Genomic DNA, 115,343 nt, shown 5'->3' with positions numbered 1-115,343 from the left:
TGATCTCAAAATCGAGATCCAAATCGCCCAATAACTTCCAAAGTGCATTTCCCAACGACTCCTTTTTAACAGTTAAGTTAACCTTTGTATCGGGATCAATAGTTGTGGCCGCCCATACATAAGAATAGCCAGTCTGCTTATTGATCTCCGAAAAAACCTTTCTCAACGACACTGATTTCTCATGTATCGATATGTTCTGTCCGTATGTTTTAGCTCCAACATGAAGCAGACAACAAGACATCATGATGGTTGTAAGCGATATGCGCATAATGTTTCCCCTCCATTGCGGCCTACCCCAAATATCTGGGCGATCGCTGTTTTTCATTTGTTGCGTTTGATCGTGTAGGGCACGACCAAGTTGTGCATAATTTTTATACATTTGTTTTAGGTTAAGAATTAAAATTCTGTTACAGTTAGAATTACTTGATCAGAAGCCCTAAATGTTGCAAGCGTTTAGGGTTTCGTCTTTTCATTTAGGTTGTTTTTTCTACATAAATGGTCTTTCCTTTAAATTTAAATTTAATTTTTCCGGTACTCTCCAGTACGTTGATGATATCTTTCAGACTGCTGTTACGAGACAACATCGCTTCAAATTTTTCCGATTTTATTTGGTTATCGAGATAGACGACATCCACATTATACCAGGACGCCAACTCATCCATAATAATCCGTAAAGTCTCCGAATTGAATACGAAATATCCTTCTTTCAATGCATTGCGCGCGTCAAGATCAATTATTCGTCGTTCGATCTGACCGAGTTTGATATACGATTCTTCCCCAGGTAACAGTATAATCTGCCTCTCGCCCTGTCGAACCCTAACTTTACCTTCGTATAATGTCGTTCTAAAGTCTTCTATATTCTTGGTTGATTTCACATAAAAATGTGTCCCCAATACGGAGATATTGATCTTCCCCGCTTTTACCACGAAAGGTTTCAGTTTTGGAACCTCACCTTCCCATGGTAAATATTTCTTGGCAACTTCGAAGTAGGCCTCTCCCACTAGACGAACTTCCCGCATACTATCTACTTCATAGTAATCCAACTGTGTTTTCGCATTCATCCACACTTTGGTTCCATCAGGTAATAGCATGGTCATTTTCCCTCCCTTGGGTGTCGCAGCGAATAAATTATTCGCCCGTGGTGCTTTATTTTTACCGGGCGATGCAAACGATAATAGCGTATCTCCCGGAACCATCGAAATTGAATTTCCATCTCCCAGACGAACTACGCCCGTCATTTGAGCGGGTTGAATATCTTTATCCGGAGTCTCCTGATATACCGTATCCGAAAGATTATGGATAAAAAATAACACCAATAATCCAATCAGTACTGCTGCAATACCGTAAGACCACATGCGTTTATAAAAAGATTTAGGATATGAGGTATTGAGATAATCTTGTTCAAAGAGAGTAAATGACGTCTCCCAATCATAACGAGATATCCCGTCTAAATCCGCTTGCATTTGATTTTTGTTGTCAATCAGATCACAGAGCCCCTTATTGGCTTCCGTTTCGGATCTCCATGCGTCCAACTGTAATTTTTCGTCCTCACGCAATCCTTCTAGTTTGGATTTGCTCAGTAAATAAATGATATGCTGGGGTACTTGCTCCATATTGCTCTATATACTTAAAACAATATTTTGATTTCGTTTCTCTAAAGAGGTGGTAGATATTTTCACAAAAACCTATATATCAGAAGTATAAATTTTCTAAAAATATAGCAAAAGCAAAAGTAGGCAAAAAAACTGGTCGGGCTTGAGTCTTAATCTCAAAAGTTCAATTCCCCTTTTCTTTTGATTGTAAATCGTACTAGTGGTTAGTCCTAAGGAGATCGCTGCTTCCTGTGGGCTTAAATCTTCAACAATCAACTTTCGCATCACTTGCTTACACTGCTCAGGTAGCGTATCAATGGCTTCATGGATCGTTCGAAGCGTTTCCATATAGATCATTTGATGGCTGATCGGTAAATCGACCAGGTCAACTTGTGCTATATAAAAACTGGTCTTTTGTTGAATCCTATTCTCTTGTTGGATCCTGTTTAAAGCAGCATTTCTACAACTTGTGTAGAGAAAACCTCGGATTGATTCAACATGATCAAAATCAACCCGTCGTTCCCAAAGCTTTAAGAATACATCCTGTACGATTTCTTCGATGGTTCCTTTATCAAGGTTCATCTTTTCTAAAAAATAGCACATTGGACTATAGAACGTTTTGTACAGAAACTGTAAACCATCCCTTCTGCCCTCTCGAAAAGATTTTAAAAAATCTTGCTTGCTAAATTCTTGGTTTACCTTGTTTTTCACAATTCAATATTACTTAAATTTTAAATAAATATGAAAATTTCATTTATTGTGATCAACAATCCCGCGCTGGCAAGCGATAGAAAACGTACCGGCCAAACCGGTTGACACGATACTATTCCATTCGGCAGCGATAGCCTAAAAGCGAAGCAAGACCGATGTATTGAGATGCTAAATTTCTACGCGATCAATTCTGGTGACACAGGCTCTTCATAGTAGGCTTCATTCCATTTGGCCAATTGGCACATAATAGGTATTAAAGCCTTGCCCTTTTCTGTCAAAGAGTACTCTACGCGTGGTGGGAGCTCCTTGTACTCTTCTCTCAAAATAACACCATCCTCTTCCAATTCTTTTAATGAACTGGTCAAGACCTTCCGAGAAATATGTTCGATGAGCGCATCCAATTGACCAAATCGGGCTTTTCGATCGCGCAAAGTATAGATGATGACAGGCTTCCACCGAGTACCTAAAATTGCCATGGAACGCTGCATGGCGCAGGAACAACTTTTAAATTCAGTCCTTTTCATTTGAATATATTCAAAATAGTTACGCGAAGGTAACTAGTTTATACTAATAATAGTTACAAATATATACTATTTAAAATATATTTGTAAAGATTTACGATTTAAAACGAGAAAAATGAGCATACAAACACTTTTTAATCCATTTGAGTACAAAAATTTAACACTCAAAAACCGCTTTGTAATGGCACCAATGACGAGAGCATTTTCGACGGATGGAATTCCCGACAGCGCTGTAGCGGGATATTACGAGCGTCGTGCCGCGGGAGATGTCGGTTTAATTTTGACGGAAGGTACCGTTATCGAAAGACCTTCATCAAAGAATTTAAAGGATATTCCAAACTTTTACGGTGACCAAGCACTGGCCGGCTGGAAAAATATCGTGGATGCTGTGCATGAAAAAGGTGGAAAAATAGCCCCTCAACTATGGCATGTCGGTTATACCCCGATGCAATGGACTCCGCCTGCTGCGTTTGAAAGTCCGGATACGATGACATTAGCGGATATAGAGGCCACGATACAAGCTTACGCTGACGCTGCAAAATCTGCAAAAGACCTCGGTTTTGATGCTTTTGAAATCCATGGCGCCCACGGCTATCTGATCGACCAATTTTTTTGGGATGGAATGAACCACAGAACAGACGAATTTGGTGGAAAAACAATCAGGGAGCGCTCTAAATTTGCGGTTGAGGTCGTCAAAGCAATGCGAAAAGCGGTCGGACCTGATTTTGTAATCATTCTACGTTTATCACAATGGAAACAGCAAGACTACACGGCCAAGCTTGCTCCCACCCCCGCGGCTATGGAAGATTGGATCCTACCATTGACAGATGCCGGTGTCGACATTTTTCATGGAAGCCAACGTCGTTATTGGGAGCCGGAATTTGAAGGTAGCGACTTAAATTTTGCGGGATGGCTCAAGAAAATTTCAGGACAACCCACAATCACGGTTGGATCCGTAGGTCTTGACAAAGATTTTGGCGATGTATTTACAAATTCCGAGTTCAAGTCCTCTCCCGCTTCACTGGATGAACTGATTCGTCGTTATGAACGTGGCGATTTTGATCTTGTAGCTGTTGGCAGGGCGATCTTGCAAGATCCGAATTGGGTGAAGAAAGTGCAAGCCGAAAAATACAACGAATTATCGACTTTTGAAGCGAAGAGTTTGGCGAGCTTATCTTAGTAAGCTCGAGCGATTAGGTGGATTAAAATTACGTTATTTAATAGTATAAACAGGGCAAAATTTGATTTTCGAATCAATTTTTGCCCTGTTTTGTAACGATAATTCAGTACCTTGTCTCCGCAAATGGATACAGACACTTGATTAAATGAAAATCACCGCAACCAAAATATATGTCATCAGCGGATTGGGTGTAGATCAACGTGTATTCAGCAAAATAGACTTTGGCTCGCTTGATCTAACCTATCTAGATTGGATTACACCAAGCCCCAATGAACCACTGTCTATTTATGCAAAAAGAATATCGACTAAAATTACTGCAAAGAACCCCATCCTCGTTGGGCTTTCCTTTGGAGGAATGCTTGCAATAGAAATTGCCAAGATTATCGAAACAAAACAAATTATTCTGCTTGCTTCAGCCAAAGGACGGCATGAATTAACCAAACTGTATCGCTTAGCAGGCAGACTCAAAATCAACAAACTGGTTCCTAGTCCGTTACTAAAGTTCCATTGTTTTCTATCAGATTACTTTTTTGGCATACGTAACAAAGAAGATTCCCGCTTGCTAAAACAGATTTTATACGATACAGACCCCATCTTTATGAACTGGGCAATACATCAAATTCTGCAATGGAAAAACAATTCGGTTCAGGACAATTTAATTCATATACATGGTAGTAAAGATCATATTATCCCCATCAAAAATGTAAAGCCCAACTTTATCATTAAAGGTGCGGGACATTTTATGACAGTCACTCATGCCCAGGAGGTTGAAAAGCTCTTGCAAGAAATCTGCTTGTAAATCACCTCCTTTTAATCACCGAGACCAATCCCAACTTTTCTAATCGCTCAGAAAATTAAATCCAAGTGAATTCGTATCGACATGAGACACACGATATGCTGAGCAGTGTAAAAAAGTATTATTTGAAGAAAAGGACAAACAATAATTGAGAATAGAAGGTTCCTCTATGAGAGCGCGGTCTCTTTACGTAACTAAAAAACCGCCGTTTATTGCTTAATGGGACCAGTCAAAAGTAATATAGCAAGGTTAAATTATAACAAGAATATGCGAACACGGCTCATATTAAGTTTTTTATTCTGTCACATCTTTTTTCTCACTATGCTGGCACAAGTTAATGATACTACAGCCCCAAAATTGGAGATCGCAGCAGCTTTAGGCCCGTACCGTCCGATCGGTGTGAGCGCTACCTCCAACAATCGATTATTTGTCTCCTTCCCAAAACAAACTAAAAATTATCAGTATGCACTTACTGAAATCATCAATGGAAAACCTGTTCCTTATCCAAATGAAGAATGGAATTTAGAAGGAAAAGAGAATTCCCACTTTGTAAATGTTCAGGATATATTTGTCGATACCGAGGACAATCTCTGGGTATTGGATTCTAAACCATCTGCTGCTGGATCAATTTTTGGCAAAGATGAAAAATCAAATCAAGGCCAGTTTAAATTATTAAAAATCAATACAAATACAAATCAAATTGAACATATTTATCGTTTCGACGACCTTGATAAAACCAAATCAGGTCTAAATGATATGCGTATTGATCACAAGCGAAATTTAGCCTATCTCTCCGATCCCGGTCAAGCGGCCATCATTATTTTAGACCTTAAAACTGGACAGACTAGAAAGGCTTTAACTGGAAGCCGTTTTACGCTGGCTGATCCTGATGTATTATTAAGCTATAATGGTATTGAAATGCGTAGTGAAAATGGAAAGCCTTTTTCTTCCAACGTGAATGGCATAGCATTGAGTCACGACTTTAAATATTTATATTTCAAACCGATCAATCAAACCCATTTGTACTGTATTGCAACAGAATTTTTAGCCGACGCAGGGCTGACGGATCAAGAATTGGAGGCAAAAGTGGAAGACAAAGGAGAAGTCGGAATCACGCATGGCTTACTAGCAGACATTGATGGAAATATTTATCTCACATCGTCAATAGATTATAGTATTAAATATTTAAATCCTGAGGGAAATGTGAATACCCTGGTAAGGGACTCCCGAATACTATGGCCCGATTCTATGGGTATCAGCGGAGATGGATACCTTTATTTCTCTTGTGCACAGCTCTTTAAAGACCCGCAATGGAATAAGGGAGCTGATAAGGTAGAGTTGCCATATTATGTCTTTAAGGTCAAATTACCGAAATTTTGAAAAAAATGTTACAACAAGTGAAATTCTTAAGCATAAAACTCGCGCTGACACATCTACTTTTCACCTAGATATTAATCTATGCGCAGCCTTCACAAAATTCCCTTCGACTAGTTCCCCTTTATATTTGTCCATCTTTTCTACCCACAAGAAATAGGAACTGAAATTCAGATTCATAAAAACAATAAAATCGAAGTAAAAGCACAAATCACTAAGACATGCCTCCAACTATAAAAAACAACAGCCTCTTAGATGAAGTATAAAATTTTTAGCAAAAACTTTTTTATACTAATATTTTTAGTATATTTGAATATCAGTTTTAGACAATGCTTTTATGGAACACAGCGCAGCATATGACAATAAGGATTTACACGTAGGTGACATCGTTCGCTTTCATACCCCCTATTCCGATGAGGATCCAAATACAATTTTCATTGTACTGTGGTCATACTACGATCCGGCTGGAAAATCATCACGGGCTGAAGTGGTTAAATTTGACCAACGTTCCAAACAAACACCTGTCATTCAGAAGTGGTTTATACGAGATTTAGAAAGAGTCCCCGAAGTAAGTCCAGAATTGCTGAAACAAATTGAGTTATTTATGAAAAGTAAACTTGGCAATGCTATTATCAGTAAGCTAGTCATCTAACAAATTTTATATCTTCAAATTCGACTTAAAATATGGAAAATAAATTCAAAGAGAAGCGAGGGATGGTGTCAGGTCCGATCTGGTCTGACTGGCGCGAACAACTCCGGGAAAGTGAATTAATCGGCTTACATCAGAGACTCGAGAATCTAGAAAGAGAAATACTCCTTGATTGGCTACAATGGCATGATCCAAAAGGAAACTATACCGATCGTAAATGTATTGAAAATGGCGTGCAGCAGCTTTCCAAATTAAAGGCTGTCGCGTATATCCATAAAGAAATCCTGCGCATCCACATGAAAAGAAGATACAAAGCCTTTTCGCATACACACGCACAACTCATCTTTAACAACTAAAATTTCAGATTATGGAGTCTCTTATTAAACAGATCATAGCGCATCAGCTTCCAAGAATTCTAGCTATGGAATCGCATCGCACAGATTGGCGTTATCAGCTCATGAACTTAAAAGATAAGACGTTATTCGATAGATTAACGCTTATGAAAAGACAAGAATTACTCGAGTGGCTACAATGGTACGATAGTGCTGGAACTTACGCCGATCACGACTGTATCCGGAGAGGTATTCCCTTATTTACGAAGGTTCGGGCATTGACCGCAGCTTATCAGCGGATTATGCGTGAACATGAAGGCTGGGATGGCTATATGGGAAATCAATATATCCGTGGCAGTGTACTTTAAAAAAAGACACTTTTTAAAACGGAAATATTTTGTTCGCAGTGATATACGAGGCTAATGTCTTTAGATTAGGAAGTGCCGCTCCTATTGTATTATTAAAATAAGTATAGACTTCTTTTCCCGCTGCAATCCATTCGTTAATATAGGTACTGTATTCCAACAATAGGCTGTCCGAATAGCTTCCCTTATAGTCGCCATTTGGGCCATGGAAGCGCATATAGATTATTTTTGTATCTGTATATTGAAGACGCATACCTTGCCTATCCTTATCATGAACAACCAAATGCATTTCATAGGATTTTAAAAGTAAAGAAGTTTCTTCCCTATACCAGGAGGAATCCCTAAATTCTACACATACTTTCCATTCATCACTTCTCTTGTCCTGAGCAATACAATCCAGCAGTTCAACAAGCATTCCAATAGAAGCAAATTTAAAAGATGGTGGTAATTGGATAAGCAAGCACCCTTTCTTTTGACCGATAGCGTCAATAACAGATAGAAATCTGGCGACATCCCGTGGATCAAACTTGAGTTCTTTTTGGTGCGTAATTCCCTTCCATAGTTTAAAAGTAAAATGAAAATCATCGGTCGTTTCTTCAGACCATCTTCTAACTGTTTCTTCTCTGGGAATTTTATAAAAAGAACTGTTTACTTCCAATGAATTAAATAATAAGCTATATACAGCCAATCGACTTTTATCCTGTAATTCCTCCGGATAGTAACCTTTATTCTTGTAAGGCAAAAGGATACCACTCGTTCCGGTAAAATATGATTTTTCCATACCTTTATAACAATCGAGCAGCATGTAATGGTTCATTTTTTTCTTCCACAAACGAATTATTTTTTTGTATTGATCAGCAACTGAATTGCATATAAAAAACAATTTATCTATGTTTGAGAACCGAGGAGTACCGCAACAGCTATTTTTAAACGACTCATTTTCTAGTTTATTGTCGGATAATTAATCAAGCACACTATATCAATGCAAAAAAAATCGCACCTCATTTGTTTTATTATTGGCGCCATTTTGGGCAGTTGTACCGGAAATAAAAGCAACAATACCAATACGACTTTAAGTTCTCAGCCCGAACATGCTGATAAAAATCCAACATTTACCTTTGACAATATTAAACAGCGCTATACGCAGGGCGAGAGTCTGATTTTAAAGATGAATAGCAAAAACACATCCAAAATAGACTCTGTTATTTACGCTATAAACGAGAAAAAGATTGGCCAGGTCATCGGAAATGAACCTTTCAATTATTCATTAAAACAGGAGAAATTTGGCAAGCAAATTATTAAAGCTGTCGTATTTAGTGATGGAAAGCGAGAAGAAAATTCCGTCAACATCGATCTATTCGCCTCTAACCCTCCACTTTTGCTAAGTTATAGCATTGTAAATATTTACCCACATGATGCCAAAGCTTTCACACAAGGACTGGAGTTTTACGGTGATAATTTGATCGAAAGTACTGGAAACGGGGTTGGTCCAAGTGGAAATAAGGGTAAATCGAGTATCCGTATTGTTAATCCTAAAACGGGTCTGCCAATCAAAAAAAATGAATTGGATGATTCAATTTTTGGCGAAGGTGCTACCGTCCTAAATGGAAAATTATATCAATTAACCTATAAAAACAATCTAGCCTACCTCTACGATATAAACAGTCTTTCTGTTATTAAGACACTTCCTTACTTTCAGCCAATGGAAGGTTGGGGCTTAACTTCTGACGGTAAAAACTTATTCATGTCCAATGGTTCTGATTATATCTATACACTTCATCCAAATGATTTCTCAAAAGTGGATTATATCCGTGCTGCAACGAACACGGCCATGGTGGATCAAATCAATGAAATGGAATGGGTAAAAGGGAAAATCTATGCAAATTTCTTTATGGAGGATGTCATTGGACGAATAGACCCTAAAACAGGTACAGTGGAGGCTTTAGTCGATCTATCCAAATTACGTGAGCATGTAACACAGCATGTGGATTTAGATGTACTAAATGGTATCGCTTACAATAAAAGATCAAACACCTTCTTTATTACCGGTAAAAACTGGGATAAAATGTTCGAGATAAAGCTAACAGAATAGCTTTATCTCCATCAAAAAAAACAACATACTGTTCTGGAAAGAACCAAATCGCACTATTTTTAACTTTATGGTAATTCTTTCATTTTGTTAAAGCCCTCGGTTACCATCGGTATAATTTGTGGTGCAAATAACTGTGGCATAATCGTCCTTGTCCCCGTATCCTTATTGACAATCCATTGCGCATATTTATCTGCTAAAAACTCCAATCGCTGTGCTGAAGATAATCCCGGTAAGGTATAATAGATACTTTTTTCGCCTTCTTTACCTTCCATCTGCACATACCGCCCTTTAGTCACTTTCAGGTGACTGCGGTGTTCAAAATCACGTAGGAAAAGCTCATCCTTGTCTGCATTATCCCATTTCGGGTCACGCGGACAACAAACCGATCCGTAACTGTCTCTTCGATAAATTGTAAGCATGCCTTTGGGCGAAATTGGTTTAACAAAATCTAATCTAGGATTATCAAGACCAGAAAGCCGGAGACTGTCGACTTTAACCGTACCATCCTCTCTTTTTATGGAATAATAAAAATTGGTTGTCGCAGGTTCTATACACATCCCATTTTTCGAAGCTTCTTCGGCGACTTCACTATAAAACTTCCAATCGGGAACAATCAGTACAAAATGTTGAAGATCGGGATAGAATTCATTGGATTTTTTTAGTAATTCCACTGGAATTTTAGTACTCAAAAAGAAAACGTAAGTGGAATCTGGAACGATCTGCAAAGGAAGATCTACCAAATAATTGCCATCTTTCTGCGTTACAAAATCATTGTCGATCATTACAACCCGACCATAGTATTCGCGATACCAATCTGGCTTCGCTGTATCAGCTAATGAATACGGAGGTATTGACTGACGCGCAGCTATTTTGCTCTTACAGGACAATGCCATCATAGGTAAAATGATAAGCAAATACCACATATTTTTTCGTATTAACATCGTTATAAAATTAAAATATATTTCAACTACTTTCCTATTTCACTATCTACTTTTATTCCAGCTTGATTCATGAAGGCTATTTGATGTCCTAAACACGACTCAGCTAAGGCTGCAATTTTCTCCTTTTCATCAGTAATCTCCCGCATCAGACTTTTCCGGGCTCCCTTTTTCTGTTCATTAATATATTTAATTAATAAAACACCATATCCATCAACGATCTCTGTCATATAATCAACTGTAGCGATGTGGAAACTTTCAGCAGTTTTACTGTGTTTCAATTGAGAGGCCTCGCATTTTAGTCCTTTGATGTAACTACTCAAACCACGTGCCTCATTCAATTTCATGTGATATGAATAATGTGATTGATCGACATCATATTCCCCTTCCAGCAATTTCCCATAGCTTTCATCTAATTTCTCCCGACAACTATGAAAGAGCTTAGCCATTTTCTCGTTGTACCCCAATTCCAAATTACCCCTACAGGAACACATGGTAAATAGCATAAAGATTAAAGCTAGCATTCTCATTTCTTATTTTTTTTACAAATAACAGCTTTTTAAATCAGTGTATCCGTCTCGTTTAATATTCGTGGTTGTTGTTTTAAGATTCGTTATTTTCTGTACAACCTGATCGCTAAAAAGCAATACGCTTATCCTTACTTTGCACAAACTATTTATTTCTCTGAAAGATGAAAAAGCTATTCTTTTAAAAAGGAGTCTACAAAAATCATCTTATGCTGTAATATTTAAGAAAAAAGTACCGTGAAACCTATTATTTTTATCATTTAATCAATCCTTATTAACAAAAAACAATAAAAACGCTATATTTAACAAGATTTACACATCATTTAAGTCAAAATTCTTTGTTTCTTAAAAAGAATTGCGGAACTTAGAGACTATAAACCACCGAAATATGAATAACAGACCTTTAAACGGAATGACTGACGAAGAGCTTCAAACCAACAAAAAAAATGCGCTGGTAATTACATGGATGCTCACCACCATGCTCTTTATCCTATTAGGCATGGGGATATATACCTCAATTAACAAAGGATTCAGCGCACTAATGGCGATTCCCTTCGCCTTATCTCCTATTGTTATTCTCAATTTTAAAAGAATAAAAGAAATCAATGAAGAACTCAAAATAAGAGGAGCTCAATAAAGCCATCATGAAACACCTCTCATTATTCATATTCTTTCTTTTCATCTCGGATATTGTATTTGGCCAAGAGATAAGTAAATCAACGACACAGACGATCACCCAATCGGGTATTGGGCTCGGTTCTGTCATTGCCGTTGTCACCTCATGGGATCGCAATAAATCCATACTATGGGCTTTAATTCATGGGATACTCGGTTGGTTATACGTCATCTATTATGCATTCACCCGCAACGAGTAACGATTCTTAACTATAATTCTCACCAGAAGAGCCAAGCCGATCATTAGCAGAATGTCTTTTCTTACATAACATAGCGATCAATTCCTTTTCTATATCTCATCCGCAATCAAACACATGAGTTCCTCACCTATTTCCAATACAGATTTTGTCGTTGAAGAAGTCAACGAATCTAGCATTGCCTTACTTGCTGAACTAGTAGACCTGACTTTTAATATTGTCCAAGGAGGTGCCTCTGTAGGCTTTATGGAAGATCTAACAGTTGAGCAGGCAAAAAGATTTTGGACTGAAGTACTGAACAAGGTCAAACAACAGAAAACAATATTGATTATTGCAAGAGATGCTTTTACGCATCGAATCGCTGGAACTGTTCAACTGCAAATCGACCTCCCCTCAAATCAAACGCATCGTGCAGATGTCGCCAAAATGTTAGTCCATACTGATTTTCGAAGAATGGGCATTGCACAAAATTTACTTCAACACATTGAAAACATAGCCATTGATCTAAATAAAACACTATTGGTACTAGATACTGTAACCGATAGCCCGGCTTATATTATGTATCAAAAATGTGGCTGGACAAAAGTCGGCGATATCCCAAATTATGCGCTCTTCCCGAATGGAACATTGTGTAGCACGACATACTTCTACAAAAACTTGATTCTGCCAACAAAATAAAAGCCCCCAAATCGATTACTATTCATTTGGAGGCTTCTCTTAATTATTTGGGAGCTTCACATATGAATCTCCATATACTTATAGATCCTATTTATTTTTGTACCATATCGGTCCCGGTTTTTCGCCCATTTCTAGCACCAATGTCGCTCCGGACATAATTTGTTCGTGTGTGATATAACTTGTTTCAAGAGGCTTACCATCAATCGTAATGGCTTGGATATAAATATTGGCTTTACTGACATGGTTAGCTTTCACGGTAAATTTCTTTCCATTGGACAACTTCAATTCAGCTTTTTCAAATAAAGGTGTACCGATTTCGTATTTTCCACTTATGGGATCTACAGGATAAAATCCCAATGAGCTGAATACATACCAAGCCGACATCTGTCCGCAGTCATCATTTCCACTTAATCCCGAAGGTGTATTCAAGTAAAGTTTGTTCATTACCTCGGCTGCATATTGCTGCGTTTTCCAAGGTTGTCCAACCGCATTAAACAAATAGAGTGCATGATGGCTCGGCTCGTTACCATGTGCATACTGCCCAATCATTCCTGTACTAAAAATTGGCAGCTTGCTGGTGTCGGAAGGATGAAATGTAAACATGCTATCTAGCTTCTGTCCAAAGCGCTCTTGCCCACCAACAAGTTTAATCAATCCAGGGATATCATGTTGTACAGACCAAAAATATTGCCATGCATTACTTTCACAGATATGTGCACTATATTCCTCCGCATCAAACGGGTTAATAAATTTACCATGGCTATCGCGAGGTTGCATAAATGAAGTAGCCGGATTATACACATTTTTATAATTTTGAGCTCTCGCAAAAAACGCTCCTGCAATATCTTTCCTTCCCATCTTATCGGCCATCATTGCGATACAATGATCGTCATAGGCATATTCAAGTGTTCGTGATAAGGACCAGTTTTCGGCATTGTATTCATCTTTGACATCATAGGGCACATAGCCCAATTTTTTATAAAGACCTATACCCCGGTAATTATCAATATTAGCTGTGGCAACACAGGCTTCTAACGCTATTGATGCATCAAAATCACCGATTCCTTTTAAATAGGCATCTACAATGACGGGAATGGCATGATTGCCAATCATCATATCCGTTTCACTCCCATAGATATTCCATACCGGTAATCGGCCATGCTGTTCATAAAAGGCAATGAATGACTTAATCATATCATTTACTCGACTAGGGTCTATATAGGTAAATAATGGATGTGAAGCCCTATAGGTATCCCAAAGTGAGAACGTACTATAATTGGTCCAACCTTCGGCCTGATGCACCTTCCTGTCAGCCCCCATATAAGCACCATCAACATCACTGAAAATTGTCGGTGCCAGCATCGAATGATATAGTGCTGTATAGAACTTAACTTCCTCCTCTTTGTCTTTGGTTTCGATAGCTATCCTTCCCAGTTCATGATTCCAATTGTGCTCTGCCTCCTTCAAATAATAATCAAAGTCATCTTTTGGAGCCTCTGCTTTTAAGTTCTTGGAAGCGCCTTCCATACTCACACCCGAAAGGGCCGTACTTAAAGTCAATTGTTCGCCAGCTGCTGTCTTGAAATCAAAACGTGCTTTAAATGCTGTACCGATTCGTTTTGCATTCTTCGCCGTTGTATCTGCGCTGGATAAAATTGCTGAACTATCAATATGAACAGCTGTAAAAGGCTTGGAAAACCGAGTTTCAAAATAAACGCGTTGGCCTCTTGCCCAGCCCTCCGAAAAACGATAACCACGGATAGTGACAGAATCAACCACTTCAATGTATGAATCTGTTGTAGCATCCCAATTCATTGCTTTCTTTAAGTCTAAAAATACAGCAGACTCGGCTTTTGGAAACGTATAACGTTGAATCCCGCAGCGCGCCGTTGCTGTCAGCTCTACATTTATATCGTAATCTGTAAGTTTTACCTGATAGTATCCAGCATGAGCCTTTTCGTCCTTATGCGAAAATTTGGAATGTATACCTAATGGAGCCGGGGCTTCATGATAAGGTAAGGTAACCGGCATAAAAGATATGTCGTACAAGTCGCCGGCCCCCGTTCCACTTAAATGTGTATGGCTAAAGCCAGAAATCGTACTGTCAGGATAAAAGTATCCGGAAATACGGTCCCAGCCTGGTAGTCCATTATCTGGACTGAGCTGTACCATTCCAAAAGGCGACTGTGCTCCCGGATATGTATTGCCCGTAAAATCCGTTCCGATAAAAGGATTTACATATCCTACATAAGAAGTCTCATCGGAGTTTTTTAGCGAAGCGCAACCAATTAAGGACAAAAGGCCTGCACAGACCGCATAATTAATATATTTCATCGTGTAGATCAGTTTTTCAATTTAGTTGCCTAATTATCTATTTCCAGTTACGATTAGGATATCCTTGCTATTGACCAAAGTCTGATGGTTGATTTTAAATCCATTGAATGGTTTTCCATCGATAACGATCTTTTTGATATAATCACCGACACCCGCTTTTTGACGCCTTATCGTCACTTTGTCTCCGTTTGGATAATATTTCTTATCGAGTTGGATGGTCACTTTGTCGAATACAGGTGTCACAATAGTATAATCTGGTCTACCTGGACAAAAAGGATAGATTCCAATCATGTTCATTAAAGCCCATGTGGACATTGTACCTGTATCATCATTTCCTGGTATACCTCCGGGACTATTGGTAAAATGCTTTTCTAAAATTTCTTTGACTAGCTTTTGGGTACGCCATTCTTCTCCTTTTATTTCAGAAAACACATGTGGATACAGCATATCTGGTTCGTTGGTAACATCAAAATACCCTTTATCAAAAGTTGCCTGTAGTCTATCTACAAATTTTTGCTTTCCGCCCGACAATTTCACCAAACCGGGGATATCAAATGGTATGGCAAAACTGTAGTTCCAAGCATTACCTTCATGGAAACCATGGTTGGGTTCAAAATTGGCGCCCATCAATGGGTTAAACGGGCTTAAAAACTTGCCGTTAGGAAGGATGGGCCTGAAGGTCCCGTACTCCGAAGAATAATAGTGTTTATATCCCTGCGCTCGCTTAGCAAAAAGCTGAGCATCTTTAGTTTTCCCCAATGAAGCGGCCAGTTGGGCGAGGTTCCAATCGGCAACATAATATTCAATGGCATGAGATACCGAATTATCAAATGAATCGCGCAGTGGAACATACCCATACTTCACATAGTCCGCATTGTCTGGTCTGATTTTATTTGTCGAATCCGTAGTCGTAGCCGATTTCAGAAACGCTTTGTAAGCTGTATTAACGTCAAAATCTCGAATACCTTTCATCCATGCGTCAACAATCACAGGTACCGCGGGATCACCATCCATGGTATAACTTTCTCGGCTATACAACTCCCATTTAGGCATCCAGCCGTTTTCCTTATACATATCGATCATGGAACGTATCATCCCCACCTGTTTATCTGGATAAACCAAGGACATCAATGGCTGAACATTTCGGTACGTATCCCATAGCGAAAACACGGTGTAACGATTGTGATCTGCAACGAGCGTCTTCCGGGTTTCCATTGCCGGATACTCTCCGTTTACATCCTGCAAGATATTTGGATGAATCATAGCATGATATAATGCCGTATAGAACACCGTTTTTTGATCCGCCGTCCCACCTTCGACCTGTATTTTTGACAATGCATTATTCCAACGTGAGGCAGCCTGATTTTGCGTTTTTTCAAAGTTAAAGCCCTCTTGCTCAGCATCTAGATTCTTACGCGCATTTTCAACACTCACAAATGATACGGCAAGCTGTACTTCTAAGCTTTCATTTTCTTTGACATCAAAACTAAAAAAGGCACCAAGATCATCGCCGGAAATCTGATCGGTATAGTCCGTAAAAATTTTATATTTTCCGGCATCTTTATTCCAATCGTTTTCCCATTTTTCTCCGGCACGCTGGAATTTCCAATATCCTCTTTTTGACGGTTTTTTATTGACACGCATAACAAAGAAGATGGGATAAACAGCCTGATTGTTCGTGTAACAGAAAGAGCCCAGCAACTTAGATCCCTCAATTTCAGTATCACTTACATAACGAACTGTTGCGCCAGTTTCATTTGTTAAACCTTCGCCCAAATTAAGCAGGATATTTGCCTGTCCTTTTGGAAAAGTAAATTTCGACACACCTACACGGGTTGTCGCTGAAACTTCTGTCTTGATACCGTATTTCTTTAATATATTGCTATAATATCCCGGATGGGCAACCTCTTGTGTATAGGTACTCCCATATTGATGATAATCAACCTCCAATTTCCCCGAAGTTGGCATCAACAACAAACTTCCCATATCTGGACATCCTACCCCACTTAAATTAACATGAGAAAAACCTGTAAAATAACTATTGCTATGTTCATAGGGAGTAGACCACCATCTTGCATCCTTATCAAATGCATTAAGTGATGATCCCATTACATTAAAAGGAGAAACATTCATCAAGCCGTTGGGAACCTGGGCACCCGGATTAGTTGTTCCATAATTGCTGGTACCGATAAACGGGTTGACATAATCTGTAGGAAGCTTTTGGGCAGAAACGTTCTCCCAAAGAAATAATCCTAAAAGTAAAAAACGAGTAAATTTGATCATATAATCTTGATAGACGACATTGTTAATTGCTTTGATTCAAGCAAACACCATAGGCCGCGCATTTTAGCGTGTACCTACAATACTACAGATAATCGTAAAGATTTACAAATCTTACAAGTCGTTATATCGATGATTTTACGTTTGTTAATAGGATTTAGCAAAACTATACATGTTAAGCAACCGGATTTATGATGACCAATAATAACAAAAGCCTGAAGTGGGGAACTTCAGGCTTTTACTAACTAACCAATTATTAACCTAAATTATGAAACTACACCTATAACGTCATCATAAACAAGTTTCTTATGTCAGTCCTAATTGTTTAACCAAATTTTAACAAATCATTGTTATAGTTCAATACAGTCTATTGTGATCTAGCAGTAAATATATTTTTTATTGATACAGTCCCCATTGCTTATTCGGGGTAGCGCCCATTTCTAAAACAAGCTCACCTCCTTTCAAAAGTTCCGAAGCATCAAAATAAAAGGTATTGAGCGGTTTTCCATTTAATGTTGCGCGTTGCACATACATATTTTTCTTATTTGCATTTTTCGCTTTGATAATAAATTGTTCACCTCTTCCATATTTACCATCCAATCTAATCTTAACTTCCTCAAAGAGTGGGCTTCCTATTTCATAAATTGGCTTGACCCTTGTTCCACCATCTATTTGAAATAAACCAATAGCATTCATGATATACCAAGCACTCATTTGCCCCTGGTCTTCATCGCCGAGATAAGCATTCGAAACCCCTTGGCCATAATAACGCTCACCTATGGAGCGGCTCCATTTTTGTGTCAACCAGGGCTTATTCAACCAATTAAAAATATAGGCAAAATGCATTGATTGCTGATTTCCCTGAACAACAGGATAATCCCAATATTGATCATTAGGACCATTGTAGCGCCATTTTTCACTTTCTGGAAATCCCCATTCCAATCGTTTTAAGAACACATCCTGTCCGATCATTTTTGCTAGCCCAGGAATATCCTGTGGCACAAAAAAGGTCAATTGCCATGCATTTCCTTCTACATAATGATGGTTAGCTCCCGATTTAAAAGGATCAAAATCTTTGTACCATTCACCTTTGGCATCTTTCATTCTTGCATATCCACTATTGACATCTATCGCATTCTTCCACCAGGTTCCCCGATCATTGAAATAATTATACTCTTTCTCCTTTCCTAACGATTTTGCAAACTGCCCAACTGTCCAATCGTCAAAACTATATTCCATTGAATTAGAAAACCGGCCCAAATCATAAGGAACGTACTTATATTTTAAATAGACATCCAAATCCCTATTACCGGCAAAACCACCTTCAAATTTCAATGGACTTGTTGTCTGCATCTTTTTAACAGCTTCAAATGCCTTTTCAGTATCATAGTCTCTAATCCCCATCTGATATGCTCCAACAATTAACGGTATTTCATGTTCTGCAACCATGACGGGAATATACTCCATCCCAGCCGGCCCTTTCGCAAGCCAGCCATTTGCGTCATACATCGCAAGTTGCGATCTAACCCATTTATTGGACCATTCCGGTGTCACCAGATTCCAAAATTGATTTAAATTCCAAAAGGTATTCCAGAAAGCATCACAGCCTAAAGCGAGATCTCCTTTATGGGCTAAAGTCCGTATCACTTCATCCGAAGACCTCCATTGACCATTCACATCACTAAATGTATTTCGGCTTGCCAAAGTGCGATACATATTGGAGTAGAATTTCTCTTTTTCAAAATAGTCTGAAGACTTTATCTCCAATCTACTTAAAAGTTCATCCCAAACTTTATGTTGATTTTCCACGACCCGATCAATGGACCATCCGAATGGCTCCGTCAGTTCCGTTTTTAAATTCTCCTCTGCATTGGCTAAGCTCACATAAGAAATCCCTGTGCGCAGTTGTACAGCCTTATCTTTGTGCACATCAAATTCCACGTACATTCCCGCAAATTGAGCGCTATCGGCAACCAAATCAGCCCGTTCAGTCAACCGATCATTATGCCATGTGCCGTAGTTTATGATAGGTTTGTCAAACTCCATAACAAAGTATACGACATAATCCTGTTTTGCATCCGTGGACCAAACGTTTTCAGATAATTGATTACTATATCCTACGACCTTATAGTCAGAAACCTTTTTTAGCGAGAGGTCTTTAATTTTATAATCATATTCTCCGTTAACCTTAAGATCAATCATAATACGTCCTGTGTCCGACTTATGGTAGGTATATTGTTGAAAACTGGAACGTGTACCAGCCGTCAATTTCACATCGATATCGTGATCAAGCAGATGAACAGCATAATATCCCAATGGTGCCTTTTCACTGGTTTTATCTATCGCTGATCGATATCCCGTGTTTGTGCTGTACTGATCGCCGACCTTGGTTTTCAATGGGCCTGCTGTCGGAAATGTTCCCAATCCAGCCATTGTCCATTCATGGATATGGCTGAAAGTACCAATAGATTCGATAGAAGGTTCATAACCTGCCTGCCACCCAATATTTTGGTTATCTGGACTTATCTTTACCATGCCAAAAGGCATCCATGGTCCTGGGGCTATCATCCATCTGGAATGTGCTGCGCCCATCATCGTGTTCACATAATCGGAAACTCCGCCTCGCTTTTTTGGGGAGCGCTTGATCGTTGATGACTGTATTAATTGCCCATTACTATAAATTTCATACTTACTCCATACGTCCTTAGTGACATAAGGCATTGGTATTTCAAGTTTAGCGGCACCTTTTTCAAGTGTTTTCTCATAAATTTTCTTTCCATCTAAAACTACTTTCAACTGCTCATTATCGTTCAATTTCAAGAGATCAACCAGCATATTTTGGACGGATTTTCCTCCGTTTAGGATCTCAAAATCAGCTTGCTGTACATTTCTAACAATTACAGAACGATCGGTTACTAACTTTATATCTGGTGGTCCAAGCAATTTGAAGGAATCAAATTCAACCCAACCTCCCTTTATGACAGTCATGGTAATCTGATTTCCTCCCTTTCTAATGAGATCTGCTGTTAAAGGAATGCTTATTGTAGAATTCCCGGACTTTGAGGCATTACCAATGGGTTCTCCCGCTCCTATTCCCGCTTTTACATCAAAATTATAGGGCTTACCATTAATAGAGATTTGTAACGTAGCGCTATTTTTAGGGTCACTATTTGCTAACTTGACCTGGAGTGTGCACTGATCATTTTTTACGCTATCGTTTAACACATAGTATAAATTCAAAAAATGTGTTCTCAGCCCAGAGGTTCCTCCAGTTCCCCCCCATTCATTGGCCGGACCGGGCAATACATAGGGTAAATCTCTTTTTAAAGATGATTGACCGATGATAAACGCATTGTCTTCATAACCAAAATCATGTTCCAAGAATTTCTTATACCCATTCGGTGACAAGGCAAATTCGCTGCTTGAACCGTCTGAATTCCCCAGTTGCCAAATTGTGTACTCCTGAGCAATAACAGACTGAGCACACATGAACAACAGCCCGGTGGCAAAAGAAAGTGAGAAACGTAGTTTCATAAGTATCAGATTTTATAATTTTTTTGCATTAGTTGCTTTCCCAATAAACTGCACGAAACAATTCACAAAACACATTACATTGTATATACATTTAAAACCTGCAAAAGCGTTTAAAAGCAAAACTTTAAATACAATATTACTACAAAAAAAACAAATAACAAATGAATAACAGCAAAATGTATATACATACAAAAAGAAAGAACCTAACTAAATTTAGTTGAGATAATCATAGAGACATGATAGATTTCAGTTCAAGGACGATAAAGTCAGCCCATATTCGACAAAAGAAAAAAACAATAGAGTTAAGGTAATAACATTTTAACGAAGAGGGTTACAGAAAATTAGCAGAAATTGTTATTATATTTGCGCCAAACATTGTCAAATATCTTAATTATATAAAAATTATTATTGGGAAATTGATTGTAATGAATTATATTTATATAATTTAATTGCTATATCGAGCAAAGATAAGTAGTAAAACTATTAAATTTATAATATTAGAAATTTTCTACACATTTGTGTAGAAATTTATGACACTACAAAATAAGGCAAAAGGTGCTAAAATTTAAAGGTTATTTTAAGCTGTCAGAGAAACTAAAGTTCTAAAAGATGCCATTAGGAGTATTTTATATATTTAATTGGGGTTGATACAATATTTTGCCTTACAAATTAGCATGAAAGTTATCCTAATTATATTGAGATACGAGGTAAATCCTATTTGTAATTTACATTATGAAAGTTGAAATTGAAGATTTTTTTAAGCCGGTACATGTTAAAGATAATTTTACAAAGGATGATTATGAGATTGTAGACGCCTACATTAATTTCGCTAAATCGTTAAGTAAATTAACTTATCAAAGTATCTATTTAATTGATTATTCGAAAAAGAGCTTTTTATTCGTATCTGATAATCCCATATTTTTATGTGGAAATTCGCCTCTTGAAGTTCAAAAAAAAGGATATCAACATTACTTCGACAATGTACCTGAAGGAGATTTGCATCTGTTAAAGAAGATAAACGATGTCGGATTCGAATTTTTTGAAAATCTCACACATGAAGACAAATTAACACATTCAATATCTTATGATTTTCATTTGAAGCAATCAAATGGGAAACCACTTCTGATAAATCATAAACTGAAGCCTATTCTCTTGGACAAGTCTTCAAACCCTTGGATAGCATTATGTGTAGTTTCTATTTCTTCACATGCCAATGCAGGGAATATTAAATTTAAATCTGACGATGCCGGGAAGCAATTCGAGTATGACTTAGCGACTGATCTTTGGGTAGAGTCCCCACATGTCAAATTAAAACCACGCGAGAAAGATATCTTGCTTTTTTCTGCCCAGGGATTCACAATGGAACAAATTGCTGATAAATTATACGTTTCAATTGACACGATTAAGTTTCACAAAAAGCAAATATTCTCGAAACTAAAAGTCAAGAGTATTACTGAAGCCACCGCACTTGCCATTGAACTGTCTTTATTCTAATTAGATAGCATATTTTCGCTACCATTATTATTCTGAAAGCCCATATCTTTTGCCTTGAGTGTGAAGCTGTCCGAATCGCTACTATTGGCTAAACAATATTGTGCAATCGTATTTTTTTGGATGAAAAAATCAAGCCATTCGGTTTTAATATATATAGGCAAGGTTTCAGAATACAAATAGATAATTGGACTTCCAAGCTCATATGAAGGTATCCCAAGTTTAAGCAAGGTATTGACCAGTTTTTTATCACATTCGGCAATAATTAAACCCTTGTCAAGAAAATAGGGTGGAAAGAATGCGTCAAATAACATTTTTTTCAATATACTGATCCGTTTCTCCTCAATCCTTTTCGAAATAATAAACCGGCCTATATGCCAATAGTGATTTACGTTTTGCGACAAAAGCTCTTCTTTCGTTACTGAAAACAATTTTTGAATAGGTAATACCGTTTCCCGATCCCAATAGGTAATACGTATTGATGCATGGATATTATGCATTTCTCGATCACGTAATACATAATAAATTGACGTGTCAAAAAAACTTAGGTCTTCGCCTAATAAATTTTTATAATGATACGTATATTCCTCATTAAGGGAATCGTCTAAATTATAATAATCAGCTGTAGTCCTTAAATAAAAGTGGATAAGCTCAAAAAGCTCGTCCTTTTTAAGTTTAGTGAAATAATAATTATCAGATGCCCAATTCATGTAGATGTATTCAAGAGCAATAAAAGTAAGGACTTTCCCTTTAAATTCTCGCAGCTATAGGATTACTACACAAAAGTGTAATAAAATATTACTTTTTTTACGTTATATTATATTTAGCTAATCATCGATAAATAGTATGAATCGGGAAAGAAGTTTACAGGTTTTGCTGTTGCCAAATTGAACACGATGTGACTTACCATTCCCGATAGCAGATATAAACCAACTGATAGCTGCGGCGGCGGAGACGTCAACGCTATTTTACCATATTCTACTAAAAATTCCTCAAACCATCTCGTTTCAATACCCTTTGTTTGTAGACTATCTACAATAAATTTACCAACATTTAATTCGAATGTCTGATAAGTCTTTTCCAATGATTGCAGATTAAGCCCCCCTGGGGGAAGAATAGTTAAAAATCCCGCCCAGCCCAAATTATAAGGATGCACTACAGGTATATTTTTTTGGGCCATATATTGGTCAAATACAAAGGGAATATCGGAAGAAAAATCCAATGCATTGATGGCAACCTTATGATTCAGATCAATATCATATAGATTATCCTTGCTAATAAACTCGGGAAATACCGTTATTTTAGCTTCTGGGTTAATTGCGTACAAGCGATCCTGCAAGGTAAGCACTTTCTTTGCACCAATATCCTTATTGGTATAATTTTGTCGGTTTAAGTTCGTTAATTCAATTATATCTCCATCAACAATTGTTAAATTTTCGAACCCCATGCGCAATAAGCACTCAGCGATATAACTACCTATCCCACACCCCCCTATCAACACCGGAAAGTCCTTGATTTGTTGTTGTTCCTCTTCTTTTATATATATGCTATTTCGAATATACCTCAAATCCATTTCTCCTATTTTATAATCGTAAAGATAGAATTATAGGTTATAAAATTAACATATAAACCTTCACATGATTTTAAAAAGTAACGAGAAGACCATCTTTGTATTGACTACCTAAGCCTATTTCCTCTGTTATTTTCCTTATTTTCAAATAAAAATCACCAAGAATGAAAAGTAAATTACTTAAGAAATAAAACACTACCACACTAACTTTACTTTTGGATTCGTTGCCCAATTGTAGTCCGTGCTCAAATCGTTGGATATAGCGTATTAGAACATCCTTGGTTAGCAATAACGGAGAAAAAAGGGTTCCTTGAAAAACGGATCATCGTCTGTTTAGAAAATGAAATAAATGGTGAAAACTCAGGTTTTCGAATAGGCAATGCAAAAGATATTCTTTTTAACCAAGAATCCGACAAAACATTCGCGCTAATTCTTTTTTATGGAGAATCAAATCGATTGATCACTTTTGACAAAACAACGGGAAGAATTATAAGGAACCCCCATCTACAGTATTAGCCAACCATCCTTTGTTTTTATTTTCATTCAAAATGAATACCTTTAATAAAATCAACGCATAAAAATGGATAATACAAGAATATATCGTATGTCATTTGCTGGGGTATACCCACTTTATATACAAAAGGCCGAAAGAAAAGGACGCACAAAAGAAGAGGTTGACGAAATCATTTTCTGGCTAACCGGCTACAGTCCAATATCACTACAGCAAGCGGTTGACAATAAAATTGACTTTGAACATTTCTTTAAAGAAGCACCAAGTTTAAACCCAAATGTTTCGAAGATCACAGGTGTAATCTGCGGCTATCGCATCGAGGATATTGAAGATCCGCTGGTTCAGAAGGTTCGCTATCTCGATAAATTAATTGATGAACTGGCCAAAGGTAAATCCATGGAAAAAATACTGAGAAAGTAAGCCCTGCTACGATTTGTAAAAGTGCGTACTTGCTATTCCAATGCATAGATGGCACCATCTGCGGAGCTAAAATAAAGCCGATTTTCATCAATCCATATTGTCGAAAAGATACTTCCCATCTGTAGGTAGTCTGCAAACAGCCGTGTAATATCATCCTTATATTTTTGTTGCAGATCGGCGCGGAGCACATTTTCATCATTTATAAACAATTGCCTTTTCTTTTTACTTGACTCCGTTTGAAAAAGAGGTACAACTTCTCCGTTTTTAATGTTCAACCGATAAATTACACCATCCATTGTCCCAAAAAAGGCCTCATTACCAACGATAGAGGCGCTACTAAATGTATTTAAAGGCACTTTAGGTTCAACTATTTTCACACCGTCCATTCTATTTAAAACAAGTATACTATAGGAATCCGACATGGTTACGACAAGCTTTTCGTCAAAAATGCTAGGAACACTTGTCCAGCTTCCCGGTTGATGATATACCCAAAAACCACTTCCATTCGTGGTATTAAGCGCATATACATTAAAGTCGCGAGCACCGAAATAGACTGTATTGTCGGCGACTACGGCATGAAACTGAATCTCGCCTTTTGGAAAATAACGTTCGCCAACTGTTTTAAACTTCCAATTTAGGGTACCATCTTTTTTCAAACAATAGAAAAAACCATCAAAACTACCAATGAAAACATGCTCTCGTGTCAACGTCGGGGCTGCGTGCACAATTCCTCCAGTCAGGAATTTCCAAACAAGTTTTCCAGATTTAGCATCTAAGGCATAAATATGGTGATCTCCAGATCCAAAATAGACGACGCCATCTGCAACTGCCGGAGATGAGAGAAAATAGTCCCATACATCATAGCTCTTTTCACCATTGGTTGAAAACTGCCATAATTTACGTCCTGTCTGGGCCTCCAAGGCATAAAAGTAGCCATCAGCGCTTAAAAAATACACTACTCCAGCATCAACAGCAACAGTTGACCGAATTTCACCAGCGGTTTTATACTTCCAAAGTATATTACCGCTAGTTTTATTCAATGCGTAAAGATTACTGTCGCAAGACCCGACAAAAGCGATGTCTTCCCAAATGATGGGCGAAGAAAACAGCCTTCCATTTGTTTTGAATTTCCATTTCAATGCGGGATTTAAACTGATGTTGGATTGTGCGATATAATTTTGACGATCTAGGCTCCTAGCCAGCTGCTGCGCCCGCAATTGATAAAAACCTACTATGGTAAAAAATAGGATAATAATCGGGCGCCAATCGTATTTTAATCCAAACATCACTACATTTAATTTAAGATTATGGGTTATTCCACTTCGTTATAAAATTAATGAGCTATCCACATTTCTCTATAAGAACCAGAGAGCCTTTTTATTAGGGATAGATTAGATATTTCTTCCTGATCTTTTTGTAGTTACTTAGGCCCGGCTCCCAACTTTTTCGGATTTCATCCTCCGCAACACCAGCTTCGACTTGCTTACGAAATAAACCTACACCTACAAGCTTTTCAATACTGCCAATTTGCTTGGAAAATGATTGATCAAAAAAATTCTCTTTCTCTGGGGAATTTCGATAAAGTGCTATCATCCACGACAGGTTTATTTTTTTACTAGCGACAAGCTGTTGGAGATCATACTTACGCAGGTCTATTCCATAGCATTCTTCATTCATAAACAGCGGTGATTCGCTCATTCCTTTTTTGCTGACAGGGACAAATGAAAAGTCATATACACCTTTATAAATCGGGCTACCAATTACAACAAAAGGATAATCGGTGCCTCTGCCATGATTTACTTTTACACCTTCAAAAAGGCAAGTACTTGGATATAAGAGTATGCTTTGTTCCGTATTTAGGTTGGGCGAAGGATTGACTGGCAGTCTATAAAGCATACTATGATCATAATCTGCGACAGGAATAATCTTCAATTTACATTTCTTTTGAGTTGCCATCCAGCCTTCTCCATTAATCATCAGAGCAAATTCAGCTGTGGTCATCCCATGTGCAATAGGAACAGGGAATTGTCCGATACCCGACTTATATTCCATTTCCAAAATAGGTCCATCAATAAGATAGGCATTGGGATTTGGGCGATCTAAAATAAAGAGTTCCTTATCATTTTCGGCGCAGGCTTCCATAATATCTCGAAGTGTGTTAATATTGGTATAAAATCTTACACCCATATCCTGCACATCATAAATAAACAGATCAATATCTTTTAAATCTTTCGCTGTCGGCTTTTTCTTAGTTCCATACAAAGACACAATAGGAATTTTAGTTGTGGGATCGACTTCATCTCCCACTTCAGTCCCATTACTTGCATTTCCACGAAATCCATGCTCGGGTCCAAATATTCTGACAATTTGCACACCTCGCGCAATTAGGCTATCAACAAGATGTTTCCCTTTAATAACCGTAGACGGATTGGCCAATATCGCAACGCGTTTATTCATTAAATAGGGAACATATCGCTCGGTCTGTTCGGCGCCGGTTTGTATACGATCATTACAATAATCCAACGCAATTTGTGCAGCTACATTTGTGAAAGGGAAAAGCGTCAACATTAAAATGAGCAATGGTTTCATATTCATTTGGTTTATACTATTAAAATATAGCCCCCGAGCAGCAAGCTATTTATCCGATTGCGAAAAACTAAACTAAGGATAAAGCTTTATTTTAGCAAATCATTTATTAAAATTGATAAACAAGTTTTATCCAGCTAACTTTGGAATATTATTGGGTAGCATGATTCACCCATGAAACAATAGATGACATTCAGAGACTGTGGCTTACTAAATTTTTACACTAATAATTGATCATGGAAAAGCAGGTAAATGCGGGTGAATTTGTAGATCGTTTTATGACAGGTAGTTTGGAGCATCTTCGCTACCAGCAATCGCCGATCAAAATATTTCAGCTAAGTGAAATCGCTCCTTACATTAAATTCCCTACTCCGCCGATTTTCTTGGGCTACAACCTCCTCGTCCATATAACAGAAGGTTATTTTAAACATCAGATCGGTGCCAAAGAATATGTCGTTCGGGCTCCGGCAATCCTTATCAGCAATTATGGTAATATCTCAACAATAAAGTCTGTCGATAAATCTGCGAAAGGGCATTGCGTTTTGATCAACGACAATGCAATGACTTCTATATTCAGGGAACAGGAGATTTTGAATATCTTTAATATCTCCCCCTTACTTAACTTAACTGCACAAGACAGCGGTGATCTCCAGGAACTTTTTAGATTACTTTATAATGAACTGCTTTCGGAATTACCTTATCGAGAACTCTTTGAAAATTTATTAAAATCGGCAATTTTAAAAATCATCAAACTTTCTTCCTCCAATCAGGCCCTCAATCGGAGGCAAGAAATTGCGATGATGTTCAAACAACTCGTGCACAAAAACTTCAAAAAGCAAAAAAACATTTCATTCTACGCCGACAAACTTGCAGTATCTACAAACTACCTTAATCGCTGTGTATTTTCAGTATTTAAAAAATCTTCCAAAGAACTCATCCTAGAAGTATTGATTATGCACAGTCAATTTCTGTTGTTTGAATCCACTAAAAGTATTGCAGACATCTGTTATGAATTGGATTTTTCTGATCCTTCTTACTTCTCACGGCTTTTCAAAAAAATAGTTGGCGTTTCTCCTACTTCTTATCGAAACAGAGCAACTTAGATTTTTAATATGCACGATTTGTCCTATCTTTTATACCAAAGTACACAAGAGAATCAAGTTCATTGCAGTTATTTTTGTGTAAGTCATTGAAGCAAAAGAGAATTTCAATTCGGTAGTACTCTATTATTCTCAATGTTCAATTTACATTGTTCCATCATTTAATTACATATTTAAAGATGCTTAAGGTTTCAGAACACAACAATATAACCCAAGATTTCGATTTGTATATTGCAGATTTTAAAACTAGGCTATCAAGCTTATTTAATAAAGAGTATGATTACAACTCGCTCAGTCTAACACGCGGGCTACCGCCTGAGTTTTTAGCAGAGATCATGAAAATGCAACCCTTGTCGGTTGCTATCCCCGAACATCACGGTGGTCGTGGTCTTCATGTAAAAGAATGTTTGGGCGTACTGGCAGCAGCTTCTTATGAATCACTATCTTTATCGCTAATCTTCGGGATTAATATTGCACTATTTTTGGAACCTTTTGCCAAATACGGCAACACCTTACTTCAAGAGAGGGTATTCCAGCAATTTTTGGAAAATCAGGCCATGGGGGGACTAATGATTACGGAACAGGCATACGGCAGTGACGCACTCAATATGCGAACATCTTACGAACAAAGGGACGATAAGTACTATATAAAAGGTGAAAAACATTGGCAAGGTCTTACTGGAGCTGCAGACTTTTGGCTCGTAACAGCGCGCAAGAAAAACGAAAATGGAGAACTGGTGCGGGATATAGATTTCTTTGTCACAGAGAACGCCGTCGAAGAACAAAAGATTGTTGTCACAAAGAAATACAATAGCCTTGGTCTCTATGCAATTCCTTATGGTGTCAACAACATTGATATCAATGTTCCCGCGGATCATAAACTAAATCCGGAAAGTACAGGAATTAAATTGATGTTAGATACCCTCCACCGCAGCAGATTGCAGTTCCCTGGAATGGGTATGGGTTTTATAAAACGGATGTTGGATGAGGCCATGACCCATTGTTCTGAACGCCGTGTAGCGGGTATTAGTTTAAATGAATTAGACGCTGTTAAATTTCAGTTGTCGCGCATACAGGCTGCATTTACATTGTGTTCTGCAATGTGTTCATACAGTGTCTCGATCAGCTCTATCCATAACGACCTTTCAGCCTATGGTGTGGATGCCAATAGTGTGAAAGCATTTGTGACAGACTTGATGCATGAAGCCGCGCAAATATGTGTGCAACTATCCGGTGCAAATGGCTACAGGTTAGACCATGTTGCAGGTCGTGGCCTCATAGACAGTAGACCCTTTCAAATCTTTGAGGGGTCAAATGAAATGCTTTATTCTCAGGTGGCTGAAGCGATCGGTAAACTTATGCGCAAAACCAAAGAAAGCAACTTATTGTCGTTCTTAAAAAAATATAGCTCAACTGAATTTGCAGCACCATTTTTCTCATCAATCTTGAATTTTGACTTTCCGCTACAGCCGAAGCAGCGCGAACTGCTTACACTTGGAAAGATAATCGCCCGCGTCATTTGTTTTCAGTATGTTTTACAAATTAACAATGCCGGGTTCAATGATAAGATGACTGAAATAACACGTCAACACGTGAGTATGGATATTTATATGTTGGTAGGTCAATTATCGAATAATAATAATGCCGAACCTCTTAAGAACTATGACGAGAACACGGATTGGATGAAGTTCACTTCTTAATACGGAGCGGTCAACAGGGGTAAATCGTTATTAGCAAAACGAACTAAAAGCAAGATGCCACTTCATATAAAGCAAGATGCCACTTCATATGAAGTGGCATCTTGCTTTATATCGCCGAAATATCCCATTCCCACACACTGTGATAGTGACCTATAGCTTCTGTATACGCTATAAATTCACGATAAAACGGATGTGAACCTATTGTAGCACTATCTCCAATAACAACCAATTTCTTCTTAGCCCTAGTCATTGCCACATTCATCCGGCGGACATCAGACAAAAAACCAATCTGCTGTTCGGCGTTACTTCTGGTCAAACTGATATAAATAACATCCTTCTCCTGTCCTTGAAAACTGTCTATTGTCTGTATTTTAATCAAGTCATTAAAAGGTCGCAGCTCGTCTCCCTCATCCAATACCTCCTTCAATAAAGTTGCCTGTTTCCGATACGGTGCAATCACCCCGATGCTCAGGCTATCATCAATGCTCAACGAAGCTTTCCAAGCCCCAATATGGTCGTTCAGATGAGCTTTAATAAAATGAGCTTCTCCTAGATTGAAGATTGCGCCGTCACTTTCTGTTTCTTCAAACCCCGCTCCCGCTGTATCGATAAATAAGACAGGCTCAGTATCTACTGCTAAGCTCCACTGTGCCACTGTACTATCTGCTCTCAACAAACCATTATACAAGGCTACGGACGGGTATTCCATAATTTGTTCATTCATGCGATACTGTACATCTAGCAAAGAAACTAATTGCGGATTATGGTTTACCAATTTTTCGAATAATGTATGGCTCAGGCCATGGTTAGCTACCTTACTCGATTTTACTGTTGGCGGTAATTGATTATGATCACCCGCCAAAATAAGCCGATTTGCCTTTAATATGGGGATCCAGCAAGCAGGCTCTAATGCTTGTGCGGCCTCATCAATAATGACTGTTTCATAGCTACGATTGCGGATAACCTCATGATTTGATCCAACCAAAGTTGCAGTAATTACCTGCGATTTGTCCAAAACATCTGCACTGATAAAATCTTGAATCTTATCAACATCTTTTCTGATTCGATGCGCTTCATCAAACAATGCTTTTCTTTGCTCCCGCTCAGCCTTCCCAAAATTACGTTTATATTTTTGAGCCATCTCTGTATACGTCCGCACTTGCTTTTGAAGTGTTTTAATATCCTTATTTGCGGGATGTCGATCAATCTTTGCATCAAGAGTCAATTCTTGAAGATGTTCCGAAACCTTAACGGGGTTCCCGATTCTTGTGACTGAAATTCCAGCAGCGTCTAAACGCTCGGTTAACAGATCAACTGCCGTATTACTAGGAGCAACAACCAATACTTGTTTGTTGTACTGTTTTAGCAATGCCTTCACGGCCTGAACCAATGTTGTTGTTTTCCCTGTACCCGGCGGCCCATGCAAAAGAGCCACGGTACTTGCTTCCAATATCTGCTGGATTGCTTTATTTTGCCCCATATTTAAGCTGGGATGCTCAAAGAATTCTCCAATAGAAGCAATCGGAATGACCTCTTCACCGATTAATCTTCTCACTAAACTACCCTGCTTTGCATCACGGCTCAATTCCTTTCCTTTCTCCAATGCATTGAACATCTCTCGATAGGAATACTCATCAAATAACAAATCAACACCAAGCTTCCCTCTTCTGCTCCATTCTGGAAGTTCATCTACACGAAAAGAAATTCGCATTCCATCCCTATTGATCGAAGATATGATGCCCTCTATTCGATCTTGGTCTGGATCGTGATTTGAGAACAAGCATACTGGCATACCAAAGCGAAACTTATGCTCGACCTCATAATGATTTGTTCGATTTAAGTTAACAGACAAATAATCTCCTCTTCCAAGCTCCGTATCTGTTATCTGAATCGGAAACCAGGTGACGCCTTGCATTCTTCGTTCATTCAAACTACTTTTCAACAACAAATTTTCATGTTGTAATTTATCAAATTGCTGCTCTTCATGTAATAAAGTAATAAGCTCGTCGAAATAATTCATAGTGGAATATACATATTGCTCGGGCACAAAATAACTGTTTTTTCGTTTATTTGGACTATCTGGTTTTTATTTCATCTCATCCTTTGCCAAATTTTGTAAAGCAAATCGATATCCTTCTAAGGAAGCAATGGATCTAGCCGTAAATTCGTTTTTTTTTGCTATAATTGAAAAACAGAGCGTTTTCCAATCGAAACATTCATAAATCAACATTTAGATGAGCGAAATATTCTTACACGACAGCGAACAGCAATGGACGGACTTGGGCGAAGGTGTAATGCGAAAAATACTCGTTTTTAATGATGAACTCATGCTCATGAAAGTTCGTTTTAAAAAAGGGGCCATCGGTGCACTTCATCAACACCCCCACACGCAGATTTCTTATGTTAGTGCTGGAACATTCAGATACCATATTGACGGTGTTGATCGCATCCTAACTGCAGGAGACTCTTGTATCATCTATTCACAATTGGTTCATGGATGTGAATGTCTTGAGGAGGGTGAACTGATCGATTCGTTCACTCCTTATCGCGAAGACTTTGTTCAGTCTACCTAAAAAATGTATTGATAAGGTCTTGAAAAAATAATAATCATGTTGTTCTAACGTTAATGCAATAACATTCAAAAATATGATCCCACTTCTTTCTCCTCATATGCGCACAACATTTGCTGCTGTATGCCTGAGCATTGGTTTACTCGGTCTTTCCCCATCTCTACAAGCGCAAGAAAAACCTCTTTTAATAGAGAAGATAAATTCGCAACTATACCTCTATACCACCTTTAATAATTTTGAAGGCACCAAATATGCTGCTAATGCGCTCTATTTAATAACAAAAAAAGGCGTTATTCTATTTGATACGCCATGGGATTCTACACAATATCAACCACTATTGGACAGTATCAAACAAAAACATAATTTACCGGTCATTGCCGTGTACGCAACGCATTGGCACGAAGACCGTGCAGGTGGTTTTGCCTATTACAATCGCATTGGAATTCCAACCTACGCAACGAAAATGACGAACGACCTGCTAAAGGCAAATCACAAAGCCCAAGCCACTCATCTTGTTGCAACCGATAAAACATATAAAATTGGGGGACAATCTTTTGTTCTGAACTTTTTTGGTGCCGGACACTCCATGGACAATGTTGTTGTCTGGTTTCCTCAATATAAGATTCTAGACGGTGGCTGTTTTATAAAAAGCTCCGAAGCCCAGGATCTAGGATTTACGGCAGATGGGGATATAAAATCCTGGAAGCCATCCCTAGCGAGGTTATTGACAAAATATCCCGAAATTAATATGGTTATTCCTGGACATGATGCATGGAAAGATAAAGGTCAGATAAAGCGAACCGAAGCTCTGCTTAAAGGAGAACACTAATACATTTCTTTTATCCCCAAGGATACCGGTAAACTCTCTTGTTTTTCAATAGGATAAAAATATCTGTAAGGAACCAAATAGATAAAACCATTGATTATGTTGCATTTAGGTCGTCAAAAAAAAAGAAACTAAATAACAGACCTACAAAAAACAGTAGAAAAATAAAAAAGGGGCTTTGTTTATCCAAAAAAGTACTATCTTAGCGACACCAAATAACGCAGGGGCATTAGCTCATTTGGCTAGAGCGCTTCGCTGGCAGTGAAGAGGTGATCAGTTCGAATCTGATATGCTCCACAAAAAAAGGGTACTTAAGTACCCTTTTTTTATTTTTAATCGACCAATTTTGACAGTAAATTCTTATTTATAAGAGTTTACAGATTTAGAAATTTTCCAGGTTCCGTTTTCTTTAACCAGTGTGATAAGATCTGTTTTAGCAAAACCATCAAATTGCATCGTAACTTTCGCAATGGCATAATCAGGTAATTCTTCAACGATCTGTGTTGTTGTTCTGCAGTTCATCTTGATTCCTTTTTGTTTTTTCAAAAATTCAATCATCTCATGACGGCTATGTTTCAAATCTTGTTTACCACAAATCTTTTGATCAAAATCAGCGGTAAAAAGCCTGTCTAAATTAGCTACTTGACCTTCGGTCATTGCACCAACGTATTCATCGATGGCCAAATCAGCAGTAATTAGATTGCGTTCTTCTGGTTTAACTGAAGCCATTGAGCAAGTAGAGATTGCAATCATTGCCGCTGCTACAAATGTTTTTACTAAAGTTTTCATATCTTTTTCAATTTTATAATGTATTAGTATATTTTCTCATTTTATTGTCGCTTACGCTATAAATTTGTTGCGCACTTTTTTTTATTTATTTTCTGATTCAAAGTTAAGACAACTCATATATTGATTTCATTACATTTAGATTAACATTACATTAAAATCGGTAAATGATATTTTTTTCTAGGTGAATGAAATTTCCAATCGATTCTCTTTATAGCCAAAACGTGACAGAATGAATAAAATATTGGTTTGAATATTGTTATTCTGTCTATTTCCTATTAGATTGCAATCTTTAATGACACACTACGATAGCGTATATTTTTTTTATATTAAATGTTCTATTTTGATGGTTCTACTTGTACTTGGCGCCCCTGTATATGCACAACGTCCCGTCAATGAAATAGAAACCACCAAACATCTCGCCGATACAAGTAAACAACGGGACCTGATTGATATTGGTAAAGAAATATTAAATATCAAGCCCCCCCAAACTGTCGATAGTACAGGAAAGAAAATCTATTTTTCCTTTTTACCGTTTTCGACAAATGTTCCTGGAGGAGGGCATGCCTTAATTACAAGTACCACAGCAGGATTTTATTTAGGAGATCGTTCCGATACCTATATGTCCAAAATGACATTCACACCCTATACTAATTTTGGCAAACGATTTGGTTTGCCAATCCGGTCTTACATCTGGTTAAAAGATAATACATGGGTTATCGATGGAGATATCCGACTACTAAAATACCCGCACGAAACTTGGGGAATAGGTAAAGAACATCATGGCGATCAACAGATTAATTTAGACTACACCTATTTTCGTCTATACCAACACGCATTAAAAAGAATTCATGGGGGGCTTTTTATGGGGATTGGTTATGATTTGGATTATAGAATGAATATCAAATCTACGAGCGCTACCAAGCTCGAAGACTACACCTCCTACCCTTATGGAACAGATTTAAAAGACAATACCATGTCTTCAGGAGTCAGCTTCAATTTAATTTACGATACACGGGCCAATTCGATCAATACTTGGTCGGGTAACTATGCCAATTTACAGTTCCGTATAAATCCGACATTTTTAGGTAGTGATCAGAATTGGAAATCGCTATTTCTTGAAGTTAGACGATACCATAGGCTCACCCAAGATCGAAACCGACAAAATATGATTGCCATAAGGAGTTTCTTCTGGACCGTATTTAATAGTAAAGCACCCTATCTCGATCTTCCTAATTTAGGGTGGGATCCATACAATAGTTCGGGAAGAGGCTTTCCAGTTAGCCGTTTTCGTGGCAAATCACTTTACTATTTAGAAACGGAATATCGTCGTGATATCACTCAAAACGGCTTATTTGGATTCGTAGCCTTTATGAATTTTACGACATTAAATGGACCAAAGAACTCCATGTTCGAGGACTGGAACGTCGGCACTGGTGCAGGTGCGCGAATTAAGTTTAATAAAAACTCTGGCACCAACATCGGCATAGACTATGGTATCAGTAAAAATCACCGCGGCGTTAGACTCACCTTGGGTGAGGTATTCTAATTTCTAACTCAAATGATAGCGCTGGTTTTTAAACTCCATTGAAGCATAGTACTGATATTTCCTCTTGTCCAAAGGATAATCCCAACAACCCATACGGTGGTAGATTTCACCTCCAAATCCTGTTTTGAAACGATAAAGCCCATACAAAGGGTGTGAAGGATCTGCCTGTGGTGATACCCCAAAGAAATCATATTCTGTACAACCTTTTTCTTTCGCAAGCTGCATCGCACGCCATTGCAAAGCATACGTCGCCATATAATTACGATTTTCGGAAGCAGAAGCTCCATATAGATAAGTTCCCCGATTTGCCGCAATCACCAAAAACATAGCGGCCAAAGGCTGGTTATCCACTTCAGCCACTAAAAGATAGACATCTGCGGGAGATAATGTATCACTTGCCCTTGCAGAAAGAACGATCTTAAAATAACTGATATCATGTAAGAAAAAGTTGTTTCGTAGAGCTGTCTGCCTATAAAGCTCATACCAAATCTCCAAACTTTCAAGTCCAAGTGAACGCACACGTACCCCTTTTCGCTCTGCCAAATTAATATTATATCTCGTCTTAGATTTCATATTTCCAAGCAACATATCCTCCCCCTTTCTAAGATCCATAAAAATCGTATTTGAAGGGAGTATGTCTGTATTGGCTTTATGAAAATTCCAGTTGTCTGTGTTAAAATTAAAGCGCATTTCTTGAATACGTTTCTCCGGTACTCCTAGCCAATTACCATGAAGATCATAACAATCGTCCTCTTTAGCCCAATGTGATTCCCAAGATAGGTCATAGCGGATCATTATGCAATTTGGTGGTAGATAAGAACGTAAACTCTCCGATAACTGTTCCAAAAAATAACCCTGATTTTCGTCTGAAGGCTCAATCTCAGGTCCGTAAGGAACATAAGCTATGCTATGCTCCTGATCTATGGCTTGTATGATAATTAATAGATCACCGATAAAATAGGTATCGTCTTTGACTCCGATATAGAGATCGGATTGTTTGGTTTTAAAATTAAACGCCTTCGATTGTATACCTTGCATTTTTTTTACTGCAGACCAATAAGCCGTTTGTTGAATAATACCTGTTTTATAAAGCCCACTGATTTCTTTGTCATTAATGTCTGCTATCATGCTATTCTATTATTAACAGGGTCATTTTTTATAATAAATTCACGAAGTAACCCCAATTTTAACACCCAAAAACGGCAAACATAGCCAAAATGTTTGGTTAAGCGGACATGCATTTGTCACTTTGTTGTTAATTTCAATAAATAGCGGAAAACACTCGCTCAAAGCAGCATTTTTACATTATTTAACGCTATAATATCCATATTTGAATTGTTATTTTGACCTAAAATTTAAGATATTTGTAGCTTAACAATTCAATTACGATGGACAATAAAGCGATCTCAAAAATTTTCAAATTATGTAGCCAATTGATGGAGCTTCACAACGAAAATCCTTTTCGAACAAAATCCATCGCAAGTGCCTCTTTTAAGTTGGACAAGCTACCTTTCCGTATTGAAGAGGCCAGTCTCGAAGACTTGAGTGCACAGCCTGGAATAGGAAAAAGCACAGCTGAAAAAGCCAAAGAGGTCGCAGCCACGGGAACTTTTAAAGAGCTTAAGGAGCTTGTTGAACAAACACCATTGGGTATTGTTGAAATGTTAAATATTAAAGGCCTGGGCCCCAAAAAGATTCAAATTATTTGGAAAGAACTCGAGATTGAAAGTGTAGGCGAATTACTTTACGCCTGTAACGAAAATCGTCTCGTAGAGGCAAAAGGATTTGGCCTTAAAACGCAGGAAGACATCAAAAAATCCATTGAGTTTTCAATCTCCAACAAAGGATGGTTTTTATATGCGAAAGTACTTCCGCTGGCAGAAAAATTTTTCAACGAATTGAAATTGCATTTTCCTTCTTCCCTCCTATCATTTACAGGCGATTTCAGAAGAAAATGCGAAGTTTTGAGTACCGTAGATCTTTTAATATCCGAAAGTATAGACAACGTAGAGAAATTCCTTGCTGGATTTACTTTAGTGGAAAAAACAGAAAACTCCATAGAACTGACCGATGAATTGGGCTTTACGTTCAAAGTCTTCAGCAGTAATATTAATGATTTTTATCGGGACCTGATTCTTAGTACAGGATCCACTGCACACCTCGACCTTCTGTTTAATATTCTACCAGATCTCCCTTCACTTTCCAGTGAGGAAGCAATTTACCGCAACTTAGGTTTAGATTATATTGAACCCGAATTGCGGGAGGGATTGAATGAAATCGTGCAGGCTCAAAACCATACGTTGCCAAAGCTGATTCAATACAAAGATCTCAGGGGGACACTCCACAATCACTCGACATATAGTGATGGTGTTCATAGCCTTCAGCAAATGGCAGTACATTGTAAAGAAGTCCTGGGTCTTGAATACTTAGGTATATGTGATCACTCGAGAACAGCAGTCTATGCCAACGGTCTCTCCATTGAACGATTGGAACAACAATGGGATGAAATTGCCACATTAAACGAAAAACTAGCCCCGTTCAAGATTTTCAGAGGAATTGAATCTGATATTCTAGGTGACGGTTCGCTAGACTATCCAGATGAGGTATTGGCTAAGTTTGACTTCGTTGTTGCCTCTGTCCACTCCAATCTGAAAATGGACGAAGATAAAGCTACAACACGACTAATCAAAGCAATCGAAAATCCGTATACGACAATCTTAGGCCACCCAACAGGAAGATTGTTATTAAGCCGGGCCGGATATCCCTTAGATTTTAAAAGAGTCATCGATGCTTGTGCAGCAAATGGCGTTGTCATCGAGATAAATGCAAATCCTCTGCGATTAGATCTTGATTGGAGATGGCACCGTTACGCCGTGGAGAAAGGAGTTTTACTTTCTATTAATCCCGATGCCCATCGTACAGAGGGCTTGCACGATATGCAATATGGTGTGTTAGTGGCTCAAAAGGGCGGTCTGCAAGCAAGCAACTGCTTGAATACATATTCGCTAGATGCCATAACGACCTATTTTAACACAAAAAAAGCCAGGCTAGGGTATGTCGAGTAAAACAAATGCCGTTCGGCTGTTGGACACAGCAAAGATAAAATACGAACTCAGAGCATATGAGATTGACGAACAGGACGTCAGTGCCGAGCATGTCGCCCAAACTCTAGGCCTATCACCAGAGACGCTGTATAAAACCTTAGTCTTAAAAGGGAACAAAGATCCTTATATTGTCGCCGTAATTCCCGGAAACGCACAGCTCGATCTAAAAAAAATAGCGAAGGCCTCTGGAAATAAAAACTGTGAAATGCTCCCCATGAAAGACCTTTTAACGGTGACCGGTTATATTCGTGGTGGTTGTTCACCAATTGGTATGAAAAAGCTATTTCCAACCTTTATGGAAGAGGCCGCACAATTGGAGACAGCGATTTCGGTGAGCGCGGGGAAAAGGGGGCTTCAAATTATTTTAAACCCGGCAGACTTGATCAAAATTACACAAGCCCAATGGGCCGATTTAATCGGCGTATAAATTACCTTTTACGCCCATATAATAAAATACGCTTGAAAGAGTATATCGCTGGAAATTTGACGAAATGTTTTTTGATCCGCGTTTTAAACGCTGCCAAAAACAGCGGTTTCTTCTCTTCCTCCAAGTGTTCAATATAGGGAATCAACGCAGACCCCGCGATAAAATTGTAAAGCGTTTCAGCATCAGGGGCAATGAGTGGATATACACGAAGTGATAGGTTTAATTGATCTAAGCCATTGTCAAATAACAACTGTGCATAAGAATCGATATCCAATACCGAAGAAGCCCTATTCCAGCCCTTTAAATAGGATCGATAGGGCTCTTCCATACTAAGCTCGAATAAAATCTTATTGAGTATATTTTCTTGTTGATAGGGCATCTGTATAGCCAATTGCCCGCCAGCATTCAATTTGGAAATAATTTTCGGAAAAAGAACCTGATGATCTTCCAACCATTGTAAAGCAGCATTACTGAATATAAGATCCCAGGTTTTCGGCTCTGCAAGGAAGTTCTCTACGGAACTTTGCCTAAATTTTAGACGTTCAGTTTCCAACTGATGACTTTTAGAAAGCATTTCCGCAGAAGAATCTACCCCAAGAAAGGTCGCTTGAGAAAATTGTTCGCTTAAGATAGCTGTTTGTTCACCTGTACCGCAACCCAAATCAACTGCATGTTCAATTTTATCGGCAGTAACTAGTTCAGATAAATCGTAAAACGGTTTAAAACGAATATCTTTAAATTGATTATATACTGTTGGGTTCCAAGGCATAGATCTCTGAATTAACACCCGTAGAGGGCTATTACATTTTCTATTTAAATAAGGTAAGAATTTCAGCGGAATCAACCTTACCAAAATACGTCTTCAAATCAATTGATTTCAGTAAGGTATCAATCTCTCCTAGGTCATGCTTTTCACCAATCAATAAATTTTCCAGTTCATGAATTGATCGGGATGCAAAAAAATCACCAAAAATTTTAGCCTTTTCGATATATCCTTTATGCACATCCAGGTGTAACTCGATAAATCCTGCAGGGATCTTAATTGCTTTTTTAAAGTTATAATTTGGTGAAAAACCGAAGTTCCAGTCCCATGTTTCATACTTTTCTTCAACCAATTTTTTTATATTTTCCCTATCCGAAGCGGTAAACTCAATCATTTTAGCTGCCGGATTCTCAAGTTTTATCTCTTCTATCAGTAATTCTTTAAAATTTCCAGCCGTAAAACCAGCAGGTAAATATTCAATTAAATTGGTGACACGTGCGCGATTCGATTTTACCGCCTTATCTACAAACTTCAATGGATTGACCTTTAAAGCATCGCTTAATACCTGCATCTGCGAATCTATCAATATCGTACCATGTTGGATCATCTTCCCATTTTTTGCAAGCTTGGCATTTCCACTAAACTTCTTCCCATCTACCAGAAGGTCATTTCTACCTTCTAATTTTGCGGGGATATCCAATTTGTTCAAAACATGTACAATTGGCTGTGTAAAGGTCGAAAAATCCATAAAATCATGATTCCCCAATAAGGTATGAAAAGAAAAATTTAAGTTCCCAGCATCATGATAAACGGCACCACCCCCAGACATTCGTCGCACGACCTTAATCTGATGCTCGTTTACATAATCAAGATTGATTTCGGCCAAGGTATTCTGAAATTTACCCACTATAATTGAAGGGTCATTTACATAGAGTAAAAAAATATCCTCTTTCGGAAATTTACCCAATAAATATTCCTCTGAAGCGATGTTAAAATAGGCGTTGTGAGATGGAGAATCGATAATCAGCATATTTTTCTTTTTTCAAAAATAATAAGAATTTAATCCATGTAATTCATTTCAAATTCATAATTACCAGAAATCGCCATTACACTACTCCATCGGATTTCTACAACACAGATTTTCTCAAGCCAACTTTTATCAACCTCGTTCCCTGAAAGCAACCTTCTCCGCTAATTTTTTTATAATAAGCGCCGAAAAATCCTCTTTTACAATTTCTTCCGCCTGGCATAATGCACCCGGACTAAATACATTGATTTCCATAATACGATCTCCTACCACATCCAAACCGACAAAATACATTCCGTCTTGAACTAATTTATCTCGGATCTTATCGACCATAGCCAATAACTCCGGTGAAATAATGGCTGCTTGGGTCTTTGCACCTTGATGCACATTGCTCCGAATCTCGTCCCCTTGTTGTACACGATGAACAGCAGCATATTTACCATTGATCGAAATAGGTTCTCCATTCAATAAAAAGAATCTGATATCACCGCGGGAAGCTTCCGGAAGATATTCCTGGCCAATCACATAACCATCCCGGGCAATAGCCTCTACCGTTTGCTTGAGGTTTTGCTGATTATCTTTATTGATTAAAAACACGTTTTTACCGCCGGAGCCCTTCAAGGGTTTTAAAATAATAAGTTTATTCTGTTGTTCAAAAAATTCAATGACATCGGTATAGTTTCGGGTTACAATTGTTTTCGGTCGAATAGATTCATCAAATCCCTCAAGATACAACTTATTGCTAGCCCGACTAAGGCTATCTGGATCATTGATAACCCATACACCTTTTTCTTTTAGGAGAGCGGCAAATTGTAGAGCCGAAGCTGCAGCCCAAGGTCGGTTAACCATATCCAGGACTGGGTCAAATCGTAGCCAGACCACATCCATATCTTCCAAAATCATTTTAGTTTTTTCCGTTGTGCGCAATACCTCCATGAGTTGATTAGCAGAAGTAAGCATCTGATCAGGAAGTACTTTTCGTACATGGGCGGCAATATAGGCTGACTCATAGTAGAAATCGGCCAAGCCAATATAATAAATTTCATGCCCCATCTGATGGGCCTTCAACGCCAAAAGGGTCGTCGTGAAACGAGCAGTTTCTTTATGGGTTTGGTTGATCACGAATGCTATCTTCATATAAAATATCTGATTACTGAATCATTTGAAATATTCCATTACTTTTTTTGAGGTGTAACAAGGCATCCTTGTATGGATCCATTAGATACCTTGGGATTAAGGTCGGGGCTTTCAATACCCCCTTTAACATAAGTTCTTCTACGATTGGTATATAATCTTCGCGGATTTTACCCATCGTCAACAGGGATAGATCTCGTTCACTCTTGATATAATTGGTCAATTCGATTAAACCACTCAAGTATAATGCATCTTTGGTAAGCCCACCACTTCGATAGACCCGCATTGTCATTTGAAAAGCTGTTTCTGGCAAAAATTGATACTTGTCTACCAAGACGGAAAATGTATCAATAAATGAACCGCCTTGCTGCATCTGATGGACAGCGATAACTCGGCCTGCCAGAATACGTAGTCTATTATTTGTCAGGCCCCCTACCAAATACTCAGCAAGTACAGCAAGGCCTTCCTGAAGTTTTTCATAACCGGGAACCCCTAATCGAAAGAGACTGAACGGCTGTTGCTTGCCGTTATAGTACGTAACGATATGTGTACCGACCTCATGTTGAATCAGTGCCTTGACCCTATTCCGCGGCAGACTATACTGCTTACTTATATTGAGTACACCTTGATTGACCATCACACCATAAATATCATCCCGTAGCCTCACTGTGGTGCCAAAGCTTGGATCTTGGTTTTTCAGATAATCGAATTCTTCCTGGGCAAGCTTGGCAAATTCCTCGGCATAGACAATGTCCTCTTCTTTCGTTCTCACTTCTCGATCCGTTGTTGTAATTGTCAAAATTGCTTGTGCCTTTTCTAGTAATTTTTCATTGACAGTACCAAAGACCTGCATGCTGCCCAACAAAAATCCTTCTTTTCCCCGCTCACTCAGCATGGTCATCATCTGATCAAGCTCCTTGCGTTTATCACGAAACAAATAAGCAATGGAAGGATCAAATAAATCTTCGATATGCAAGTTATAGAGGTTTCTCTTGATAATATCTGGATCAATGGGCATGGGCCTATAGCGAAAAACAGGGGTTTTCCGGTAATTTCCTTTCTTGAATTGCTGCCAGGCATCATACGAATTTGTTGGCGTAACCAATAATAAAAAATCAAATCGTTGGCTTTCCCGCGCCAATTTCTGATCAATCTCCCAAGCTAAAGGAAGCATCTTTTTAGGCTGGCTTATTTTAAATGCCGTAGGTTTAGATAAGGTATGTATGCGAATGAATTCAAAGAATGTTTTCGACAGACTCCTGGATATGGCCTCACGGAAATGACGCAGATCAATCGGTAAAATTTGCTGATTTATCCCTAAAAGGTATTTCGGTTTTATCTCCAGCCCCATGTAAAATATATTGGTGTTCAGGTTATCCAACTGTACGCTCGAAGGAGATAAACTTTGCGTTGCATTTGTTTTGGAATCTGTCAGTATTTCCACTTTGGAAATCGATTCTTCTGTGAGCAGTTGCTTACCTAGATACTGAGCGATAGCCTGTACATTTTTCCGCGCAATATGAATTTGGATATCTTCCTCCTGTGCCGGATCTGCTGCCCAAGCTTCAATAATCAAACAAGCACCAAACTCTTCGACAAGTTGATTGAGGATTGGAGCGATCCATTCAGAAACATTCATCTGCGGATCTCTTACCCTAAAATAAGCTGGTTCTGATTTAACCAACTCTGCCAGCATAGGATCTTGACTGAAAAACTGTCTGTATAAAAACAGATAAGGAACAACTTGATTAAAGACCAGTTTGTTTTTTGGGGGAATCTGTACGTGGAAAACCTCCTTATTTTTGATCATTTTTAAAATGCCGGCAAGTTGTTTCGCATTATCTTTCATAGGCAAAATAATTTTCCAGTGTTCCAATGCTGTGCAAAAGAAGTTGTTTATACTCCTGAAGCTTTTGCGGAAATACTTCTCCGGTCCATTCGTCCATGAAGTCTTTCCGAAATTCGATAGAAAAAACACAGCCTTTATCGCCAAACTTATCATTCAAATACGCAGAAAGGAATCCGCCTTTAAACTTCACATTCTCACGTACGTCGTAAACTTGTCCATCTTTTCCAGTCTGTAGTACTTCCAGTACCTGATCAGTCAGCATTCGCCATTTTTCGTGATTATGTTGTGTCCCAATGTTGATTTGAGGGTCGGCGGCATTATTCACACTAGTTTGAGGTCCCCCGCGACGCATATTATAACTATGAATATCATACACGATAAAATAGCCATAACGATCAATCGTACGCTGAATAGCTTGGCTTATTTCCTCATACATGCTATCATAGGCAGCATACAGCTGATCTTTTAGTTCATTGGGTAGATCTGTTCGCCATACCTGTATCCCCCAAGATTGCTCAGGCAAAAGATAAATAGCATCTTCTCGTTTTCGATTAAGATCCAATTGAAACCTGGAAGTTCCAGATACAAATCGATTACAAGGTAATTCCGCCAAAATAGCTGTATAAGGATCCTCTTCGCGTAATCGTTCCTCGTCTGCAATATTCATGTAGGGCATTAAATGCGCATCGACCTGATGGCCATCATGAATGGCAAAAGCCCAATATGGGCTATCGTCATTTTCAAATTGATAGCGATATGTTAAAGACATGTACCTTTTTTTAAACAGTTTGCGTCAAACAGACAGCATTGATCGCTGCCCTTTTTGCTTAGATAAACGCTTATGAGCAATAAAAGGTTTGAAAATTAAATGGATTGTCTTGCAGTATTATGGGCTCCCCATCTTGTCCGTAAAAGAGCTGTTAAAAATCGTTAAACAGCCAACGGTTTCAGCACATTGGCATCTTTCTTGAATATTGTTCAATAGTTTCATAAATTTAGGTTATAATTTAGTTAGTTTATAAAAAACCTGTTAGTCCCCGCTAGCAGGTTTTTTATTTCCCCTAAAAGGAAAACAAAATAAATAGTAGTACATTTTATTGAAAATAAACAGTAAATAGTCAAAAAATGTTAAAAAGTAAAAAAAACCACAATCAGTTGAAACATTTTTTGAACTTACTACGTTATATAGGTACTTTTCATAAATTTAGGTTAATAATTGGTTAGGAAGACTCCTGTTGCTCCCCGCTTCAGGAGTTTTTGTTTATCAACACGTTAAAACAAATACAAAACAGAAAAAATCACCGATGAGCATCAGTTTTTCAAAACTGTACAACGATTTTTCTTTGGGTCTACGCTGTTTTGATCTCTCAACAAAATTTCAAAAAAAATCGAACTTCAGGCAGAAATTTTAATAACAAAAAAATGACAATATGTTCATGCTAAGAAAATAAGTTTTGGCATAGGTATTGCACTGTTTTAAGCATTCATAAATTTAGGTTAATAATTGGTTAGTTAAAAACACTTGAAGTTCCCCGCTTCAAGTGTTTTTTTTATAGCGTTACGGTAAAAGCAAATTAGAATTCAGCCTCATACGGTTAATTTCCGGTTTCTACCAACTGTTTTAATGCAATTTCATATGCTCTCGATGAAATATGAGTCTTTTCAGAAGAAACCGACCTAATTTTCTTTAGTGCTTCAAAAATTACGCTGGAAACATCCGAAAAAATTGCATCATCACTGATTTCGATGTTACGTTGCATTAAATAAGCAAATACTCTCGCCATACCACAATTGGCAATAAAGTCTGGTATAACCGCAACATGCTGATCTGCGAATTCCATCACAGGACCATAAAATATCTCCTGATCTGCAAATGGTACATTGGCACCTGACGCGATCACCTCAAGCCCATGATTTATCAGCTGTTGGATCTGATCTTTTGACACTAAACGGGAGGCCGCAGCAGGCACAAAAATATCCGTTTCCAGACTCCATATTTCTTTCTGTATCTGATCAAAAGAAATCAAATCCGGAGAACAAAGCTCATTACCTTTGCGTTCTAAAAGCAAACGGGTAATATCTTCCTCTCCAAATCCTCCCGGATTGATCAGTCCGCCGACGCGATCAATTATACCAACTATTTTTACACCAAGTTTAGACAGATAAAATGCCGCTGCGGCAGCAACATTACCCCAACCTTGAATTATCGCTCGCTTCCCAAAGCAATTTTCACCAAAAAGTTGATAATAATGACGAATTGACTCTGACACCCCATAACCCGTGATCATATCTGCCACTTTGTACTTACGTTTCAGATCCGGGCTGTAGGAACTATCCTCCAATACTTTGGAGACCCCATAACGCAATTGCCCAATTTGATGAATACGATTGCTTTCATTCACCTTAAAGTGACCATTCAAAATTCCCTCTTGAGGGTGCCATAGTCCATATTCTTCCGTTAACGGAATGACATCATGAATTTCATCGATATTCAGATCTCCACCGGTTCCATAATAGTTTTTCAATAACGGCGTGACAACTTTAAACCAACGTTCCAACACTTCATTTTTCCTTGGGTCGTGTGGATCGAAATCAATTCCAGATTTCGCGCCCCCTATTGCAGGTCCAGATACCGTAAATTTGACCTCCATTGTTTTTGCCAAAGATTCTACCTCATGCCTGTCCAATCCAGCCCGCATTCGGGTACCTCCGCCGGCCGCACCTCCACGTAAGGAATTAATAACAATCCATCCCCTGGCATCAGTTTCACTATCTTTCCATTCGAAAACAATTTCAGGGCTTTTATGCTCAAAAGCGCCCAATAGTTCCTTCATCCCTTCCATACTGCTATAAGTTTCCTCGGCGTTCTTGTTCACGTTCGATTGCTTCAAAAAGAGCCTTAAAATTTCCTGCGCCAAAACTTTGTGCCCCCTTACGTTGGATGATTTCATAAAATAAAGTGGGTCTATCCTCTACCGGTTTTGTAAAAATTTGTAGCAAATAACCTTCTTCATCACGATCAACTAGAATGCCCAGTTCTTGGATGATCCGAATCTCTTCATCAATTTTTCCAACTCGCTCGGGCAACATATCGTAGTATGCTTCGGGAGGAGCACCCAAAAATTCTACTCCCCTTGCTTTAAGTTCCCGCACGGTTGCCACAATATCTTTGGTTGCCAGAGCCGCATGTTGTACACCTTCACCCTCATAAAACTCAAGGTATTCTTCTATCTGCGATTTTTTCTTTCCTTCGGCAGGCTCATTGATCGGAAACTTCACAAAGCCATTTCCGTTGCTCATTACTTTACTCATCAAAGCCGAATATTCGGTGTTAATTTGCTTGTCATCAAAAGATAAAATATTGACAAAGCCCATCACATCCTGATACCATTTTACAGTTTCATTCATCTTATTCCAACCGACATTAGCGACACAATGATCAACGTAGAGTAACCCAGTTTCTGTTGGGTTATAATCGCTTTCCCATTTTTCATATCCCGGCATAAATGGGCCAGAATAATTGCGGCGTTCAACAAACATATGGACCGTTTCGCCATAGGTATAAATGCCCGCGGTCCAAACTTCTCCATTTTCATCCTGCAGCAGCTGTGGCTCCTGATAGACTTGAGCCCCTCTATTTGTTGTTTCTGCAAATGATTTTCGTGCATCATCGACCCAAAGAGCCAATATTTTGACACCATCACCATGTTTTTTAACATGTTCAGCTACAGGATGTTCTGATTTCAACGCCGTGGTAAGCACTAAACGTATTTTATTCTGTCTTAACACGTAGGATACCCGGTCCCGAACGCCCGTCTCCGGCCCGGCATAGGCATCCGACTGGTATCCAAAAGCTGTTTTGTAATAATGTGCGGCCTGTTTGGCATTGCCAACATAAAATTCAATATAATCTGTTCCATTAATCGGTAGAAAATCTTGCGCTTGGGCAATCTTTTCCGCAAATGTATTTGCCATAATTTATATAAAGGTTATTCTTTTATTTTCCCTAACTCATCCAAGATTTATAATAATCTGGATCTTCAATAGCGAGTGCTTCTTGGGTCAACATCAATGGTCGAAAAGGATCGATCATCACAGCCAACTCTTCGGTTTTAACTTGCCCAATGCTTTTTTCCACCGTCCCCGGATGAGGTCCATGGGGTATGCCACCTGGATGTAACGTTATCTGTCCCTTTTCCACGGATTTTCGGCTCATAAAATCGCCATCCACATAATATAGGACTTCATCCGAATCTACATTACTATGGTTATATGGTGCAGGAATCGAATGCGGATGATAATCATACATACGCGGACAAAAACTGCATAATACAAAATTATCCGTTTCAAAGGTTTGGTGAACGGGTGGCGGTTGATGCAATTTGCCTGTTATCGGCATGAAATCATGAATTGAAAATGCCCATGGAAAATGATAGCCATCCCAACCAACAAAATCAAATGGATGGCTCCGATAAACATACGGATAAATCATACCCTGCTTCTTGATCTTCACTTCAAAGTCACCCAGTTCATCAAAAGTTTCCAAATTTTGAGGTACCCGAATGTCCCGCTCAAAAAAGGGCGCATGTTCCATCAATTGACCAAATTCATTGCGATAACGTTTGGGCGTACGTACAGGAGAGAATGATTCAACAATAAACAACCGATTATCTTCCTGTTCAAATTCCATTTGATAAATCGTTCCTCGGGGGATTACCAAATAATCGCCATACTTAAAGGAAATACTCCCATATCCAGTCTTTAGTTTTCCCATCCCCTGATGGATGAAGACAATCTCATCTGCCTGACTATTTTTATAAAAATAGTCATCCATCGACCGACGGGGGGCTGCTAAGGATATATGTAAGTCCTGATTAACCAACACAGGGGTCCTGCTTTCGAGATAGTCATCTTTTGCCTGCACCTGAAATCCCTTTAGGCTGGTATGCTTAAGATGTTTGTCGCGGGCAATTCGGGGCGACACATCATAAGGTTCCCTGATTTGTTTAACGAGTGTGGGTGGATGACAATGATATACTAAGGAATAAAGGCTGGAAAAACCATGTGTGGATACTAATTCCTCGGCATAAAGTGTGTTATCGGGCTTTCTAAAAACAGTATGTCGCTGCATTGGAATTTGCCCTTGTTTAACATAAAATGGCATAATTCTACGATTTAAACGGTTATAAAATTAAATGAATATCCAAATTGCCAATAGAATGATCGGCAAGTAGTAAAAGAGAAGATTAGTATTGTGCAAAAACGATATCAGCTATGATTGCTTTATTAAAAGCAACATAGGGCATGGAGAACGCAAAGCGATGTACACCACGATTGATCATTTTTTTATAGTTTATAATGCTATAATAAAGGTAAGAATATTTTTCTGTTTTCAAGAGAAGAAATATTTTTTTCAAATCTTATACAATATATTTGTGTTGAATGCTAACAACATTGAATAACCAAATAGAACACTTCATATATGAGAATTGCCACTAGCAGTAAAAATGGTCAACAAGAATTGGGCATTGTTATAGACGACCGCTTTTATAGTTGCTCAGCCATCGATCAAAACCTTCCCACAACGATGTCGGACTTCCTCAAAGGTAGCAAAGAGGCCATGAATCAGCTAAAAATCCTTGAAAGTGCTTTACGTCGAGGGGATATGAACAGGCCCTATCATCTACTAGATGACATCCAACTCATCGCACCGGTGCCACAGCCAGCATCTTTTCGTGATGCTTACGCTTTTCGACAGCATGTCGCAACCTCGAGAAGAAACCGCGGATTAGATATGATCCCTGAATTTGATGAATTTCCTGTTTTCTATTTCTCCAACCATCAGTCCATACAAGGACCTGGGCCCGTTCAATGCATGCCCCTGCATTTAAATCAACTGGATTTCGAACTAGAAATTGCAATAGCCATCAATAAACCAGGAATCAACATTCCCGCTGCTCAGGCGGATGAGTATATTGCAGGCTATATGATCATGAATGATTTTAGTGCCAGAAAACTTCAAATGGACGAAATGAAATTGAGCTTGGGTCCTGCCAAGGGCAAAGATTTTGCAACCGCAATTGGCCCTTACTTGGTGACAAAGGATGAATTGGAACCTTATAAAGTTCAACCTGCAGCAGGACATATTGGTGACTGTTATGCGCTCGATATGACTTGTAAAGTGAACGGCACGCAAGTCTCAGCGGGCAATTTTGCGAGCATGCATTGGACTTTTGCAGAAATTATTGAGCGGGTTTCCTATGGTGTACAACTTTACCCAGGTGATATAATCGGTTCTGGGACAGTCGGAACAGGTTGCTTTCTTGAGCTCAATGGTACCGCACGCATAGCAGATCCTAATCATAAAGACCAGTGGCTCAGCCTTGGCGATGAGATTGAACTTGAAATCACGGCGCTCGGAAAACTTTCCAATTCTATTGTATTATACCACTCATAAATATACGGATATGACCTCTTCTTTTGAAACCATCACCTTTGAATCTGTAAAAGACAAAGCTATTATAGATAATTTAATTAAATACGCTGTTGCACCGCGGCCAATTTGTTTTGCGAGCACGATCGATAGCAAGGGAAACATAAATTTAAGCCCCTTCAGCTATTTCAACCTGATGTCCCATCAGCCGCCAATCTGTGTTTTCTCTCCATTGCGAAGGATGCGAGATGGTAGTACCAAACATACATTGGATAATATCCAGGAGGTTAATGAAGTTGTCATCAATATTGTTAACTACGATATGGTCCAGCAACAATCCCTTGCCAGTACCGAATATGCCAAGGAGATAAATGAATTTGATAAGTCGGGTTTTACGCCTATCCCCTCCATCCAGGTGGCACCACCACGTGTAGCCGAATCCCCAGTCCAGCTGGAATGCAGGGTCAGAGAGGTTGTCGCATTAAGCAATGAGCCCGGAGCTGGCAATCTCGTTATCGCCGAGATCCTCTATATGCATGTTCATAAACACTTATTGGGCGAGAACAATACCATTCAACAAAAAGATTTGGATTTGGTAGCAAGGCTCGGTGGGGACTGGTATTGTCGTGTAACGGACGAAAACTTATTTATTGTACCGAAGCCCCTCCGTAGCTTGGGAATTGGCATAGATCAACTTCCAGAAAAAATTAGATTTTCGAATATATTAACCGGAAATCACCTGGGCTTGCTGGCTAATGTTGAAACACGGCCCACATTAAAAGACCCACAGCAAGAAGATAAATACTTCAACTATCTGAAGCTAAACTTCGAAGATAGCCCATCAAAATTCACGCAAAAAGTTCACGAATACGCTGCCCAAATATTAGATGAAGGCAAACTTCATGAAGCGTGGCAAATTTTATTAAGGGGATAGTATAATTAAGTTCCAGAAAATAGTACGTTCAAACTCTTAGACCGTCCTATTTTCTAGAACTCAATGCTAAAGACCAATTAGTTTTCCTATTGCTCAGCTGATATTTTAGTGGTTATTTAAAGCCTCCTCTTTAGCAACACGCAGTCCATCGCAAATCAGTTTTTTCAAATTTGGATATAGGGTAATAAATTCCAAGAGCCTCTGTTCGGCCTGAGTAGATAATTGCTCTTCATCATTAGCCCAGGCAATTTCAAATAATTCAACCAAACCTAACCAATGATCTGCATTTTCCGGCCCCAATTGACTGAAAATTTCCAGCCAGATCTTTTGATTAAATCCGTTGTCCCGCAAATTCCGTATCGCAGCATGACACTTCACTAGTTTAACATCTTCCGTTTCGGTAGGTACTGAAGATAGAGCCTGATCCAAATGCTCCTCAACCAAATCATAGGCATCTTTATCTGCAGCGCCCGCAAATACAGATACAATTTCTGCTCCGACAGCCATATCATATGTTCCCCATTCAGGTTTAAAATAAACCTCTTCCCCATTGCTACGGTATACCTCACAGCCTGTAAATGAAATCAAAACAATCTTGCCCAATTGACGTACAATCTGTTGAACAATTCCTGACACAATAATCCCTGAAGCAAAGTTTAACGAACACTGCTGCCCTTCCGCTATACCATATTGAGCCAATGTTGTTTCATCAAAATCGGCTAAGTTACGATCGGCACCGCGCAAGTGTCCCACCGGAGAGCCAAACCCTTCGCTATGATAATTTATGCCGTGGCCTTCAAGCTGTTTACCCGCTACAGCCAAAGCTGTAGGTCCCAGTGTTTGGATATAAGAGAGATTGCTATCCGCGTTGGCCAACTTAAAAACACCCGACACCTGCAAACCGGAACTGTATTCAGCCGTGCAAACAGCTTTACAGTCTATTGCCTTGTCAAGGCTCTGTTTGCCCCCTACGCGAAAAGCCATGGTATCAGCAAATTTATCCAATACGAGCTTTAGATGTTCAAAATCCGGTGTGACAAATAGCTGTGGCTGTGGTTTGGTAATATCATAAGGATATTCGATTGCATTTAAACCATACGCCAACTTAGGCACATCTTCTTGCATGCAGCTTGCGCTTTCTCCAATGGAAGACAGTAAACCGGCTCCGTAAATTTTGGGGTTATGAAGATCCCCAATAAGTCCGTACTCCACAGTCCACCAATGTAATCTGCTCAACAATGCCATCTCCGAAGGCTCGCCCATATTATCTTGAATGATCTGCAAATTTTTCTCTGCTTCCGCCAACTCAATCGCAGTGGTTGTTGCATGTTCTTTTAAAATAGATAGGTGACGAATAGCTTCGTAGAGTTCAAAATCTTTGCCCGAAGAAAGTGCTTTCGTGCCAACCTCCCCAAAATACTGCAAATATGTTGCATAATCTGGCTCACCAATTATAGGTGCGTGTCCCGAAGATTCGTGAATAATGTCTGGTGCCGGCGTATATTCAATATGTTCCAATTGACGAATATCTGCAGCAATAACAAGTACGCGATGTGCCTGAAATTCCATAAAAGCAGCCGGCGGAATAAACCCATCCACTGTCACTGCCCCCCAGCCAATTAATTTTAGACTATCGTTCATGTCCTGTAGGTTCGGGATGGTCGCAATGGATAATCCCGCTTTCTTCAATCCAGGAATATAGGGGTAATAGGCTACGTCTTTCAAAAAAGAATAATTCTGACGCATGACATAACGCCACAATGCTTGATCCAGTGCGGTGTAACGTTCATATCGTTGGGCTACTACATAGCGTTTCAAATGTTTGGGCAACCGCTCCAAAACAATGTTATTATATGTTTCCATCTATAATTGGTATGAAAATAAAGTATGAGACTCCTATATGAAGGTAGAAATTATTTATGGTTTAAGAAAGAACCTTTACGTTAATTTACGGCTTTTAGCAAAATATTACAAAAGCATACCCTCGCAAACCTTACTAAATAACTTTAAAATAAGTTCTTTTTCCTAATTTAATTTTAAAACACACATTCAAATCAACCATTAGCTCCGGATTCAGCTGTTTTATGGAGCCGATCTGCACCGCACCACCTATAATCAATCTTCGCGTAGCTGACTTTGTTCCCCCCTTTAGGAAATGACATAGATCGACCAGCTTAACCTGTTCACCAAACTGGTCGCGCAATAGTTGACCCGATACCTCCTCAAAGACCTTTTCTTCCAATTTCTTGCGCTGAAATTGCTTAACAAAATAATCAACCGCGCTGGTCGCAAACTCGTCGCTATGGTATTGGGCGACTAGATTATGTGCAATAAGTTTCTTAATTTCCATTGGATTTTCGCCCATTTCAATACGGGTTTTCATACTAAGTTTGGTTTCCTGATTGAAATCAGTAGTCAAGTCAATATATTCCGGAATTAAATGATCAGGAATAGACATGGTTTTACCAAACATTTCATTCGGTTCATCCAAAAGACCGATTGTATTGTTTAATGATTTACTCATTTTTTCTTTTCCATCCAGCCCGCGCAATAACGGCATACACAATACGATTTGTGGATCCTGTCCAAATGATTGCTGCAGCTGTCGGCCCATCGCGCAATTGAATAGCTGGTCCGTTCCCCCCATTTCGATATCGCTATTGACATGTACTGAGTCAAAACCCTGCAATATCGGGTAAAGCAATTCATGCATGGCTATTGATTGATTTTCGTTAAAACGCTTGTTAAAATCATGTCGTTGCATCAACTGTGCAACAGTGACTTTCGATACCAGTTGGATAACTTCTGCAAAATTTAGTTGATCCAACCAGTCTCCATTAAAAACAATTTTCGCTTTTGAAACATCAATGATTTTAGACAGTTGCGCAATGTAGGTTGCCGCATTGTGGGCGATCGCATCCTGGCACAAAGGCTTACGCGCTTTATTTTTTCCTGTAGGATCGCCGATACGGGCTGTAAAACTACCAACGAGGATCACGATTTTGTGCCCCAGTTCCTGAAACTGCCGTAGTTTCTTTAACACTACAGCGTGCCCTAAATGAAGATCCGGTGCTGTTGGATCAAAACCAAGTTTGATAATCAATGGTCGGTTCTTTTCTTCAGCCTCCTTTAACTTCGATGCAAGTCCCTCCTTTGGTAAAATAATCTCGATATTTTCTGCTAACTCTTTTAACATGGTGTGATATAAAATAAAAAAAGCCCGAACGTAACGTTCGGGCTTAGCTATAAATAATAATTGAATTTCTTAATTTAATAGGCATAGGGGTCCCGAACGATTATCGGGCGATAATAATTAAAGAAAAATGGAAGACGTAATATGTTGTTCATTTTCTTCATTGTTTGACAAAGGTAGCGCTATATTTTAAAAATGCAAAAATATTCGCATCCACACTTGCTTGGCTATACATTTTTAAATTATCCGCCAGTATTTTTGTTTATCAGTTTTCCTGCTCCATTGTAAACATACTTTTCTGTATTCCCTTTATCCTTTTTCTCTACAACCTTTTGCACTAGTAATGAATTCTTAAAATACTCCTGGTAAAAGCAATTATTAAGGTTATATGTCCGCTCCACGAGATTATTATTCTGATACAGATCCGTGTAATCAATTTTAGCTTTTCGGTAGGTATGTTTTAGTAATTGACCGTTAGCATCAAATGACTTTGATTCCTGTACCTGCCCTCCACAATTCAATTTGGCGTGGTACATTAACGTATTGTCTAAACGATAGGCAGCTCTGGTATGGTCAAAATCATTTTCCACCGTATAATAATTATCAAAGAAGACTTTTGTTACTTTTTTACCACTATTTGCACCTCGATAGAATACTGTTTTTTCCTGACTGATTTTCCCGTTCTTAAAATTACGCTGCACACTCGAACTATCCGTTATGTTGTATTGAAAGTCTGGCAAGGCAGCAGATTTAACATTCATTTGCTCCAGCACACCATGCCGTACAATAACATCACCTTGCCGCCCATCTCTTTCAATTTTAAAATCACCGTCGACAATGCCATCCTGATTAATGGTAATAAATGCATTGGAAAGTCCCAAAAATTGATTCCTTTGCAGAATATATTTACCAGGTTTCAATTTCGTTTCTTTACCTTTTTCAAGTATCCTTATCGTATCCTTTGGATGTTCTGATAGATGAAGCTCATAGCTATCTTTATCTAATCGAACATACTCTTGTGCAACTCCCAACTGAACAGCTAAACACAAGCATAATAATAGGATAAAACGTGATTTCGACATAATGTAATAAAATTGTTGCAATCATAGTAATACAATTATTACACCAAAAATTAAAGTACAGTTGATTTTCCAAACAATTCCCCAATACGATAGATGCTGTAGTACCTTCATATTGCAGAACAGACAAGCTTAATCGTGAAATAAAAAAAGGGGAGTTATTGATAAACAACTCCCCTTTTTTCAAAGCCAATTGGTACTTGTACCAATCGTATGAATAACATTCGAGAACTAAACAGACTCTAAATATTGTGCATAACAATACCCTTCTTCATTATCTTTGGTTCTGACCAACCACCATTGATCATTAGCCTTACTAATTAACGTAATGATTTCACCTTTAGCTGCTTTTCCCACGATAGGCTGGTCTGTACCAGGACCTTTTCGAATGTTCAAATTGCTATTTTCTGTTATAACTTTCACCTGGCTTCCGGGCACTTCTGTAGCCACATCTACATTTAAGACCACATCTCCGGTTTGGAAATTAGGATCTATATTACCGTAGATTTCCCAGAGCTTATTTTTGACATCTGCTGTTGGTGCGGTACCACGAATTTGTAATACGCCATCCATTTCGGCATAGTTCAAGTCATTTACACCTGAAGACTGTGCCGTATCTAAAAGAACCTTATATTTTTCCTGCAATGACATAATTTCACTAGTTTATTTTTTGACAACAATACCGCTTAAATCTACTTTTTTGGGATTTAAGTTATCCAAACCTTGTTTTAAAGTAATTATCTTAGCTTGCTCCAAAGTACCTGTAACTGCGATCACACCGTCCTTTACACTGGCCTGTACTGTAGGAAAATCCTTCATAAACGTATTCACTGCTGCGCCAAGTACCGCATCATTATTGGACACCTCAATAGGAGCTGGCGTTGAAGACACTGGTGCGCTAACGATAATATTGTTTTGAATAGACTTGACGTCTTTATCACCTGCTGTTTTAGCAATCGATTCCACTTGTTGCTTTTCTTCTTCGGAAGCAACTGTACCACTTAAGATAACTTTACCTTTTTCAACTTCAACATCGACTGTTTTACGTCCGGTAAGTGCATTTTCGATCTTTTCTTCCAACTTATCATCAGACAAACCCGATTTGCAGGCCGTGAAGGAAAGTGCAACTGTAGTTGCCAATAGACAAAATGTTAATTTGCTCAATTTCATAAGACCAATTTTAATTTATTAATTCCAACAATAATCCTAACAAACTCCCTACACAATTGTTTGTTCATTTTTTTTTAAACTTAAATTCCCTTGCCGGATCGTAATTATATAATTAAATTTAGGAGCAGAGGTATTCATGATGGTTTCATTCGGATCATTTTCTCCGCTACGGTTATAAAAAACGCTTTGAGTAACAGATACGCACGTTGATTATTCAATCAAACAGCTATTAATTATGGGATTTTTGAATAATATTTTTGGTAAAAAAGAAAATAAAAAGGACAGTATAACGGAGTTTTGGGATTGGTTTAAAAAAAACGAACAGGCATTTTTTCAAATCGTCAAGGCTGGAGAACAAATTGATCAGCATTTTTTCAGCAAACTTTCGCCGAAGATCGATGCTCTTCGCAAGGAGCTATATTTCCTAACGGGAATGTACGACAATAACACTGCGGAACTTGTGATCACCCCAGACGGTGCCATTAAAAATATCGCATTCGTAGAACATCTGATCGCTTCTGCTCCAGTATTAGCGCATTGGAAATTTACAGCATTAAAACCCGCTATTGCGGATATGGAAAAATTCAAAATCACGATGTATGGCTTCACTTTCGACATCAAGGATATGTATTTTTATCCCATTCAACATAAATATCATCCGGATGAAGTCGATATTGTTATTGTTCACCCCGATTTTACGGAAGATAACAAAGCCAATATTTCCCATGGTATAGAAATATTTCTCGACAATTACATCGGTGAATTGAACTCGATCATAGCCATAGACAACCTGAATGTAACCTCAAAAGAGCTTGCAACAGAAGAGCTGATTCCCCTATTTAAATTAAAAGACTATTTGATCTGGCGGGAAAAAGAATTTGTGGAAAAATATACCGACGTTAGACACCGGGCATCGGATGACACATATACTGCTTTTGAGGGCATCCTGGAGAATGACTTACCCATATTTGCCATCATAAATACGACCTTATTAGACTGGGATGGAAAAGCTTCTCACCCCTGGATAGTTACATTAAAGATTAGCTATGACGGAACGGCAACCAATGGTATGCCCGATCAGGAAATCTACGATTTAATGGATAAATTTGAAGAAGAATTAATGAACAGTCTTCCAAATGATATTGGATTTCTTAACATCGGTAGAGAAACCGCCGATAGTCTAAGGGAAATTTACTTAGCTTGTACAGAATTCCGAAAAGCCTCACGAACGATTGATCGATTAATCGAACAATACAGGGAAATTCTTCAAATTGATTATAGCATCTACAAAGATAAATACTGGAAAACCTTCGAACGATTTTATAAACAAATAGAATAGGTTTCTTGCACAACTGACATAAGTTCTAGCAAAAGTACTTGATGAATTATGCTTTATTTATATGAATAAAATCATTCTTTTGATTATTATCCTTGGCATTGGCCTTATCACATACAAAACCATTCAAAGGAACACGCTTTTGGCCGTTGTTGATAAGGAAGAAAATGCCCCTTCAGACTCTTTCCGCTATACGATGGCAATAAAGGAAGTAAAAAAACGCATCACAAACAACAAAAAGTACAATAGTGACATATCCTTTCTCTTGGATATGAAAAGACCCTCGGGAAGAAATCGTTTTTTTGTCGTCGATCTAAAAACAGATCGGATTCTTGATCAGGGCCTGGTGGCCCATGGATCCGGTTCTGAAACCGGAAAAAAGAACCATTTGCAATTCAGCAACACGGATAACTCTCATGCAACGTCGCTAGGTAGCTATGCTATCGGCAGCTCGTATAATGGGAAATTTGGAAAGGCGTATAAATTATATGGCTTAGATAGCTCCAATAGCAATGCATATGCTAGAGACATCGTTCTACACAAATATGACCGCATGCCCTACGATGAACAAGTTGATCCAGTATGCCTCAGCGAAGGCTGCCCTATGGTAAACGTCGAATTCTACAAAAGACTACAGGACCTAATTGATTCCTCAAAGAAACAGATCATCTTACATATCTATTACTAATTATCGTATATATCTTCTTTGATCAAACCCAATAAAACCTGATACGGATTTTGAGACATAACGAGAGCCTTTAGCCAAGCAAGAAAGCCCATAACAAACAAATCCTTATTTTCCTCATTTTTTACCAGAGCTTCAACAGCTTCCCGAAAGGACTTCACTTGAATAGCGCTAGGATTTAAAAGATATTTCTCCACCAATTTAACAAAATCAATCACTCTATTTTCTGTTACACGCAGCAAGTACTTTTTATATCTACTCATAAAGCTTTTTAATTTCAAGGCTGCCAAATCGATGTGATCGAATTGTATATGGATTAGTATTTCGAGCAGACTCTTCCGAATTGTCCACAACATACCCATTTTCTTCTCGTACCAAGAATCTCTTCGAATCAATTTTCGAAGCTCAACCAATGCTGTTTTATCTTCAAATTGTGTTAAGAACATCACCAAACACAACTGTAGATCTGCAAGATCAACCTCGTTTGATTTTGCTGCGGCTTGTTTAATCCCCGCCCTTAATATGGAAAGACCTCTTATTCCATCGCCAAGGTAATGGAAATTCAATGCCATCAACAGATGGTACCGCAGCTGGAATTGGGCACGAAAAACTGCGTTTCCTTGAGATAAAACGCTATCCAAGCGCTCTAAATATGCTATACTTTCGTTAAAGAGTCCGTTTCTTAAATTAAAGTTAGCCAGATAATATAAAATATGGAGATAGTAGAACAGGTGGTGCGCCGATTGCTCCTCATATTTCATCAAAAAATTGTCCGCTGTTTTTAAAAAAGAACGAACCAGTGCATAGTTTTGATGTATTGCGGCATACTCATTCGCAATATGCAAAAGTTGATAGAGTGATTTAAACGATAAAAGATCATCCAAAGAAATCCTATATTTGCTCAGCGTGCTCAAAATCAACTTATTGAGATCAACTATTTTTGCTTTCAAATGAATAGCCTGCAGTTCAGAACGTAATAGTGCATAGGCTATCTGAAATTTCGCTTCCCGCTGCAACTTTTGCTGATTTTCGGTAAAACGATCGATAAGCAATTCCAAATTGACACTCAAATCTAAATGGGCATATTGTAGTCTGATTTGCAAGATTTCATTCAACAAGCTAAACTGTTCAAGAACAAGAGCCTTTTCCTCAGCCCGTTGAAGGCATTTAAATCCAATCTTGATGAACTGACTTTCCAACAAAAAACGACCCACAACAAATAATCGCAACGCCTCGTGAGCCTCACTGTTGTCTCGCTCAAAAACCTTATTTGAAAGAAAAAACAATAGACTATCATGAAGCCTCTTTCTCAATGCGTGATAAGCATCCCGATTTTTAATGGGGTCATATAACTTTTTCAGCTTATTTATATCATCAGTTTCTATAATCTCAAGTAGCTTGATATTTTTCACATCATTACGCTTGTTCTTTCGTTTCAAAAAGGCCTTAAAATCTTTAATATCATCTTTATTTAGGAGTAATATTAAATCTGATATCGCGTCTGCCATAGCTTAAATTTAGAATTAAACAAATATATTAAACAAAATTATATCGTCAGTATTCCTATAAAATCAAGTTTTAAAATAATTAGTTCCTATGGATATTTGAATCATAAAACAACAACAAATTAAAACTAAAACAAGAAAATTATGGAACCGCTAAAAAACATGATTGAAGAAAAAAAAGCTGAAAGAAATCTAGACAAAAGAAACCCCTTTAAACCAACAGGCGCCTTTATCGGAGCTTCATGGACCGCACTATTGGTTGGTACCGTTGGCTATTGTGTAGGCTTATGGAATGCAACAATGGCATTAAATGAAAAAGGGTATTATTTTACAATTTTACTATTTGCGCTATTTGCCGTTATCTCCGTTCAAAAAAGTGTAAGAGATAAAGCAGAAGGACTAGCAGTTACCGAGTTATATTATGGTTTAAGTTGGTTTGCAACAATTGCCGCCGTCGTGCTATTAACTGTAGGCTTATGGAATGCGGATCTGCTCCTAAGTGAAAAAGGATTCTATGCCATGTCCTTCTCATTGAGTATTTTTTCAGCTATCGCCGTCCAAAAAAACACACGTGATGCAAAACTGATCGATGACAATGAAATAAAACTTTAGCGGGTGCCTATCCTGCAGCCTCTGCCTAGCAAGCTGCAGGATCTTTCAATCCCTCTTAAGCAAAAAAGGAAGAGCGTTTCATTGACTCTTCCTTTTTCTAAGTGGATTGTTTAAGCGACGCAATAGGAAGGTAAACGAAAAATATACTTCCAGTTCCAAAAACACTTTGCACATCAATCTCTCCCCCCATGCTCTCGATAAATTCTTTGCTTATGCTCAATCCCAAACCTGTCCCCCCCTTTGTACTCCCTGGAACTCGGAAATAGCGATCAAAAATCTTAGCTAAATATTGTACGGGAATTCCCTGTCCTTGATCTTCAACACGCAAAAGCACCCGGGCTCCTATTCTTTTGACAGCAAGAGAAATTGTCCCTCCTTCATCGGAATAACGAATTGCATTGGACAATAAATTCGTCAATACCCATGCCGTCTTTTCATTATCAATAAAAACCATCGGAAGATCCTCCTCCAGTTCAAGCGCTATGTGAATTTGCTTTTGGTCAAGCATTGACCGGTTGGCTAACAGCGCATAATCTATAATCGGTCCGATAGCTGCAGGATTCAGCTTCATCTGAATGGTACCGCTCTCCACCTGCCCAATATCCAAAAGTTCCCCTGTAATTTTCAGGAGCCGCTCTGTATCGTCAGCAATTCCTTCAAGCAAGTCTTTCTGTTCTTCATTCAGCTCTCCAATCCGCTTATTTTCGAGCAATTGGATCCCCATACGTATTGATGCGATAGGTGTCTTCAATTCATGAGATACCGTTCCAATGAAATTTGTTTTCGCTACATCACGTTCCTTAAAACTTGTCACATTCTTCAACAAAATAAATTGTCCAATAAACTGCGTACTCTCCTCTCCTGTTGGTAAGACATTGATATCAATGACCTCCAATTCAAAGTAGTTTTCTTTTCCGTAGGCAAAGATCTGCACCAAATCCAGACGCTCAGTTTTCTGATTTAAAGAGTTAATCATTTCGAGGAGTTTACTAAGTAAATCATTGGAAGATGCTATTTCCGCTAATTTCCGTCCCTCAAATGCGGCGTGCTTTAACCCCAAAAGCAAACAAGCGGGTTCATTTGCAAAAAGCACTCTTTTTTCTTCATCTACCCCTATAACTGCATCATGCATATTATCGATAAGCGCTTCAATTCTCTTTTTATGCTGCAAGATCTTACCCAATTTACTTTCTGCATATTCCTCGAGCTTTTGAGCCATTGTATTGAACGACTGCGCCACTTCTCCAAATTCATCTTTTCGCTTAAAGTGAAGTCTCCTTTTATAGTTCCCAGCAGCAATCTGTTTAATACTATCGGTTAATTGTACAATTGGAGCAGCAATGGCTAGAGGGAGATTGACAAGCAAAACAAACGCAATCATAAAAGAAAGCGCACCTACAATGGAGATGGCCAAAATAGCTTTTTCAGCAGTTTCATTGGCGATATTATTTTTGTGTTCAATAGCCTGCATATTAAGATACATTAACTGGAATATATCTTTGTGCAGGTCAGCAGCAATTGTGGCATCTTTCACCTTTTTCTTTAAACTCAAAAAGTGATGATCTACACGTTCGGTCACCGCCCGTTCTCCAGGCTCGGTTACATTTCGCTTCTGGAGTCTTAAATTATCTTCAAATAGCGCCATGCTCTTCCCATTCGAATCAAGGTCCTCCAAGGCTAACAGCATATTTCTGGAATAATGCAATGTATTATAATTGTCGACCAAAATATGGTTAGTATCTTTTTTTAATCGATAAACATAATACCCGCTCACTATCGCAAGCAGCAAGATCATAAAAAATAAAAATCCTACCCCGAATGTCAGCTTTGCTTTAAGTTTCATTGGATTCGATATTCTTCAATTTTTCGATACAAGGTAGCTACACCGATTTCTAACAATCGAGCAGCTTCAGCTTTATTTCCATTCGTATGTTTTAATACACGTTGTATATGCTGCTTCTCCATGTTGGACATTGCAAAGTTTGACAAGACGCTCGCCCCTTCTCTATTCTCGTGTTCACCGAAAGGAAGGCTCTCCACACCTAATAGGCCCCCCTCACTCAAAATTACGCTGCGTTCAATCACATTTTTCAGTTCACGGATATTTCCCCGCCATAGGTTGCCTTCCAAAGCCTGCACAAACTCAGGGGTCATCTGCAACGGTTTCAAGTTGGATTTTAAAGCAAAGATATCAGCGTAGTATTGCGCCAATGTCGCTATATCTTCAATACGCTCGCGCAATGGCGGTAATTCGATCGTGAAAACGGAAAGTCTATAAAATAGATCACTCCTGAAATGGTCTGTTGCAATTTCGGTTTCGAGATTTCTGTTGGTTGCTGCTATGATGCGCACATCGACTTTCGTTGGTTTGGAGTCCCCAACTTTTAAAAACTCGCCAGTTTCCAAAACACGAAGAATTTTAGCCTGAAGCTCCAAAGCCATCTCCCCGACTTCATCCAGAAAGATCGTACCCAAATGCGCTTCTTCAAACAAACCACGTTGATCTTTAGTAGCACCAGTGAAAGCACCGGATTTATGGCCAAACAACTCATTTTCCAGTAAATCTTTTGTAAATGCGGCACAGTTAATCGCCACAAAACTACGATCTCTTCTTGAACTCGCCTGATGGATTGCCTGTGCAAAAACCTCCTTACCTGTGCCGGTCTCGCCCGTTAGCAAGACCGTTGTATTTGTAACAGCAACTTTTTGTGCCATGCCGATGGCCGCTTTTATTGCACTGGATTTCCCAATAATCTTATCAAAAGAAAGTCGGTCGCCTAATCGCTTTTCTAACTGCTCCACCCTTCTAGCCAATGCCACCTTTTCACAGGCTTTATAAAGCAACGGTATAATGCGATTATTGTCATCTCCTTTCGTAATGTATTCAAAAGCACCATTTTTTATCGCCCGAACGCCATCCGGAATATTCCCGTATGCCGTCAATAAGATAATCTCTACAATTGGATACCGCTCTTTAATTAATTTAGCCGTTTCAACTCCATTACCATCAGGTAGCTTCACATCACAAAGTACAACATCTACATCACTGACTTCAAGCTTTTTTAACCCCGATTTAATGTCAGCAGCCTCGATCACATCAAAACCTTCCAGGCTAATAATTTTGGCCAGCAATTTCCGAAGCTTCTCTTCGTCATCTATAAGGAGAACTCTATTCACAATATTCGTTTTTTCAAAAGTACAATTTGTCCGAAGCAAATAGTAGAAAAATAAACAATTTGACTATTCCTCAAAAATTTTCCCGACATCAAAATAAAAACGCTATATTTGTAGCGCTCAACATCGTTAAAACTGCATGTAAGATTAAAATTCTTTAGAACGAATAAATACCATCCATTGACGATACCCGTCCAAATGGTCTTTTCTAACATTTAAAGAATTTCAACATGCTTTCATTACAACAACTTTCCTATAGACATCCAAATAAAGATTTATTGTTTGAGAACATAAATCTGCACATAAACGCGCAAGAGAAAATCGCACTGATCGGTCACAACGGCGTTGGAAAATCAACGGTATTGCAACTGATTGCCAAAGAATTATCGCCGACCAGCGGGAGCATACATAATAGCGCTAGCACCTATTATGTCCCTCAGGTTGTTGGACAATTCGAGCATAAGACGGTGGCTGAAGCACTTAGAATTGACAAAAAATTGAATGCTCTTTATGCCATATTGGCCGGTGATGCGTCTGAGGAAAATTTCAATAGACTTCAAGATGACTGGGCTTTGGAAGAACGTTGCCAAGAGGCTTTCAAACAATGGGATCTGCCCAACATAGATTTGGCTCAGCAAATGTCTTCCCTCAGTGGTGGACAAAAAACGAAAGTTTTATTGGCCGGAATCCAGATTCATCGATCCGAGCTTATTCTTCTTGATGAACCGAGCAACCATTTGGATATGGACAGCAGAACACGACTATACGATTGGATTCAATCAAGCAAAAACACTATAGTCGTTGTCAGCCACGATAGAACCCTGCTTAATTTACTGGATGACATGGCTGAAATGGCCCCAAATGGTATCAAGCGATATGGGGGTAATTATACCTTTTACGAGGCTCAAAAGGAGATCGAACGCCATGCGTTGCAACACGATATCCACCACAAGGAAAAAGCGATCAAAATCGCAAAAGAGAAAGAAAGAGAAACAATCGAGCGCCAAAACAGACTAAACAACCGTGGTCAAAAAAAGCAGGAGAAGGCAGGTGTAGCACGTATAATGATGAATACCTTACGTAATAATGCTGAAAAGAGTACTGCCAAAATAAAAACTGTACACCAGGACAAAATTGGAGATATCAGATCGGATCTTCAGGAACTTCGTGGTTCGCAATCCGCATTGGATGAGATTAAAATAGATTTGGGAAACAGTACTTTTCCTATAGGAAAAAGCATGATCAAGGCCGAAAACATCAATTTCAGCTATGGCGTAGCGCAGCTTTGGAAAGATAACATGAACGTTCAACTATTCAGTGGGGACCGTATCGTACTCCAAGGCCCGAACGGATCTGGCAAAACAACATTGGTCAAACTCCTTCTCAACCAACTAACCCCTGAGCAAGGAAAAATTGAGCGCCAATCATTTCATGCCATCTATTTAGATCAGACGTATTCCATCTTATCTTCACATTTAAGTATTTATGAGCAAGCGCAGCAATTCAATACCGCCGCACTACCTGAACATGAAATCAAAATTAGACTCCATCGCTTCCTATTCGGAAGAAACGATTGGGACAAAATGTGCCTGCTATTGAGTGGCGGTGAAAAAATGCGTCTGATATTATGCTGTCTCACCATTCAGCGACAGTCCCCCGATTTGATTATCCTTGATGAGCCAACAAACAATCTGGATCTTCAAAATATCCTCATTCTGACCAGAGCAATTCAACTTTATAAAGGTACCCTGCTCGTCATTTCACATGATGAAGTGTTTCTACAAGAAATCCATATTAACAAAGTCATCAAATTAAAACACTTCTGAGATAATGCCGTGTATTTCGTCGTAACGAAATACACGGAATATTTAGTATCGCTCGCCATAAAATTTTAATAAAACAGGGTATTTTTTGTAACAATCCCATATTCTTTATTTAAAATCTGCTAAATCGATAAATTAAATTAAAAAAAACAAATTTTTATCGATATATTCACGATGATTTTAAACATGAAACAATAACCATTAAATTAATTGAACCTTCTCATTTACATAGTAAGCCTTCAGGCAAATGTATCGTACGGGCCTTTCAATTAATTACTTCATTTAATTATGTCAGATTATCAAATTAAAGAAAATCCCGAATTATTTGACGCCATCGTAGTTGGTTCTGGCGCAGGTGGTGGTATGGCAGGTTATATACTTGCACATGCGGGGCTTAAAGTATTGATGCTGGAAGCAGGTCCTTTTTATGACCCAGCAAAAGATTCGTTACAATTACGCTGGCCTTGGGAATCTCCAAGAAGAGGTGCTGGTACCACAAGACCATTCGGAGATTTTGATGCAGCCTTCGGTGGCTGGCAGATCGAGGGCGAACCCTACAGCAAAGTCGCGGGAACTGAATTTGAATGGTTTAGAGCACGTATGCTGGGCGGCAGAACCAACCACTGGGGTCGAATTTCGTTGCGTATGGGACCTGACGATTTCAAGCCAAAGGATGGAGTAACGGATGAATGGCCTATTACTTATGAAGAGGTTAAGCCATTTTATGACCGTGTAGATCGAATGATCGGAATATATGGCACGGCAGAAGGTATTCATAATGAACCCGATGGTATTTTTATGAAACCACCTAAGCCACGCTTAAACGAACTATATATTGCAAAAGGTGCAAAAAAAGCTGGAGTTCCAGTGATTCCCGGAAGAGGGGCCGTGCTAACCGAAGTATCAAAAGATATTAAAGATCGAGGTACCTGTTTCTACTGTGGGCAATGTGGTCGTGCATGTAAAGTTTATGGGGACTTTTCCTCTTCATCTTGTCTGGTTATTCCAGCGATGAAAACGGGTAACCTAAAGGTGATAGACAATGCAATGGTAAGAGAAGTCATTACAAATGATGAAGGAATTGCAGTTGGTGTTTCTTATGTAAACACCAAGGATTTACAAGAATATACCGTTAAGGGAAAAACCGTTATTTTGGGTGCTAGTGCCTGTGAAAGCGCGCGGATCATGTTAAATTCCAAATCAAAATCGCATCCTGGGGGTGTTGGTAATAGCAGCGGTTTAGTCGGAAAATATCTCCACGATTCTACGGGGGCCAGTTTATCAGGCTTTTTACCACAACTACTTGACCGGAAGCGTTATAATGAAGATGGCGTTGGAAGTGTCCATATTTATTCGCCATGGTGGGAAGATAATGCCAAATTGAACTTCCCTAGAGGTTACCACATCGAATACGGCGGTGGTTTACATATGCCCTCTTATGGATTTTTGAATTGGGTACCGAAAGTAAATGACCATGTTAAAAATTCAGCTGGAACGTCAAAGGCCAAAGGCGGTTATGGTACTGCATTAAAAGAAGATTTCCGCAGCTATTATGGAGCAAATGTCGGCATGGCAGGACGCGGAACGGCATTGGCAAGAAAAGACAATTACTGTGAAATTGACCCCGATAAAGTCGACAAATTCGGAATTCCTGTGCTACGTTTCAACTACAAATGGGCTAATGAAGAAATCGCACAAGCCAAACACATGCAAGAGACATTTCAGTCTATTATGCACGAAATGGGCGCTGTCATTACTTCTAAAATACCCGGAGCAGATACATTGTACGGCCTAGAAGCTCCTGGAAAAATTATTCATGAAGGCGGAACCACAAGAATGGGAAATGACCCGAAAACCTCCGTATTGAACAAATGGGGACAAGCCCACGATTGTAAAAATCTCTATGTCGTCGATGCGGGACCATTTGTACAACAAGGTGACAAAAACCTGACCTGGACAATACTCGCTTTATCGATGCGAACAGCAGAATATATACTTCAAGAAAAGAAAAAATTAAACGGTTAAAAGCATGAATAGAAGAGAATCTTTAAGAGCATTAGGATTAATTGCAGCTGGATCTGGTCTTTTAACCGCAGCCTGCAATTCAAAAGATGCTAAAAATGCAGCAGCAGACAATGGCAAAAAATTACCTGGAGTCCAGGATTTTGAATATGAACGCACAGAACAATTATACGCCGAAAAGTTTTTCGACGAACATGAAATGGCGACAATCACTGTTTTGGCTGACATTATTATTCCTAAGGACAATATTTCAGGAAGCGCTTCGGAAGCGGGAGTACCCGATTTTATCGAATTTATTGTAAAAGATTTGCCTGATAATAAAATCCCGATGCGCGGCGGACTTCGTTGGCTCGACCTCCAGTCCAAAAAGCGTTACGGAACAGTATTTATCAAATGTAGCGCAAAAGATCAACTTGCGTTGGTAGATGATATCGCCTACCCTGATTTGGCAAGGCCAGAAATGAAACAAGGTGCCGCCTTCTTTTCATTGATGCGCAACCTGACTTCTTCAGGATTTTACACCAGTGAAATGGGTGTAAAAGATATTGGCTATGCCGGAAATAAACCTGGAGTCTGGAATGGTGTACCAGATGATGTATTAAAAGAACACGGCTTTGATCCAAGTAAATTCTTTGGATAATAAAAAAATCCTTTCCATTTTGGAAAGGATTTTTTTATTTACCTAATTAAAATCTATTGTGCCGATGGTACCTCGGTAGCCTCCGGGGCCTTATCAATCAACTCCATAAATTGATCCAATTTAGGGGTTATAATAATCTGCGTTCTTCGATTCCGTTGCTTACCTAGCGCGGTCGTATTATCTGCAATTGGATTATATTCTCCTCTACCACCTGCAGTTAAACGCTTCGGATCCACACCGTATTTATTTTGTAAAGCCTGTACTACAGAAGAGGCTCTCAGCGTACTTAAATCCCAGTTATTCCGAATATTAGGTTTAGAAATTGGATCCGTATCAGTATTACCTTCAATCAAAACTTCATAATCTCTATAATCCTGGATAATTTTCGCAATTTTGCTTAACGTCTGATCGGCTCTATCATTAATTTCATAGCTACCGGATTTGTAAAGCATGTTATCAGCAAGTGAGATATAAACGACCCCTTTTAATACCTGTACATCAACTTCCTGCAGTTCCTCACGGCTAAGTGATCTTGTCAAATTATTTGTCAATACCAGATTCAAGGAATCGGATTTGTTTTTCGTCTCAACGAGATGCTTAATGTATTTATTTGAAGCGTTAATTTCATCAACCAGCTTAGAAATATTAATATTTCCCTGTGAATTCTGATTAATACTGTTATCGAGCGATTTCTGCAAAGCAGCATAAGCCGATCGGAGGTCCGCATTATTTTGTCGTTCGGAAGCCAACTGATCTTCTAAACTCTTGATCCGTGTCCGGCCTTCAGCTAATTGAAGTTGTCCATCCTGATATTGCTTGGTCAATTGACTGTGCTCCGTTTGCAATTTACTATAGTCGGACTGTAAACCAGCATATTGCTTTTTGCTGACACCACATCCGACAACAAACAAACTGGCCGTTAATACAGTCATTGGAAAAACTAAATTCTTCATGATATACTCTTTTTGTAGATGTTGAACTAATTCATATAGCAAGATACGCAATATTCTAGCCAAAATACCCCACAGTCTTGTCAAATTAACAACCTTTAACGTCCTATTGGGCTAGCTCCTTCAACTCTGTAGCGCTAAATACTTGCCCACCTTTAAGATAAGGATTGGCGCCTTTGAGATAATTATAAATAATTGATTTAGCCTCTTCATTGGGTAATTTATAAAGGTTTTTAACCAGGAAATTTTTATCCTCAAGGATATTATTGTTGTAGCCCAAAAAAGAAGGCGCATGCACCTGTACGCTCCAACGTATAAAACGCGCTTCAATATGATTTGGATTTTCCTTAATCACTTCTTCCAAATGCTTTTTCCCCTCTTTGAATTGCCCAACTTTCTTAAATGGATTGCCGATATGTTTCGCTAACAGTATTTGATAGGCGGCTAGATAGGCTTTCTCTGTCGGCGATTTGGCACCTTCGGTCAACGCCTCCAAATTATGTTCACACAGATCCTCGTCCTTCACGGCCTCCGCATATTCTTTTCGAATTTTCTCCATATTCACCTGCTGGCCAAGCCCAACTTTTGTTAAAGTGAATAGAACAATTGTCAATACTATTCGTGTTATCATAATTATAAATCAGGCTATTTCAACAATTTCAATTTCCGACTTAAATTACTAAAAAAATCGAATCCAACTATTAATTTTCAATTATCATACCATAAAGGCCAAAATTCATGTCATTGTATCGCCACAGCTAGCCTTAAAAAAGAGAAAAGTCTTTTTTAAAGTATATTTTTAAAGCAATTTTGCTCCATGAAACTGATTTTAGAAACAAGCCCAGTCTGGTTAAAGGTGATTTTGTCAATTCTATTTGGTGTGATATTAGGCTGCTTTTTAGGGGAAATAGTTTACACCTTATTACAGGCATAAGCTCTTCATCATAATCGATATCCCGTCCTTTACCCGAGGATCTGCTGAATTTTATGCCTACAGATAGACCGCTTATTGCGGTCATTTGAATAGACCACTAAGTTTCATTATCCTTGCCAAAAATCAAATTATTTTTGCTATATTGCTTATACCAATATAAATTTAAAGCGAGCTATGGAGACTAAAGCAGAGTATCAGATTTGGGACACTATTGTGAATAGCGCAAAAACTAAATTCGATTATAAGCATATTCGTGCTATGTTCAAAAAGGAAGATGACGAAATAACCGATAAGTTTCTATTCCATATTATTGCAGGATTTGCCTGTGGTGAAAATCATCAGACCATCTCAACCAATCTTTTCAATGAATTACAAAGTATTCATTTTGAATGCAATGAAGAACAGATCGACCGGTTTATCGCCGATAAGCACGTAAAATTCAGTCCTGAAATCTACGCCACCTATCTTGCATTCTCTATGCTGGAAGATGGTGAAGATGTCGATAACATCACCGAAATCATTAATAATCTTTTGCAACTAGATAAATAATTATCCGGAAGTATCGTTTAATTTTGGCTAAAAACTTATATTCGTGAATTATTACACCTATAGTTATGCGCCAGTTTTTAACGCTATTTTTAATATTTTCTATTTATACAAATAGTATAGCCCAAACTTTTGACTTTGGTAAAGTTTCTATTTCAGATTTTTCACGAACAGACCTGGATAGCAATGCCAATGCAATCGTACTCAATGAGTTTGGACGGAGCTCTGTCTTTGTTGATGATTATGATAATCGCGTAAAACTTCAACATGAATACCATGTACTTATCCGGATCAATAACAAAGAAGGGTTTAAAAAAGCTAATTTTGAAATTCCCTCGTATAAACGCGGAAGTTACATACGTGACTATTTTGACGAACTAAAGGCTGTTACGTATAACTTAGAAAATGGTAGGATCGAGAAAACAGAGCTTGAAAATAAAAAAGTTTTCAAGGAAAATTACTCAGCCTATCTGGATCTTAATAAGTTCACCCTTCCGAATATTAAAGAAGGATCTATTATCGAAGTGTCCTATCGCACGCTGGAGCAGGATTTATTTAATTTCAAGACATGGGAATTTCAAGACGATATCCCCAAAATACAAAGCCAATATATCGCCATTATTCCTGCTTCTTTTTCCTACAATGTAGTTTTACGTGGCCCTTACAAGCTTACCGATCAAAAAGCCGAAGCACTGAAAGAATATATTTTCCTGGATGGACTGCGAATGGACTGTTCAAAATTGACCTATACCATGAAGAACATCCCCGCATTTATGGAAGAGGACTACATGACTTCGCCAACCAATTTCAAATCTGCAATCTATTATGAGCTTGAATCAATCTTTTATCCAAGTACTGGTAGCAAGAAGACATTTAGCAAAACCTGGAAAGACGTCGATACAGACCTCATGAATGAAAAGGCTTTTGGAGGTCAATTAAAAAAAACAGACTTATTCAAAGCCCATTTAGCAACAATTGTATCGCCTACTGACACCAAATTAGAAAAAGCAAAAAAGATATATAACTATATCAACAAACAAATAAAATGGAATAATTATTTAGGTAAATATGCTGAAACTGGTATTGAAAAAGCATTGGAAAAACGAACCGGCAATATCGGGGACATCAATTTAGCACTGGTAACCGCGCTATTAGCGGCAGATCTGGAGGCCTACCCTATAATTCTTTCAACACGCCGAAACGGTACACCTAACGCCTTATTTCCCGTATTATCCGACTTTGACTATGTCATCGCTTGCGTAGATATAGATGGCGTAAAATTTAAATTAGATGCCTCCAATTCATACCTACCTTTTGGACAGCTGCCTTTACAATGCTTAAATGAACGGGGAAGAATTATCTACTCCAGAAAAAGCTCAGACTGGTTTCCGCTTACGGTAGAAGAATCTTCCGATGTCAACCACATATTGGAGGGAGCTTTAGATGAACAATCTAAAATTAAGGGAAAACTGACCATAAGCAGCAGTGGCAACAAAGCCTTCTTAAAACGTCAGCATATTGCCAAATTCAATTCTTTGGAGGAATATTGGGAAAAACTAGACGAAGAAATGCCCAATATCACGTTAACTAAATCAAGTATCCAAAATCTAGCGAATATTGATCAACCATTGATAGAAGAATTTGACGTCGTCCTAGATGTCTCCAAACAAATGGAACAAGACGTATTGGTATTGGCGCCCAATATTATTGACAGGATTTCCTACAACCCCTTTAAAGCACAGGAAAGAACTTATCCAGTCGATATGGGCTTTAAATCAAAAACGCAATACACAATCAAATTGACAATCCCCGATCGTTATGAAATTGTTGAAAAACCTCAAAATGCATCGTTAGCACTCCCCGAATCAACTGCAAAATATAGATACGTCACTCAAATCAATGGCAATCAACTTGAGATTCTGCAGAGCCTGGCGTTTAACAAACCCATCTTTTCAGTCGATGAGTATTTTTCGCTCAAAGAATTGTATTCACGTATTATTCAACAACAAAAACTAGACATAAAATTAATCGGTAAAAAATGAAAATCTTATTCGTCAACTTATTCTACTTCCTGCTTCCGATCGTCGCAATTGGGCAAGATAATTACGACGTCGCCAATATCCCAAGTGCACTAAAGAGCAGAGCTGTCGCTACTGTGCGCAATGATAAAACTGTGGTAGAAATGAAATCTCCCGAACAAGTCATCACAACCATAACCTGTGCCATAACTGTGTATAATAAAAACGGGGACCATTACGCCACGCTCCCGGTATATTATAATAAATCCACGGAAATCAAGAGTCTGAAGGGGGCTATCTATAACGAAATGGGAATATTGCAAAAGAAAATTGCAACGAAAGATTTCAAGGATATTAGCGCTGTGGACAACAGCACGATGTTTGCCGATTCCCGTGTAAAATTATATACACCTGATTACCATAGCTATCCTTATACAGTCGAATACCAATACGAAGTTAGGAGTAAACAAAACTTGATCATTCCCTCTTGGACTCCTGAAGTGTCCAATAATGTATCTGTAGAAAAAAGTAGCTTTCAATTTATTGCACCAATTGGCACAGAATGTCGAATTGAAACAACGAATTATAAAGGAAGTATCAAAGAAGAGAAAAATGACAAAACAGAAAGTAAAACATGGAATGCTGAACAGATCGCTGCAAAAAAAGATGAATCTTATAGCCCCAACCCTAACCTGAAAAGAACAAACGTACTCATTGTTCCCAAAAACTTTATTTATTATGGTAAGACAGGGAATTTTGGGGATTGGAAAGAATTTGGCCAATGGGTATCCAATAGCCTATTGAACAAAAAAGAAGATTTGACGGAGGCGTCTAAACAAAAATTCATAGCATTAACCAAAGATGCTGGCTCAGATAAAGACAAAGCAAAGATCCTATATAATTACTTACAAAAAAACACACGTTACATCAGTATCCAAATCGGTATTGGGGGCCTGGAGCCATTTCCTGCCTCTGAGGTTGACCGCCTAGGGTATGGTGATTGTAAAGCACTGGCGAATTACATGCGAAGCATGTTGTCGGCCGTCAATATACCTTCTTATTACTGTATTGTCGAAGCAGGCAAACGCAAAGAAAGTTTTCACAAAACCTTTGCAAATGCCCAGGACGGGAATCACGTCATCTTATGCATTCCATTCAAAAATGATACGACCTGGCTGGAATGCACGAGCCAAAATCTTCCATTCGGTTTTCTTAGCGACTTTACCGACGATAGAGATGTCGTTGCCTGTACCGAAAATGGTGGTGTTATCATGCATACGCCGAAATACGTTAACTCAACCAACCTTCAATTGCGCTATGCCGACCTAAAACTTTCGGAAGATGGAAGCATCCAAGGTACCTTAAACACCAAGTTCTACGGAACCCAATATGAGAACCATATGGACGTGCTTTTAGCCAGCAATAATGATAAGAATAAACTTCTCACGGATTACTATAATATAGACAACATCAATTTTAATCAGGTAAACTATATTGAACATAAGGAGGAAAATCCATTTATCGAGGAGAACCTGAATATTTTTATTAAAAACTATGCGGTGAAAAATGGTAATAAACTTTTGATCCAGCCTAATTTATTCAATACACACTCCAGCATTGCAGAAAGTAGAAATAGAACGGAAGATATTTTCATTGAGAGAGGCTATGCCGATATCGACAGCATTAGTATTGCCCTCCCAGAAAATATGCTCAAAAACATAACTCCTGAGAAGAAAGTTATTGAGAAACCCTTTGGAAGGTATGAATTTAGGTCAGAAATGAAAGACAATAAACTATTCACCTACAGAAAATTGGAACTTTTTGAAGGCAGTTATCCTGCCAATACATATGAAGACTTTTTCCAATTTCATAATGAGGTAAGCAGCTGCGACAAGGGACGCTTTAATCTAAGCTTTCTCTAGTCGGAAGAAAATATTTACCAGAATATGAAGGAGTAAAATCGATCAAACAAGGCAATTATTGTATATTAGCTCAATGACAGAATACGCAGCGATATTTGACATGGACGGTGTTATCAGCCACACCAACCCTTTCCATGCGGAAGCTTTTAGAGCTTTTTTTAAAAACCACAATGTACAACAGGCGACAGAAGAGGAATTTGAGCAGCATATGTATGGTAAGCATAATAGTTACATTATGCAACATTTCTTTCAACGTCCGATATCCCCTGAGGAACTGCGGACCCTTGAATTTGAAAAAGAGCAGCTTTTTAGAGTGATTTATAAAGAACACGTTGCCCCTATAAAGGGCTTAATTGAGTTTCTAACGGAATTAAAAAATAACGGTTTTAAGCTTGCTGTGGCGACTTCTGCTCCCCAAGAGAATATGGATTTAATTCTGGACGAATTGAATATACGCCAACTCTTCTCTTCCACACTGAGCAGCGAAGATGTAAAACTACATAAGCCACATCCTGAGGTTTACCTAAAATCTGCAGAAAACCTGCAAATTCCTGTTGACCGCTGTATTGTTTTTGAAGACTCTTTTTCTGGTATTACCGCAGCGAAAAATGCCGAAATGAAAGTTGTTGCTGTACTTTCAACACATAAAAAAGAAGAATTGCCTGTAAGTGATGATTATATAAATAATTATACAGAAATATCAGTTGCCAATGTAAAGGCCATTTTAAAAACACAAGAATTATAATTTGGTTGTGGGTTTGCCGACACTTATTCCGATGATTCCAGATGTCTTCGCTCAATACCGATAAAAAAAGAGATTCTTTGAAGAATCTCTTTTTTTATACCATTTGTTTAAGCTAAATCTGCGTTCACAGCTGCTAAACTAAATTTCCACGAAATGATTAATCTCTTTTTAGACCAAACTTCTCTATTTTACTATACAGGTGGCTACGTTGAATATCAAGATCATCGGCCGTCTTGGAGACGTTCCAATTATTTTTTTCCAATTTATATTTTATAAATTCTTTCTCCGCATGATCTTTATAATCTTGAAACGAATCAAAGGAGTCCATATCTAATCCGTAATTCGTTGCGCCTTTTTCATGGGCTATACCGTTTACCGGTTCACGAGAAGGATTAGCAAATGCGACAACATCTTTATCTGTGATAGATCGATCACTCAAAATAATTAACCGTTCAATCATATTGCGCAATTCCCGAATATTACCTGTCCAAGGAAGATGGCTCAATTCCCGCATGGCAGCAGCCGTAATTTCCTTTACAGGTATCCCGTATTCCATACAGATTTCTTCACAAAAATTTGTTGAAAGCAGGGGAATATCATCCACACGGTCGATCAAAGCAGGCACATGAATCAAGATTACCGACAGGCGGTGATACAAGTCCATTCTAAAATTACCTTCTTCAATTTCCTTCAAGAGATCTTTATTGGTCGCAGCGACTACCCTGACATTGACGTCAATTTCTTTGTCGCCCCCCACTCTGGTGATTTTATGTTCCTGTAACGCCCGTAACACTTTAGCTTGAGCGGATAGACTCATGTCTCCGATCTCATCCAAGAACAATGTTCCGCCACTCGCTTGTTCAAATTTTCCGATACGCTGTTTAATCGCGGATGTAAAGGATCCTTTTTCATGTCCGAATAATTCAGATTCAATTAATTCGGAAGGTATCGCAGCACAGTTCACTTCAATAAGGGGTCCCTGCGCGCGATTCGATTTCTCATGCAGCCAACGTGCTACAAGCTCCTTTCCAGAACCATTTGCTCCGGTAATCAATACACGGGCTTCCGTTGGAGCTACGCGATCAATTGTCTCTTTAATACGTTTGATTGCCCCAGACTCACCCAATATATCTTTTGTTTTCGAACTGCTAACTTTCCGTTTCAGTACCTTGGTTTCGGTGACAAGGGAGCTTTTATCCAGTGCATTCCGTACTGTGATCAATAATCTGTTCAGGTCCAGCGGTTTTTCTAAAAAGTCAAATGCTCCTTTTTTCGCTGCTTCAACAGCTGTTTCAATCGTACCATGTCCAGAAATCATAATAAAAGGGATGTCCGGGCTGCTTTGATGTGCTTCCGCCAAAACTTCCATCCCATCCATCGTATTCATCTTGATATCACAGAGCACAAGATCTATTTTTTCCTTTTTTAAAATATCTAATCCATCCCGGCCATTGTCGACATCTAAAATCGTATAATCTTCATATTCCAAGATATCACGCAACGAACTTCTGATGGCGCGCTCATCATCAATGATTAAAATTGTACTCATAAATCGAGAGTTATGCTATTTTTTCAATTATGGGAATCAATATAAGGTTTTTTTGGCAATTAGCGAAAAAGAAGCAAACCTTGTAAGCCGGGTTCTGTAGACCACCGAAGTGGAATTTCTATCATTTATCTAGATTTGCCATCGCTGACAAACTCAATCAACCTACCCATTACGAATTCCAATACATTGAAAGAAGACGAGCAGCCTTCGAATTTCGCAACCTATTTGGTCTTTCAACACACGAGGTTTACCGTAATGTATGTCGCCATACAAGACCGTAAGCTCTTACCTTACGTTTTCACCCTTACTCCGAAAAGCGGTATATTTTCTGTGGCACTTTCTGTCTGCTACTTTCATAACAGCCTTCCCGTTAGGAAGCGTGTTGCTCTATGTTGCCCGGACTTTCCTCTCCTCTCAAAAAAGAGCAGCGATAGAACCAGTTTGCTTCTGCGCAAAAGTAGCTATTTTACTCGGATAAACCCGAATTTCTTTTCAATTTCGAAAAGACGATCCTTTTTGCATGACAGGCACAAAAATCTACGCAATCACCTTGCGTAGATAAAGAAAGTTTTTGTATTTTCAATCTATCAAAAAAACATGGCACTCAATAAACTAGCTCTCATACGTTATAAAACGATTGACCATTGCCTTCGCTTGCGACATCGTAAATGGACCTTGGAAGATCTTATGGAAAAGGTTTCCGATGCACTCTATGAATTTGAAGGAATCAAAAATGGGATAAGTAAACGCACCATACAAGGTGATATTCAGCTCATGCGTAGCAATAAGCTCGGCTACAATGCGCCTATTGTCGTGTTGCACCGAAAATTCTACACCTATGAAGATCCCAACTATAGCATTAGCAATTCACCGATTTCCGTCGGTGACATGCAAAAAATGAAGGAGGCAGTAGAGGTACTTAAGCATGTGAGCGGTTTCTCCAGCTTTGATGAAATGAGCGATATTGTTGCACGGCTTGAAGATAGCATCCATACCAAAAAGGACAATTCACCCTCTATTATACAAATGGAAAGCAACAATCTGCTAAAAGGTCTTTCTTTTATCAGCATGCTCCATCAAGCCATTCGGGAAAAAACACCACTCCTGATCAGCTATCAATCGTTCAAAGCAACACAACAGCAGGATCTGGTCTTCTCCCCATATCTCTTAAAAGAATATCGGAATCGATGGTTTCTAATTGGTCAGCATAAAAAGAATGAAGGATTAATGACGCTGGCGCTTGATCGGATCAATGCCATCGAGGAAATGGGCAAAAATTCATACAAGGAGTATACAGGGGTCGATTTCGAACGTTACTTTTCGGATACCATAGGTGTAACGAAGACACAAAAAGACCGCGGCCACCGGGTGATATTGCAAGTCAATGCAAAAAATGCACCTTATGTAGCAACAAAACCCTTGCATTCTTCACAGCAGGTTTTAGACAAAAAGGAGGATGGCTCCATCTTAATTCGCATCGATGTCGTACTTAATTTTGAATTGGAAAGAGAAATTTTAGGATTCGGCGAAGCTATTAAAGTACTCTCGCCAAGAAATTTACAAACGAGAATAAAACTACGCTTGGCTGCTGCTGCACAACTCTATGCTGAGAAAGCTGTTGATAAGGCGTTAAATTCACGAAATGAATAATATTTCACGCCTAAATGTCTTGGGCGATGGCATAACCACTAGCCCAAGCCCATTGGAAATTATAGCCGCCAAGCCACCCCGTAATATCAACAGTTTCCCCTCCGAAATAAAGGCCTTTCACTTTTTTGGACATTAAGGTCTTGGGGTGAAGTTCTTCCGTTGATACTCCTCCACGCATGACCTCGGCTTTATCATACCCCTTATCTCCCGCAGGTTTTACCTTGAAGCGATGGATCGTATCGACAATCAATTTCGCGTCAGCTTTACTAAGGGAAGCAATTTTGGTATCCAACGTTAGAAATTTTCCAAGGGCATCGACCAATTTCCTGCTGAAATAATCGTTTAGCAATTGTGAAACAAGTCGCTTTCCGCCGTATTGTCGCTCCTGTTTAATCAGGTTATCTAAATTAAAATTAGGCAAGAGATCAATCGTAATCTCCTGTCCAGGCCGCCAATAACTTGATATTTGAAGAATTGCAGGTCCGCTTAACCCCCAGTGCGTAAAGAGAATATTCTCTTCAAAAGACATTCCGGCAACAGACACTTTCGAGAACACCGAATTTCCAGCCAAAGAACTATACCAATCTGCATCTTTTCCAGTTATCGTCAAAGGGACTAATGCAGGCGCTGTACCAACTACATTCAAGCCAAATTGTTTGGCTAGACGTAATCCAAAGTCTGAAGCACCAAGTTTTTGGACCGGAAGCCCACCGGAAGAAACAACAACTTTATGGGCATGGTATCGAGACTCACCTTTTGCATTTTCTACTGTTACCAAAAAGCCATTATCGTCTTTTTCTACAGATTTAACCAAGGTATTCAAGGCTATATCCTGCCCTGTCTCATATAAAATTTTTGAAAATACAGCAACGATATCTTTTGCTTTATTAGTCTCTGGAAACAACTGCCCCAGTGTTTTTTCATGCCCCACAATACCATATTGTTCAAAAAATGTAATGGTATCGTCCACGGTCCATTGTTTGAATATACCATGTAAAAAATCTGGATTTTCGGAAATAAAATTAGCGGGACTGCTACCAATATTTGTATAATTACAGCGCCCACCTCCGGAAATCAAGATTTTCGCGCCGACCTTATCGTTTCGTTCAAGGACCAAGGTCTTCTTCCCAATTAGCCCTGCTTGGGCTGCACACATCAAACCACAGGCTCCACCCCCAATAATGATGGCATCGTATAGTATACTCACAGCAACACTCTAATAAGCAATCAATGTATTTTCAACAGAAACAACTCTTCGTTCCAATTGACTCTGATACCCCAATTCAATAATTTTAATGACATCCCGCGCCTGTTCCGCCGATACAATCAAGGTAGTTTTTCCCAATATGCTATCCGCAACGTTCTGATAAAAATCAGGATAAGAACCTATTTCAGAAGGAATCATTTCTTCAATATCATTCCCCTGTTCAACAATATTGAGCTTGCCGTATAGACTTGGATCTTCTTGTCCCCAGGTTGGATCCTCATCGGGAAATTTACCATCGCGCAGTAAAGCTTCCTGCGGGTCGACACCATATTTTACAAAATTTCCGTTCATGCCAAAAACACGATAACGAGGTGTAGGTTCTTTTGCCAACATAGACCCTTTCAGCGATACCCGTAAGTTATCATAGTATAGTAGGCAGTCGAAATTATCAATGGTTTTCGCATGATCCCGTTGGATAGCCAAATCTGCAAAAACAGCATCTGGTCTTCCAAATAACTGTAAAGTTTGGTCGATAAGATGCGAGCCCAAATCGTAGAATATCCCCGAACCCGGTAAATGCTCTTCACGCCATGCATTTGGTCTCAAGTAATTGCGGAAACGATCAAACCTAGCTTCCAGATTTACAATCCTTCCCAATCGTCCACTTTGAATCACTTTCTTTAACGTTCGATAGTCTGAGTTGAATCTTAAATTGTGATAAGGCGCCAAAATCAGATTTTTCTCCTTAGCCAGCGCGATAAGCTCATCGGCCTGCTCCACATTGTTCGTAAATGGTTTCTCAACAACAACATGTTTCCCTGCTTCCAAAGCACGTTTTGCGAAAGGATAATGCATGTCATTGGAAGTCGCAACCACGACTAAATCAATGGTTGCGTCATTAAAAATATCATCTGCCGACAAAGCAATTTTTGCCTGTGGATAGCGTTTTTTTAGTAAAAGTTGCTGATCAGCTTTCCGGGCGGTTACTTTAACAAGATCCAGCTCCGTTATCGAACGCATGACAGGCGCGTGAAACACCTGCCCTGAAATTCCAAAGCCAATAAGCCCTACGCGAATTTTCTTCATCATATTACATTCTTTCAGGTACACGAATACCCAATAAGTTCATCCCTTTGGCAATAACCTTTGCAGCAGAAGCCGAAAGGTGCAATCTAAAGTTCTTTACATCAGCATCTTCCGCCTTCAATATCGTCTCTTCATGATAGAATTTATTGTAGAACTTGGCTACCTCATAAATATAATTTGCCAACTGCGCAGGGCTAAACTCTTGCGCAGAAGCCTCAATAGTCTCCGGAAACGCACCTAATTGCTGAATCAAGTCACGCTCGTAAGAAGAGATCGTCGTCGGTACAGAAACAGCACTGTCAAAATCGAATTCAGCTTTACTTAAAACAGATTTGATACGGGCATGTGTGTATTGAATAAATGGTCCTGTATGACCTTGGAAATCGACAGACTCATTTGGATCAAACAAAAGGCGCTTTTTGGGATCCACTTTCAATAGAAAATATTTCAGTGCCCCCATTCCTATTGTATCATAAAGCACGGCTTTTGATTCCTCGTCCAATCCTTCAGTTTTGCCAAGCTCCTCAGTACGTTCTTGTGCGGTTTTAAGCATTTCAGCCATTAAATCATCCGCATCAACAACGGTTCCCTCCCGTGATTTCATTTTACCCGAAGGAAGATCGACCATCCCGTACGATAAATGGAACAATCCGTCAGCCCAAGCTTTTCCAAGTTTTTTTAAGATCAAAAACAGTACCTTGAAATGGTAATCCTGTTCGTTACCGACAACATAAATAGAATCATTCATTTTGAATTCATCATACTTCAATTGTGCTGTCCCCAAATCTTGTGTAATATAGACCGAAGTACCATCGCCACGAAGCACAAGCTTCTGATCCAATCCTTCTGCAGTTAGATCAATCCATACGGAGTTATCCTCTTTTTTGAAGAAAACCCCTTTATCTAAACCTTCCTGGATAATATCTTTCCCCAGCAAGTATGTATTGGATTCATAATAGTATTTATCAAAATCGACCCCTAATTGTTTATAGGTCTTTTCAAACCCGGCGTACACCCAGCTGTTCATGGTTTTCCAAAGGGAGATCACCTCTTCATTACCGGCCTCCCATTGCTGCAACATCGCTTGCGCTTCTCGCATCAAAGGTGCATTTTTCTTCGCTTCCTCTTCGGTTTGCCCCTCAGCTTTTAATGCCTCGATTTCCTTTTTATATTCTCTGTCAAAGACAACGTAATATTTTCCGACAAGGTGATCGCCTTTGAGTCCAGTGGATTCGGGTGTTTCACCGTTGCCAAATTTTTGCCAGGCCAACATGGACTTACAGATATGGATACCACGATCGTTCACCAAATTTGCTTTGATCACATCATAACCATAAGCTTTTAGGATTTCTGCAACAGAATATCCTAATAAATTATTACGGATATGCCCCAAGTGCAGCGGTTTATTGGTATTCGGAGAAGAGTATTCCACCATCAGTTTCTTCCCATTCGCAGGAAATACACCAAAGTCCTTCGCCGTTATGGTCTGATTCAGCAAAGTGATCCAGTAATCATCGGAAAGAACAATATTCAAAAAGCCTTTTATCACATTGAAATCCGATATTTCAGCGATATGCTGTTGCAAATAAGCACCAATTTCCTTTCCGGTTTGTTCCGGAGAAGATTTCGAAAAGCGCGTTACGGGAAAAGTTACGATTGTAATTTGTCCCTCAAACTCCTTTCGGGTAGCTTGTAAAGCAATTTGAGTTTCTAAAATATCTGCATTGTAAAGCTCTTTTACTGCCTGTACAGTGACTTCAACAAGTCGCTTTTGAATAGAATTTGCCATTTAATGATTTTGTAATTTTTACAACTTCCTGATAGTGAATTGGAAATAAATAACATTCCTTATTTAGGTATTCACCATTAAAGTATATCTTTGCAAAAATAATAAAAAATGCAGAGCTATCAGGAATTTCTTGACTTAAGTGTTGGTTTTCCGCAAGACGGATTCGAAATCATCGACGACGAATTGTATTTCCACGATTTGAATTTAATGGAAATGATAGAAACGTACGGTACGCCGTTACGTTTTACCTATTTGCCTATCGTCAGCAAAAAAATTCAGCAAGCGAAAATCCTCTTTCAGACCGCAATTCTGAAACACAACTATCGCGGATCTTACAAATATTGTTATTGTACCAAGTCATCCCATTTCAAGCACATCGTAGAGGAAGCTTTGAAAAATGATATCCACCTGGAAACTTCATCTGCATTTGATATGCCGATGATCGATTCATTGGAAAGACAGGGCACAGTAACAAAAGACATTACAGTGATCTGTAACGGGTTCAAAACCTACCAGTACAAACAATATATTGTTGATATGATCCACGACGGATATAAAAACATTATACCGGTACTGGATAACAAAGAGGAATTTAACCTTTATGATGATGAAATCGAATTGGATGAGCCTTGTGCTTTAGGTATCCGCGTTGCTTCCGAAGAGCAACCAGATTCTCAATTTTATACCTCTCGCCTAGGGATTCGCCAGGAAGACGTCGTTGAATTCTATAACAACAAGATTGCCGACAATCCAAACTTTAAAGTAAAGTTACTCCACTTTTTCATTAATTCAGGTATCTCGGACACTCCGTATTACTGGAACGAATTAGAGAAATACGTTACTTTATATTGTAAATTTAAGAAAGTAAACCCGGATTTAGATACCCTAGATATCGGTGGTGGCATGCCATTTAAGGATTCACTGGTACACGACTTTGACTACGAATATATGGTCAACGAGATTGTCAACCGTATCAAACAAATCTGTGCTCACCATGAGGTAATGGAACCAGATATTATTACCGAATTTGGCAAATACACCGTTGCTGAAGCATCAGGTATCCTCTATAAAGTTTTGGGCCGCAAGCAACAAAACGATCGCGAACGTTGGTTTATGATTGATGGTTCATTCATTACAAATTTGCCGGATGTATGGGCATTGAATCAAAAATACATTCTATTGCCGATCAATAACTGGGATTCAGAATACGAACGCGTCAATTTAGGTGGCATCACATGCGATGGACAGGATTATTACAATCAGGAGGCACACATGAACTCGGTATTTATGCCTAAGACCCGTAAGGTACAGTACTTGGGATTCTTTCATACCGGAGCATATCAAGATGTATTAAGCGGATATGGAGGCATCCACCACTGCTTACTTCCTTCACCCAAACATGTGCTTGTACGCCGCAATAGAGATGAAACATTCAACTACGAGGTTTTCGGTGAGGAGCAAAACTCCAAACAAGTAATGAAATTGTTAGGCTACCAATAAGATATTCTATCAAGAGTAAGCACGCTCGTCATTGGGGGATCAAAACAATATCCTCGTAAAAAAGAGCTATTTTAAGCCAAAATAAAAGGTCTCGTTTCTTAGGAACGAGACCTTTTATTTTCAGCCTATCCGCCATTATTTACAATTGGGCGTAAATTAAAGGCAAAATCACAGACAAAGACAATAGCATAAAGGAGATTACCTAAACGATGCTGGACATGGCCGCGGCAGCTGGCTTTTATTCATATTGTGTTCGTACCTGCTTCGGACCACGTTCGGAGCTGCCCAATTCCGTTACGACTGTTGACCTAGTAGTGTACAGACTTTTCCTGTTTGGAGACTGGACAATATCTGTACAACATCTGTACAAGATCTATTGATGATCCGAAGCAGGTACGAAGCAAGTACGAAGAAAAGGTACTAATCTTTCAGACTGTATCGTTGTTTAGGAAAGGATTGCTGGGTATTTTCCTTTAGCGCGACTAGAAATGCCAAAGTCGATAATTGCTATTTTGCAACCCAGGCGTTAAAGAAATTAAGCACTTTTTCTTCATCATAGCCCTTTCCTTTTTCCAGACTGCCACTCTCCTGTACATGCAATGTCTTTCCATTTCTATCCAAAATAATAAAAAATGGATAACCTAGTTTATTGCCTTCAGGGGCATACTTTTGAAACACAGCTTCATTTTTATTTTCTTTTGAATAATTGAGGTGATAATAGAGGAAATGACTCTTTAACAACTTGTCGACACTTGCTGTTTTATGAATATAGTCATTAAATCTTAAACACCAGACACACCAATTCCCACCGGCTTGAATGACGATGTTTTTCTTTTCTTTCTTTGCTTGAACCAATAGTTGATCAATATCATTCTGTGCATTGGCATCTGGATTGTAAGGCTTCGAAAGATCCTGAGCTGTAGCAAGCTGCTGTGAGAACGCTTTGGACTGTACGAGTACCGTCCCCAAAAACACAATAGCTCCACACAGTAATAATCTTATATTTCTCATCATAAATAAATTAAATACTGATCTAAAATTACAAAATCATTTTCCCAAACCAAAACATAAGCAGCACATAATCGTTAAACATGATATAGCTATTGACCATGAAAAAAAACACCCAGGACTACAACGGACCGTATTTCAGCGGATTCCTAAAAATGCGATTAAGCCCGATATACATGACCTTAGGTGATCAGCATAGGGGTGTTATTCAACATATCACCATTGGGGAGAAGTAAAAAGGCAACCTATTGATACGCGGTTCAGGTCGCTGATAAAAACAAGAAAGACTTCCTTTTACTAAAATAAAAACAAAACAAAACAAAAACAAACACCTTATCTTAACATAAATATTATTTAATTTCCTTTAAAATTCAACAAATATAGCATAACTTAGTGTAAAGGAAGTAGTAAAAGAAGCACAGAAGATTCACTACAAAAATCCAAAACGAAACAAAATGAAACACCAAGAATTCAACAGGTCAAAACTGATAGAAAAAATAAGAGATACGAGTACGTGGGATGTTATCGTCATAGGCGGCGGTGCCAGCGGATTAGGTGTTGCATTAGATGCGTTAAGCCGAGGGTTCAAAACAATTTTATTGGAGCAGGTTGATTTTGCAAAAGGCACTTCAAGCAAAGCAACAAAGCTTGTTCACGGTGGTGTACGCTACTTGGCTCAGGGCGACATCGCCTTGGTTAAAGAAGCGCTTCACGAAAGAGGTTTACTTCAAAAAAATGCCCCACACCTTGTTAAAAATCAATCGTTTATCATTCCAAACTACAGCTGGTTCGATGGCCCATTCTATACCATTGGAATGAAAATATATGACCTGCTTGCAGGTAAATTAAGTTTAGGAAAGTCTATTCATATCAATAAAGAAGAAACGCTGAATCGCATAAGCACTGTACGACCCAAAGGGTTATATGGAGGCGTGGTTTATCAAGACGGACAATTTGACGACTCCAGACTTGCGCTCAACGTTGCGCAGACCTGTATACAAATGGGCGGTGTCGCCCTAAATTATGTAAGGGTCAATAACCTCAGCAAAGACAGCGATGGACGAATAAACGGTGTCATCGCCAATGATACCGAAACTGGTGAAGTTTTCACCATACAAGGCAAAGCTGTTATCAATGCTACAGGAATATTTGTCGATGATATCTTAAAAATGGATAGACCGGAAGCCAAACAAATGGTACGCCCCAGCCAGGGGGTTCACCTGGTATTTGACAAATCGTTTCTCCCGGGCGACGATGCCATTATGATTCCAAAAACGGATGATGGACGGGTCCTTTTTCTGGTACCTTGGCATAATCGAGTCATTGTGGGAACAACGGATACACCGATAGACGAGCATAGCCTTGAACCGGTAGCTTTGGAGCAGGAGATCGATTTTATTCTGAAAACGGCGGGACGTTACTTGACAAAACAACCAACCAGAGCGGATGCATTGGCCGTATTCGCTGGCCTCCGACCACTGGCAGCCCCTACCGGTAACTCAAACAAGACCAAAGAGATCTCGCGAAGCCACAAGGTTATTGTTAGCGACTCCAAATTACTGACTTTAACTGGCGGAAAGTGGACAACATTCCGTCGAATGGGCCAAGATACCCTAGACAAAGCAATAAAAATTGGCTGTTTACCACAAAAAGAAAGCCGGTCTGCCGCACAAAAGATCTATAGCGCCATTCCAACGTCCGACAGAAGCAGCCATATGTATATTTATGGTGCGGACCAAGAAGCCATCAACGCGTTGGCTCAGGAAAATCCTCAATGGGACGAAAAATTAATCCCACATCTTGAGTTCAAAAAGGCCGAAGTTGTTTGGGCAGCACGCAATGAACTTGCCAGGACTGTGGAAGATGTGCTATCCCGTCGGGTACGGATGCTATTTCTCGACGCAAAAGCCGCAATTGAAGCTGCTCCCGAAGTGGCAAAAATACTCGCACAAGAGCTGAATAAGGATGAAGATTGGCAAAATGACCAAATAGTGCATTTTCAAAACGTTGCAAAAAATTATATCTTAAAGTAATACAAAAATAACCAGCAATACTCAATTACTCAATTATGGAACAACAATACATCTTGGCAATGGATCAAGGTACCACCAGCTCCAGAGCTATCATTTTTGATAAAGACAGAAATATAGTCTCCATTGCCCAGAAGGAATTTACGCAAATATTCCCACAACCGGGATGGGTTGAACACGATCCACATGAAATCTGGTCAACACAGGCAGGTGTCACTGCAGAAGCAACCACAAAAGCAGGATTAAACGGCAAAAATATTGCCGCCATTGGCATTACCAACCAACGTGAAACAGTGGTCGTTTGGGACAAAGAAACAGGAAAACCCATCTACAATGCCATCGTTTGGCAAGATAAACGCACAGCCGATTACTGCGACGAGTTACGTCGCTCCGGAAAACATGAGATGATCCAGGAAAAAACAGGCCTAATATTAGATCCTTACTTTTCTGCAACCAAAATAAAATGGATTCTGGATAACGTGGAAGGTGCCCGGGAAAAAGCACAAAACGGGGAATTAATCTGTGGAACTATTGACACTTGGCTCGTCTGGAACCTCACCCGTGGCGATGCTCACATTACGGATGTAACAAACGCTTCCCGCACCTTACTCTTTAATATTCATAACATGGAATGGGATAAGGAGCTACTCGAATTATTTGACATCCCCGCCGCCATGCTGCCCGAAGTAAAAGAAAGCAGTGAAATATATGGCGAATCACGGACAACCATTTTTGCACACAAAGTCAAGATAGCTGGAATTGCTGGCGACCAGCAGGCGGCACTGTTCGGACAGCAATGTATTGAAAAGGGAATGGTCAAAAACACGTACGGCACAGGATGTTTTATGTTAATGAACATCGGCGATAAACCAATCCGTTCAAAGAACAACCTTTTAACGACTGTCGCCTGGAAAATCAACGGGAAAACAGAATATGCCTTGGAGGGAAGCATATTTATCGGCGGGGCATTGGTCCAATGGCTACGCGACAACCTCAACATTATCTACAAATCGGCAGACGTAGAACAATTAGCGCTGACAGAAAAAGATAATGGCGGTGTCACATTTATCCCTACATTTGCCGGACTGGGGGCTCCATACTGGAACGCTCGTGCACAAGGCACACTATTTGGCCTTACGCGTGCAACAACCAATGGCCACATTGCACGCGCCTCCTTAGAGGCAATTTCCCTGCAGACACGCGATGTGCTGCAAGCCATGGAAGCCGATAGTGGCATACCGATCAAAGAATTGCGTGTAGACGGCGGTGCAACAGCAAATAATCTACTCATGCAGATTCAGGCCAATGTACTAAACAGCAAAGTTGTACGCCCCAAAATTACCGAAACTACAGCTTTGGGGGCAGCATACCTCGCAGGATTGGCTGTGGGATTCTGGAAAAATGAAGACGAGATATCAAAGTTTTGGGCACAGGATCGTATATTTGAACCTGAAGCAGAGCAAGAAGAGCAAACAAAAAAGATCATTAAACTCTGGACCAAGGGAGTCAAAGCATTACAGTACTGGACCGAAAACTAACCAACAAGCATGAACCATTATTTAGCAGAATTTATCGGCACAACCCTTCTCCTTCTTTTAGGCAATGGGGTTGTGGCCAACGTTATCTTAAAAGGAACAAAGGGAGAAAATGGAGGATGGATTGTAATCACCACCGCATGGGCACTTGCAGTCTATGTAGGAGTTGTATTTGCCGGCCCCTACACCGGAGCCCACCTCAATCCTGCGGTAACCATTGCCGTCGCCCTCAATCATGGCCTCCCTTGGATGGAAGTACCCGGCTATATTCTCGCACAGATCGCCGGTGGTTTCTGCGGTGCAATGTTAACCTACATCATGCACAAAGACCATTTCGATGCAACAGCAGACCCAACGACCAAACTTGGTGTTTTCGCCACTATACCCAACATCCGAAATACATCAACAAATCTGGCAAGTGAAATTATCGGAACCTTTGTGTTGATTTTTGTAATTTTCTTCATAACAGGTCAAGATGTTACCATCGATGGAAAAACAGCTCCCATTGGCATGGGCTCCCTTGGTGCGATACCCGTTGCATTTCTGGTGTGGGCCATCGGTCTCTCACTCGGTGGGACTACGGGATATGCCATCAATCCTGCCCGGGATTTTGGCCCGCGCTTATTTCATGCGCTTTGGCCAATCAAAGGAAAAGGTAGCTCCGACTGGTCTTATGCCTGGATTCCAATCCTAGGACCGATCTTGGGCGCCATTTTAGCCTTTGCACTGTATATCTGTATAAAACCGGCCTAATCAAGGTCGCGCTGCACGAACAAAATAAAAGGGGATTCAAAAATTGAATCCCCTTTTATTTTGTTATCCACGCTTGGGTTTTCTATGACCGTATTCACGATCCCGATCAAATGTATTCATGTGACGTTCCTTTTTCACAGGATATACATCATCAATTACAATCAGTATACCTTTTTCCTCTACCGTACCAAACTCATCATTACGTGCAGTACCAAATGATTTCATCGTAGGCGAAAGGTTCATATAGGTATTGATCAGCGGCGGAATATTCTCTCCCAATGCTCTCACGTGGCTATTTAACACCTTATATCCTTCTTTATAATCCAGCCCATCAAATACGCCGACAAATCGATCGTAATCATTTTTGATTTCCAATTCCGGAAGAGGAAGAACCAATTTGTCGTGATCAGGAAAATAATAGTCCATAAAATAAAGCAACATATCCCGTGCATCTTTATTATAATGTGGATACATGGTCACTTTACCAAAGAGGTATTTAATTTCAGGGTTAAGCATCACCAAAGCTCCTAAACCGTCCCAAAGATTGTCCAATGAAAAAATTCCTTTTCTATTGTCGATGGCTGGTTGGTACTTAGGTTGTACAAACGACCGTCCCAACTCTATGGTGTAAGGTAGATATTCATTCGTAAATAATTCGGAAAACTGAAAATAATGTGCTGTTGATAAATTGGGTATACCATTTACTTCACCAGCCTCAGCACATTTGATTACCCTATAACCGGCAACCACCTCTTCATCTTCGGGATTCCATGCGATCAACTGATCGTAACAATCTTCGCATGTATCATTTTCATCGATATCAATTGAAAGTCCTGTACCTCCCCCTGCGCCACGAAAAGTCAACTCCCGCAAACGCCCAATTTCACGCATGACATTTGGCGAATTATGATAGTTGATTAAGTATATCTCGTTATTTCCATTGTTGGTATATCGTAAGAAGACTTCTTTATTCAATTCGGTCTTCAATAATTCTCTATCAACTGGAGGTATAATTTCTTGCATAAATTCTATTTTTCTTGAGCCAATCCATAAACCCTTCTTTTCACTTCCTCAGCCCAAGTTTTTTCGTTTTTTGATTGATCAAACGCTGTATAAGGGATTCTTTCTCCTACTATAATATTGACGGTATGTCCGCGTTGAGCAAACATTTCATCAGGTAAATATAACATTTCAATGTTTACCTTGAGACCCAATTTCTGTCTAAGCCTTGCAAAATTATAAAAAAACTTAGAGTTTTTACCGTCAATCAACACCGGAATGACATCTTTTTTATATTTTTTTGCTTTGCTAATAAAACTTTTTTTCCATTCGAGATCTTCTATACGACCATCGTTCTGTTTTCTGGAAACCAAACCTGCAGGGAATACCAATAGCGCATCATCTGCACCATAAGCCTCCTCAATCGCAGAAATGGCCTGTTTCCCTTGCCCCCCCAACTTATTTACACCGACAAACAAAGGCCGCAAATTACCTATATTTAGAAGAATATCATTAACTAAAAACTTCACATCGCGTCTATATTTACCTATAGCGTGCATAAATGCAATACCATCCAATCCGCCCAAAGGATGATTGGACGCGAAAATAACCGGATCCGATACTGGAATATTTTCTGCCCCATACAAATTGACCTTGACATCCAAATCGTTGATCAATGCATCAACAAAATCCAGGCCCTGAAGATCTGCAAAGCGCGTCATGATATCATTTATCTCATCTTCATGAATTGTCCTTTTTAAATAATTAAGTAAAAAAGACGGAATCCATTTAGCAAGGCCCGCATTTTTTTTGTGAATAACTTCACGTATATCAATAAACTTTTTACTCTCGCTTGTGATCATCAATCTTACTGTTCCAATTAAAAATACTTCACCTCCGTTTAAGCCCAGTTTTTAGGCCTATTCCAATTCGTTGACAAAAATAATAACAGAATGGTAATAAAAGTACAATTTTAAAGTTTAAAATTGCACTTATTTGCAATAATGTAGTCTTTCTCGGTGCGCCCTATTTTGGGTATAACAAGCAATCAACGAATTAAGCATAAATCTGATCCTGTAAAATTTCTTTTCACCTAGTTTTTTTATTAAGTTTGAGTATGCTAATAAGTCAATTTCTTTCAAATGCTGATTTCAGTATTCAAAATGCTGATTCAATACAACAGGCGCTAGAGAAGCTGCAAGATATGCTTTGTAAAGAATTAGTCGTTTTAAATGGTGACGACTATATTGGCCTGGTTAATGAAACCATCTTATTGGATGCGGAAGATGAAGATGCTCCCCTTTCTTCCATAAAAATAAATACGGCCCCTATACAGCTGAAGTTCAATCAACACCCCTATGATGCCCTGGTGATGATAACGGTATATAATAGCACAATCATTCCTATTTTAGATCAAGACAACAAATATATTGGTGTGTCAACGCAATTGGATATATTAAAGGCAATAAGTTCAATTCAATCACAAAACGAATCTGGAGCTATTATCGTGTTGGCAACTGGCCTACACGATTTTTCACTTTCACAGATTGCTCATCTAGTTGAAAGTGACAATTGCAGAATCCTCAATTGCGCAACCAAAATAAATTTGGAAAGTGACAATATTGAAGTTACCCTTAAAGTCGACAAGTCAAACATCAACGCCTTACTGAATTCATTCCTAAGACACAACTATTTAATTCTTGAAACCCATAATACCATAGCTGCATTTGACGACACTGCCGACCGTTATCAGCAGCTTATGAATTATATTAACATTTGATTAGGATTAGTTTTTTCTCATCTTTGCCCCATAAATTGAAAACAATATGAGAATCGCAATATATGGAAGAGAGTTTCAGCCCTCTGTTATACCACATGTGAAACACTTATTTGAATATCTTGTCGATAAAAATATGGAGATCTGGGTATATAATCCATTTCATGAGTTTCTGCAATCACAATTTGAATGCGCCTTTAACTTCTCAACATACGATTCCTATCAAGAAATCAAAGATCATATTGACATCATGTTGAGTTTGGGCGGAGATGGAACCATGTTATCTGCTGTTTCCCTGATTAAAGATTCCGGAATTCCAATTGCAGGAATAAACTTTGGACGCCTCGGCTTTTTAGCTTCCATCAATAAAAATGATTTTGAGGATGCCATCGACGATATACTGAACCAGCGTTTTACGATACAGAAACGCGTGCTGCTTTCCGTAGAATCTGAACAGTTAAATTTGTTTGAAGGCAATCATTACGCGCTCAATGACATTACCGTTTTTCGTTACGACAGCTCGGCCATGATTACGGTCAATGCACGCATCAATGGCGAACTCCTGAATTCATACTGGGCAGATGGACTAATTATCGCTACACCTACCGGATCCACAGCCTATTCGTTGAGTTGCGGCGGACCTATTATTATGCCGGAAAGTGGCAATTTTGTCATTACCCCCATCTCTCCGCATAACCTCAATGTAAGACCCATTGTCATCTCGAATCAGTTTACCCTTGAATTGGAAATAGAGAGTCGTAGCAATCAATACATCCTAAGCTGTGATTCCAAAAACGAGTCCATTGATACATCGGTAAAATTAACCATTAAACAGGCTCCGTTTACTATTAATCTCATTAGACTCCCCCATGAAAGCTTTTTCAGCACACTGCGTGAAAAATTACTTTGGGGCATCGATGTCAGAAATTATTAGGCTATCGATTCGCTTCGCACAAGCTCGCTTGGTATGAAGAGAAACACACAAAACAATCTTTCTACATATTGTCCTTCTAAATTTCCAATTAAAAATCGATATTTGGAAGAAATAAAGAAAGACGGAATAAGAACATCCAAAATAGAAATCCAAGTGCGATAATTAATCAATGAAAAGTACGTTAAACAAACAATAATCATTGATAGCAATACAGGAAACCAAAAGTAGGTTTTAAAACGCCAAAATAGCATTGATGCCTAAGGTGTTCATTTTATTGAAAACAGCAAAAATGAGTTTTTTAGATCAGATAGATAGTATTAAATTGCCACAGCATATAGCCATCATCATGGATGGCAATGGCCGTTGGGCAAAACAGAAAGGAAAACTTCGTGTATTTGGGCATCAAAACGGTGTAAAAGCGGTACGAGAAGCATTAGAAGGATGTGTAAAAGCAAATATTAAATTTCTGACACTTTATGCATTTTCTGCAGAAAACTGGAATAGGCCGAAGCTCGAGGTAATGGCACTCATGGAGCTATTGGTTACTTCCCTTAAAAAAGAAATCAAAACTTTTCAGGAGAATGGCGTCCGTTTGAATGTCATTGGTGATATCACCAAACTACCTTCAAATGCACAAAAGAAGCTACAGGAAACCATAGAAGCAACGAAAGAAAATACACACTGTACATTGACATTAGCGTTGAGTTACAGTTCCCGACAAGAAATTGTAGATGCCGCCCGGAATCTAGCCCAACAAGTAAAAGACGGAAAACTCCATGCGGAAGAAATCAACGATGAGTTATTCGCTGCAAACCTCTATACACAAAACCTACCCGATCCTGATCTTCTGATACGTACTAGCGGGGAATTGAGAATAAGCAACTTCCTACTCTGGCAAATTGCCTATTCAGAATTATGCTTCCTTGATAAGATGTGGCCTGAGTTTACGAAAGAAGATTTATTTAAATCCATCGTCGATTACCAGCAACGCGAAAGAAGGTTTGGAAAAACAAGTGAACAGTTATAAAGATTTTATTAAATTTGACCACTGATTTGAATAAAAGCAAGCTGGTTAAATTTTCTTAATTAACAAAAATTAACAAACGATTGGTGTACTTTAGCGCCAATAATTATAGATAAATGAAGCGTATACTACCCGTAATACTATTTTTTGGCCTCTCATCAATGCAGCTTGTCTACGGACAGGACAAAGGTGCGTTCAATTTAAATGACCCAGAAAAAATCAGCTATCTCAATCCTAAAAACTATGTAATTAGCGCTATTGATATAACTGGAACACAATTTTTGGATAAAAATGTATTAATTACAATATCTAAATTGTCAGTAGGTCAATATTTGGAAGTTCCAAGTGAGGCAACTGCAAAAGTAGTAAAGGATATGATGGCTCAAGGCCTCTTTGATGATGTCGAATTATGGGCAGATAAAATTGAAGGTGAAAATATATTTTTGACCATCCGTGTAGTAGAACGTCCTCGTTTAACGCGTATTGATATTAATGGTCTAAGTAAAAGTCAGACCGAAGAAGTTCGCAAACGTTTAAATAGCAACACCGGTAAAATTGTCAACGAAAACTTGATGAACACCACACGTGCTACGATTCAACGGTTCTTAAAAGAAAAAGCTTTTTTATATCCGGAGATCACACTAAAAACAGTGAAAGATTCGGCACAGGCCAATAATGAAATACTTATTGCCGATGTAGATAAAAAACATAAGGTAAGAGTCAAAAAAATGACGTTTACAGGGAATGAACATTTTTCTCAACAAGAACTGAGAAAAATGGCCAAGCCCATCAAGCAAAAAATGTGGTACCGTATTTTCGGTCCTGGAAAATTCAAGGAAGAAAAATACAAAGAAGGTAAAGAAAACCTAATCAAGAAAATGGCCGCCAAAGGATATCGTGATGCCACGATCTTGAAAGATACCGTTATTCGCGATGGTGAAAAAAATGTGCTGGTTAATTTTGACATCTATGAAGGTCCTAAATATTATGTAGGTAATATTGTTTGGACAGGTAATGCCAAATATTCGGATACTTTACTGAATAAAATTTTAGGTATCAAACGTGGTGATGTCTTTTCGGAAGAAAAATTAACGGCAAAATTGATGGGTCCTACAAAAAACAGTGATGACATCTCTTCAATCTATATGAACGATGGTTATCTTACGTTTTCGGTAGACCCTGAGCAAACACGTATTTACAACGATACCATCGATTTGAATTTACGTGTATATGAAGGTGCTCAATATACCATCAATAACGTTATTGTTAAAGGTAATGACGTAACCAACGACCGTGTTGTATTGCGTTCTATTTATACAAAACCAGGTCAAAAATTCTCAAAAGAACAAATTATGCGCAGTGTGCGTGAAATTGCGCAGCTGGGAAATTTTGATGAACAAAAAACAAACCCCGTACCGACAAATTTAAATTATGCGGATGGTACAGTAGACATTGTTTATAATGTTACTGAAAAACCTTCGGATCAGGTAGAGCTTTCGGGTGGTTATGGTGCAGGTCAGATTATCGGTACCTTAGGTTTAACATTCAACAACTTCTCCACCAGCAATTTCTTTGACAAAAGTTCCTGGAAACCACTACCACGTGGAGATGGACAGAAGTTGAGTGTGCGTGGTCAAACTTCGGGTAAACGGTATCAATCGTATAGCTTCTCCTTCTCCGAGCCTTGGCTGGGTGGTAAAAAACCAATTTATTTTGGTTTGAGTGCCTATACTTCGAGTTCATCGTATGGTGGCTTTAACTACTATACAGGCGAGCAAATTGTTAAGGATTCCGAGTTGAACCGTATTTGGATGACGGGTATTACCGCAACTTTAGGTAAACGCTTACAATGGCCAGATAACTGGTTCCAGGCGAATACATCCTTGTCATTCCAACGTTATAAGCTTCAGAACTATGGAAATTACTTCCTATTTGATAATGGTACGGCCTATAACATCAACTTGACGCAAGAGTTTAGCCGTAATTCGATCGATGCGCCGATCTATCCTACTTCAGGTTCAAACATCAAGTTCTCGGTGCAATTGACGCCTCCATATTCATTGTTCAACAACATTGATTATAAAAATGGTTCACCGCAAGAACGCTACCGTTGGACAGAGTATCACAAATGGAAATTTGACTCACAATGGTATGCAAAAATCGTTGGTAAACTTGTTTTCAAAGCTCAAGCTCAATTTGGTTTCTTGGGTAAATACTCCAACAAAACTGAAATATCGACTTTTGAGCGTTTCAAAGTCGGTGGGGATGGTATGCAAGGGTTTGATTACCTACAGGGATCTGAGATTGTTGCATTACGTGGTTATGCAAATGGTGTAATCATTCCTGAAGGAACACAAAATGTGAATGTGGCACGAAATTCAGGTAGTCCGATCTATACGAAATATCAAATGGAATTGCGTCACCCGGTTATGTTAAATGATCAGGCAACAGTTTACGTATTAGCTTTTGCTGAAGCGGCCAATACCTGGAACAAGTTCACTGAATACAATCCATTTAAAGTACGTCGTTCTGCAGGTGTTGGTGCCCGTATCTTCTTACCAATTTTTGGTATGCTAGGAATAGATTACGGTCATGCATTTGACCCTATCCCGGGTTTACCAAGCAGTACATGGAAACAAAACTTTACGTTTAGTATTATGCAAAATATGGGTGGATTCTAACCGCTCTTGATCCCAGTCCATGGGTATAAATTCATAAAAAAGCTATCGCATACAATTGCAGATAGCTTTTTTTATTTTAAAACAATTTAGGCTTTCATAGGCTATCCGATTTTATATATCCTATCAGATAAAATCTACAGCAAAATCTTCTAAATTTTCTTATATTGAGCGCTGTTATGACCACCGAAAAAGACAGCCATAGACATGCTCAGGGAAGCCTTATAAAGGGATTCGACAACAAGTTAAATAGTGTTAAACCCGAGAAATATCTAGTAGATTGCTTCTTTTTTCTTATTTTTGAGCCGTAAATTTACTTAAAGCGGTTTTACCAGATTAAACTTTTGGGTTTATATCATGTCATAAGGTAAATTAGTGTTAAATAATAAAAAGTATAGTCTATAAAAACTTACAGGAAATATGAAAAAAATATTGTTAGTTATAGCTTTTGTAGTCGTTAGTGCTACAGCGACATTTGCCCAACAACTCGCATATGCTGATTCAGAATATATCCTAAAACATATTCCTGAATATACGACTGCACAGAAACAGCTGGATGATTTATCGAAGCAATGGCAGGAAGAAGTGGATCAGAAATATGCTGAGATTGAGAAACTATATCAGGCTTATCAAAAGGATCAGGTTTTATTAAATGAAGATATGCGCCGTCGTCGGGAAGATGAAATCGTGACAAGAGAAAAAGAAGTAAAAGACTATCAAAAACAAAAGTTTGGATTTGAAGGCGACCTCTTTAAAAGACGTACTCAATTAATGAAGCCTATTCAAGATCGTGTAGCAAAAGCTATCCAAGACGTTGCTTCTGCGCAGGGAATTGATTTTATTATGGACAAGGGCAATGAGTCGACTTTTCTTTATGCCAATCCAAAATTGAATAAAAGTAATGATGTCATTACAAAATTAGGATATAAACCCAATCCGAGTCTTGCAAACTAAGCGGGAGTTTATTATCATTGTGAACACAAATAACAATAGTAGTAATTAATTAGAAAACTAAAAGATTGCCATAAAGATGGCTCATTAGATTAAAATGAAAAGCATGAAAAATTTATTAAAAGGTGCGGTTGCTTTAGTGGCAGTATTTTTCTCAACTCAATTCGCAAATGCGCAACAAAAGATTGGTCATATCAATTTTGCTGAAATTATTCAGTCCACTTCGGAATTTAAAGCAGCCGAAGGTCAATTGAAAACATTAAGCGACGGCAAAACCAAAGAAATTCAAGATATGGTGGCTATTTATCAAACAAAACAAAAAGATGCGAACGATAAATTGCGTAACAGAAGTGAAGCAAACAAAGAAACTGTTGATCCAGAAATCAACAAAATAGGTCAAGAATTACAAGATATCCAAGCGCGTATCCAAACAGCACAACAAGCTGCTCAAGATGAATTAGGTAAAAAAGAAGAAGAGCTAATTGCACCTATTCATAGAAAAGTTGGTGATGCTGTAAGCGCTGTTTCAAAAGAAAAGGGAATGGCATATGTATTTGATATTTCAAGCACAAATATTCCTTATTTCCAAGGTGGAGAGGATTTAACTGCTGCTGTTAAAACAAAATTAGGAATTTCAGCTACAGCTGCTCCTGCTGCTCCAGCAAGAAAATAAGCCAGCAATACAAGGCAATAAAAAAGGGATTATCTTTAGAGATAATCCCTTTTTTATTACCTATCCATTTTCCCAAATAACAAGTAAATCACAATCGGCGTTTACCGCCGACAGCAGTAAATATTCGTCAGTTCTATAGCCAAAAGAATAAGATAAACTAAAAAGCTTATCGGTTCAGTCAAATTATAGTGTAAATAAAAATCTGCTGCTTGGTTTTCTTGCATTTACCAGCTAAATTGTAGATATTGGTTCGGAAAACAAACATATCTACCCTAATGAAAACTTCATGGGCTCAAATTTGTTCATTAACTAACGAATATGAGGTACTCAGGAAAGCTTCGTCGTTAAAATGATTTTATTCGCATGAAAAAGAAAGTAATTGAGGATAATCCTAAAAAAGAAAGAAAGGTAACTTCCGGTCCTATTCGAGACAAGGAGCGCACCAAAGCTCGCATGATCGCCGCTGTTGGAAAGGTCATTCAAAAGAAAGGATACCATGCATTGAATGGGCCTAATATTGCTTTGGAATGTGGACTGAACAAAGCATTAATATGGAACTATTTTGGCGGTCTCGATCAACTGGTGGAAGCTTACCTGACACAAAAAGATTTTTGGCAAATCGGAGACAAAGGAGTCTTAGAGCAAATGGTCACAAACCCAAGCACCATCAGCGTTTCCTTGATAGAAGAATTGCTTAAATCTCAATTCGACACCTTTTTGAAGGATAAAACGAAGCAAAAAGTCATTCACTGGGGCCTGGGCGAAAAAACCAAAGCGCTTAAAAATATCGCCGACAGACGGGAAATGTTTGGCGAGGAACTATTTAAACACGTCGATTCAAAATTCGAAAACTCCGAAAACGACCTGAGAGCAACATTGGCGATCTTAGTCAGTTCAATCTACTATCTAAGCCTTCAGGCAAAATCTACGGGCAGTACCTTTTGCGGTATCGATGTCAATACCGAAGCAGGAAAAGAACGGATTCAGAAAACCATTCGTAAAATATTAGAACAGACATTCTCCGATGTTCAGCTATAGACTATTCTATTATAATTAGGTAAACGTCCAAGAAGAAAGAATTCCTTCTTGGACGTTTTCATTACAGCCTATCTTTTACAAGTAAAAATTTCCAATAAATTATCATCTTTAGGTCTTCATTTCTGATTTATTTTTACTATGTTAGCATAACAAAATAATATAGTATATTTGTTTATAACCAAGATCCAAGCATATGATAGGTCAACTAATATTTGCGGTTTGTTTCGCTGTAGCATTGTTCCTTTTTAGCAAAAATGCACAACAGATTTATCGTAATATCAAGCTGGGTAGACCGGCAGATCGTTCGGACAGATCACCAGAGCGTTGGAAAATGATGCTCCTCGTCGCCTTTGGACAAAAGAAAATGTTCAAGCGAATTTTCCCCGCAGTATTACATTTATTTGTGTACCTCGGATTTGTCATCATCAACATTGAAATGTTGGAAATTGTCATAGACGGACTTTTTGGTACACACCGTATCTTTTCATTTCTAGGGAGTTTTTATAATTTTCTGATTGGTGCATTTGAATGGCTCGCCCTTGGTGTACTGCTCTCCTGCATCATCTTTTTAATTCGGAGAAATATCGCTAAAGTAGCTCGCTTAAATAGCGTGGAATTGAAACATTGGCCCAAGACGGATGCAAATATTATTTTAATCACAGAAATTCTTTTAATGTCGGCTTTCCTGCTGATGAATGCATCTGATCTTAAATTGCAGCTCTATGGCTTTGCACATTTTAAATCGGTAGGTTCCTTTCCGGTAAGTCACTATCTCCTTCCATACCTTCCAACTTCGACGGAAGCTTTATTTTTAATAGAGCGGTCTTGTTGGTGGTTTCATATTCTAGGTGTGCTTGCATTCTTGAACTACCTCCCCTACTCTAAGCATCTTCATATTATTTTAGCTTTTCCGAACACCTATTTTTCCAATCTGAATGCGAAAGGCAAACTGTCTAATATGCCGGCTGTAACCAACGAGGTAAAAGCCATGCTTGACCCAAGTTTCACTCCTCCAGCAGCAGATGCAAATGCGCGTTTTGGAGCCAAAGATGTTCAGGACTTAACCTGGAAGAGCTTATTGGACGCCTATACCTGTACGGAATGTGGACGTTGTACATCTTCTTGCCCCGCAAATATAACGGGAAAGCTGCTGTCCCCACGAAAAATCATGATGGATACAAGGGATCGACTGACGGAAGTCGGTATAAATATCAAAACAAATGGAAGCTTTCAGGATGACGGAAAATCGCTAATAGATACATATATCAGCCGAGAAGAGTTATGGGCCTGTACAAGCTGTAATGCCTGTGTAGAACAATGCCCCGTCAATATTAATCCACTGGATATTATTATTGAGCTGCGTCGCTTTGCTGTTATGGAAGAATCGCAAGCCCCTGCGAGTATTAACAATATGTTTGGAAATATTGAGAACAATGGTGCCCCATGGAAATATGCGCAATTGGACCGCGCCAATTGGACTCAACAACAATAGTTTTATGATGGAAAATGAATTAAAAGTTCCAACAGTTGCTGAACTGTTAGCCAAAGGAGAAACTCCTGATATACTATTTTGGGTAGGTTGTGCAGGGAGCTTTGACGAACGTGCACAGAAAATTACGCGCGATATCTGCAGAATATTACAACATGTCGGTTTAAAATATGCCATCCTAGGTACAGAAGAAAGCTGTACGGGTGATCCTGCCAAAAGAAGTGGAAACGAATTTCTATTTCAAATGCAGGCCATGATGAATATCGAAGTACTCAATGGCTATGAAATCAAAAAAATAGTAACTGCTTGCCCGCACTGTTTCAATACCTTAAAAAATGAGTATCCATCCCTAGGCGGCCACTATGAGGTTATTCATCATACACAATTGATCCAAAACCTGATCGATGAAGGAAAATTAAAACCAGCGGATAATAATGTATTCAAGGGAAAGAAGATAACCTATCATGATCCCTGTTATCTTGGTCGTGCAAATGAGGTGTATGAGGCACCGAGGAAAGTATTGGAAAGCTTGGACGCCCAGTTGATCGAACTGAAACGTTGCAAGAGCAATGGATTGTGCTGTGGTGCTGGGGGCGGACAAATGTTCAAAGAACCAGAGCCCGGAGCAAAAGACATTAACATCGAACGTATCGAAGAAGTCATTGATGCACAGCCTCAAGTTGTAGCTGCAGCATGTCCTTTCTGCATGACCATGCTAAAAGATGGCGTAAAGATAAAAGAAAAAGAATCAGTGATAGAAGTGCTGGACATTGCCGAAATCACGGCTCGGGCAAATCAACTGTAAAATACGTTGCTTTACTTAATAAAAGAGGCCCGATCATACGATCGGGCCTTTTGTGTAGGGAGAAGAATATCTCCTGTTCACGATTGAATAAGGGAATCCCAAAGCCGGTTAAAATATAGGGGATTCCCCCGAATCGAAGACCAGCGCAGTATTTATACTGACCAAACGACTCTAGCAACTAGCCATAACAAAGGTATCTCCTCTAGTTCAATTCACTGTTGTTAATTTCTTTAAAAATGTTGTTCAAAAGTTTAAATTTGAAAAAAAATGATCGTATACTGCGCGCTGCTATAGCCGCCACCGAAATAATAAAACTTCGAACTCATTTCGACTGCGTTAATTCTGAACGATTTCATTGTCTCTCTAAATCTCATCCTTCTCTATCCACTTTGGCACCAGTGGCGCCTCATACTCTTGCATCTTCTCGATCAGTGCTTCAATCGTATCAGCCACTAATAACATCGCTCGATTTTCCTGCTTAAGAAGCCCCTCTTCGACCATGTGATCAATAAAGTGGATTAGGTGATTATAAAATCCATTGATGTTTAACAAACCAACTGGCTTTTTATGTAAACCCAATTGAGCCCATGTAATCATTTCGAAAAGCTCTTCCAAGGTACCAAAACCGCCCGGCAGAGCAATAACTCCTTCCGCATAATCACTCATAATTCGTTTACGATCATGCATGGTATCTACAGTAATCAATTTCGTTACGCCCTTATGCTCCCTTTCTTTCGAATTTAAAAAGTCGGGAATCACACCAATGACCTCACCTCCCTTTGCAAGAGCTCCATTCGCAACAGCTCCCATTAGGCCAACCCTTCCACCCCCATAAACCAAACGAATACCGTATTCGGCCAAAACCTTTCCCACATAGGAGGCCTGCTCTTCATACACGGCCGAATTCCCTAAACTGGAAGCACAAAAAATAACAATACTATTAACTTTCTTCATATACAAGTATAGTTAAAAATAAACGGACCAGCTCTTTTTAATAAAAAAACAAACTAATTATCAATGATATACAAAAAAAACACGCGCATTATTTTCACATATAAATATAAATGTAAAAAAAACACTTAAAATAAATAACACATTTAATATCTTTGATTTACCGGTCCTTTTTTACATAACGGCTAACCAGACAAGCTCATCAGATCTTGTTAATAACAAATGATAATTTCAGTCCATATGATCTTCAAAAACAAATTTTTGCACAGTGCTCTCTTAAGCTTATTTAGTCTGGCGCTATCTGCTCAAACGACTCCTCAATTAAATTATTTCGATTTAAGAGAAGTCAGGTTATTACCGGGGCTTTTTAAACATGCCGAAGATCTGGACATCAATTATTTATTGGAAATGGATCCCGACCGTTTGTTGGCTCCGTTTTTACGCGAAGCCAATTTACCGCTTAAAAAAGACTCCTATACCAATTGGGAAAATACAGGGTTAGATGGCCATATCGGAGGTCATTATCTATCTGCTCTTGCTCATATGTATGCCGCTACAGGCGACCTTCGTATTAAGGAGCGCCTAGATTATATGCTCAGCAACTTGAAACGTTGTCAGGAAGCAAATGGAAACGGTTACCTTGGCGGAGTTCCTGGGGGTAAAATTATTTGGACAGAAATTCAACAGGGCCGGATCAACGCCGGTAGCTTTAACCTGAATGGAAAATGGGTACCACTATATAATATACACAAAACCTACGCTGGCCTGCGAGATGCCTACTTGTTGACAGGCAATAAATCTGCAAAAGAAATGCTGGTCCAGATGGCTGATTGGGCGCTTGAGTTGGTTGGCCAACTTTCTGATGCTCAAATACAGGAAATGTTACGAAGTGAACACGGTGGACTGAACGAAACTTTTGCTGATGTCGCTGCAATTACCCAAGATCAGGCTTACCTTGAGCTGGCTCGTAAATTCAGTCATCAATCCGTACTTGAGCCTTTATTAGCGCATGAAGATCATTTAACAGGATTGCATGCGAATACACAAATTCCAAAAGTCCTCGGTTTTAAGCGCATTGCTGACCTTTCCCATAACGAAAAATGGGCGGAGGCTGTTCGGTACTTTTGGGACAATGTCGTTGAACAGCGCTCAATTGCTATTGGCGGAAATAGTGTGAGTGAGCATTTTAACCCAACGAACGATTTTTCAAAGATGTTATATAGCATTGAGGGACCTGAGACCTGCAACACCTACAATATGTTACGGCTCACAAAAATGCTCTACCAAACCGATCCGCAAGGGAAATACCTCGATTTTTATGAACGTGCGCTATACAACCATATCTTATCGACACAACATCCCGACCATGGAGGATTAGTCTATTTCACACAGATCCGTCCGGGGCATTATCGCGTTTATTCACAAGTGCAGACAAGTATGTGGTGCTGCGTTGGATCAGGGATGGAAAATCACGCCAAATATGGTGAAATGATCTATGCATACCGCAACAATGACCTATTTGTCAATCTATTTATTCCTTCACGCCTGGACTGGAAGGAGAAAAATATGGAAGTCATTCAAGATACGAACTTCCCAACAGAAGCCAATACAAGCATACGAATCAACCCCGAGAAACCGACGTCATTCAGCTTGTTTATTCGTAAACCCAGCTGGCTCACCATAGCTCCCCATGTGTTGATCAATGGGAAGCCCTACAACAATTTTAGTTCCACAAATGAGCATATCCAGATCAAACGTACATGGCGAAAAGGCGATATCGTCAGCCTTGAATTGCCCATGGGAGTACATACTGAGCAGTTACCTGATAAAAGCAATCATTACAGTATTTTATATGGGCCGCTTGTTTTGGGAGCCCGCACTGGACAGGAAGATCTTTTGGGACTTCAGGCTGATGACAGCCGAATGGGACACATTGCATCGGGAAAACAAATCCCTTTACGTGATCTTCCAATTCTTAAAGCTGAACCGAACAATATTCCAGCTCTTGTACGACCAATAACTTCAAAGCCCCTCCACTTTACACTCTCCGATCTCTATATGGGAAAAAAAGGTGTTCAAATGGAATTAGAACCTTTTTTTGGTATTCATGATTCCCGTTATATGATCTATTGGCCTCAAGCAACAGAAAAGGAATTGCAGGCATTACAGGAGAAAATGAGCCGCGATGAAGTAGAAAGCTTAGCGCTAGCGGCCAAAACAGTCGATAAGGTCGTCGCTGGAGAGCAACAACCGGAATCAGATCACTTTTTTCGCGAACAAAATAGCAATGCTGGGGCTTTCGGCGATACACGCTGGCGCGATACAAAAGACTGGTTCAGTTACGTGATGAAAATAACGCCCGAGGCCCAATTGGTGGCGATCAAATTGCTGGCAGACAATTCATCCAGGGTAACTGAGGTTATGATCGATGGTAAAACCATCAGCACATTGGAAGACAAGGACGAGAAATCCACCATGAAAACTATACGTATACAGCTTCCCAAAGAGTGTATAGGTAAAACCAAAATAGAACTGAAAATTAAGGCCGGAGCAGGATCGACAAGTCACAAGATCCTAGAAATTCGAACTCTTCGTCCTGACTAATGGAATCTGTGAGAAAGCTTCCATTAGTCAGGCCTGATTCACTTAGCCTGGATAATTCAGTTCATCAAAAGTGATTCAGTTCGTCAGAAGAGCGTTTAATTTATTTTCCGATTAAAACAACAGCGCCGTCAGGTTGCAATGTCAATTTGATGGACTTTGTTTTGGAAAGTCGAATTTGTTTCTGTTTTGACTGCCGGGCGATGTTATCGTCGATTAGCTGTACCGCATCTGTACTCAACATGGGCAAATTCACCGATACAGTCTTTTCTTTGCCCTCGGCATTTATACCGGCGATGTACCATGTATCATTCTTTCTCCGGCCAAGTATGACATATTTACCTGGATAACCATCAATAAAAACAGTCTCATCCCAGGTAGTTGGTACCTGCTTCATAAAATTAATCACATGGGTTGGCATTTCCTGTAAATTATTGGGTGTCAATCCAAAATTTTGCACTGGAGTCTGAAATAGAACCGCCGTTGCCAATTGAAATGTTTCTGTCGTTTTGCGGATAGTACCGCCGCTATTTTCGCGGTTATGACGTTTGTTCAGTAAAACCGGGCCAAAATCCATGGCCGCCACGGCATTGCGAATAAAGGGATGTAAAGTCGCATTAAAAGCCTCCGTATCATTTGCATGTTGTGTGAAAATCAAATTTTCAGAGGCCAATACGGCTTCACTGCCCACGAAATTCGGATACATACGTTCCCAACCCCGCGGTAAAGTACATCCATGAAATATAACGGTTAATCCATAGTCATTTGCATCCGAAAGAATATCTTCGTAAAGCTTCAGTGTTTCTTGTTTATCGCCTCCAAAAAAGTCGACTTTGATTCCTTTAATGCCCACGCGCTGCATCCATTGCATCTCGGCTTTACGTGCAATCGAAGTATTCATTTTATTTTTTGGCGTCTGCGGTGCGTCGTTCCAGAATCCGTTCGAATTGTACCACAGACAAATACCTACGCCCCGCTCCTTCCCATAAGCCACCAATTGTTCAATTTTCTCGTGGCCGATCTTTGTATCCCACCAATTGTCGATCAATACAAATTCATACCCCATTGAAGCCGAAAGGTCAATGAACTTCTTTTGGTCTTCAAAATTAATACTGCCGTCCTGCCATTCCAACCAGCTCCACGTCGCCCGTCCGAATTCATATTTCTTCGATGCCCTATACTGCGGTTCAACAACATCAAACGGAATCGTCGTCTCCACAATGGGTTTTAGATTGCTTCCGACAGTCAGTGTGCGCCAAGGTGTATAACTGGGTAATGAAATTGTGGGAGCAGCTCGTCCAATGCCATTGTTCTCCCCTTCTTCCGGAAAAGCAATGCTATAAAGCCCATCCTTGGTACCTTCGCTTAACTTGGACGCACAATATGCACTTGAAACTCCCGTTTCCGAAACAAGTACCCATCCACGATCTCCAACATGAAATAGCGCAGGAAAAGTATAACCAACACCATACGTCGAAGGTACACCTAGCGCCTGGTCTGCCTGATACTCCTCTTCGTAACTTGGTTTTGTTTTCATCCAGCCTATCATCGGGGAAGCTTGGGCTGTTAAAAATGTTGTTGTAACTAATGGGAATTTAAAGCCGCTGTTCTCCTTTATCAATGCAAAGTTGGCCGGCTCGCCCACTTGAGGCACATAATATCGGAAGGCTATATTGTTGTTGCTCACACGGAAAGTAACCTCGATCTGCTGCTTTGAAGTATTCTCCAACACATAACGCAATTCATTCGCTTTATACGCTACCTGACTGCGTTTGATTTTTGATTCGTTATAATTAGTCGAAATTTCAGCTCTTTTTTCTGCTATTAAACGCAAATTATCGCTTAAATTTATGGTCTTACTTTGGAGCCCAAGAGGTGAAGATTCCAACATTGTCTTTCCTTCCAGTTCAACCTCATAAAATAGATGACCATTTTTCAGATCCAACTTAACGGTCAAAGTTCCATCAGGACTCGATACCGATGTTTGCTGCGCTATGGCAATTCTGCCCAGTAAAGACAGGGCACATACCAAAACATAACGTTTTAGCGGTAAACGGCTAAAATAGCATGTATAATTGTGATTTAACATAGATTAAGTCAAATAGTAGGTTAGTTATCCTGTTAAAGATAAGGTTTTATTTCAATAAATGTACTAAAAACACTTATTACAAAATGCGTATTTTATCAAGTTGCAATCGACCGCGTCATTTAGGAATTATCGTCGTTTGCTCTGGAAGGTGCGTATGTAGCTTTTCTTGTCCTATGAGAAGATATACCAAACAAAAATCCCTTATAATTGTAAAGAAATAGTGACATTTATTTTACGATCTTAAAACGTATTAAACTATGAATCTAATTATGAACATGATAGCACTTGCCAGTATAGCAACTGCTACCTTGGCTCCGTCATCAGCCAAATCCCGATTATTGCTCGAGCAAAAAGACCAAAACATTACGCTGATAGAAAAAAAACAGGCTTTAAAACGCGATTATGTTGGAACCGACTCGCTATTGCAATATTTTAACCAAACAACTGCGGAACTTGAAAAGCAGGTTGCGGGTTTAAGCGAAGCGCAGCTCCAATTTAAACCAGCGCCTGACAAATGGTCGATCAGTCAATGCCTTGAGCATATTATTCGTTCAGAACGAATGATATTTGACATGGCAAAAAAGGGCTTGGATCAAGATCCTCAACCCGAAAGAAGAAAAGAGATCAAGATGACCGACGACAACCTAAAAAACGCACTCACAGACAGGAGTCACAAATACCAGGCACCCAAGGAACTTCAGCCAGAAGGAATTTATAAAAATGTGAACACTGCTTTGACTGATTTCTCCGCCGCTCGCCAACCCGTGCTTGATTACATCAAAAAAGCTGATGCGGAAGATCTTAGAAATCATGTCAGCGATTCCCCAACCGGTCCGATTGATGGTTACCAAGCCCTCATGTTTATTGCCGCACATTCTGCGCGTCATACCAAACAGATCGCTGAAATAAAGGCCGATCCTAATTTTCCAAAACAATAGAAAGATGAAGAAATTGACTTATCAAATTAAGATCCATGCGCCTGTGCCGCGGGTTTTTAAAACTATGCTTGACAAAGAAACCTATAAAGAATGGACCAGTGCATTCAATCCAAGTTCAGATTTCGAAGGCATTTGGGAAAAGGGGCAAAAAATTCATTTTACCGGCGTCAATGAAAATGGTGAAAAAGGTGGAATGGTAGCAGAAATCGCTGAATACATTCCAAATTCATATGTATCTATTCGGCATCTTGGCATCCTAGACAATGGCCAAGAAATTTTATCCGGACCAGCTGTCGAAGATTGGGCTGGAGCATTGGAAAATTATTCTTTTTCGGACATTGAGGGACAAACATTATTGAAAGTAGATGTTGATACAAATGACGAATACATCGATTACTTTAATGAGGCTTGGCCAAATGCTTTGCAGCGACTAAAGGATATTAGTGAAACAAAATAAACAAATACAGGCTGCTATTTCATGTCTTTTGGAGACCGATACATTGGTAAGGATGCTATTGCTTAATAAAGCGGGACTATTCAAAACGTTTGTATAGCCCCGCTTTATTAAGCAATTCCACACTTATCGTCCTGCAGCATTCGATCAGCTATTCATCTTTCCAAGGGGTTCGTCTGATCTTTTGGCCTATTGACCTAAGAATATCTTCTGAACGTCAGTAAGTTCGTTTACAGTTGTTTTTTAACCCTAATGTCGAATATATTATAATACTTTAAGGTGCTGTAGTCCTTCAGGCTCATAAAGTCATAGGTAAGCGGATAATTAAAGATATTTTCCGTCTGACTCACATAAAGGAGCATATCGCGGAGCGCTGTTCTAATAGCTTGGGCTCCTTTTGGATACTGAATAAAACTGTTCTTGCCACCGCCACGATAATAGACCAGCAGATTGCTGCAATCGAGTACCTTGGTATCTGTATCATCCAGCGTTTTATGTTCCAGTATTTTGTCTATTGCTGTATTTAGGCCTGCCCGTGTTGAATCAGTTTCGCCCATCAGAATCATATGGGTACCATACGTTACCGAAGCAAGCACGTAAGGAGAATAGCCTGCTTGGGTTAATGCGGCAACTTCCGATTCCGGATAAGCTTCATGATACTCGGTGTAATCAATATAAATCGTAAGCTTATTGACATTGCCTATCCGAAGCGTACTATTGGGTTTAGTGACCGTCGTTGAGTCAGCATGTCTGACCAGAGATAGGGCCTTTTTTACATCCTTCGAATTACCGAGAAATCCCTGTATTTCGGCGTAATCGCCAAAAGTGCTCGAAGTAAAGTTCATGCTACTTGCCTGTTTCGATTTTTCAAACTTATTTGCATAAGTAAGGCCATTCTTATAGCTGGGTTCAAAGAACCCCATATCGACGGAGAAATCATTGTCTGATAAGAAATGAAATTTAACTTTTTTTGCTTTTGCTTCCAGGCTTTCTAGCCGCGGCCCTTCAAGTGTGTCTTTGAGATTCCAGATGCCCCCTAAATACACCTTTTCATCAATATTATCATCAGCGAACAGTTCACTCATCTGCAACTGTACTTTCCGAATTTCGTACTTTTCTGGCGGGACAGTGGGTTCATTTTTGGTGGTATCTGTAGGGACCACCTCTGGAGGTTCTACGCTTGGCTCGATGGGATCTTTTGTACAACTTAGCCATATCAGTGCGCTAAGAAGAAGTAAAAAATTTCTAGTGTGCATATTGAAGTTCTTCAGTTCCAAATTCAGTTATCATTAAAAAAGGTTAACTACACTTTTTTATCTGATAAATTAAATATAATAATCGAAGATAACGTTTTTTTACATCGGTCCACCACATACCATCCCGGTATAGCATATTTTTACAATTCAAATCAAAACGCTCCAATCTCATTTAACGAAAAGAAGGTAACAATTTACGCGATAAGACGCTCCGTTATTGAACACAAATCATCAAAGCGTAGCGTTTTTAGCGCATCACAAACGAAAAAGCGAGTTAAAAACTGAACTTCCTGTACACCAAAAAGACTTAACAGTCTAACCATTTAGGCCGAAAAAAAGCGGGGTTTTCACCCCGCTTAAATTAATCGTTTGTAACAGCGCGAAAATGCCGAAGCCTCTCCTGGTTAAGAACAATAGGACGCTGCTGTATTAGACACCCCAAAATGCCCTGCATGCTTTAAAGAAGGATCCACAACCTCCATTTGTATAGGTATCTGAAGTATGTGTACCGACCAGTTGGGCCGTGTCATAATCATAAAAGCTTAACACAAAAATACAGTGCGTCAATTTTCCTTCGCTTTCTTTGATCTCTTCGGTGACCTTCACGAGGGTGTTCGTGTTGGGAAGACGGTAAGTCATTGTTTTAGCATTGACATTTTCTTTCGGAGCCTTTTCAGTTGTCTTTGCAGAAGCGGCTGTAGATAGCAGTGCAACAGCCATCAAACTCATCATTAATTTTTTCATTGTTTCTAGTTTTTTGTTAAACCATAACATGCTTTTGAAGCAGGTCTTTATTTTATGGAAGTAAAAATAAAAACGCATTTAACTAATTTTACGGTGATTTATTATTTGTTGTAGTCCATTCATTATTCGTGGTTGTTCGCCTATTATTCGTAATACAACTATTATATTGTAAAGGTTAATGTGACAGCAAGCCTTGTTTTTATAAATTGTATGTCTTTATCATTATTTATTTTTTTAGGAATCTGATTCAAAATAAACTATAGTTTAGCTGCCTAATTGTTGCAACTATGCTGGAATTATTAACACATACAATTTCATCGAGAAAATTAATATTTTTCTAGAGAGAAGATATGGGACGATCAAAAAGCGCGATAATTAAAAGTCCTACAGTGTAAACTTCATGTCTTTCTAAATGGAGTGTGGACATTGATGCGAATTTTGAAAGACTGAGCTATAATTGCTATTCAAATAGCAATTAGCTTGCTTCAATACAATAATTTCTTTTATTTTTACGTCTCTAAGCAGATCTGCATGAGCAGTAAAATCATCATAAAAGACAAACTCGAACCGAAAAAGCTATTAAAAGTTGCTGCTTTTGATAATTCAAAAGCGGTCACCAAGCCACATAAGCATAATGGATACCTCGAAATTGTTTTTTTATCGGCTACATCAGGGAAACATACCATTGATGGGATTGAAAGTCCGATTAAAACGCCCTGCATATTGATCATTCGTAGAGATTCTGTTCATCACTGGGAACTTGCTCCCCCCATCGAAGGGTTTGTTCTGCTGGTAAAAAAATCATTTGTAGACCTGAGTTTAGATCTTGAAATCGCAAGGATGGTTGGCGAAATCAGTAAGTTCGATACAATATACTTAAAAGAAAACGGTATTATACCGACTCTTCTTGAAATCCTAGCACAAGAAGAAAACAGGATAGTTCAAGAGGGTTTATTCAGATCATTACTGGCAAAGGTTCTTGAGGATATAGACGGCATAGAACAATCCACATCAATATCCAATGATCTCTATGTACGATTTATTGAGCTGTTAAATACCGGATCGACAATCGTAAACAATGTGGCTCATTATGCCAACCTGCTTTACACCAGCCCTCAGAATCTAAATGCTGTCTGCAAGAAAAATGCCGGCAATACAGCTTCTCAGCTATTAGCAACCTATATTATTAAAGAAGCAAAGCGGCTCATTTTTTACACCAACAATTCCATCGCTGAGATTGCTTTTGCCTTGGGATTCTCAGACAAATCGAATTTTTCCAAATACTTTAAACGTTATACCGGCGTTACGCCTTCCGAATTCAAGAAGCAAAACCACTAAAATTCCTTTTCACCAAATTCACTTTTTGGCAGTTTGGTAGATTGATTCAATTTGTGCACATTGAAACTAAGGTTGAGCATCAGGATGTTTTTTTCATAGATATAATTCGTGGTCGTATAAAAGTCATGTGAAGCTGTGGTAATACGCTGCTCGTTTACACCCCATTTCCCCAACTCAATAAATTGCCATTGAACCTGTGCTTTAATGGCACCGTTCAAAAAAATTTTACTTAAATTAAAATGGGGCGCTAAAAAGCGTGAATCCTTTCCCTGAACGGTAGGTTTTTCAGAAAGATAATTTACTTGTAGCCCGGTGCTCCAATTTTTTAGTAGATCAGCCTGTAGTCCTGCATTTAAAGAATAAACCCAATCACTATTCGTGCGTGTCTCCGGATAGGTTAATACCTGCCCCGATATTTTATAACGATAGAGATTAAAACCACCGTTCACTTTTAGCCAAGAAAATGGTTTGCCCTCTCCTCCTATTTCAGTCCCCCAGCGATTGGCGTAGTCCGCATTGGTAAATACCCGGTTGAGAACAGTATCTGCGTAAACGGAGTTCACACGCTGGATAGGGTTTTTGCTGTGTTGATAGTAAACGTTCATGAACAGACTTCCAGCTTTCAGCTTTTTCAGAATCCCGGTCTCCAGATTCATCGTAAACTCTGGCAGCAGTTTTGGGTCCCCTTGTTCTAATGTTTCTGAGTGCTCGCGTTCTGGAATCGGATTTAGTTCAAAATTATTATTTCGCTGAATCCGTCTCGCTGCTGCAAATTTCCAGGACCAACTTTTACCCAAATCGTGCATCAAATTGAAGGTAGGATACAATTGATGGACCGCGTATGGATATTTTTCGGCGGTATTAACCAACAGCACATCACGTTGATAATATTCATAGCGAAGTCCGATCGACAGTTGGGTTCTTTTAAGTTTATGATCATACTGGCTAAACAATCCGTGCACCTTATTATCTGCGTTTAATCTTCCTGTAAATGCAGGAACAAGCTGCAATACACGGCTTCCCTGCATAGTGGCGAAATAGTCAAAGTCGCCCTTTTGTCGATCACGTCTCAGCTGGTAACCGCTCAATAGTTCACCATGTGGCAATTTCCAGTTATGTTGTATTGATAGCCGTAACCCGTGTAAAGGATTTGTATAGTTATTATTTGTCCATTGAACAGTATCGGTTCCATGCTCGATATTCGCATTCTTTGTCGATCCATAAATCCGAGCATACTCATAAATAGCACCGAACTGCAATACATGGGCTGCATTTAATCTATACTGGTAATTGAAATCGATAAGATAGAATTCTCCTTGTTTGTTTTGGAGATTGGAGTTAAAATAATTGGTTGCGGAGAGTTCTCTCCCCGTTGAAGGCTGTACTGTTCGGTTCGTGTAATATATATCAGCAAGACGGTCCTGAAATTTTCGGGAGGCCAATACCCCCAGACTAATTTGCTGTTTTTTTGATAGTTCATAAGAACCATTCAGTCTGACGCCAAAATTGTATTTGTCAAAACTTCTTTCGCCTTGGGAGGGAAAGAATGTTTGTCTGTCACCAATAATGGTGTATACGTCACCCGCTCTAAACCCCGCATTATCATTGCGCAGATAATTGGCCGAACCGTTCAATTCAAGTCTATTTTTTTTGAACTGGAAAGAAACATCGCCGCCAAATCGTTTTTGGCTCTTATGGTTACTGTAATTATCGATGCTAGGGAGTCCTCCTTGTAGATTGAGTATCCAGGCAAATCCGCCGGTTGTGGCTTTTTTAGTTTTTATATTAATCATTCCTCCTTTGCCGTCAGGATCAAATTGAGCAGAGGGGCTAGTAATATATTCCACCTCGGTCACATCATTGGCTGCGATTTGGCTCAAAACCGTGACGGGATCTAAAAAAGAAGGTTTACCATTGATAAGCACGATTACACCCGCATTTCCACGCATACTAATGTTGCCATTGACATCGATAGCAGCCGAAGGTAGATTTTTAATCACATCCAATGCTGTACCGCCAACAGCATTATTATACTGATCTGCCCGATATCGTTGCCTGTCACCTGTATGTTGCTGTGCAACGCGCTGTCCGATGATCGCTACTTCGTCCAATCGTTGTCCTCTAGCTGCCAATGCAATTCCGGGCAGATCTATTCGACTCCGACCATCAAAATCCACAACAATATTTTTTGAGCCATAGCCAATAAATCGGACCGCAAGGGTATATTTCCCTTTTTTAAGATTCGAAAACAAAAAGCTACCGACTGAATCCGCTACAACACCATCAACTACCTGACCAGAAGCATCAAGGATTGAAATACTGGCAAAAGATATAGGAGAATGTGTAATAGAATCTCGTACTGTTCCTGACAATAAAGCCTTTTGGGCATGCACGGTAAGTACCAAAACTAGAAGGCAGAGTAGGGTAAAAAATCTTTTCACGCGAGTTTAAGTTTCCCAAAAATAGAAAAGTTAATGAAGGAGACCCCGTCTACATGCCAATTATACCACAGTTTTTTCAAATCAACCATTGCTATTAGACCTAATTTATGAAAAATACCCAACACGCCATCTTTACTGCCTGTTCTC

Annotated in this window: 97 protein-coding genes, 1 tRNA gene and 1 other RNA gene (1 of these 99 cut by a window edge); 51 read left to right on the top strand and 48 right to left on the bottom strand. The window is 39.0% G+C overall.

The window, feature by feature from the left end:
- From AAH582_RS08515 to AAH582_RS08500, 4 genes are all read right to left on the bottom strand, one after another.
- Positions 1-379, bottom strand: partial view of a SusC/RagA family TonB-linked outer membrane protein gene (locus AAH582_RS08515; protein ID WP_343321826.1) — the beginning only. It extends 3,230 nt beyond the left edge of the window; the window shows 379 of its 3,609 coding nt (coding positions 1-379); it begins with the start codon at positions 377-379; its stop codon lies off the left edge, out of view.
- 94 nt (positions 380-473) lie between these two features.
- Positions 474-1,613, bottom strand: a complete 1,140-nt coding sequence (locus AAH582_RS08510; RefSeq protein ID WP_343321825.1) for a FecR family protein — start codon at positions 1,611-1,613, stop codon at positions 474-476.
- A 96-nt stretch (positions 1,614-1,709) separates the two neighbouring features.
- Entirely contained in the window at positions 1,710-2,303 is a 594-nt protein-coding gene (locus AAH582_RS08505) for an RNA polymerase sigma factor (protein WP_343321824.1), read from the bottom strand.
- Positions 2,304-2,479: 176 nt separating this feature from the next.
- The gene (locus AAH582_RS08500; protein ID WP_343321823.1) at positions 2,480-2,827 is read right to left on the bottom strand and encodes a winged helix-turn-helix transcriptional regulator; all 348 of its coding nucleotides are present in this window, start codon (positions 2,825-2,827) and stop codon (positions 2,480-2,482) included.
- 112 nt (positions 2,828-2,939) lie between these two features.
- On the opposite strand from AAH582_RS08500, the gene AAH582_RS08495 reads away from it, so the two are divergent.
- The 6 genes from AAH582_RS08495 (at position 2,940) to AAH582_RS08470 (ending at position 7,523) form a co-directional block, all read left to right on the top strand.
- The gene (locus AAH582_RS08495) at positions 2,940-4,004 is read left to right on the top strand and encodes an NADH:flavin oxidoreductase (RefSeq protein ID WP_343321822.1); all 1,065 of its coding nucleotides are present in this window, start codon (positions 2,940-2,942) and stop codon (positions 4,002-4,004) included.
- Between the two features lie 145 nt (positions 4,005-4,149).
- On the top strand, positions 4,150-4,803 hold the full coding sequence (locus tag AAH582_RS08490) for an alpha/beta hydrolase (RefSeq protein WP_343321821.1): 654 nt from the start codon (positions 4,150-4,152) through the stop codon (positions 4,801-4,803).
- Between the two features lie 318 nt (positions 4,804-5,121).
- On the top strand, positions 5,122-6,180 hold the full coding sequence (locus AAH582_RS08485) for an L-dopachrome tautomerase-related protein (protein ID WP_046675694.1): 1,059 nt from the start codon (positions 5,122-5,124) through the stop codon (positions 6,178-6,180).
- A gap of 331 nt (positions 6,181-6,511) precedes the next feature.
- Entirely contained in the window at positions 6,512-6,826 is a 315-nt protein-coding gene (locus AAH582_RS08480; protein ID WP_046675693.1) for a hypothetical protein, read from the top strand.
- A 32-nt stretch (positions 6,827-6,858) separates the two neighbouring features.
- A complete protein-coding gene (locus AAH582_RS08475; protein WP_343321820.1) occupies positions 6,859-7,179 on the top strand; it encodes a hypothetical protein in 321 nt (106 codons plus the stop codon).
- An 11-nt stretch (positions 7,180-7,190) separates the two neighbouring features.
- Positions 7,191-7,523: a hypothetical protein gene (locus tag AAH582_RS08470; RefSeq protein WP_046675691.1), complete on the top strand. Its 333-nt coding sequence runs from the start codon at positions 7,191-7,193 to the stop codon at positions 7,521-7,523.
- Positions 7,524-7,536: 13 nt separating this feature from the next.
- Here AAH582_RS08470 and AAH582_RS08465 read toward each other — a convergent pair whose 3' ends face one another.
- Positions 7,537-8,301 (bottom strand): DUF72 domain-containing protein, encoded by a 765-nt coding sequence (locus tag AAH582_RS08465; protein ID WP_343321819.1) that lies wholly within the window; start codon positions 8,299-8,301, stop codon positions 7,537-7,539.
- A gap of 201 nt (positions 8,302-8,502) precedes the next feature.
- Between AAH582_RS08465 and AAH582_RS08460 the strand changes: the two genes are divergently transcribed.
- On the top strand, positions 8,503-9,612 hold the full coding sequence (locus tag AAH582_RS08460) for a glutaminyl-peptide cyclotransferase (RefSeq protein ID WP_343321818.1): 1,110 nt from the start codon (positions 8,503-8,505) through the stop codon (positions 9,610-9,612).
- A gap of 65 nt (positions 9,613-9,677) precedes the next feature.
- Here the strand turns inward: AAH582_RS08460 and AAH582_RS08455 are convergent, their stop codons facing one another.
- On the bottom strand, positions 9,678-10,553 hold the full coding sequence (locus AAH582_RS08455) for a hypothetical protein (RefSeq protein ID WP_343321817.1): 876 nt from the start codon (positions 10,551-10,553) through the stop codon (positions 9,678-9,680).
- Positions 10,554-10,579: 26 nt separating this feature from the next.
- Positions 10,580-11,080: a hypothetical protein gene (locus tag AAH582_RS08450; RefSeq protein WP_343321816.1), complete on the bottom strand. Its 501-nt coding sequence runs from the start codon at positions 11,078-11,080 to the stop codon at positions 10,580-10,582.
- A gap of 385 nt (positions 11,081-11,465) precedes the next feature.
- On the opposite strand from AAH582_RS08450, the gene AAH582_RS08445 reads away from it, so the two are divergent.
- The 3 genes from AAH582_RS08445 (at position 11,466) to AAH582_RS08435 (ending at position 12,627) form a co-directional block, all read left to right on the top strand.
- Positions 11,466-11,714: a hypothetical protein gene (locus AAH582_RS08445; RefSeq protein ID WP_046675688.1), complete on the top strand. Its 249-nt coding sequence runs from the start codon at positions 11,466-11,468 to the stop codon at positions 11,712-11,714.
- Between the two features lie 7 nt (positions 11,715-11,721).
- Positions 11,722-11,952 carry a hypothetical protein gene (locus AAH582_RS08440; protein ID WP_343321815.1) on the top strand — a complete coding sequence of 77 codons (231 nt, stop codon included), beginning with the start codon at positions 11,722-11,724 and terminating at the stop codon, positions 11,950-11,952.
- 114 nt (positions 11,953-12,066) lie between these two features.
- Positions 12,067-12,627 (top strand): GNAT family N-acetyltransferase, encoded by a 561-nt coding sequence (locus tag AAH582_RS08435; protein WP_343321814.1) that lies wholly within the window; start codon positions 12,067-12,069, stop codon positions 12,625-12,627.
- A gap of 87 nt (positions 12,628-12,714) precedes the next feature.
- Here AAH582_RS08435 and AAH582_RS08430 read toward each other — a convergent pair whose 3' ends face one another.
- From AAH582_RS08430 to AAH582_RS08420, 3 genes are all read right to left on the bottom strand, one after another.
- On the bottom strand, positions 12,715-14,961 hold the full coding sequence (locus AAH582_RS08430) for a GH92 family glycosyl hydrolase (protein ID WP_343321813.1): 2,247 nt from the start codon (positions 14,959-14,961) through the stop codon (positions 12,715-12,717).
- A gap of 33 nt (positions 14,962-14,994) precedes the next feature.
- Positions 14,995-17,244 (bottom strand): GH92 family glycosyl hydrolase, encoded by a 2,250-nt coding sequence (locus AAH582_RS08425; protein WP_343321812.1) that lies wholly within the window; start codon positions 17,242-17,244, stop codon positions 14,995-14,997.
- A 393-nt stretch (positions 17,245-17,637) separates the two neighbouring features.
- Entirely contained in the window at positions 17,638-20,775 is a 3,138-nt protein-coding gene (locus AAH582_RS08420; protein ID WP_343321811.1) for a GH92 family glycosyl hydrolase, read from the bottom strand.
- A gap of 732 nt (positions 20,776-21,507) precedes the next feature.
- Here AAH582_RS08420 and AAH582_RS08415 point away from each other — a divergent pair.
- Positions 21,508-22,269 carry a response regulator transcription factor gene (locus AAH582_RS08415; RefSeq protein ID WP_343321810.1) on the top strand — a complete coding sequence of 254 codons (762 nt, stop codon included), beginning with the start codon at positions 21,508-21,510 and terminating at the stop codon, positions 22,267-22,269.
- On the opposite strand, the gene AAH582_RS08410 is transcribed toward AAH582_RS08415, so the two are convergent.
- Both AAH582_RS08410 and AAH582_RS08405 read right to left on the bottom strand, forming a co-directional pair.
- Positions 22,266-22,976 (bottom strand): hypothetical protein, encoded by a 711-nt coding sequence (locus AAH582_RS08410; protein ID WP_046675684.1) that lies wholly within the window; start codon positions 22,974-22,976, stop codon positions 22,266-22,268. The genes AAH582_RS08415 and AAH582_RS08410 overlap by 4 nt on opposite strands.
- Before the next feature lie 113 nt (positions 22,977-23,089).
- Positions 23,090-23,839 (bottom strand): HesA/MoeB/ThiF family protein, encoded by a 750-nt coding sequence (locus AAH582_RS08405; RefSeq protein ID WP_046675683.1) that lies wholly within the window; start codon positions 23,837-23,839, stop codon positions 23,090-23,092.
- Positions 23,840-24,416: 577 nt separating this feature from the next.
- On the opposite strand from AAH582_RS08405, the gene AAH582_RS08400 reads away from it, so the two are divergent.
- Positions 24,417-24,767 (top strand): DUF2200 domain-containing protein, encoded by a 351-nt coding sequence (locus tag AAH582_RS08400; protein WP_046675681.1) that lies wholly within the window; start codon positions 24,417-24,419, stop codon positions 24,765-24,767.
- A gap of 32 nt (positions 24,768-24,799) precedes the next feature.
- On the opposite strand, the gene AAH582_RS08395 is transcribed toward AAH582_RS08400, so the two are convergent.
- Both AAH582_RS08395 and AAH582_RS08390 read right to left on the bottom strand, forming a co-directional pair.
- Positions 24,800-26,053 (bottom strand): PQQ-binding-like beta-propeller repeat protein, encoded by a 1,254-nt coding sequence (locus tag AAH582_RS08395; protein WP_343321809.1) that lies wholly within the window; start codon positions 26,051-26,053, stop codon positions 24,800-24,802.
- A gap of 94 nt (positions 26,054-26,147) precedes the next feature.
- A complete protein-coding gene (locus AAH582_RS08390) occupies positions 26,148-27,356 on the bottom strand; it encodes an exo-beta-N-acetylmuramidase NamZ family protein (RefSeq protein WP_430459035.1) in 1,209 nt (402 codons plus the stop codon).
- Positions 27,357-27,589: 233 nt separating this feature from the next.
- Here AAH582_RS08390 and AAH582_RS08385 point away from each other — a divergent pair, with 233 nt between their 5' ends.
- On the top strand, positions 27,590-28,456 hold the full coding sequence (locus tag AAH582_RS08385; protein ID WP_197084130.1) for a helix-turn-helix domain-containing protein: 867 nt from the start codon (positions 27,590-27,592) through the stop codon (positions 28,454-28,456).
- A gap of 176 nt (positions 28,457-28,632) precedes the next feature.
- Positions 28,633-30,153 carry an acyl-CoA dehydrogenase family protein gene (locus AAH582_RS08380; protein WP_046675678.1) on the top strand — a complete coding sequence of 507 codons (1,521 nt, stop codon included), beginning with the start codon at positions 28,633-28,635 and terminating at the stop codon, positions 30,151-30,153.
- 106 nt (positions 30,154-30,259) lie between these two features.
- Here AAH582_RS08380 and AAH582_RS08375 read toward each other — a convergent pair whose 3' ends face one another.
- Positions 30,260-32,173: an AAA domain-containing protein gene (locus AAH582_RS08375; RefSeq protein WP_343321807.1), complete on the bottom strand. Its 1,914-nt coding sequence runs from the start codon at positions 32,171-32,173 to the stop codon at positions 30,260-30,262.
- Positions 32,174-32,387: 214 nt separating this feature from the next.
- On the opposite strand from AAH582_RS08375, the gene AAH582_RS08370 reads away from it, so the two are divergent.
- The 3 genes from AAH582_RS08370 to AAH582_RS08360 all read left to right on the top strand — a co-directional run bounded on the left by AAH582_RS08370 (position 32,388) and on the right by AAH582_RS08360 (position 33,846).
- Positions 32,388-32,726, top strand: a complete 339-nt coding sequence (locus tag AAH582_RS08370) for a cupin domain-containing protein (RefSeq protein ID WP_286754307.1) — start codon at positions 32,388-32,390, stop codon at positions 32,724-32,726.
- Between the two features lie 97 nt (positions 32,727-32,823).
- On the top strand, positions 32,824-33,552 hold the full coding sequence (gene bla, locus AAH582_RS08365; protein ID WP_430459044.1) for a BlaB/IND/MUS family subclass B1 metallo-beta-lactamase: 729 nt from the start codon (positions 32,824-32,826) through the stop codon (positions 33,550-33,552).
- A gap of 220 nt (positions 33,553-33,772) precedes the next feature.
- Positions 33,773-33,846, top strand: a tRNA-Ala gene (locus tag AAH582_RS08360).
- A gap of 63 nt (positions 33,847-33,909) precedes the next feature.
- Here the strand turns inward: AAH582_RS08360 and AAH582_RS08355 are convergent.
- On the bottom strand, positions 33,910-34,338 hold the full coding sequence (locus AAH582_RS08355; RefSeq protein ID WP_343321805.1) for a nuclear transport factor 2 family protein: 429 nt from the start codon (positions 34,336-34,338) through the stop codon (positions 33,910-33,912).
- Positions 34,339-34,681: 343 nt separating this feature from the next.
- On the opposite strand from AAH582_RS08355, the gene AAH582_RS08350 reads away from it, so the two are divergent.
- On the top strand, positions 34,682-35,884 hold the full coding sequence (locus AAH582_RS08350) for a hypothetical protein (RefSeq protein ID WP_343322353.1): 1,203 nt from the start codon (positions 34,682-34,684) through the stop codon (positions 35,882-35,884).
- Between the two features lie 3 nt (positions 35,885-35,887).
- On the opposite strand, the gene AAH582_RS08345 is transcribed toward AAH582_RS08350, so the two are convergent.
- Complete coding sequence (locus AAH582_RS08345; RefSeq protein ID WP_343321804.1) at positions 35,888-37,012, bottom strand: lipid II:glycine glycyltransferase FemX; 1,125 nt, start codon at positions 37,010-37,012, stop codon at positions 35,888-35,890.
- 260 nt (positions 37,013-37,272) lie between these two features.
- Here AAH582_RS08345 and AAH582_RS08340 point away from each other — a divergent pair, with 260 nt between their 5' ends.
- Complete coding sequence (locus tag AAH582_RS08340) at positions 37,273-38,949, top strand: helix-hairpin-helix domain-containing protein (RefSeq protein WP_343321803.1); 1,677 nt, start codon at positions 37,273-37,275, stop codon at positions 38,947-38,949.
- Positions 38,939-39,415, top strand: a complete 477-nt coding sequence (gene ybaK, locus AAH582_RS08335) for a Cys-tRNA(Pro) deacylase (protein ID WP_046675670.1) — start codon at positions 38,939-38,941, stop codon at positions 39,413-39,415. The genes AAH582_RS08340 and ybaK overlap by 11 nt, the downstream gene beginning before the upstream one ends.
- Position 39,416: 1 nt before the next feature.
- Here ybaK and AAH582_RS08330 read toward each other — a convergent pair whose 3' ends face one another.
- The 8 genes from AAH582_RS08330 to AAH582_RS08295 form a co-directional block, all read right to left on the bottom strand.
- A complete protein-coding gene (locus tag AAH582_RS08330; RefSeq protein ID WP_343321802.1) occupies positions 39,417-40,184 on the bottom strand; it encodes a methyltransferase domain-containing protein in 768 nt (255 codons plus the stop codon).
- A gap of 40 nt (positions 40,185-40,224) precedes the next feature.
- Positions 40,225-41,208, bottom strand: a complete 984-nt coding sequence (locus AAH582_RS08325) for a lipoate--protein ligase (RefSeq protein WP_343321801.1) — start codon at positions 41,206-41,208, stop codon at positions 40,225-40,227.
- Positions 41,209-41,337: 129 nt separating this feature from the next.
- Positions 41,338-42,342: a glutathione synthetase gene (locus tag AAH582_RS08320; RefSeq protein WP_046675667.1), complete on the bottom strand. Its 1,005-nt coding sequence runs from the start codon at positions 42,340-42,342 to the stop codon at positions 41,338-41,340.
- Between the two features lie 13 nt (positions 42,343-42,355).
- Positions 42,356-44,188, bottom strand: a complete 1,833-nt coding sequence (locus tag AAH582_RS08315; protein WP_343321800.1) for a flavohemoglobin expression-modulating QEGLA motif protein — start codon at positions 44,186-44,188, stop codon at positions 42,356-42,358.
- On the bottom strand, positions 44,178-44,957 hold the full coding sequence (locus AAH582_RS08310) for an N-formylglutamate amidohydrolase (protein ID WP_343321799.1): 780 nt from the start codon (positions 44,955-44,957) through the stop codon (positions 44,178-44,180). The genes AAH582_RS08315 and AAH582_RS08310 overlap by 11 nt, the downstream gene beginning before the upstream one ends.
- 826 nt (positions 44,958-45,783) lie before the next feature.
- On the bottom strand, positions 45,784-47,064 hold the full coding sequence (locus AAH582_RS08305) for a Glu/Leu/Phe/Val dehydrogenase dimerization domain-containing protein (RefSeq protein WP_343321798.1): 1,281 nt from the start codon (positions 47,062-47,064) through the stop codon (positions 45,784-45,786).
- Positions 47,036-48,163, bottom strand: coding sequence for a 4-hydroxyphenylpyruvate dioxygenase (hppD, locus tag AAH582_RS08300; RefSeq protein ID WP_343321797.1), 1,128 nt, complete (start codon positions 48,161-48,163; stop codon positions 47,036-47,038). Before hppD ends, AAH582_RS08305 begins: the two co-directional genes overlap by 29 nt.
- Positions 48,164-48,194: 31 nt before the next feature.
- Entirely contained in the window at positions 48,195-49,352 is a 1,158-nt protein-coding gene (locus AAH582_RS08295) for a homogentisate 1,2-dioxygenase (protein ID WP_343321796.1), read from the bottom strand.
- 318 nt (positions 49,353-49,670) lie between these two features.
- Here AAH582_RS08295 and AAH582_RS08290 point away from each other — a divergent pair, with 318 nt between their 5' ends.
- Positions 49,671-50,645, top strand: a complete 975-nt coding sequence (locus AAH582_RS08290) for a fumarylacetoacetate hydrolase family protein (RefSeq protein WP_343321795.1) — start codon at positions 49,671-49,673, stop codon at positions 50,643-50,645.
- A 10-nt stretch (positions 50,646-50,655) separates the two neighbouring features.
- Positions 50,656-51,555 (top strand): flavin reductase family protein, encoded by a 900-nt coding sequence (locus tag AAH582_RS08285; protein ID WP_343321794.1) that lies wholly within the window; start codon positions 50,656-50,658, stop codon positions 51,553-51,555.
- Between the two features lie 105 nt (positions 51,556-51,660).
- On the opposite strand, the gene AAH582_RS08280 is transcribed toward AAH582_RS08285, so the two are convergent.
- From AAH582_RS08280 to AAH582_RS08260, 5 genes are all read right to left on the bottom strand, one after another.
- Complete coding sequence (locus tag AAH582_RS08280) at positions 51,661-53,418, bottom strand: aromatic amino acid hydroxylase (protein WP_343321793.1); 1,758 nt, start codon at positions 53,416-53,418, stop codon at positions 51,661-51,663.
- Positions 53,419-53,551: 133 nt separating this feature from the next.
- The gene (tyrS, locus tag AAH582_RS08275) at positions 53,552-54,751 is read right to left on the bottom strand and encodes a tyrosine--tRNA ligase (protein WP_343321792.1); all 1,200 of its coding nucleotides are present in this window, start codon (positions 54,749-54,751) and stop codon (positions 53,552-53,554) included.
- A gap of 239 nt (positions 54,752-54,990) precedes the next feature.
- Positions 54,991-55,830 (bottom strand): hypothetical protein, encoded by an 840-nt coding sequence (locus AAH582_RS08270; RefSeq protein ID WP_343321791.1) that lies wholly within the window; start codon positions 55,828-55,830, stop codon positions 54,991-54,993.
- Between the two features lie 228 nt (positions 55,831-56,058).
- Positions 56,059-56,478, bottom strand: a complete 420-nt coding sequence (locus AAH582_RS08265; protein ID WP_046675658.1) for an SH3 domain-containing protein — start codon at positions 56,476-56,478, stop codon at positions 56,059-56,061.
- Positions 56,479-56,490: 12 nt separating this feature from the next.
- Entirely contained in the window at positions 56,491-56,997 is a 507-nt protein-coding gene (locus AAH582_RS08260) for a BON domain-containing protein (protein WP_046675657.1), read from the bottom strand.
- A gap of 235 nt (positions 56,998-57,232) precedes the next feature.
- On the opposite strand from AAH582_RS08260, the gene AAH582_RS08255 reads away from it, so the two are divergent.
- Together AAH582_RS08255 and AAH582_RS08250 are read left to right on the top strand one after the other, a co-directional pair.
- Positions 57,233-58,336 (top strand): DUF695 domain-containing protein, encoded by a 1,104-nt coding sequence (locus AAH582_RS08255; RefSeq protein WP_343321790.1) that lies wholly within the window; start codon positions 57,233-57,235, stop codon positions 58,334-58,336.
- A 61-nt stretch (positions 58,337-58,397) separates the two neighbouring features.
- On the top strand, positions 58,398-59,021 hold the full coding sequence (locus AAH582_RS08250; RefSeq protein WP_343321789.1) for a murein L,D-transpeptidase catalytic domain-containing protein: 624 nt from the start codon (positions 58,398-58,400) through the stop codon (positions 59,019-59,021).
- On the opposite strand, the gene AAH582_RS08245 is transcribed toward AAH582_RS08250, so the two are convergent.
- A complete protein-coding gene (locus AAH582_RS08245; protein WP_343321788.1) occupies positions 59,018-60,526 on the bottom strand; it encodes a hypothetical protein in 1,509 nt (502 codons plus the stop codon). The two genes, AAH582_RS08250 and AAH582_RS08245, sit on opposite strands and share 4 nt — an antisense overlap.
- Positions 60,527-60,667: 141 nt before the next feature.
- Here AAH582_RS08245 and yiaA point away from each other — a divergent pair, with 141 nt between their 5' ends.
- Positions 60,668-61,135: an inner membrane protein YiaA gene (gene yiaA / locus AAH582_RS08240; protein ID WP_046675653.1), complete on the top strand. Its 468-nt coding sequence runs from the start codon at positions 60,668-60,670 to the stop codon at positions 61,133-61,135.
- 97 nt (positions 61,136-61,232) lie between these two features.
- Here yiaA and AAH582_RS08235 read toward each other — a convergent pair whose 3' ends face one another.
- Together AAH582_RS08235 and AAH582_RS08230 are read right to left on the bottom strand one after the other, a co-directional pair.
- Positions 61,233-62,978, bottom strand: coding sequence for a sensor histidine kinase (locus tag AAH582_RS08235; RefSeq protein ID WP_343321787.1), 1,746 nt, complete (start codon positions 62,976-62,978; stop codon positions 61,233-61,235).
- Positions 62,975-64,312: a sigma-54-dependent transcriptional regulator gene (locus AAH582_RS08230; RefSeq protein WP_430459034.1), complete on the bottom strand. Its 1,338-nt coding sequence runs from the start codon at positions 64,310-64,312 to the stop codon at positions 62,975-62,977. Before AAH582_RS08230 ends, AAH582_RS08235 begins: the two co-directional genes overlap by 4 nt.
- A gap of 227 nt (positions 64,313-64,539) precedes the next feature.
- Here AAH582_RS08230 and AAH582_RS08225 point away from each other — a divergent pair, with 227 nt between their 5' ends.
- The 3 genes from AAH582_RS08225 (at position 64,540) to AAH582_RS08215 (ending at position 68,794) form a co-directional block, all read left to right on the top strand.
- The gene (locus tag AAH582_RS08225; RefSeq protein WP_343321786.1) at positions 64,540-66,135 is read left to right on the top strand and encodes an ABC-F family ATP-binding cassette domain-containing protein; all 1,596 of its coding nucleotides are present in this window, start codon (positions 64,540-64,542) and stop codon (positions 66,133-66,135) included.
- 285 nt (positions 66,136-66,420) lie between these two features.
- Positions 66,421-68,157 (top strand): GMC family oxidoreductase, encoded by a 1,737-nt coding sequence (locus AAH582_RS08220; protein WP_343321785.1) that lies wholly within the window; start codon positions 66,421-66,423, stop codon positions 68,155-68,157.
- Positions 68,158-68,161: 4 nt separating this feature from the next.
- A complete protein-coding gene (locus AAH582_RS08215; RefSeq protein WP_286754289.1) occupies positions 68,162-68,794 on the top strand; it encodes a gluconate 2-dehydrogenase subunit 3 family protein in 633 nt (210 codons plus the stop codon).
- Positions 68,795-68,847: 53 nt separating this feature from the next.
- Here the strand turns inward: AAH582_RS08215 and AAH582_RS08210 are convergent, their stop codons facing one another.
- Both AAH582_RS08210 and AAH582_RS08205 read right to left on the bottom strand, forming a co-directional pair.
- Positions 68,848-69,747, bottom strand: a complete 900-nt coding sequence (locus AAH582_RS08210) for an OmpA/MotB family protein (protein ID WP_046675648.1) — start codon at positions 69,745-69,747, stop codon at positions 68,848-68,850.
- A gap of 103 nt (positions 69,748-69,850) precedes the next feature.
- Complete coding sequence (locus AAH582_RS08205; protein ID WP_083296085.1) at positions 69,851-70,375, bottom strand: hypothetical protein; 525 nt, start codon at positions 70,373-70,375, stop codon at positions 69,851-69,853.
- A gap of 477 nt (positions 70,376-70,852) precedes the next feature.
- Between AAH582_RS08205 and AAH582_RS08200 the strand changes: the two genes are divergently transcribed.
- From AAH582_RS08200 to AAH582_RS08185, 4 genes are all read left to right on the top strand, one after another.
- Positions 70,853-71,227 (top strand): hypothetical protein, encoded by a 375-nt coding sequence (locus AAH582_RS08200; protein ID WP_286884132.1) that lies wholly within the window; start codon positions 70,853-70,855, stop codon positions 71,225-71,227.
- 65 nt (positions 71,228-71,292) lie between these two features.
- Positions 71,293-73,266 carry a transglutaminase domain-containing protein gene (locus AAH582_RS08195; RefSeq protein WP_046675645.1) on the top strand — a complete coding sequence of 658 codons (1,974 nt, stop codon included), beginning with the start codon at positions 71,293-71,295 and terminating at the stop codon, positions 73,264-73,266.
- On the top strand, positions 73,263-75,164 hold the full coding sequence (locus tag AAH582_RS08190) for a DUF3857 domain-containing protein (RefSeq protein ID WP_343321784.1): 1,902 nt from the start codon (positions 73,263-73,265) through the stop codon (positions 75,162-75,164). Before AAH582_RS08195 ends, AAH582_RS08190 begins: the two co-directional genes overlap by 4 nt.
- A 73-nt stretch (positions 75,165-75,237) precedes the next feature.
- Positions 75,238-75,909 carry an HAD family hydrolase gene (locus AAH582_RS08185; RefSeq protein WP_343321783.1) on the top strand — a complete coding sequence of 224 codons (672 nt, stop codon included), beginning with the start codon at positions 75,238-75,240 and terminating at the stop codon, positions 75,907-75,909.
- A gap of 157 nt (positions 75,910-76,066) precedes the next feature.
- On the opposite strand, the gene AAH582_RS08180 is transcribed toward AAH582_RS08185, so the two are convergent.
- Together AAH582_RS08180 and rnpB are read right to left on the bottom strand one after the other, a co-directional pair.
- Complete coding sequence (locus AAH582_RS08180; protein WP_046675642.1) at positions 76,067-77,458, bottom strand: sigma-54-dependent transcriptional regulator; 1,392 nt, start codon at positions 77,456-77,458, stop codon at positions 76,067-76,069.
- A gap of 67 nt (positions 77,459-77,525) precedes the next feature.
- An RNA gene (gene rnpB / locus AAH582_RS08175) (RNase P RNA component class A) lies at positions 77,526-77,905 on the bottom strand.
- Positions 77,906-78,055: 150 nt separating this feature from the next.
- Here rnpB and AAH582_RS08170 point away from each other — a divergent pair.
- Positions 78,056-79,108, top strand: a complete 1,053-nt coding sequence (locus tag AAH582_RS08170) for a helix-turn-helix transcriptional regulator (protein ID WP_046675641.1) — start codon at positions 78,056-78,058, stop codon at positions 79,106-79,108.
- Between the two features lie 10 nt (positions 79,109-79,118).
- Here the strand turns inward: AAH582_RS08170 and AAH582_RS08165 are convergent, their stop codons facing one another.
- From AAH582_RS08165 to argS, 3 genes are read right to left on the bottom strand one after another with little or no spacing between them, the layout of a single operon-like run.
- The gene (locus tag AAH582_RS08165; protein ID WP_343322351.1) at positions 79,119-80,309 is read right to left on the bottom strand and encodes an NAD(P)/FAD-dependent oxidoreductase; all 1,191 of its coding nucleotides are present in this window, start codon (positions 80,307-80,309) and stop codon (positions 79,119-79,121) included.
- 15 nt (positions 80,310-80,324) lie between these two features.
- Complete coding sequence (locus AAH582_RS08160; protein WP_343321782.1) at positions 80,325-81,404, bottom strand: oxidoreductase; 1,080 nt, start codon at positions 81,402-81,404, stop codon at positions 80,325-80,327.
- A gap of 1 nt (position 81,405) precedes the next feature.
- Positions 81,406-83,190, bottom strand: coding sequence for an arginine--tRNA ligase (gene argS, locus AAH582_RS08155; protein ID WP_343321781.1), 1,785 nt, complete (start codon positions 83,188-83,190; stop codon positions 81,406-81,408).
- A gap of 108 nt (positions 83,191-83,298) precedes the next feature.
- Between argS and AAH582_RS08150 the strand changes: the two genes are divergently transcribed.
- Entirely contained in the window at positions 83,299-84,690 is a 1,392-nt protein-coding gene (locus AAH582_RS08150; RefSeq protein ID WP_046675638.1) for an arginine decarboxylase, read from the top strand.
- Between the two features lie 507 nt (positions 84,691-85,197).
- Here the strand turns inward: AAH582_RS08150 and AAH582_RS08145 are convergent.
- On the bottom strand, positions 85,198-85,704 hold the full coding sequence (locus tag AAH582_RS08145) for a thioredoxin family protein (RefSeq protein ID WP_343321780.1): 507 nt from the start codon (positions 85,702-85,704) through the stop codon (positions 85,198-85,200).
- A gap of 95 nt (positions 85,705-85,799) precedes the next feature.
- Between AAH582_RS08145 and AAH582_RS08140 the strand changes: the two genes are divergently transcribed.
- From AAH582_RS08140 to AAH582_RS08125, 4 genes are all read left to right on the top strand, one after another.
- Positions 85,800-85,934 (top strand): hypothetical protein, encoded by a 135-nt coding sequence (locus AAH582_RS08140; RefSeq protein ID WP_343321779.1) that lies wholly within the window; start codon positions 85,800-85,802, stop codon positions 85,932-85,934.
- A 219-nt stretch (positions 85,935-86,153) separates the two neighbouring features.
- Positions 86,154-87,731 carry a glycerol-3-phosphate dehydrogenase/oxidase gene (locus tag AAH582_RS08135; protein ID WP_343321778.1) on the top strand — a complete coding sequence of 526 codons (1,578 nt, stop codon included), beginning with the start codon at positions 86,154-86,156 and terminating at the stop codon, positions 87,729-87,731.
- Between the two features lie 35 nt (positions 87,732-87,766).
- Positions 87,767-89,266, top strand: a complete 1,500-nt coding sequence (gene glpK / locus AAH582_RS08130; RefSeq protein WP_343321777.1) for a glycerol kinase GlpK — start codon at positions 87,767-87,769, stop codon at positions 89,264-89,266.
- Positions 89,267-89,275: 9 nt separating this feature from the next.
- Positions 89,276-90,016 (top strand): MIP/aquaporin family protein, encoded by a 741-nt coding sequence (locus AAH582_RS08125; protein ID WP_343321776.1) that lies wholly within the window; start codon positions 89,276-89,278, stop codon positions 90,014-90,016.
- 63 nt (positions 90,017-90,079) lie between these two features.
- Here the strand turns inward: AAH582_RS08125 and AAH582_RS08120 are convergent, their stop codons facing one another.
- Together AAH582_RS08120 and AAH582_RS08115 are read right to left on the bottom strand one after the other, a co-directional pair.
- Positions 90,080-91,039: a GNAT family N-acetyltransferase gene (locus AAH582_RS08120; protein WP_046671934.1), complete on the bottom strand. Its 960-nt coding sequence runs from the start codon at positions 91,037-91,039 to the stop codon at positions 90,080-90,082.
- 5 nt (positions 91,040-91,044) lie between these two features.
- Positions 91,045-91,878, bottom strand: coding sequence for a 1-acyl-sn-glycerol-3-phosphate acyltransferase (locus AAH582_RS08115; protein ID WP_046671933.1), 834 nt, complete (start codon positions 91,876-91,878; stop codon positions 91,045-91,047).
- Positions 91,879-92,132: 254 nt separating this feature from the next.
- Between AAH582_RS08115 and AAH582_RS08110 the strand changes: the two genes are divergently transcribed.
- The 9 genes from AAH582_RS08110 (at position 92,133) to AAH582_RS08070 (ending at position 102,384) form a co-directional block, all read left to right on the top strand.
- Positions 92,133-92,795, top strand: coding sequence for a CBS domain-containing protein (locus AAH582_RS08110; protein ID WP_046671932.1), 663 nt, complete (start codon positions 92,133-92,135; stop codon positions 92,793-92,795).
- A gap of 46 nt (positions 92,796-92,841) precedes the next feature.
- A complete protein-coding gene (locus AAH582_RS08105) occupies positions 92,842-93,726 on the top strand; it encodes an NAD kinase (RefSeq protein ID WP_046671931.1) in 885 nt (294 codons plus the stop codon).
- Positions 93,727-94,015: 289 nt separating this feature from the next.
- Positions 94,016-94,753, top strand: a complete 738-nt coding sequence (locus AAH582_RS08100) for an isoprenyl transferase (RefSeq protein ID WP_046671941.1) — start codon at positions 94,016-94,018, stop codon at positions 94,751-94,753.
- Between the two features lie 113 nt (positions 94,754-94,866).
- Entirely contained in the window at positions 94,867-97,431 is a 2,565-nt protein-coding gene (gene bamA, locus AAH582_RS08095; RefSeq protein ID WP_046671929.1) for an outer membrane protein assembly factor BamA, read from the top strand.
- A 417-nt stretch (positions 97,432-97,848) separates the two neighbouring features.
- Complete coding sequence (locus tag AAH582_RS08090) at positions 97,849-98,382, top strand: OmpH family outer membrane protein (RefSeq protein WP_046671928.1); 534 nt, start codon at positions 97,849-97,851, stop codon at positions 98,380-98,382.
- Positions 98,383-98,485: 103 nt separating this feature from the next.
- Complete coding sequence (locus AAH582_RS08085) at positions 98,486-99,052, top strand: OmpH family outer membrane protein (RefSeq protein ID WP_343321775.1); 567 nt, start codon at positions 98,486-98,488, stop codon at positions 99,050-99,052.
- Between the two features lie 363 nt (positions 99,053-99,415).
- Positions 99,416-100,090: a TetR/AcrR family transcriptional regulator gene (locus tag AAH582_RS08080; RefSeq protein WP_046671927.1), complete on the top strand. Its 675-nt coding sequence runs from the start codon at positions 99,416-99,418 to the stop codon at positions 100,088-100,090.
- A gap of 193 nt (positions 100,091-100,283) precedes the next feature.
- Complete coding sequence (locus tag AAH582_RS08075) at positions 100,284-101,582, top strand: 4Fe-4S dicluster domain-containing protein (RefSeq protein ID WP_046671926.1); 1,299 nt, start codon at positions 100,284-100,286, stop codon at positions 101,580-101,582.
- Between the two features lie 7 nt (positions 101,583-101,589).
- Positions 101,590-102,384 carry a (Fe-S)-binding protein gene (locus tag AAH582_RS08070; protein WP_046671939.1) on the top strand — a complete coding sequence of 265 codons (795 nt, stop codon included), beginning with the start codon at positions 101,590-101,592 and terminating at the stop codon, positions 102,382-102,384.
- Between the two features lie 363 nt (positions 102,385-102,747).
- Here the strand turns inward: AAH582_RS08070 and AAH582_RS08065 are convergent, their stop codons facing one another.
- On the bottom strand, positions 102,748-103,338 hold the full coding sequence (locus AAH582_RS08065; RefSeq protein WP_046671925.1) for a TIGR00730 family Rossman fold protein: 591 nt from the start codon (positions 103,336-103,338) through the stop codon (positions 102,748-102,750).
- A gap of 237 nt (positions 103,339-103,575) precedes the next feature.
- On the opposite strand from AAH582_RS08065, the gene AAH582_RS08060 reads away from it, so the two are divergent.
- Positions 103,576-105,939, top strand: coding sequence for a glycoside hydrolase family 127 protein (locus tag AAH582_RS08060; protein ID WP_343321774.1), 2,364 nt, complete (start codon positions 103,576-103,578; stop codon positions 105,937-105,939).
- Between the two features lie 100 nt (positions 105,940-106,039).
- Here AAH582_RS08060 and AAH582_RS08055 read toward each other — a convergent pair whose 3' ends face one another.
- A complete protein-coding gene (locus AAH582_RS08055; RefSeq protein ID WP_343321773.1) occupies positions 106,040-108,025 on the bottom strand; it encodes a glycoside hydrolase family 97 protein in 1,986 nt (661 codons plus the stop codon).
- Positions 108,026-108,294: 269 nt separating this feature from the next.
- On the opposite strand from AAH582_RS08055, the gene AAH582_RS08050 reads away from it, so the two are divergent.
- Both AAH582_RS08050 and AAH582_RS08045 read left to right on the top strand, forming a co-directional pair.
- Positions 108,295-108,963, top strand: coding sequence for a DinB family protein (locus tag AAH582_RS08050; protein ID WP_343321772.1), 669 nt, complete (start codon positions 108,295-108,297; stop codon positions 108,961-108,963).
- A 4-nt stretch (positions 108,964-108,967) separates the two neighbouring features.
- Positions 108,968-109,420: an SRPBCC family protein gene (locus AAH582_RS08045; protein ID WP_343321771.1), complete on the top strand. Its 453-nt coding sequence runs from the start codon at positions 108,968-108,970 to the stop codon at positions 109,418-109,420.
- A 227-nt stretch (positions 109,421-109,647) separates the two neighbouring features.
- On the opposite strand, the gene AAH582_RS08040 is transcribed toward AAH582_RS08045, so the two are convergent.
- Together AAH582_RS08040 and AAH582_RS08035 are read right to left on the bottom strand one after the other, a co-directional pair.
- Complete coding sequence (locus AAH582_RS08040; RefSeq protein WP_343321770.1) at positions 109,648-110,673, bottom strand: hypothetical protein; 1,026 nt, start codon at positions 110,671-110,673, stop codon at positions 109,648-109,650.
- Between the two features lie 429 nt (positions 110,674-111,102).
- Positions 111,103-111,417 carry a hypothetical protein gene (locus AAH582_RS08035; RefSeq protein ID WP_156167503.1) on the bottom strand — a complete coding sequence of 105 codons (315 nt, stop codon included), beginning with the start codon at positions 111,415-111,417 and terminating at the stop codon, positions 111,103-111,105.
- 531 nt (positions 111,418-111,948) lie between these two features.
- Here AAH582_RS08035 and AAH582_RS08030 point away from each other — a divergent pair.
- Positions 111,949-112,755 (top strand): helix-turn-helix domain-containing protein, encoded by an 807-nt coding sequence (locus tag AAH582_RS08030; RefSeq protein WP_343321769.1) that lies wholly within the window; start codon positions 111,949-111,951, stop codon positions 112,753-112,755.
- On the opposite strand, the gene AAH582_RS08025 is transcribed toward AAH582_RS08030, so the two are convergent.
- Positions 112,752-115,196: a TonB-dependent receptor gene (locus AAH582_RS08025; protein WP_343321768.1), complete on the bottom strand. Its 2,445-nt coding sequence runs from the start codon at positions 115,194-115,196 to the stop codon at positions 112,752-112,754. The two genes, AAH582_RS08030 and AAH582_RS08025, sit on opposite strands and share 4 nt — an antisense overlap.
- Positions 115,197-115,343: the final 147 nt, after the last annotated feature.

The sequence above is a fragment of the Sphingobacterium multivorum genome, from assembly GCF_039511225.1.
In the GTDB taxonomy this organism is placed as follows: domain Bacteria; phylum Bacteroidota; class Bacteroidia; order Sphingobacteriales; family Sphingobacteriaceae; genus Sphingobacterium.
Note: the sequence above shows the minus strand (reverse complement) of the source record. Positions and strands in the feature narration are given on the sequence as shown.

Bases quoted from the DNA above. Each gene is read 5' to 3' on its own strand.
- AAH582_RS08205 (WP_083296085.1), bottom strand. From the start codon at position 70,375: ATGATAACACGAATAGTATTGACAATTGTTCTATTCACTTTAACAAAA.
- AAH582_RS08245 (WP_343321788.1), bottom strand. From the start codon at position 60,526: ATGGCAGACGCGATATCAGATTTAATATTACTCCTAAATAAAGATGAT.
- AAH582_RS08285 (WP_343321794.1), top strand. From the start codon at position 50,656: ATGACCTCTTCTTTTGAAACCATCACCTTTGAATCTGTAAAAGACAAA.
- AAH582_RS08090 (WP_046671928.1), top strand. From the start codon at position 97,849: ATGAAAAAAATATTGTTAGTTATAGCTTTTGTAGTCGTTAGTGCTACA.
- AAH582_RS08215 (WP_286754289.1), top strand. From the start codon at position 68,162: ATGAATAGAAGAGAATCTTTAAGAGCATTAGGATTAATTGCAGCTGGA.
- AAH582_RS08380 (WP_046675678.1), top strand. From the start codon at position 28,633: ATGCTTAAGGTTTCAGAACACAACAATATAACCCAAGATTTCGATTTG.
- AAH582_RS08075 (WP_046671926.1), top strand. From the start codon at position 100,284: ATGATAGGTCAACTAATATTTGCGGTTTGTTTCGCTGTAGCATTGTTC.
- AAH582_RS08455 (WP_343321817.1), bottom strand. From the start codon at position 10,553: ATGTTAATACGAAAAAATATGTGGTATTTGCTTATCATTTTACCTATG.
- AAH582_RS08180 (WP_046675642.1), bottom strand. From the start codon at position 77,458: ATGAGTACAATTTTAATCATTGATGATGAGCGCGCCATCAGAAGTTCG.
- AAH582_RS08485 (WP_046675694.1), top strand. From the start codon at position 5,122: ATGCTGGCACAAGTTAATGATACTACAGCCCCAAAATTGGAGATCGCA.
- bamA (WP_046671929.1), top strand. From the start codon at position 94,867: ATGAAGCGTATACTACCCGTAATACTATTTTTTGGCCTCTCATCAATG.
- AAH582_RS08120 (WP_046671934.1), bottom strand. From the start codon at position 91,039: ATGCAAGAAATTATACCTCCAGTTGATAGAGAATTATTGAAGACCGAA.
- AAH582_RS08385 (WP_197084130.1), top strand. From the start codon at position 27,590: ATGGAAAAGCAGGTAAATGCGGGTGAATTTGTAGATCGTTTTATGACA.
- AAH582_RS08250 (WP_343321789.1), top strand. From the start codon at position 58,398: ATGAATAAAATCATTCTTTTGATTATTATCCTTGGCATTGGCCTTATC.
- AAH582_RS08235 (WP_343321787.1), bottom strand. From the start codon at position 62,978: ATGAAACTTAAAGCAAAGCTGACATTCGGGGTAGGATTTTTATTTTTT.
- AAH582_RS08445 (WP_046675688.1), top strand. From the start codon at position 11,466: ATGAATAACAGACCTTTAAACGGAATGACTGACGAAGAGCTTCAAACC.
- AAH582_RS08405 (WP_046675683.1), bottom strand. From the start codon at position 23,839: ATGGATTTGAGGTATATTCGAAATAGCATATATATAAAAGAAGAGGAA.
- AAH582_RS08040 (WP_343321770.1), bottom strand. From the start codon at position 110,673: ATGCACACTAGAAATTTTTTACTTCTTCTTAGCGCACTGATATGGCTA.
- AAH582_RS08460 (WP_343321818.1), top strand. From the start codon at position 8,503: ATGCAAAAAAAATCGCACCTCATTTGTTTTATTATTGGCGCCATTTTG.
- AAH582_RS08395 (WP_343321809.1), bottom strand. From the start codon at position 26,053: ATGTTTGGATTAAAATACGATTGGCGCCCGATTATTATCCTATTTTTT.
- AAH582_RS08465 (WP_343321819.1), bottom strand. From the start codon at position 8,301: ATGGAAAAATCATATTTTACCGGAACGAGTGGTATCCTTTTGCCTTAC.
- AAH582_RS08475 (WP_343321820.1), top strand. From the start codon at position 6,859: ATGGAAAATAAATTCAAAGAGAAGCGAGGGATGGTGTCAGGTCCGATC.
- AAH582_RS08080 (WP_046671927.1), top strand. From the start codon at position 99,416: ATGAAAAAGAAAGTAATTGAGGATAATCCTAAAAAAGAAAGAAAGGTA.
- AAH582_RS08200 (WP_286884132.1), top strand. From the start codon at position 70,853: ATGGAGACTAAAGCAGAGTATCAGATTTGGGACACTATTGTGAATAGC.
- AAH582_RS08310 (WP_343321799.1), bottom strand. From the start codon at position 44,957: ATGTCTTTAACATATCGCTATCAATTTGAAAATGACGATAGCCCATAT.
- AAH582_RS08435 (WP_343321814.1), top strand. From the start codon at position 12,067: ATGAGTTCCTCACCTATTTCCAATACAGATTTTGTCGTTGAAGAAGTC.
- AAH582_RS08210 (WP_046675648.1), bottom strand. From the start codon at position 69,747: ATGAAGAATTTAGTTTTTCCAATGACTGTATTAACGGCCAGTTTGTTT.
- AAH582_RS08145 (WP_343321780.1), bottom strand. From the start codon at position 85,704: ATGATGAGAAATATAAGATTATTACTGTGTGGAGCTATTGTGTTTTTG.
- AAH582_RS08195 (WP_046675645.1), top strand. From the start codon at position 71,293: ATGCGCCAGTTTTTAACGCTATTTTTAATATTTTCTATTTATACAAAT.
- AAH582_RS08115 (WP_046671933.1), bottom strand. From the start codon at position 91,878: ATGATCACAAGCGAGAGTAAAAAGTTTATTGATATACGTGAAGTTATT.
- AAH582_RS08190 (WP_343321784.1), top strand. From the start codon at position 73,263: ATGAAAATCTTATTCGTCAACTTATTCTACTTCCTGCTTCCGATCGTC.
- AAH582_RS08085 (WP_343321775.1), top strand. From the start codon at position 98,486: ATGAAAAATTTATTAAAAGGTGCGGTTGCTTTAGTGGCAGTATTTTTC.
- AAH582_RS08110 (WP_046671932.1), top strand. From the start codon at position 92,133: ATGCTAATAAGTCAATTTCTTTCAAATGCTGATTTCAGTATTCAAAAT.
- AAH582_RS08035 (WP_156167503.1), bottom strand. From the start codon at position 111,417: ATGAAAAAATTAATGATGAGTTTGATGGCTGTTGCACTGCTATCTACA.
- AAH582_RS08420 (WP_343321811.1), bottom strand. From the start codon at position 20,775: ATGAAACTACGTTTCTCACTTTCTTTTGCCACCGGGCTGTTGTTCATG.
- AAH582_RS08270 (WP_343321791.1), bottom strand. From the start codon at position 55,830: ATGTCGAAATCACGTTTTATCCTATTATTATGCTTGTGTTTAGCTGTT.
- AAH582_RS08325 (WP_343321801.1), bottom strand. From the start codon at position 41,208: ATGCTGATTATCGATTCTCCATCTCACAACGCCTATTTTAACATCGCT.
- AAH582_RS08150 (WP_046675638.1), top strand. From the start codon at position 83,299: ATGCAGAGCTATCAGGAATTTCTTGACTTAAGTGTTGGTTTTCCGCAA.
- AAH582_RS08160 (WP_343321782.1), bottom strand. From the start codon at position 81,404: ATGATGAAGAAAATTCGCGTAGGGCTTATTGGCTTTGGAATTTCAGGG.
- AAH582_RS08170 (WP_046675641.1), top strand. From the start codon at position 78,056: ATGGCACTCAATAAACTAGCTCTCATACGTTATAAAACGATTGACCAT.
- AAH582_RS08425 (WP_343321812.1), bottom strand. From the start codon at position 17,244: ATGATCAAATTTACTCGTTTTTTACTTTTAGGATTATTTCTTTGGGAG.
- AAH582_RS08055 (WP_343321773.1), bottom strand. From the start codon at position 108,025: ATGTTAAATCACAATTATACATGCTATTTTAGCCGTTTACCGCTAAAA.
- AAH582_RS08065 (WP_046671925.1), bottom strand. From the start codon at position 103,338: ATGAAGAAAGTTAATAGTATTGTTATTTTTTGTGCTTCCAGTTTAGGG.
- ybaK (WP_046675670.1), top strand. From the start codon at position 38,939: ATGTCGAGTAAAACAAATGCCGTTCGGCTGTTGGACACAGCAAAGATA.
- AAH582_RS08470 (WP_046675691.1), top strand. From the start codon at position 7,191: ATGGAGTCTCTTATTAAACAGATCATAGCGCATCAGCTTCCAAGAATT.
- AAH582_RS08495 (WP_343321822.1), top strand. From the start codon at position 2,940: ATGAGCATACAAACACTTTTTAATCCATTTGAGTACAAAAATTTAACA.
- AAH582_RS08510 (WP_343321825.1), bottom strand. From the start codon at position 1,613: ATGGAGCAAGTACCCCAGCATATCATTTATTTACTGAGCAAATCCAAA.
- AAH582_RS08315 (WP_343321800.1), bottom strand. From the start codon at position 44,188: ATGAAAGATAATGCGAAACAACTTGCCGGCATTTTAAAAATGATCAAA.
- AAH582_RS08100 (WP_046671941.1), top strand. From the start codon at position 94,016: ATGAGTTTTTTAGATCAGATAGATAGTATTAAATTGCCACAGCATATA.
- AAH582_RS08125 (WP_343321776.1), top strand. From the start codon at position 89,276: ATGAACCATTATTTAGCAGAATTTATCGGCACAACCCTTCTCCTTCTT.
- AAH582_RS08430 (WP_343321813.1), bottom strand. From the start codon at position 14,961: ATGAAATATATTAATTATGCGGTCTGTGCAGGCCTTTTGTCCTTAATT.
- AAH582_RS08280 (WP_343321793.1), bottom strand. From the start codon at position 53,418: ATGGAAACATATAATAACATTGTTTTGGAGCGGTTGCCCAAACATTTG.
- AAH582_RS08410 (WP_046675684.1), bottom strand. From the start codon at position 22,976: ATGAATTGGGCATCTGATAATTATTATTTCACTAAACTTAAAAAGGAC.
- AAH582_RS08135 (WP_343321778.1), top strand. From the start codon at position 86,154: ATGAAACACCAAGAATTCAACAGGTCAAAACTGATAGAAAAAATAAGA.
- glpK (WP_343321777.1), top strand. From the start codon at position 87,767: ATGGAACAACAATACATCTTGGCAATGGATCAAGGTACCACCAGCTCC.
- AAH582_RS08220 (WP_343321785.1), top strand. From the start codon at position 66,421: ATGTCAGATTATCAAATTAAAGAAAATCCCGAATTATTTGACGCCATC.
- AAH582_RS08330 (WP_343321802.1), bottom strand. From the start codon at position 40,184: ATGCCTTGGAACCCAACAGTATATAATCAATTTAAAGATATTCGTTTT.
- AAH582_RS08225 (WP_343321786.1), top strand. From the start codon at position 64,540: ATGCTTTCATTACAACAACTTTCCTATAGACATCCAAATAAAGATTTA.
- bla (WP_430459044.1), top strand. From the start codon at position 32,824: ATGCGCACAACATTTGCTGCTGTATGCCTGAGCATTGGTTTACTCGGT.
- yiaA (WP_046675653.1), top strand. From the start codon at position 60,668: ATGGAACCGCTAAAAAACATGATTGAAGAAAAAAAAGCTGAAAGAAAT.
- hppD (WP_343321797.1), bottom strand. From the start codon at position 48,163: ATGGCAAATACATTTGCGGAAAAGATTGCCCAAGCGCAAGATTTTCTA.
- AAH582_RS08260 (WP_046675657.1), bottom strand. From the start codon at position 56,997: ATGAAATTGAGCAAATTAACATTTTGTCTATTGGCAACTACAGTTGCA.
- AAH582_RS08350 (WP_343322353.1), top strand. From the start codon at position 34,682: ATGGTTCTACTTGTACTTGGCGCCCCTGTATATGCACAACGTCCCGTC.
- AAH582_RS08185 (WP_343321783.1), top strand. From the start codon at position 75,238: ATGACAGAATACGCAGCGATATTTGACATGGACGGTGTTATCAGCCAC.
- AAH582_RS08295 (WP_343321796.1), bottom strand. From the start codon at position 49,352: ATGCCATTTTATGTTAAACAAGGGCAAATTCCAATGCAGCGACATACT.
- AAH582_RS08490 (WP_343321821.1), top strand. From the start codon at position 4,150: ATGAAAATCACCGCAACCAAAATATATGTCATCAGCGGATTGGGTGTA.
- AAH582_RS08390 (WP_430459035.1), bottom strand. From the start codon at position 27,356: ATGAAACCATTGCTCATTTTAATGTTGACGCTTTTCCCTTTCACAAAT.
- argS (WP_343321781.1), bottom strand. From the start codon at position 83,190: ATGGCAAATTCTATTCAAAAGCGACTTGTTGAAGTCACTGTACAGGCA.
- AAH582_RS08320 (WP_046675667.1), bottom strand. From the start codon at position 42,342: ATGAAGATAGCATTCGTGATCAACCAAACCCATAAAGAAACTGCTCGT.
- AAH582_RS08045 (WP_343321771.1), top strand. From the start codon at position 108,968: ATGAAGAAATTGACTTATCAAATTAAGATCCATGCGCCTGTGCCGCGG.
- tyrS (WP_343321792.1), bottom strand. From the start codon at position 54,751: ATGTTAAAAGAGTTAGCAGAAAATATCGAGATTATTTTACCAAAGGAG.
- AAH582_RS08500 (WP_343321823.1), bottom strand. From the start codon at position 2,827: ATGAAAAGGACTGAATTTAAAAGTTGTTCCTGCGCCATGCAGCGTTCC.
- AAH582_RS08030 (WP_343321769.1), top strand. From the start codon at position 111,949: ATGAGCAGTAAAATCATCATAAAAGACAAACTCGAACCGAAAAAGCTA.
- AAH582_RS08070 (WP_046671939.1), top strand. From the start codon at position 101,590: ATGGAAAATGAATTAAAAGTTCCAACAGTTGCTGAACTGTTAGCCAAA.
- AAH582_RS08480 (WP_046675693.1), top strand. From the start codon at position 6,512: ATGGAACACAGCGCAGCATATGACAATAAGGATTTACACGTAGGTGAC.
- AAH582_RS08415 (WP_343321810.1), top strand. From the start codon at position 21,508: ATGAAAGTTGAAATTGAAGATTTTTTTAAGCCGGTACATGTTAAAGAT.
- AAH582_RS08400 (WP_046675681.1), top strand. From the start codon at position 24,417: ATGGATAATACAAGAATATATCGTATGTCATTTGCTGGGGTATACCCA.
- AAH582_RS08255 (WP_343321790.1), top strand. From the start codon at position 57,233: ATGGGATTTTTGAATAATATTTTTGGTAAAAAAGAAAATAAAAAGGAC.
- AAH582_RS08450 (WP_343321816.1), bottom strand. From the start codon at position 11,080: ATGAGAATGCTAGCTTTAATCTTTATGCTATTTACCATGTGTTCCTGT.
- AAH582_RS08140 (WP_343321779.1), top strand. From the start codon at position 85,800: ATGAAAAAAAACACCCAGGACTACAACGGACCGTATTTCAGCGGATTC.
- AAH582_RS08345 (WP_343321804.1), bottom strand. From the start codon at position 37,012: ATGATAGCAGACATTAATGACAAAGAAATCAGTGGGCTTTATAAAACA.
- AAH582_RS08050 (WP_343321772.1), top strand. From the start codon at position 108,295: ATGAACATGATAGCACTTGCCAGTATAGCAACTGCTACCTTGGCTCCG.
- AAH582_RS08105 (WP_046671931.1), top strand. From the start codon at position 92,842: ATGAGAATCGCAATATATGGAAGAGAGTTTCAGCCCTCTGTTATACCA.
- AAH582_RS08060 (WP_343321774.1), top strand. From the start codon at position 103,576: ATGATCTTCAAAAACAAATTTTTGCACAGTGCTCTCTTAAGCTTATTT.
- AAH582_RS08375 (WP_343321807.1), bottom strand. From the start codon at position 32,173: ATGAATTATTTCGACGAGCTTATTACTTTATTACATGAAGAGCAGCAA.
- AAH582_RS08370 (WP_286754307.1), top strand. From the start codon at position 32,388: ATGAGCGAAATATTCTTACACGACAGCGAACAGCAATGGACGGACTTG.
- AAH582_RS08265 (WP_046675658.1), bottom strand. From the start codon at position 56,478: ATGTCATTGCAGGAAAAATATAAGGTTCTTTTAGATACGGCACAGTCT.
- AAH582_RS08440 (WP_343321815.1), top strand. From the start codon at position 11,722: ATGAAACACCTCTCATTATTCATATTCTTTCTTTTCATCTCGGATATT.
- AAH582_RS08355 (WP_343321805.1), bottom strand. From the start codon at position 34,338: ATGAAAACTTTAGTAAAAACATTTGTAGCAGCGGCAATGATTGCAATC.
- AAH582_RS08290 (WP_343321795.1), top strand. From the start codon at position 49,671: ATGAGAATTGCCACTAGCAGTAAAAATGGTCAACAAGAATTGGGCATT.
- AAH582_RS08340 (WP_343321803.1), top strand. From the start codon at position 37,273: ATGGACAATAAAGCGATCTCAAAAATTTTCAAATTATGTAGCCAATTG.